General features: G+C 33.6%; 104 protein-coding genes, 6 pseudogenes and 1 riboswitch (3 of these 111 running past the window's edge). Of the genes and pseudogenes, 27 read left to right on the top strand and 83 right to left on the bottom strand.

What is annotated here, in order from left to right; translation table 11 throughout:
• A protein-coding gene (locus AC3WVA_RS16960) for a sensor histidine kinase (RefSeq protein WP_048526233.1) crosses the window boundary here: on the bottom strand, window position 1 shows a 1-nt sliver of it. The gene continues 995 nt to the left of window position 1, outside the view; a 1-nt sliver of its 996-nt coding sequence is all that appears in the window; its start codon straddles the left edge of the window (only 1 of its three bases is visible, at window position 1); its stop codon lies off the left edge, out of view.
• Window positions 1-669, bottom strand: the 5' portion of a protein-coding gene (locus AC3WVA_RS16955; RefSeq protein ID WP_492322054.1) for a response regulator transcription factor. 3 nt of this gene lie to the left of the window's left edge; the window shows 669 of its 672 coding nt (coding positions 1-669); it begins with the start codon at window positions 667-669; the stop codon falls past the left edge of the window. Before AC3WVA_RS16955 ends, AC3WVA_RS16960 begins: the two co-directional genes overlap by 4 nt.
• A gap of 34 nt (window positions 670-703) precedes the next feature.
• On the bottom strand, window positions 704-1,690 hold the full coding sequence (locus AC3WVA_RS16950; RefSeq protein WP_098347034.1) for an alpha/beta fold hydrolase: 987 nt from the start codon (window positions 1,688-1,690) through the stop codon (window positions 704-706).
• 105 nt (window positions 1,691-1,795) lie between these two features.
• A complete protein-coding gene (locus AC3WVA_RS16945) occupies window positions 1,796-2,620 on the bottom strand; it encodes a DUF2785 domain-containing protein (protein WP_492322053.1) in 825 nt (274 codons plus the stop codon).
• A gap of 317 nt (window positions 2,621-2,937) precedes the next feature.
• Window positions 2,938-3,438 (bottom strand): GrpB family protein, encoded by a 501-nt coding sequence (locus AC3WVA_RS16940; protein ID WP_492322052.1) that lies wholly within the window; start codon window positions 3,436-3,438, stop codon window positions 2,938-2,940.
• A 43-nt stretch (window positions 3,439-3,481) separates the two neighbouring features.
• Window positions 3,482-4,150 (bottom strand): nucleoside/nucleotide kinase family protein, encoded by a 669-nt coding sequence (locus tag AC3WVA_RS16935; RefSeq protein WP_098347037.1) that lies wholly within the window; start codon window positions 4,148-4,150, stop codon window positions 3,482-3,484.
• Between the two features lie 105 nt (window positions 4,151-4,255).
• Window positions 4,256-4,999 carry a metallophosphoesterase family protein gene (locus AC3WVA_RS16930; protein WP_098347038.1) on the bottom strand — a complete coding sequence of 248 codons (744 nt, stop codon included), beginning with the start codon at window positions 4,997-4,999 and terminating at the stop codon, window positions 4,256-4,258.
• A 13-nt stretch (window positions 5,000-5,012) separates the two neighbouring features.
• A complete protein-coding gene (locus tag AC3WVA_RS16925) occupies window positions 5,013-5,948 on the bottom strand; it encodes an aminoglycoside phosphotransferase family protein (protein ID WP_142321070.1) in 936 nt (311 codons plus the stop codon).
• A gap of 5 nt (window positions 5,949-5,953) precedes the next feature.
• Window positions 5,954-6,751 (bottom strand): VOC family protein, encoded by a 798-nt coding sequence (locus tag AC3WVA_RS16920; protein WP_098347040.1) that lies wholly within the window; start codon window positions 6,749-6,751, stop codon window positions 5,954-5,956.
• Between the two features lie 206 nt (window positions 6,752-6,957).
• Between AC3WVA_RS16920 and AC3WVA_RS16915 the strand changes: the two genes are divergently transcribed.
• Complete coding sequence (locus tag AC3WVA_RS16915) at window positions 6,958-7,860, top strand: sulfite exporter TauE/SafE family protein (RefSeq protein WP_098347041.1); 903 nt, start codon at window positions 6,958-6,960, stop codon at window positions 7,858-7,860.
• A 20-nt stretch (window positions 7,861-7,880) separates the two neighbouring features.
• Here the strand turns inward: AC3WVA_RS16915 and AC3WVA_RS16910 are convergent, their stop codons facing one another.
• The gene (locus AC3WVA_RS16910) at window positions 7,881-8,342 is read right to left on the bottom strand and encodes a GNAT family N-acetyltransferase (protein WP_098347042.1); all 462 of its coding nucleotides are present in this window, start codon (window positions 8,340-8,342) and stop codon (window positions 7,881-7,883) included.
• 322 nt (window positions 8,343-8,664) lie between these two features.
• A riboswitch (Lysine riboswitch) is annotated at window positions 8,665-8,857 on the top strand.
• Between the two features lie 112 nt (window positions 8,858-8,969).
• On the opposite strand from AC3WVA_RS16910, the gene AC3WVA_RS16905 reads away from it, so the two are divergent.
• The 3 genes from AC3WVA_RS16905 (at window position 8,970) to AC3WVA_RS16895 (ending at window position 11,658) form a co-directional block, all read left to right on the top strand.
• On the top strand, window positions 8,970-10,436 hold the full coding sequence (locus tag AC3WVA_RS16905) for an amino acid permease (protein WP_098347043.1): 1,467 nt from the start codon (window positions 8,970-8,972) through the stop codon (window positions 10,434-10,436).
• 112 nt (window positions 10,437-10,548) lie between these two features.
• Window positions 10,549-10,854 (top strand): iron-sulfur cluster biosynthesis family protein, encoded by a 306-nt coding sequence (locus AC3WVA_RS16900; protein ID WP_141539517.1) that lies wholly within the window; start codon window positions 10,549-10,551, stop codon window positions 10,852-10,854.
• 33 nt (window positions 10,855-10,887) lie between these two features.
• Window positions 10,888-11,658, top strand: coding sequence for a DNA alkylation repair protein (locus AC3WVA_RS16895; RefSeq protein ID WP_098347044.1), 771 nt, complete (start codon window positions 10,888-10,890; stop codon window positions 11,656-11,658).
• 109 nt (window positions 11,659-11,767) lie between these two features.
• Here AC3WVA_RS16895 and AC3WVA_RS16890 read toward each other — a convergent pair whose 3' ends face one another.
• Window positions 11,768-12,751, bottom strand: coding sequence for a hypothetical protein (locus AC3WVA_RS16890; protein ID WP_098520534.1), 984 nt, complete (start codon window positions 12,749-12,751; stop codon window positions 11,768-11,770).
• A gap of 712 nt (window positions 12,752-13,463) precedes the next feature.
• Between AC3WVA_RS16890 and AC3WVA_RS16885 the strand changes: the two genes are divergently transcribed.
• A complete protein-coding gene (locus AC3WVA_RS16885; protein ID WP_098347046.1) occupies window positions 13,464-14,240 on the top strand; it encodes a class I SAM-dependent methyltransferase in 777 nt (258 codons plus the stop codon).
• A gap of 33 nt (window positions 14,241-14,273) precedes the next feature.
• On the opposite strand, the gene AC3WVA_RS16880 is transcribed toward AC3WVA_RS16885, so the two are convergent.
• The 3 genes from AC3WVA_RS16880 to AC3WVA_RS16870 form a co-directional block, all read right to left on the bottom strand.
• Window positions 14,274-15,131, bottom strand: a complete 858-nt coding sequence (locus AC3WVA_RS16880) for a PhzF family phenazine biosynthesis protein (protein ID WP_098347047.1) — start codon at window positions 15,129-15,131, stop codon at window positions 14,274-14,276.
• 47 nt (window positions 15,132-15,178) lie between these two features.
• Window positions 15,179-15,346, bottom strand: coding sequence for a hypothetical protein (locus AC3WVA_RS16875; RefSeq protein WP_098347048.1), 168 nt, complete (start codon window positions 15,344-15,346; stop codon window positions 15,179-15,181).
• Window positions 15,347-15,451: 105 nt separating this feature from the next.
• The gene (locus AC3WVA_RS16870; RefSeq protein ID WP_098347049.1) at window positions 15,452-15,976 is read right to left on the bottom strand and encodes an NUDIX hydrolase; all 525 of its coding nucleotides are present in this window, start codon (window positions 15,974-15,976) and stop codon (window positions 15,452-15,454) included.
• Window positions 15,977-16,126: 150 nt separating this feature from the next.
• Between AC3WVA_RS16870 and AC3WVA_RS16865 the strand changes: the two genes are divergently transcribed.
• Window positions 16,127-16,756, top strand: coding sequence for a CmcI family methyltransferase (locus tag AC3WVA_RS16865; RefSeq protein WP_492322072.1), 630 nt, complete (start codon window positions 16,127-16,129; stop codon window positions 16,754-16,756).
• A 179-nt stretch (window positions 16,757-16,935) separates the two neighbouring features.
• Here AC3WVA_RS16865 and lepB (AC3WVA_RS16860) read toward each other — a convergent pair whose 3' ends face one another.
• The 10 genes from lepB (AC3WVA_RS16860) to AC3WVA_RS16815 form a co-directional block, all read right to left on the bottom strand.
• The gene (lepB, locus tag AC3WVA_RS16860) at window positions 16,936-17,457 is read right to left on the bottom strand and encodes a signal peptidase I (protein WP_098347051.1); all 522 of its coding nucleotides are present in this window, start codon (window positions 17,455-17,457) and stop codon (window positions 16,936-16,938) included.
• 82 nt (window positions 17,458-17,539) lie between these two features.
• On the bottom strand, window positions 17,540-19,693 hold the full coding sequence (locus AC3WVA_RS16855) for a peptidoglycan D,D-transpeptidase FtsI family protein (RefSeq protein ID WP_098347052.1): 2,154 nt from the start codon (window positions 19,691-19,693) through the stop codon (window positions 17,540-17,542).
• 234 nt (window positions 19,694-19,927) lie between these two features.
• On the bottom strand, window positions 19,928-20,656 hold the full coding sequence (locus tag AC3WVA_RS16850; RefSeq protein ID WP_142321069.1) for an NAD-dependent protein deacylase: 729 nt from the start codon (window positions 20,654-20,656) through the stop codon (window positions 19,928-19,930).
• A 75-nt stretch (window positions 20,657-20,731) separates the two neighbouring features.
• Entirely contained in the window at window positions 20,732-21,379 is a 648-nt protein-coding gene (gene pcp, locus AC3WVA_RS16845; RefSeq protein ID WP_098347054.1) for a pyroglutamyl-peptidase I, read from the bottom strand.
• A gap of 15 nt (window positions 21,380-21,394) precedes the next feature.
• Window positions 21,395-22,357, bottom strand: coding sequence for a DUF979 domain-containing protein (locus AC3WVA_RS16840; protein WP_001021658.1), 963 nt, complete (start codon window positions 22,355-22,357; stop codon window positions 21,395-21,397).
• Between the two features lies 1 nt (window position 22,358).
• Window positions 22,359-23,054 (bottom strand): DUF969 domain-containing protein, encoded by a 696-nt coding sequence (locus tag AC3WVA_RS16835; RefSeq protein WP_048527719.1) that lies wholly within the window; start codon window positions 23,052-23,054, stop codon window positions 22,359-22,361.
• Window positions 23,055-23,077: 23 nt separating this feature from the next.
• Complete coding sequence (gene pxpA / locus AC3WVA_RS16830; protein WP_098347055.1) at window positions 23,078-23,839, bottom strand: 5-oxoprolinase subunit PxpA; 762 nt, start codon at window positions 23,837-23,839, stop codon at window positions 23,078-23,080.
• Between the two features lie 18 nt (window positions 23,840-23,857).
• Window positions 23,858-24,847 carry a 5-oxoprolinase subunit C family protein gene (locus tag AC3WVA_RS16825; protein ID WP_492322051.1) on the bottom strand — a complete coding sequence of 330 codons (990 nt, stop codon included), beginning with the start codon at window positions 24,845-24,847 and terminating at the stop codon, window positions 23,858-23,860.
• Window positions 24,838-25,551, bottom strand: coding sequence for a 5-oxoprolinase subunit PxpB (gene pxpB, locus AC3WVA_RS16820; RefSeq protein WP_098347057.1), 714 nt, complete (start codon window positions 25,549-25,551; stop codon window positions 24,838-24,840). Before pxpB ends, AC3WVA_RS16825 begins: the two co-directional genes overlap by 10 nt.
• A gap of 14 nt (window positions 25,552-25,565) precedes the next feature.
• Window positions 25,566-26,318, bottom strand: a complete 753-nt coding sequence (locus AC3WVA_RS16815; protein WP_098347058.1) for an IclR family transcriptional regulator — start codon at window positions 26,316-26,318, stop codon at window positions 25,566-25,568.
• A 252-nt stretch (window positions 26,319-26,570) separates the two neighbouring features.
• Here AC3WVA_RS16815 and AC3WVA_RS16810 point away from each other — a divergent pair.
• Window positions 26,571-26,983, top strand: a pseudogene (locus AC3WVA_RS16810) (hypothetical protein).
• A 45-nt stretch (window positions 26,984-27,028) separates the two neighbouring features.
• On the opposite strand, the gene lepB (AC3WVA_RS16805) reads toward AC3WVA_RS16810, so the two are convergent.
• From lepB (AC3WVA_RS16805) to AC3WVA_RS16790, 4 genes are all read right to left on the bottom strand, one after another.
• Complete coding sequence (gene lepB, locus AC3WVA_RS16805; protein ID WP_048527732.1) at window positions 27,029-27,580, bottom strand: signal peptidase I; 552 nt, start codon at window positions 27,578-27,580, stop codon at window positions 27,029-27,031.
• 23 nt (window positions 27,581-27,603) lie between these two features.
• Complete coding sequence (locus AC3WVA_RS16800; protein WP_098347059.1) at window positions 27,604-28,281, bottom strand: copper homeostasis protein CutC; 678 nt, start codon at window positions 28,279-28,281, stop codon at window positions 27,604-27,606.
• 204 nt (window positions 28,282-28,485) lie between these two features.
• Window positions 28,486-29,616, bottom strand: a complete 1,131-nt coding sequence (gene spoIIP / locus AC3WVA_RS16795) for a stage II sporulation protein P (RefSeq protein ID WP_492322050.1) — start codon at window positions 29,614-29,616, stop codon at window positions 28,486-28,488.
• 146 nt (window positions 29,617-29,762) lie between these two features.
• Complete coding sequence (locus AC3WVA_RS16790) at window positions 29,763-30,491, bottom strand: ArsR/SmtB family transcription factor (RefSeq protein ID WP_098347061.1); 729 nt, start codon at window positions 30,489-30,491, stop codon at window positions 29,763-29,765.
• A 69-nt stretch (window positions 30,492-30,560) separates the two neighbouring features.
• Between AC3WVA_RS16790 and AC3WVA_RS16785 the strand changes: the two genes are divergently transcribed.
• Window positions 30,561-31,031: a DinB family protein gene (locus AC3WVA_RS16785; protein ID WP_098347062.1), complete on the top strand. Its 471-nt coding sequence runs from the start codon at window positions 30,561-30,563 to the stop codon at window positions 31,029-31,031.
• Window positions 31,032-31,168: 137 nt separating this feature from the next.
• Here AC3WVA_RS16785 and AC3WVA_RS16780 read toward each other — a convergent pair whose 3' ends face one another.
• The 8 genes from AC3WVA_RS16780 to AC3WVA_RS16745 form a co-directional block, all read right to left on the bottom strand.
• Window positions 31,169-32,317 (bottom strand): acyl-CoA dehydrogenase family protein, encoded by a 1,149-nt coding sequence (locus AC3WVA_RS16780; protein WP_098347063.1) that lies wholly within the window; start codon window positions 32,315-32,317, stop codon window positions 31,169-31,171.
• A 154-nt stretch (window positions 32,318-32,471) separates the two neighbouring features.
• The gene (locus AC3WVA_RS16775) at window positions 32,472-33,104 is read right to left on the bottom strand and encodes a YdcF family protein (RefSeq protein WP_016717896.1); all 633 of its coding nucleotides are present in this window, start codon (window positions 33,102-33,104) and stop codon (window positions 32,472-32,474) included.
• Window positions 33,105-33,435: 331 nt separating this feature from the next.
• Window positions 33,436-34,023, bottom strand: coding sequence for a GNAT family N-acetyltransferase (locus AC3WVA_RS16770; protein ID WP_492322049.1), 588 nt, complete (start codon window positions 34,021-34,023; stop codon window positions 33,436-33,438).
• Between the two features lie 467 nt (window positions 34,024-34,490).
• Complete coding sequence (locus AC3WVA_RS16765) at window positions 34,491-35,819, bottom strand: YjiH family protein (protein ID WP_195756107.1); 1,329 nt, start codon at window positions 35,817-35,819, stop codon at window positions 34,491-34,493.
• Between the two features lie 112 nt (window positions 35,820-35,931).
• The gene (locus tag AC3WVA_RS16760; protein ID WP_195756108.1) at window positions 35,932-36,810 is read right to left on the bottom strand and encodes an aminoglycoside phosphotransferase family protein; all 879 of its coding nucleotides are present in this window, start codon (window positions 36,808-36,810) and stop codon (window positions 35,932-35,934) included.
• A gap of 4 nt (window positions 36,811-36,814) precedes the next feature.
• Window positions 36,815-37,327, bottom strand: coding sequence for a GNAT family N-acetyltransferase (locus tag AC3WVA_RS16755; RefSeq protein ID WP_098347067.1), 513 nt, complete (start codon window positions 37,325-37,327; stop codon window positions 36,815-36,817).
• A gap of 166 nt (window positions 37,328-37,493) precedes the next feature.
• Window positions 37,494-37,928, bottom strand: coding sequence for a ferritin-like domain-containing protein (locus tag AC3WVA_RS16750; protein ID WP_071759100.1), 435 nt, complete (start codon window positions 37,926-37,928; stop codon window positions 37,494-37,496).
• Between the two features lie 159 nt (window positions 37,929-38,087).
• Window positions 38,088-39,269 (bottom strand): YhgE/Pip domain-containing protein, encoded by a 1,182-nt coding sequence (locus tag AC3WVA_RS16745; protein WP_492322048.1) that lies wholly within the window; start codon window positions 39,267-39,269, stop codon window positions 38,088-38,090.
• A 171-nt stretch (window positions 39,270-39,440) separates the two neighbouring features.
• On the opposite strand from AC3WVA_RS16745, the gene AC3WVA_RS16740 reads away from it, so the two are divergent.
• Complete coding sequence (locus AC3WVA_RS16740; RefSeq protein ID WP_071759102.1) at window positions 39,441-40,058, top strand: TetR/AcrR family transcriptional regulator; 618 nt, start codon at window positions 39,441-39,443, stop codon at window positions 40,056-40,058.
• 55 nt (window positions 40,059-40,113) lie between these two features.
• Here the strand turns inward: AC3WVA_RS16740 and ppsA are convergent, their stop codons facing one another.
• Window positions 40,114-42,720: a phosphoenolpyruvate synthase gene (ppsA, locus tag AC3WVA_RS16735; RefSeq protein ID WP_195756109.1), complete on the bottom strand. Its 2,607-nt coding sequence runs from the start codon at window positions 42,718-42,720 to the stop codon at window positions 40,114-40,116.
• Between the two features lie 460 nt (window positions 42,721-43,180).
• Between ppsA and AC3WVA_RS16730 the strand changes: the two genes are divergently transcribed.
• On the top strand, window positions 43,181-44,038 hold the full coding sequence (locus AC3WVA_RS16730; RefSeq protein WP_195756110.1) for an MBL fold metallo-hydrolase: 858 nt from the start codon (window positions 43,181-43,183) through the stop codon (window positions 44,036-44,038).
• Window positions 44,039-44,742: 704 nt separating this feature from the next.
• On the opposite strand, the gene AC3WVA_RS16725 is transcribed toward AC3WVA_RS16730, so the two are convergent.
• From AC3WVA_RS16725 to cotF, 3 genes and pseudogenes are all read right to left on the bottom strand, one after another.
• Window positions 44,743-45,567: a cytochrome c oxidase assembly protein gene (locus AC3WVA_RS16725; RefSeq protein WP_166703147.1), complete on the bottom strand. Its 825-nt coding sequence runs from the start codon at window positions 45,565-45,567 to the stop codon at window positions 44,743-44,745.
• Window positions 45,557-46,063 (bottom strand): DUF2243 domain-containing protein, encoded by a 507-nt coding sequence (locus tag AC3WVA_RS16720; protein ID WP_098880754.1) that lies wholly within the window; start codon window positions 46,061-46,063, stop codon window positions 45,557-45,559. The genes AC3WVA_RS16725 and AC3WVA_RS16720 overlap by 11 nt, the downstream gene beginning before the upstream one ends.
• 343 nt (window positions 46,064-46,406) lie before the next feature.
• A pseudogene (gene cotF / locus AC3WVA_RS16715) lies at window positions 46,407-46,852 on the bottom strand (spore coat protein CotF).
• Between the two features lie 542 nt (window positions 46,853-47,394).
• Here cotF and AC3WVA_RS16710 point away from each other — a divergent pair.
• Window positions 47,395-48,153 (top strand): YqcI/YcgG family protein, encoded by a 759-nt coding sequence (locus tag AC3WVA_RS16710; RefSeq protein WP_195757092.1) that lies wholly within the window; start codon window positions 47,395-47,397, stop codon window positions 48,151-48,153.
• A gap of 91 nt (window positions 48,154-48,244) precedes the next feature.
• A complete protein-coding gene (locus AC3WVA_RS16705) occupies window positions 48,245-48,871 on the top strand; it encodes a LysE family transporter (protein ID WP_195757093.1) in 627 nt (208 codons plus the stop codon).
• Between the two features lie 52 nt (window positions 48,872-48,923).
• On the opposite strand, the gene AC3WVA_RS16700 is transcribed toward AC3WVA_RS16705, so the two are convergent.
• The 3 genes from AC3WVA_RS16700 to AC3WVA_RS16690 all read right to left on the bottom strand — a co-directional run bounded on the left by AC3WVA_RS16700 (window position 48,924) and on the right by AC3WVA_RS16690 (window position 50,925).
• Window positions 48,924-50,267 (bottom strand): amino acid permease, encoded by a 1,344-nt coding sequence (locus AC3WVA_RS16700; RefSeq protein ID WP_195757094.1) that lies wholly within the window; start codon window positions 50,265-50,267, stop codon window positions 48,924-48,926.
• 14 nt (window positions 50,268-50,281) lie between these two features.
• The gene (locus AC3WVA_RS16695) at window positions 50,282-50,434 is read right to left on the bottom strand and encodes a hypothetical protein (protein ID WP_098880757.1); all 153 of its coding nucleotides are present in this window, start codon (window positions 50,432-50,434) and stop codon (window positions 50,282-50,284) included.
• A gap of 278 nt (window positions 50,435-50,712) precedes the next feature.
• Complete coding sequence (locus tag AC3WVA_RS16690; protein WP_000069660.1) at window positions 50,713-50,925, bottom strand: alpha/beta-type small acid-soluble spore protein; 213 nt, start codon at window positions 50,923-50,925, stop codon at window positions 50,713-50,715.
• A gap of 274 nt (window positions 50,926-51,199) precedes the next feature.
• Between AC3WVA_RS16690 and AC3WVA_RS16685 the strand changes: the two genes are divergently transcribed.
• On the top strand, window positions 51,200-51,676 hold the full coding sequence (locus AC3WVA_RS16685; RefSeq protein WP_195757095.1) for a YndM family protein: 477 nt from the start codon (window positions 51,200-51,202) through the stop codon (window positions 51,674-51,676).
• A gap of 33 nt (window positions 51,677-51,709) precedes the next feature.
• Here AC3WVA_RS16685 and AC3WVA_RS16680 read toward each other — a convergent pair whose 3' ends face one another.
• Both AC3WVA_RS16680 and sasP read right to left on the bottom strand, forming a co-directional pair.
• On the bottom strand, window positions 51,710-52,225 hold the full coding sequence (locus AC3WVA_RS16680; protein ID WP_000512140.1) for a DUF3231 family protein: 516 nt from the start codon (window positions 52,223-52,225) through the stop codon (window positions 51,710-51,712).
• 292 nt (window positions 52,226-52,517) lie between these two features.
• Window positions 52,518-52,730: a small acid-soluble spore protein, SasP family gene (gene sasP / locus AC3WVA_RS16675; protein ID WP_000002841.1), complete on the bottom strand. Its 213-nt coding sequence runs from the start codon at window positions 52,728-52,730 to the stop codon at window positions 52,518-52,520.
• A 230-nt stretch (window positions 52,731-52,960) separates the two neighbouring features.
• On the opposite strand from sasP, the gene AC3WVA_RS16670 reads away from it, so the two are divergent.
• Window positions 52,961-54,094 (top strand): zinc-dependent alcohol dehydrogenase, encoded by a 1,134-nt coding sequence (locus AC3WVA_RS16670; RefSeq protein ID WP_098238293.1) that lies wholly within the window; start codon window positions 52,961-52,963, stop codon window positions 54,092-54,094.
• Between the two features lie 234 nt (window positions 54,095-54,328).
• Entirely contained in the window at window positions 54,329-55,183 is an 855-nt protein-coding gene (locus AC3WVA_RS16665; RefSeq protein ID WP_048527794.1) for a manganese catalase family protein, read from the top strand.
• A gap of 247 nt (window positions 55,184-55,430) precedes the next feature.
• Here AC3WVA_RS16665 and aspA read toward each other — a convergent pair whose 3' ends face one another.
• Together aspA and ansA are read right to left on the bottom strand one after the other, a co-directional pair.
• Window positions 55,431-56,861 (bottom strand): aspartate ammonia-lyase, encoded by a 1,431-nt coding sequence (aspA, locus tag AC3WVA_RS16660; RefSeq protein WP_492322047.1) that lies wholly within the window; start codon window positions 56,859-56,861, stop codon window positions 55,431-55,433.
• 53 nt (window positions 56,862-56,914) lie between these two features.
• Window positions 56,915-57,919 carry an asparaginase gene (ansA, locus tag AC3WVA_RS16655; protein ID WP_195756968.1) on the bottom strand — a complete coding sequence of 335 codons (1,005 nt, stop codon included), beginning with the start codon at window positions 57,917-57,919 and terminating at the stop codon, window positions 56,915-56,917.
• A 183-nt stretch (window positions 57,920-58,102) separates the two neighbouring features.
• On the opposite strand from ansA, the gene ansR reads away from it, so the two are divergent.
• The 3 genes and pseudogenes from ansR (at window position 58,103) to AC3WVA_RS16640 (ending at window position 59,307) form a co-directional block, all read left to right on the top strand.
• Complete coding sequence (gene ansR, locus AC3WVA_RS16650) at window positions 58,103-58,453, top strand: HTH-type transcriptional regulator AnsR (protein ID WP_195756969.1); 351 nt, start codon at window positions 58,103-58,105, stop codon at window positions 58,451-58,453.
• A 203-nt stretch (window positions 58,454-58,656) separates the two neighbouring features.
• Window positions 58,657-58,896 (top strand): annotated as a pseudogene (locus AC3WVA_RS16645) (nitroreductase family protein); the annotation flags it as partial.
• Between the two features lie 39 nt (window positions 58,897-58,935).
• A complete protein-coding gene (locus tag AC3WVA_RS16640) occupies window positions 58,936-59,307 on the top strand; it encodes a DUF1304 domain-containing protein (protein ID WP_088081149.1) in 372 nt (123 codons plus the stop codon).
• Window positions 59,308-59,482: 175 nt separating this feature from the next.
• Here the strand turns inward: AC3WVA_RS16640 and AC3WVA_RS16635 are convergent.
• The 10 genes and pseudogenes from AC3WVA_RS16635 to AC3WVA_RS16590 form a co-directional block, all read right to left on the bottom strand.
• Window positions 59,483-59,657 (bottom strand): annotated as a pseudogene (locus AC3WVA_RS16635) (nucleotide excision repair endonuclease); the annotation flags it as partial.
• A gap of 211 nt (window positions 59,658-59,868) precedes the next feature.
• The gene (locus AC3WVA_RS16630) at window positions 59,869-60,948 is read right to left on the bottom strand and encodes a Ger(x)C family spore germination protein (protein WP_098521621.1); all 1,080 of its coding nucleotides are present in this window, start codon (window positions 60,946-60,948) and stop codon (window positions 59,869-59,871) included.
• 2 nt (window positions 60,949-60,950) lie between these two features.
• Complete coding sequence (locus tag AC3WVA_RS16625) at window positions 60,951-62,033, bottom strand: GerAB/ArcD/ProY family transporter (protein ID WP_071759116.1); 1,083 nt, start codon at window positions 62,031-62,033, stop codon at window positions 60,951-60,953.
• 20 nt (window positions 62,034-62,053) lie between these two features.
• A complete protein-coding gene (locus AC3WVA_RS16620) occupies window positions 62,054-63,553 on the bottom strand; it encodes a spore germination protein (protein WP_195756970.1) in 1,500 nt (499 codons plus the stop codon).
• 366 nt (window positions 63,554-63,919) lie between these two features.
• Window positions 63,920-66,325, bottom strand: coding sequence for a PAS domain S-box protein (locus tag AC3WVA_RS16615; RefSeq protein ID WP_492322046.1), 2,406 nt, complete (start codon window positions 66,323-66,325; stop codon window positions 63,920-63,922).
• 666 nt (window positions 66,326-66,991) lie between these two features.
• The gene (gene hblB / locus AC3WVA_RS16610; protein ID WP_492322045.1) at window positions 66,992-68,392 is read right to left on the bottom strand and encodes a hemolysin BL regulatory component HblB; all 1,401 of its coding nucleotides are present in this window, start codon (window positions 68,390-68,392) and stop codon (window positions 66,992-66,994) included.
• 376 nt (window positions 68,393-68,768) lie between these two features.
• On the bottom strand, window positions 68,769-69,896 hold the full coding sequence (gene hblA / locus AC3WVA_RS16605; protein WP_098346703.1) for a hemolysin BL binding component B: 1,128 nt from the start codon (window positions 69,894-69,896) through the stop codon (window positions 68,769-68,771).
• A gap of 36 nt (window positions 69,897-69,932) precedes the next feature.
• Window positions 69,933-71,153, bottom strand: coding sequence for a hemolytic enterotoxin HBL lytic component L1 (gene hblD, locus AC3WVA_RS16600; RefSeq protein WP_098346704.1), 1,221 nt, complete (start codon window positions 71,151-71,153; stop codon window positions 69,933-69,935).
• 62 nt (window positions 71,154-71,215) lie between these two features.
• Complete coding sequence (gene hblC, locus AC3WVA_RS16595) at window positions 71,216-72,535, bottom strand: hemolytic enterotoxin HBL lytic component L2 (protein ID WP_098521625.1); 1,320 nt, start codon at window positions 72,533-72,535, stop codon at window positions 71,216-71,218.
• A gap of 1,180 nt (window positions 72,536-73,715) precedes the next feature.
• Complete coding sequence (locus AC3WVA_RS16590) at window positions 73,716-74,945, bottom strand: helix-turn-helix domain-containing protein (protein WP_098521626.1); 1,230 nt, start codon at window positions 74,943-74,945, stop codon at window positions 73,716-73,718.
• 428 nt (window positions 74,946-75,373) lie between these two features.
• Between AC3WVA_RS16590 and AC3WVA_RS16585 the strand changes: the two genes are divergently transcribed.
• Window positions 75,374-75,502, top strand: a complete 129-nt coding sequence (locus tag AC3WVA_RS16585; protein ID WP_088298402.1) for a peptidase — start codon at window positions 75,374-75,376, stop codon at window positions 75,500-75,502.
• A 672-nt stretch (window positions 75,503-76,174) separates the two neighbouring features.
• Here the strand turns inward: AC3WVA_RS16585 and AC3WVA_RS16580 are convergent.
• From AC3WVA_RS16580 to AC3WVA_RS16510, 15 genes are all read right to left on the bottom strand, one after another.
• A complete protein-coding gene (locus tag AC3WVA_RS16580) occupies window positions 76,175-76,396 on the bottom strand; it encodes an alpha/beta-type small acid-soluble spore protein (protein WP_044783651.1) in 222 nt (73 codons plus the stop codon).
• 190 nt (window positions 76,397-76,586) lie between these two features.
• Window positions 76,587-77,228 carry a nucleotide excision repair endonuclease gene (locus AC3WVA_RS16575; RefSeq protein ID WP_492322044.1) on the bottom strand — a complete coding sequence of 214 codons (642 nt, stop codon included), beginning with the start codon at window positions 77,226-77,228 and terminating at the stop codon, window positions 76,587-76,589.
• Window positions 77,229-77,393: 165 nt separating this feature from the next.
• Window positions 77,394-78,809, bottom strand: a complete 1,416-nt coding sequence (locus tag AC3WVA_RS16570) for an amino acid permease (protein WP_098521627.1) — start codon at window positions 78,807-78,809, stop codon at window positions 77,394-77,396.
• A 273-nt stretch (window positions 78,810-79,082) separates the two neighbouring features.
• Window positions 79,083-80,435 (bottom strand): branched-chain amino acid transport system II carrier protein BrnQ5, encoded by a 1,353-nt coding sequence (gene brnQ5, locus AC3WVA_RS16565; RefSeq protein WP_098346707.1) that lies wholly within the window; start codon window positions 80,433-80,435, stop codon window positions 79,083-79,085.
• A gap of 199 nt (window positions 80,436-80,634) precedes the next feature.
• On the bottom strand, window positions 80,635-81,453 hold the full coding sequence (gene proC, locus AC3WVA_RS16560) for a pyrroline-5-carboxylate reductase (RefSeq protein WP_098521629.1): 819 nt from the start codon (window positions 81,451-81,453) through the stop codon (window positions 80,635-80,637).
• Window positions 81,454-81,768: 315 nt separating this feature from the next.
• Window positions 81,769-82,119 (bottom strand): DoxX family protein, encoded by a 351-nt coding sequence (locus AC3WVA_RS16555; RefSeq protein WP_098346709.1) that lies wholly within the window; start codon window positions 82,117-82,119, stop codon window positions 81,769-81,771.
• Window positions 82,120-82,283: 164 nt separating this feature from the next.
• Window positions 82,284-83,528, bottom strand: a complete 1,245-nt coding sequence (locus AC3WVA_RS16550) for an NAD(P)-dependent malic enzyme (protein ID WP_098346710.1) — start codon at window positions 83,526-83,528, stop codon at window positions 82,284-82,286.
• Window positions 83,529-83,635: 107 nt separating this feature from the next.
• Entirely contained in the window at window positions 83,636-84,628 is a 993-nt protein-coding gene (locus tag AC3WVA_RS16545; protein ID WP_098346711.1) for a DUF4046 domain-containing protein, read from the bottom strand.
• Between the two features lie 224 nt (window positions 84,629-84,852).
• Complete coding sequence (locus AC3WVA_RS16540; RefSeq protein WP_098346712.1) at window positions 84,853-86,046, bottom strand: Ger(x)C family spore germination protein; 1,194 nt, start codon at window positions 86,044-86,046, stop codon at window positions 84,853-84,855.
• Window positions 86,043-87,134, bottom strand: coding sequence for a spore germination protein (locus AC3WVA_RS16535; protein ID WP_098346713.1), 1,092 nt, complete (start codon window positions 87,132-87,134; stop codon window positions 86,043-86,045). The genes AC3WVA_RS16540 and AC3WVA_RS16535 overlap by 4 nt, the downstream gene beginning before the upstream one ends.
• 26 nt (window positions 87,135-87,160) lie before the next feature.
• Window positions 87,161-88,735 carry a spore germination protein gene (locus AC3WVA_RS16530; protein ID WP_141539705.1) on the bottom strand — a complete coding sequence of 525 codons (1,575 nt, stop codon included), beginning with the start codon at window positions 88,733-88,735 and terminating at the stop codon, window positions 87,161-87,163.
• Window positions 88,736-89,414: 679 nt separating this feature from the next.
• Window positions 89,415-90,359 (bottom strand): response regulator, encoded by a 945-nt coding sequence (locus tag AC3WVA_RS16525; protein WP_098346714.1) that lies wholly within the window; start codon window positions 90,357-90,359, stop codon window positions 89,415-89,417.
• Window positions 90,360-90,363: 4 nt separating this feature from the next.
• A complete protein-coding gene (locus AC3WVA_RS16520; protein ID WP_098346715.1) occupies window positions 90,364-91,680 on the bottom strand; it encodes an ATP-binding protein in 1,317 nt (438 codons plus the stop codon).
• A 231-nt stretch (window positions 91,681-91,911) separates the two neighbouring features.
• Window positions 91,912-92,892, bottom strand: coding sequence for a glutaminase GlsA (gene glsA, locus AC3WVA_RS16515; protein ID WP_098346716.1), 981 nt, complete (start codon window positions 92,890-92,892; stop codon window positions 91,912-91,914).
• A gap of 124 nt (window positions 92,893-93,016) precedes the next feature.
• Entirely contained in the window at window positions 93,017-94,441 is a 1,425-nt protein-coding gene (locus tag AC3WVA_RS16510; protein WP_098346717.1) for an alanine/glycine:cation symporter family protein, read from the bottom strand.
• Window positions 94,442-95,300: 859 nt separating this feature from the next.
• Between AC3WVA_RS16510 and AC3WVA_RS16505 the strand changes: the two genes are divergently transcribed.
• Window positions 95,301-96,452, top strand: a complete 1,152-nt coding sequence (locus tag AC3WVA_RS16505) for an anion transporter (protein WP_098346718.1) — start codon at window positions 95,301-95,303, stop codon at window positions 96,450-96,452.
• A gap of 231 nt (window positions 96,453-96,683) precedes the next feature.
• On the opposite strand, the gene AC3WVA_RS16500 is transcribed toward AC3WVA_RS16505, so the two are convergent.
• Window positions 96,684-97,457 (bottom strand): hypothetical protein, encoded by a 774-nt coding sequence (locus AC3WVA_RS16500; protein ID WP_098346719.1) that lies wholly within the window; start codon window positions 97,455-97,457, stop codon window positions 96,684-96,686.
• Between the two features lie 127 nt (window positions 97,458-97,584).
• On the opposite strand from AC3WVA_RS16500, the gene AC3WVA_RS16495 reads away from it, so the two are divergent.
• On the top strand, window positions 97,585-98,112 hold the full coding sequence (locus AC3WVA_RS16495) for a matrixin family metalloprotease (protein ID WP_001009604.1): 528 nt from the start codon (window positions 97,585-97,587) through the stop codon (window positions 98,110-98,112).
• A gap of 23 nt (window positions 98,113-98,135) precedes the next feature.
• Window positions 98,136-98,909 carry a hypothetical protein gene (locus tag AC3WVA_RS16490; protein ID WP_000949362.1) on the top strand — a complete coding sequence of 258 codons (774 nt, stop codon included), beginning with the start codon at window positions 98,136-98,138 and terminating at the stop codon, window positions 98,907-98,909.
• 654 nt (window positions 98,910-99,563) lie between these two features.
• Here AC3WVA_RS16490 and AC3WVA_RS16485 read toward each other — a convergent pair.
• From AC3WVA_RS16485 to AC3WVA_RS16470, 4 genes are all read right to left on the bottom strand, one after another.
• Complete coding sequence (locus AC3WVA_RS16485; RefSeq protein WP_492322043.1) at window positions 99,564-100,787, bottom strand: serine hydrolase domain-containing protein; 1,224 nt, start codon at window positions 100,785-100,787, stop codon at window positions 99,564-99,566.
• A 431-nt stretch (window positions 100,788-101,218) separates the two neighbouring features.
• Window positions 101,219-102,550 (bottom strand): erythromycin esterase family protein, encoded by a 1,332-nt coding sequence (locus AC3WVA_RS16480; protein WP_098346721.1) that lies wholly within the window; start codon window positions 102,548-102,550, stop codon window positions 101,219-101,221.
• A gap of 437 nt (window positions 102,551-102,987) precedes the next feature.
• Window positions 102,988-104,577 carry a bifunctional metallophosphatase/5'-nucleotidase gene (locus tag AC3WVA_RS16475; RefSeq protein WP_098346722.1) on the bottom strand — a complete coding sequence of 530 codons (1,590 nt, stop codon included), beginning with the start codon at window positions 104,575-104,577 and terminating at the stop codon, window positions 102,988-102,990.
• Window positions 104,578-104,964: 387 nt separating this feature from the next.
• A complete protein-coding gene (locus AC3WVA_RS16470; protein ID WP_098346723.1) occupies window positions 104,965-105,801 on the bottom strand; it encodes an alpha/beta fold hydrolase in 837 nt (278 codons plus the stop codon).
• Between the two features lie 492 nt (window positions 105,802-106,293).
• Between AC3WVA_RS16470 and ycaC the strand changes: the two genes are divergently transcribed.
• From ycaC to AC3WVA_RS16450, 4 genes are all read left to right on the top strand, one after another.
• Window positions 106,294-106,938 carry an isochorismate family cysteine hydrolase YcaC gene (ycaC, locus tag AC3WVA_RS16465; RefSeq protein WP_492322042.1) on the top strand — a complete coding sequence of 215 codons (645 nt, stop codon included), beginning with the start codon at window positions 106,294-106,296 and terminating at the stop codon, window positions 106,936-106,938.
• Window positions 106,939-107,109: 171 nt separating this feature from the next.
• Entirely contained in the window at window positions 107,110-107,754 is a 645-nt protein-coding gene (locus tag AC3WVA_RS16460) for a hydrolase (RefSeq protein ID WP_000067162.1), read from the top strand.
• Window positions 107,751-108,344, top strand: coding sequence for an antibiotic biosynthesis monooxygenase (locus tag AC3WVA_RS16455; RefSeq protein ID WP_098521638.1), 594 nt, complete (start codon window positions 107,751-107,753; stop codon window positions 108,342-108,344). The genes AC3WVA_RS16460 and AC3WVA_RS16455 overlap by 4 nt, the downstream gene beginning before the upstream one ends.
• 13 nt (window positions 108,345-108,357) lie before the next feature.
• Window positions 108,358-110,193 carry an amidohydrolase gene (locus AC3WVA_RS16450; RefSeq protein WP_492322041.1) on the top strand — a complete coding sequence of 612 codons (1,836 nt, stop codon included), beginning with the start codon at window positions 108,358-108,360 and terminating at the stop codon, window positions 110,191-110,193.
• A 318-nt stretch (window positions 110,194-110,511) separates the two neighbouring features.
• Here AC3WVA_RS16450 and AC3WVA_RS16445 read toward each other — a convergent pair whose 3' ends face one another.
• The 3 genes and pseudogenes from AC3WVA_RS16445 to AC3WVA_RS16435 form a co-directional block, all read right to left on the bottom strand.
• Window positions 110,512-111,390, bottom strand: coding sequence for a LysR family transcriptional regulator (locus AC3WVA_RS16445; protein ID WP_098346724.1), 879 nt, complete (start codon window positions 111,388-111,390; stop codon window positions 110,512-110,514).
• A 219-nt stretch (window positions 111,391-111,609) separates the two neighbouring features.
• Window positions 111,610-111,979: pseudogene (locus AC3WVA_RS16440) on the bottom strand (MarR family transcriptional regulator).
• A gap of 506 nt (window positions 111,980-112,485) precedes the next feature.
• Window positions 112,486-112,728 carry a hypothetical protein gene (locus AC3WVA_RS16435; protein WP_048525485.1) on the bottom strand — a complete coding sequence of 81 codons (243 nt, stop codon included), beginning with the start codon at window positions 112,726-112,728 and terminating at the stop codon, window positions 112,486-112,488.
• Between the two features lie 226 nt (window positions 112,729-112,954).
• Here AC3WVA_RS16435 and AC3WVA_RS16430 point away from each other — a divergent pair.
• Window positions 112,955-113,035, top strand: a pseudogene (locus AC3WVA_RS16430) (DUF2187 family protein); the annotation flags it as partial.
• 58 nt (window positions 113,036-113,093) lie between these two features.
• Here the strand turns inward: AC3WVA_RS16430 and AC3WVA_RS16425 are convergent.
• From AC3WVA_RS16425 to AC3WVA_RS16415, 3 genes are all read right to left on the bottom strand, one after another.
• Window positions 113,094-113,393, bottom strand: coding sequence for an ArsR/SmtB family transcription factor (locus AC3WVA_RS16425; protein ID WP_000214796.1), 300 nt, complete (start codon window positions 113,391-113,393; stop codon window positions 113,094-113,096).
• A 625-nt stretch (window positions 113,394-114,018) separates the two neighbouring features.
• Window positions 114,019-114,720: a YrrS family protein gene (locus AC3WVA_RS16420; protein ID WP_492322040.1), complete on the bottom strand. Its 702-nt coding sequence runs from the start codon at window positions 114,718-114,720 to the stop codon at window positions 114,019-114,021.
• Window positions 114,721-114,958: 238 nt separating this feature from the next.
• A protein-coding gene (locus AC3WVA_RS16415) for a hypothetical protein (protein WP_048525481.1) crosses the window boundary here: on the bottom strand, window positions 114,959-115,343 show its 3' portion. 50 nt of this gene lie beyond the right edge of the window; only the last 385 of its 435 coding nucleotides appear in the window; the start codon falls outside the window, past its right edge; it ends in the stop codon at window positions 114,959-114,961.

Genomic DNA, 115,343 nt, shown 5'->3' with positions numbered 1-115,343 from the left:
TTTCTTCATATAGGTATTTAATCTATACCCTTCTCCATATATGTTCTGAATAATATCACCTGTTTTATCATCAATTTTGGTTCTAATTTTCTTTATATGTACGTTCATGATATTTTGATTTCTATCTTCGAGTTGCCATAGGTAATCATAGAAGTGTTCTTTAGATAAAACTCTATCTCTATTTTCGTATAAATAGAAGAATATTTTACGTTCAATTGCTGTAAAAGCAACTTCATTACGCAAATCATTATTAAAAACTCTTTTATATTCTGCATCTATAAATAAATGGTTAATTTGCGTGAACGTACCATATTGATTATCTAACATTTTCTGAATCCTTAACAACAACTCTCTAGGGTCAAAAGGTTTTATCATGTATTCTTCTCCAATGGTCAAACCTTTTAGTTTACTATCCATATCATTCCTTGCTGATAGAAATATAATTGGAATATTTAATCCTAGATTTTTTATTTTCTTTGTAACTTGATAACCATCTTCGCCTGGTAACATAACATCCATTACGACTAAATCTATTTCATGAATTATATCAAGAACTTTCCTTCCCTCTTTCTCCCAACACACATTATACTTCTCACGCTGTAAAATTTTTTGTAATAAATCTCCTATAATCAAATCGTCTTCAACAATTAATATGTTATATACTTTCATTATGTAGACCTTTCATCGCTAAAGTTACAATTGTTTAGTTCTTCACTACTTTATTCTTAATAAAATCCATAGCAATTTTGTATATTTCATCAGGAGCATATAAATAAATACTATGTGTACCTTCAATTATTTTTACATCAGCTATTAATAACTTGCTAGCAAACTCCTTATAATCTTCGTTTTTTTGCTTTGTATACTTCGAATCTTTATATTGCCTAGCAATCGCATCTATAAATAACATAGGTGTTTCTTTTGGGATCGATAAAGAATTTGATTTTTTACCGTTATTGTAGCTTTGTAAAAGTTCTTGCTTCATATCATCATTAAAAGCCCTCTTATACGTAAGCGCTTTATAAATATCTTTTTCCTGTTCGTTTAAAAAGGATTGACGAATGACTTCGGGATTATAAGTAATAGAGGGAGTTAATCTCTGAAAACCAATTTTCGTTAAAATATTCATCCCTTTTATTTTTAATGAATCAACCATACCTATTTTATTAGTCACATACTGTTTAGGTAAACCAATATCTAACGCAATAATCCCTTTTACTTCACTTGGATATTTTTGTGCCCAATAAATAGCCTCTATACCCGATAGAGAGTGTGGTACTAAAATGTAAGGTGGTTTATTTCCACTTCGAATAAGCGCTTCTCTCGTTTGTTCTAATATCGTATCAATATCTCTATCATCTTGAAAAACATCACTGTATCCATAACCCGCTCTCTCAATTACAGAAATCTTGTTTTCCTTCGAAAATTTACTATATAAGCCTTTCAATTCATAAACAGGAGCGGCAATTCCAGATCCGGCCATAAATACAAACGTATCCTCCCCGCTCCCCTCATTATAAACATTCACTTTTTTATTATCGAAATTAACAAGTTCGCCTTCATTGTTCATTAATTTCGATTCCATTTTTAATTGATAGTTATGATATATAAATATAGCGCCTGTTCCAAAGAAAATCATACTAATACACATTAAAAATATTATTTTCACTGACTTTAATAATTTTTTCATTTTACACCCCTTTCAACCTATATTGAAAGGGTACAATATAAAAATAAATTTCTAATAAATTTTCAAATTTAATATTTATTCATTGTTTCTAAGGTTGGGCCATTTTTAATACCTACGCAAACCCTTCAAAGTCTCCAATATATCATCTGTAAAGGCTGTACTACCTTCTGTCTCTAAAACTCTGAAATAAAAACTTCTTAAGAAAGTTCTAATATTTTGTACTAAAATAGCATGCTGCGGATGTCTGATATCTTCAACCGTTGCTATACTATGTAGCCAATTGCTCCACTCTTCTTCAGTTAAAAGGTTTTGGTTACGTAAAGACATAATCGGCTTTACTAACCTCTCATCTTCAAAGTGCACATACAAGTAATCACTTAATCGAACCTTCTGACGAACAGCTGCAAGAATCGCATATGAAAACTCACGATTTTGTATTGTACGTGCTAAAGCATCGAGCGCATCTGCTGCATGTGCAGTAGAATGTGCCCATCCTTTTCCTTCTACGTAACCCCTTACATCTTCTTCTAAATATACGTATTCCAGTACTTGTTCTGCCACACTGTACAGTTGTTCTTCCGATAACAACGGTTCTCTCTCATGAACAGATAAAATAAGTGGTGGAATTAAAACGGAGAACGCGCGTTTCAACACAGAGTCTGTTCCTTTTTCTCCAATTTTATAAAATAAATAATCAGGACTAATTGCTTGTAGCATTAATCCTCGTAACTCTTTTTGTCTAAATACATCATTTGTAATCCATGTGTGAAGCGTACTATAAATTAAATCATCACGTAATTCAGCATCAGGTGAACCGATATAATCTAGCATCCACTGCGCATATGGATATGCATCTACGTCTTCTGGTACAGCATAATTATTATTTTTAATTTGTAGTAGTTCTTCTTTTAGTTCTGGTACTTCATTCATTCTATTCCTGTCCCCTTTTTACTTTATTAACATATTTTCGCCTTATTCCCTTTAATTTTTTTCATTAAATCAAGTCAATTTTTAGAATCGTTTTAGTACCTATCTTTCTATGAACTTAATTCAATTATATATAACTTATCCTGATAAACAAAAGGAAATACATTAGAACATCGTAGTCTCTCACTTTGTTTACATGCATTTCATGTCAGTTTAAGTTGTAAAATACAGTATGTTTTTTCTTTTATATTCAAACGTAATTACAATTAAAAATTAAATTATTTTAGAACTTGTTTAATAAATTCTGTTTTAGCTTTTGTTTAGGCTTCTCTATCTTGGTTAAATTTTTTAGCTAAATCTTGTTTAAGATTTGAATACTCATAAACTAATTGTGGATTTTCTCGTAAGCGGTTGCGAAATAAAAGTTGTTGCTCCCATCGCTCAGTTCCTTTAACCATCAAATGTAGGTGCGCTACACGCCTATTATTCTTAACTTTCACAAAGAACCTTCTCCAAGGTCTTTCATCTAATTCTGGGCTTACATAATGCCAATTATATATGGCCAATTCCGCTGAAATATGTAGTACTTTATCAAATGAATCTATTTCAGCCATTAAATCAATGATAGGTTTTGCTGGTAAACCAGGTATGGATGTACTTCCTATATGTATTACTTTGCTTATACCGAGAGGAGCAAGCAGTTCATATAGTTGCTGTTCTTCACATCGGCCTTTATCTTGCCAATCAGGATTTGCATTAACTATCTCTACTGACTCATTCGCCCACACAGGCCAATCGTTCGGATTATCTTTTTTATCCACCCAAAACATCCCCTTTCACGATTTTTTTGCTATATAAACGATTTTAAATTCCTTTAAATACAACTATGGGATCATGAAAATTACTATTCTGAAAGACAACATCCGCACATTCTTTCGGATTATGCTCGTCTAGATACATTTTACAAGCCGCATGATATCTGTTTAAAAACATTTTCTCGGCTTCTTCATAACTTCCAAAAGCCTCAGTCTCGCGCTTTGCACCACGTTCTCGCGCAATCTCAAAATCTGTATCTACAAAGATTTTGTAATCGAATAAATGCGCAACGTCTTTTTTCAATAGAAACGTTCCATCTACTATTATCACCATATTAGGTTGAGCCAATAACAGCTCATTATGTACAGGCATATCCGTTATTAAGTTATGAGAAATCGTTTCATATTGTAAATTTCCGTTAGGCCCTAAAGGCTTTAATAATCTTTCTTTGAAAGCTGTATAATCGTGTGCATCTTCGTAATACCCTCTTGCAGATTCTTTGCCTTGTGCATAGCGAATCGCTCTCGGATGATGAAAATCATCAATGCTGGCGCGTGTTACTGGTAATCCTCGTTTTTTTATTTCTTCCGCTAATTCATTTGCAAATGTTGTTTTTCCTGAAGCTGTAATACCACTTACTCCAACTCTTGTTGGATGCGTTAAGTTTAGGTTTAATATGTGATCTACAATTTCTTTGATTCGTTGTTTTCGGTTCATGATATTCCTCCTCACAATTAGTTTACATAACATAATTACGAGTAATAATCCGTGTAACCTTTTGTAAATAACTCTATCCTTTATAGAATCGTTAATATGTTTGACTTACTTTCCCTTAAACCCTCGATATAAAGCAGTCCGTAATTCTTGTTTGTATTCTTCGATTTCTGGCATATCGAGTTCTTCTGCTAGTCTGATAGCTAATTCAATATCATACGGTACACGTACGAGTTGAATGGAAAAGCTTGCGGCTTCTTTTTCATTGTACGTTCCTTCAAATATTAAATAAGAAGCTTGTGTAATTTCAAGAGGATTTCCTACGCTACCAGCATTACATAACGTTTTCCCTCTGAAATTTTGAACGAATGCTTGGTGAACGTCACCGTAGCAAACGACATCTGGTTTTCTTTCTCCTTCTATATTTTCTGTGAGCTCACTGTTTTCGAACATACTAACTCGTTCTTCTCTTGAAGCGTGCGGTTGAATTCTTTCATATAAACTTCTCGGTGAAGCGTGGAACATACGAATCAGTTTGCCGCTCATATAAAATTCGATTGAAAATGGTAAACTTCTTAAATAGTCATTTTGTTCTTCTGATAATTGTTTTTGATGCCATTTTAACGTTTCAAATTCCGTCGGTTTTGTGATGAAATCATCCCAGTTCCCCATTACAACTACTTCACATTCTTTACGAATGATTTCAATTACTTCGCTAGAATGAGGGCCTTTTCCAACTAAATCTCCCAGACAAATGACACGCTCAATTCCTCTTAATTTAATATCTTGCAGCACTGCTTCTAATGCTGGGATATTACCATGTATATCTGAAATTATCGCTATTTTATCCATTTAAATTCCTCCGTTATTTATTAAATTCACTTGATTGATACCATTTTGGAATATAGGATGAAAAATGATTATGATCTTCTAAAATTACGTTCAATCTTTCCTTCATATCATCTACTAAATGCGGTGTGCTTCGGTTAGTCCATACGATATCCGCCGGGAATGTCATTGCTGCATATAAGGAGTACAGTTGCCAAAAATGAAGTGACGGTTCTCCCCCGCAATAACCATGAACTTGTCCAACTGCAAATGGTTTACTTATTCTTGTAGTAAAAATCGCTACGTTATAGAAATCGTGTATTGGATCGCCAAAATCATATCCACCAAAATCGATAACGATAAACTCCTTATTATGAATCATACTATTTGCTGGATGGAAATCATCGTGTAAAAAGGTGATTGGACGATTTTTCAATAAATACTTATGATTTTCTACAAAGGTTAATATGAGCTTCAAATCGAGAAATTTCACCTCGTAACCTTCTAATGCTTCTATATATCTTTCATACTTATTCCATCGAACCGTTTCCCATTTATTACTTGCACTTTCTTTTTCAATTGAATGAATCCTCTTTAATACTTCCCCTGCTTTTCTTCCTGCATAATACTGTTCTTCCACCGATAGCTTCCCTAAACCTTCTTCACCATTTACACCTTGGACCCATTCAAATACTTGAACACATTTATTTAATTCCTCAAGTTTTATGAAATGAATGAACTTCGGCGTTGGAATATGTAATAACTCTAATTGTTTCATATACGTATATTCTTCTTGTTTACGTTCAAAATGAACAGCATCACATACTTTTACAAAATATGTTACTGTGTTTTCTAACTCTATTTTATATTTCTCTTCATGTGAAAAACCTTTCGAAATAGCTGTACACTTTACAATACGAGGCCATCCTAGTTCTCTCTCTATCTCTCTAAGCATTTCTTCCACAACGTTCACCTCTATCAATATATGTACAAACTACCTAACACTTCATGCTCTCGTTTATTTTCACCTTTAAACTCCACTGCAAATGGATATTCGCCATGATTTTTTTTGTATTCTTGCACTAGACCTTCTCCAACCGGTTCACAAAACTGCACATGAATGTCACCAAACGATACACTTTGACACTCCGCATTCCATTCTTCATTTTTCACGACCGAGCTTGCAGTTAACTCCATTACTTCTTTCCATTTCTGCACCGTTTCTCGAACATTTTTCACCGCATAATGAACCGTTTCAATTTGTTGTACCTTGTTTTTATGTTCCGTGATTGTTCCAATGTTACGTAAATCTTTTCTTCTTTCTTCATCTGTTTCATTCCATTGTATAAAGAAAGGTAATTTCGGCCCGTTCTCTTCTTGCTTTACAAATAACATTTTCCATTCTAAAAGGCGACCATCTTTTCTCATACGTTTCCCTTCAAATGGTCCTTTTGTTTGTAAACCGTATTTACTAAACTTATCTGCTAATTTTTCAATAGAATCTGTTCGAATTGCGATTTGTAGCATCCCTTCGCCATCTTGTAATTTCACTACCGTTTCTTGTACTAACGGATTTTCTGCTTCTTTCGCTTTTTCTTCATGTTGAACTGCTAAAAATTCTATGTATGATAAATCAAAATAACTTAAACTATTCCAAGTACCCCAGTTTGTATGCTCTCCGCCTAGTGCGGTATGAAATCCAAGTTCCTGCATTTGTTTTGCCGCTTCCTCCGGTGTGCCATGAACTGCGTGAACGAGATGATCAAATCGTAACATGTCTTTCTCCCCTTTCTCTCCATCCTTTTATTGTATATTTTATTTTTATTTCGTTCAATTCAAAAAACTTTAAAACCTAGTTGATTTATACGATTAATATGTATTATAATGAAACAAATTTCAATATTGCTGATTGGAAAAACCAAAGGCACTTTTCTCACACGGGAAAAGTGCCTTTTTCATTTACTATTACAGGGGGATTTTTTATGCAGAAATTAATTGTCTTTGCTATTATTGGATTTTTCGCTCAATTAATCGATGGAGCGCTTGGAATGGCGTACGGGGTAACGTCTACCTCACTTTTACTAATGTTTGGTATCGCACCGGCTGTAGCTTCCGCATCTGTTCATTTAGCTGAAGTTGTTACAACCGCCGCTTCTGGTGCATCTCACCTCAAATTTGGGAACGTTGATAAATACACCGTTTCCAGGCTTACATTACCAGGAGCAATTGGTGCATTTGTTGGGGCATGTTTTTTAAGTAATTTACCTGGCGATATCATTAAACCGTACATTTCCTTATTTTTATTTACTTTAGGAGTTTATATTTTATTACGATTCATTATTCAAAAACAGATTGTTACTTCAAATAAACGTATGTCAGCTAAACAACTTGTGCCGCTTGGCTTATTCGCTGGATTCGTTGATTCAACTGGTGGCGGTGGCTGGGGACCGATTACGACACCTGTTCTTCTAGCAAGAGGAAATGAAGCGAGAAAAGTTATCGGATCTGTAGATACGAGTGAATTTCCTGTTTCATTAGCTGCAACAATTGGCTTCTTCATCTCACTTGGCTGGGAACAAGTAAGCTGGGTTTGGGTATTTGCGTTAATGCTTGGTGGTATTGTCGCAGCTCCAATTGCTGCATGGCTAGTGCGCATCGTTCCTTCTCATTTACTTGGCGTATTAGTTGGTGGCCTTATAATCTTCACAAACATTCGTACACTGCTTACTACATTTAAAGTGGATCCAACTATTATTTCACTTTCTTACGTGGCAATTGGTCTTGTCGTTATTATTTCTATTTTCATTGCTGTTCGCAATCATTCCAATCGTTCTAACGCACCGACAGCGGGATATCCGAATGATCAAAAACAGATGCTACCTTAATTACTAAAAAACCGCTCAACTTACTTCGAGCGGTTTTTTTCTATTTTCCAATTAATCATTGTTTCTGTCGCATCTACTCTTTTCATATGTAACTTCTCTAACACACGAATCGAACCATAATTATCAAGGAGTGTCTCCGCAATAATCATTTCTACCTCTCCTGTCTGAAAAGCCCAATCTATTAGTTCTCGTACAGCTTCTGTCGCATACCCTTTATTCCAATATTTCTCAATAAATCCGTAACCAACTTCTACTATATGTTCCTTATTTGGTTTCCCTTTAAACCCTATATCTCCTAGAACGATATCATCTTCTTTTCGAATGACATACCACGCGCCCCAAGGTAATAAATCCTTATTTTGTTTTACATTTTCTACATGCCCTACAATATGTGGACCACTATTATATCCTTGCTCGTTAGCAACGCGAATGCTCTCTTCTGTACACGGCACTATATAAAGCCTTTCTGTTTCTAATTTCATGTTGATTTCCCCTTTTTTATTCAACGTTTCTCTAATTATATCAAAAAATATGACCTTATTATAAATGTCGAATTATATTTTCTGAATTTTCTTTTAATTTTTAAAGGGTTTTTCAATATTTTTTGCGAAACATTTGTATAACAATTTTTTCTTTGCTTATTGTTACATAATAGTAGGTTCGGGTGGAGTTTTGCAAGCGTTTCCTATACAATAACCGATATTTTTTGACTTTTCCTAACAAAATATCTTGCAATATATTCAGAAAGTCATTACAATTGCCATATATTAAAAATCTTAGCAATATATCAAATCCTCATCAATCCGATGAGGTAGAGGTTGCGACTTTTAAGAGTAAAACGGACGAGACACAGAGAATGTCACCGACTCCGTTTGAAAGGAAAAGTTGCCGAAGTTTATATTTCTTCTCTGGAAATATGAGCTGGGGCTGTCTCCGAAAGGAACAGAACTGTCACGTTTACAAAATTACCGTGTAAACGTGGGGTGCTATCTTAACGGAAGGGTATGATGGGGTGGTTATTTGTGAAACGTTCCGCCAAATTCCTTTGGCGGTTTTTTGTATTTTTCTCCCCCGCTCCTTCCTAACCTACAAGAAAAGGAGTGTTGAACATGAATAGCGCAACAAATCAATCTACCTCTAAAACGCAAACTACACAAGGACAAGGTGAATTAAAACGCGGATTAAAATCTCGTCACCTTACGATGATTTCTCTCGGTGGTACAATTGGTACCGGACTATTTCTTGCCAGCGGTGGTGTCATCCATACAGCTGGACCTGGTGGCGCATTAATTGCATACGCCGCGATTGGAATTATGGTTTACTTTTTAATGACAAGCTTAGCTGAACTCGCAGCTTACATGCCTGTTACCGGATCTTTTAGCACATACGCAACAAAATTTGTTGATCCATCCCTTGGCTTTGCACTTGGATGGAACTATTGGTATAACTGGGCAATTACAATTGCTGCAGAACTCGCAGCTGTAACATTAATTATGAAATTTTGGTTCCCAGATACCCCTTCTCTTATTTGGAGTGGATTATGTTTAGCTATTATTTTCCTTTTAAACTATTTATCTGTTAAAGGGTTTGGTGAATCTGAATATTGGTTCGCACTGATTAAAGTAGTTACTATTATTATCTTTTTAATTGTCGGCTTCATGATGATTTTCGGAATTATGGGCGGCGAAACTGTCGGCTTCAAAAACTTCACTGTTGCAGATGCACCATTTAACGGCGGCATCATGGCAATTATCGGTGTATTTATGGCAGCTGGTTTCTCATTCCAAGGTACTGAATTATTAGGAGTAGCCGCTGGTGAAACATCTGATCCAGAGCGTAATATTCCAAAAGCAATTCGTTCAATCTTTTGGCGTATTCTTTTATTCTATATCCTTGCGATTCTCGTTATCGGTTTATTAATTCCTTATACGACTGAAAGCCTTGCTGCAAGCGATGTTACAGTAAGTCCATTTACACTTATTTTTGAAAAAGCGGGCGTTGCCTTTGCTGCTTCTGTTATGAACGCTGTTATTTTAACTGCAGTACTATCTGCTGGTAACTCTGGTATGTACGCATCAACTCGTATGCTTTGGGATTTAGCTCGCCAAGGTAAAGCACCAAAATTCTTAGGCAAATTAGATAGCCGCGGTGTACCTGTTAACGCGTTAATCGTAACGTCAATTGTTGGGAGTATCGCTTTCATTGCTTCTTTATTCGGTGACGGTGTTGTATACATTTGGTTATTAAACGCATCTGGAATGTCTGGCTTTATCGCATGGGTTGGAATCGCAATTAGTCATTACCGTTTCCGTAAAGCATATATCGCACAAGGCAAAGATTTAAAAGACTTACCATATAGAGCAAAATGGTTCCCATTCGGTCCAATCTTCGCATTTACACTTTGCGTCATCGTAATTTTAGGACAAAACTACGGCGCATTTATGGGTGAATCAATCGACTGGAACGGCGTACTCGTTTCTTACATCGGTTTACCACTCTTCTTAGTACTATGGTTAGGATATAAATTTACGAAGAAAACGAAAGTGATTCCACTTGATAAATGTGAACTAAAATAAAGTGAAACGAGCAAACAAATTGTTTGCTCGTTTTTTATTCCAATGCTTCTCCCTTCCCTATTTCTCCTGTTTTTGCAATAATAAAGGAAATATACATAAAGGTTGGGATACGATGAACATTCGCATTACTGATGAAGCAAAAGCAGCTATACATGGATTAGAACGTGAAGACAAAAAGATCATTCGCATTAGAGGAACAATGACAAATTCTTGTAGTATTTTCGTTGATGTTGATTTAATTTGGGATACATATAATGCAGATGACGTTGTATATGAAGATGCTAATTTTACCGTACAAATGGATTCATTTACGAAAGACTACACTGGTGATACGGTGAAACTTGATTATAAGACGACTGGTTTTAGTATTACGACTCCGAGCGAGACTTTGGTTTATGGGTTGTCGATTAAAAAATAAAAATTGTTTTTAGCTGACCATTGAGGTGAAAACATGGGTAAATATGTTCCGTTAAAATTTTTATTTAATGAAGAATTAGCAGAAAGTATAGCTGATTCTATTTGTAAGCACGATCCTAATTTTTCGAAAAGAAACTTCGTATCTTCCGTAACATGTAAAGTTGAAAATTTAGAGTTAAAGCAGCGGATTGAAGTAATAGCAGATGAATTACATACTGCATTACAAAAAGATTTTAATGAAGCAATACATATTTTACTGAAAACATTGGGACCTGAAAATACAACAGAAGTAGGCACATTTACAAACGGATATATGTACATGCCTATTGCAAAATACGTTGAAAAATATGGGCTTAACGATTTTGAATCCTCATTTAACGCCATGTATGAAATAACAAAAAGGAATACTGCTGAATATACCATTCGGCCTTTTCTTGAAACATACCATGAAGACACACTACACATATTACAACAGTGGATTCATGACGAAAACAGCCACATTAGGAGATTAGTTTCCGAAGGCACAAGGCCAAGACTTCCTTGGGCTAAAAAAATGGGAGCTCTGAAAGGTGACTTTAAGAACAATTTACAGCTTCTTGAACCATTAATGAATGATCCTTCTAAATATGTCCAAAAATCAGTAGCCAATCATATGAACGATATTACGAAAGAAGATAAAGAACTCGTTTTTCAATGGTTACAACAATTACGTAATAAACAGCACCCTGTTAACTCTTGGATTATAAAACACGGGTTAAGAACGGTAATAAAAAGTGGTACTTTGCCAAAAGATTTTTCTTTTTAAGTATTTTAAAGAAAACCGCTTATGCTTCAAGAATGAAGTATAAGCGGTTTTGCTTTTGAATACAGAAATAACAAACGTAAAAAGTACTTTAAATTTCTTATTTGTACCATTATTTTACTAGCTCTTCTATGTTATTACTGGCCTTGATTTTTTCTGATGATAGCCAGAGTGAATAAAGTGTTCCATCCTTGTTCCTTAAAAATATGTTAAATTCCTTATTATATAGTTCTTCTTTAAGAATAGTGACTACCTTTCTCAAATCCTCTATTACATATGGATCATCTCTATATTTCATCTCACTATCATTGAAAACTAAAGTCAATTCATACTCTAGACAATTGCCATCTTTCGGGTGTGGACAAGTAATATCCTCAATTTCAAAACGATCATTTTGAATTTCATTTAACCTTACGCCTACTTTTGTTTCAGTTTGAATCAAATATGTCCAATAACCGCTTACTGTGTTTTTCATTGTTAAAAGCAGTTCTTCTTTCGTTATAGCTTTTTGCACATTTTGAAAAGGGAAACCTATAGATTCACCATTATGATCCTCAATTTCAAGTTGTGTTATCTTTTTATTACTCTTCTGAATGAATTGGAATAAATCATATATACGATCTAATTCTTTTGATTCAAATTGACTGTAATCAATCTTGTCACTCGTTTTTAAAGTTAATATTAACTTATCAGTTGGTTTCTCCTCTATATAATCATTATCCACTATATATTGAAAAACATTTTTATTTTCAGGTTCCACATAACCTAATTTTTTAATTTCTTCTAGCATGGGTTTGAATTTTTTATATTCCTCATATGTTTTTTTCCCGTATTGATATTCATCACCTTTTATTCTGGAATATAAGAAACCATCTACCTCTACTCTAAATTGAATATTTTTGTTATTTTTCGCTTGAACAGTATGGTATGTATGTCCCATATTCCCTTCATTTATACCACCCCAATCTGTTACAATCACATCCATTCCGTGCTTTTTTTTCACATATTTTTTCACCTGATCGTCGTCTTTATAATTACAACCACTTAAACATAAGAAACAAAACACTAGCAACATTATATTTTTCATTCTTTTCATATAACACCTTATCCTCTTCCTTGCGTAAGAAATATTCGCTAATTGAATGCTGTAGAAAAAAGAGAATAATAACACCTATACATTTTTATTCTCTTTTTTATAGAAACGGGTCGAATTACAGGCAATAACCCATCCTATAATGATTAAAGTTACAGATAATAACTTAAGGCCCATCTTATATATAATCTAAATCTTTAAGGTAAATAAAGGATATTACTCCTAATACAGTACCAACTATCCCTAGAACCAACCCCTTATACTTTTCTAAAACATCTTATTTCTCCTTTCGTACAAACTAAATATTCCATATATAAACAATACTAAATTATGGAATGTTTTCAAAGAATTAAAATTTTATATTCAGTTTATATCTCAAGTTCTTATATTAATAAAAAATCCCCCATAGATATGTAAATCTAAAGGGATTAAACGGTACTCTTTTTTATAAACAGTACGACTTTATTGTTATCTTGGCAAAATGCAGTTTCACTGTATACCCCATCCAAAATTTGATCGTACTCTCACCTTCCCTACTAACTTCAAAGGAATTCCACTCGATTATCCAGAATATATAAATAACCATTTTCACAAGGAGCGAATGTATATGAATCTATTTGAACACGAAACGTAAAACCGTTCCCCTTTAATAAGAGGTCCTCCTTTTTTTCTTTTCTCATCATATCATTTACTTACAAAATAGGAGGATACAATTATGAAACGTGATTTATTATTTTCATTACTATTAGAAAGTGCTAATAGTAATTTTAGCGGTTGGGATTTCTCTTTCATTTCAGAAACGGGTCGAATGAAGAGCGAGCCTTTATCGTGGTCGTATGGCAGTACAGCTTTCCAGCTTATGCAGCATGCAGTATCAATGCTCGATATGGGTACTGGCGGCGGAGAGTTTTTATCTATGTTACAACCGTTTCCGTCAACTATTTATGCTACTGAGGGCTATGCTCCAAACGTACCAATTGCTCGGAAGAAATTAGAACCTTTAGGGATTACAGTCGTCGAAGTGATTGATGATACTGCTTTACCATTTCAAAATGGTCAGTTTGATTTAATCATAAATCAACATGAATCATATGCTGCCTCTGAGGTAAACAGAATCCTTTCTCCTAATGGAATATTTCTTACACAACAAGTTGGTGGTCTCGATTGTGCAGAACTAAATGAGCAGTTTAATGCACCGCTAAATAGCGAATTCGCAAGTTGGTCGCTCGAAGCGTCATGTAGTGAGTTAAAGGAAAATGGATTTACTATTTTAGAAGAAAAAGAAGAGTTCCCTTTTCAACGCTTTTACGACATTGGAGCTATCGTCTATTATTTAAAAGCGATTCCGTGGCAAGTTCCTAATTTTACTGTTGAAAGGTATTATGAGGAATTATATCGTATACATGAAATCATCTTGCAAAAAGGATATTTTGATGTGAAGCAACATCGTTTTCTAATTAAGGCGATTCGCAGTAAATCATGGAGCATATGAAAAAGAGATGGATCTACCATCTCTCTTTCATTTCTAGTCAAAATTTGCTATATTTAAATACTTCGTTTCACAGTAATAGCCTTTGCCGCCAACATAAACCTTTTCTATTTTATTCTTGCTATCGGTTGCTAATTTAACTAATATTTCGGAGGGCGAGTGTAAAGAATAACCTTGTTCAAATACATAGACTTCTTTTTGCAAATAGTGCTGTTCATAAAGGTAGCAAGCTAATGCACCGTTTGAAGTTCCAGTCGCTGCTTCTTCATTAATGTCGTATAGTGGAGCAAAGTTTCTGCATATCATTCGATTGTCATTAAAAGTATATAAATGCATTCCGACAACATTATAATACTTGCTGATTTCTTTCATTTTTTCAAAATTAGGTTGCAGTGTATGTAATTGTGTTTCGCTTTTTATAGGAATTAAAATATCTTTTAAGCCCGTGGAGACAATTTGAATTGGGTATGTATTGTCTATAGCTTTACTATCAAAACAGTCGATGAACTCGTTTGGAGATATAACATCATAGAATATCGGTTCGTTTTGTTCCATGAATATGATGTCATCTTTTATGGTAATAGTAAGAACACCACTGTTTGTTTCAATCGTATAGCGATTCTTGAAAAGTTTATTTACATGCATCAGTATCGAGAAAGAGCCAATTGTCGCATGACCACATAAATCAACTTCCTCTTTTGGTGTAAAATACTCAATTTTATAATCTGCAATTTCAGATTCTGATATAAATGCGGTTTCCGCATAGCCCAGTTGTTTGGCTATTGCCATTTTTTGAGTAGTGGTCAATGGAGTTTCCATAAATACCACTCCTGCTTTATTTCCACCTTTATGATCCTTGCTAAATGCACTTGCAACATAAACGGATATTTTCATAAGATACCTTCCTTCCTCACTTATAGTAAATTGTAGCATAGATAGTACTACTCATACGCATATATGTAACCACCATCTTTCATTGCATTTGAATACGAAACAAGATAATCTGCTTTTTGAATGTCTTGCAGTTTTTTATCACTTTTCGAACAAGCTACAAAAAGGAACATCGTACATATGACAATGTTTCCTAATAAAATATATTTCTGAAACATATCATCACCTCGCATGTATAATGAAAGCAATCAACATAAAAATGCTGATTGCTTTATAAAAATATTATCTACTAGAGTATAAGATTGATCGTTTTCATATTTTTTCTATTGAGAAACAAGTTGCTTTTCATACCTTTTGTTCGCGTCATCTTCCGTCAAACATGTAGTTGTGTATTTAATAATATTCCGGTTATCATATGTGAATATATGCTCTAGCTTATTTTCTTCTTTTAATATGATCGGTAAGTATTTTTGTAAATTGCTAACTACACCTCTATTATCACGATTTAATATCCAATCAATTTCTTTCCATTCTAATAATCCTTCCGCCGTACTTAATGGTGTATTCATATGTACTCCATCTGGCAAATCAGCAAGGAACACATACATTCCCTCACTATCCCAAGACTCGTCTTTATCTTTAAAAATAACATTCCCCTTATATGTTACACTCGGAAGCTCTATTCCCGTTTCCTCAAGCGTTTCTCTAATAATTCCTTCGTATGGCGTTTCATTCTCTTCTATTTTTCCTCCGACACCATTCCACATTCCCATATTTGGCTTTTTATTTCTATTCAATAAAAGTATTTCATTTCCTTTTCTAATGAAGCAAATTGTGTATTTGTACATCCGTCCATTTCCTTTCATTTACACATGAGTTATTTAGCTTATTTTTAAGTAAAAACACTCGCCTTACAATTCCTTACTACATAATATATAGTACAACTTTCATACGTAAACACTTTACGTAAAGCGAAAGAATCCTTTTTAGAAAGGAGAATTAAAATCAATACTATAAGCAATGAATTTCTAAAACTTTATTACGACAGCAACGTTTGGTTACACGATACACACTGGCTCGGAGTTCCAATCTGTAAACTTCCCTCTGATCTTTTTTTGTACCAAGAGATCATTCACGACTTAAAACCCGATTTAATTATTGAATGTGGAACGTTCCATGGTGGTAGCGCACTGTATTTAGCTTCTATATTAGATTTAATAGGAAAAGGTCATGTACTTACTATCGATATCATTCCGCAGCCAAATCGGCCATCACATAATCGGATTACGTATTTAACAGCTTCTTCTGTTTCTGTACAGGCCGTCCAAACCATTTTAAGTATGCGCAAACCTGATGATGTGATTTTAGTTATTTTAGATTCTGATCATAGTAAAGAGCATGTCTCAAAAGAACTTTTACTTTATAAATCGATTGTAACAACAGGCAGTTACATGATTGTAGAAGATACAAGTATTAACGGAAACCCTCTCCTACCTAATTTTGGCCCTGGTCCAATGGAAGCTGTAGAAGAATTTTTAACTAAAAATAACAACTTCATAATCGATGAGTCTAAGCATAAGTTTTTCATCTCATTTAATCCTAAAGGTTTTTTAAAGAAGATAAAGTGAAACTTTAATAAGTGGGGGGTTCATCCCCACTTATTATTAGTTGAACCAATCGGGCTTTTACGGGCAGTTGATCTCCCACCTAACTCCTTTGCACAGCTGAATTTTGAGGTGGGAGTCTTACTGCCCGTTAATGCGGGGTAAAGTGAAACTTTAATAAGTGGGGTTTTGTATAACCCCACTTATTCTATGATCTTCATTTTTGAAAACGGATAATAGACAAATTCCACTTTTCCTATTATATTATCTTCTTCAATATATCCTAAGCCATTTCGACTATCTCTACTAAGTTCACGATTATCTCCCATTACAAATAACTTATTTGGCGGGATTTTTGTCTTTTGAAAGTTATAAAACACTTGCGTATTATTGAATAAATCTTTATTTGTATACGGTTCTTCTTGCTTTTTATCATTCACATATACTGATCCATTCGTTATGTTAATTACGTCTCCAGGAAGTCCTATTACTCGTTTTACATAATATTTCGACTCATCCTCTTCTTTTATAATGACAATTTCCCCGTGCTCTAAATTAGAAAAATGCACTGCGGCTTTATTTACAAATACGTAGTCTTCTTCATATAAAGTTGGTTGCATCGATTTCCCTTCCACTTTACATAAAGTAAAAGAATGATAGGCTACTACCAAAACAAACACAAACAGTATGTATTTTCCCCATCCTCTTTTAATCTCCTCTTTCATATCCATTCCCACCTTATTTAAACGCTTTTTAACTCAAAAAATATATCACTGCACAATAAGTTTCTGTGCAGTGATACTATTTTTACTGGGCCTTGTTCAGCTGTTCTACTGGGACTGGATTTCCACCCGCTCTTTTCACTTTCAATTCAAAATACGCATCCAAAATCTCTTTACCAATCGCGGAATTAATTCCTGATTTGTCATCATTCACCCAAGGTACAACAACTGAAAAAGCAACTTCCGGATCAGCATCATATGGTGCATAACCGGCAAGAGTTAAATTATAACATTTTTTTCGGTTATAGTTTTCATCTCTTCCAATATCGCTTTCTCCACCATATACAGTTTCAGCTGTTCCTGTTTTTCCAGCTGGTTTATACGGTAATCCTTTAAACGTTGCAGTACCTGTCCCGTCAGTTTCTTGAAAAACTCTTCTAAACCCTTCTTTTACATGATTAATGTATGAAGTGTCCATATCCACTCGATTTAAAATAACTGGTTCAATAGACCGAACAACTTTTCCAATATCCTCTGGTCTATGTGGTTGCTCTCTCACTTCTTGTACAATTTGTGGTTTCATTCGGTAACCGCCGTTCGCAATTGTTGACATATATTGAGCAAGTTGAAGCGGCGTATATGTATCATACTGTCCGATCGCGTAATCAAGTAAAAAACCAGGTATGTCATCTGTTCTACCCATTTGACCAATCGATTCATTCGGCAGATCAATTCCAGTCGGTACACCTAAGCCGAACTGTCTAAAGTAGTAGCGCATTTTATTAAATGTCTCTTTTTTAATATCTAGTGGATTATTTGGCACATAGTTTATACCTGCCATTTTTAACGCTGTATTAAACATATAGACGTTTGATGAAACTTGTAAAGCTCTTAAATCATCAATATCTCCAAAGTCTTTCCACGATTTCTTTGGCTTAGTACTTCCTTTAAAGTACATTGGTGCATCAAAGAAATGTGTATACGGCTTAATTGTTTCAGTTTGATATCCGGCTAATAACGTAGCCCCTTTCACAGTTGATCCTAACTCATAAGAACTTGTCATCGTTCCTAAAGCAAAGTCTTCTATTTGCATCCCGCCATCTTTATTTACAATTTTCTTTCCAGCCATCGATAAAATTTGACCGTTTTTCGGGTTCATCATTACAACGAATGCACGATCCATCATCGGTTCTGCAGAATGAAATGCTCGTAAATTCTTTTCAAGACTTTCCTCTACTTTTTTCTGTAACTCCATATCCACTGTTAACATTAAGTTGTTACCACTTTTTCCTTCGGTCACTTTTTCAGTTCGAATAATATTTCCTACTTTATCCGTAATATTTTTCGACTGTTCTTTCGTTCCATGTAATGCATCCTCGTACTGTTTCTCGATGTAACTCTTACCAATACGGTCATTTCGGTTATAATCACGCACTAAATAATAATCTAACTGTTCTCTTGGCAAGCCCTCATTTTCAGTAGAAACGCTACCAAGGATGGAACGAAGTATTTTATCATTTGGGTATTCACGTTCCCAGTCCACTGTCGTATCCACTCCTGGCAAACTTGCCAATCTTTCACTTACGACTGCGTATTCATTTTGACTTACATCTTTTTTTACGATTTGCGGCGTCATTTTATATCCCGCATTCATTTTACTTTTAATTGCTAGTACTTCTAAATCCTCTTTTGAAAGTTCGCTTAATTCTTCTTGCGTAATTCTTTCCCTACGTAACTCTTCTACTTTTTTATCTAATTCTTTTCCTTCTATTTCTTGCTCCCTAAATTTACTATCATCTTCTTTTGTCACTTTTGCAGCTGCTCGCTTTTCATTTAACTGCATCCAAAAATCTTTTTTATCTGTTTCTGTCAACTTATCTATATCTTCTGGTGACATTTCTATTAGCTGCGCTAACTGCCTTGCTACTTGTAAAACTTCTTTCGAATCTACCCCTTTCATTTTCGTATATGTAACGGTTCGTAGTGGTTTGTTATTTACAATCACTTGGCCTTGCCGATCAAACATTTTCCCTCTAGGAACAGGCGTGCTTACCGTTACATCTTCCTTTTTGTTGACTTCATTTCTATACGTTTCTCCATCAATGATTTGTACTTTACCTAATTGAATTATAATAGCTGAAAATAAAAGAAAGACGATAAAAAATAGTACATTTAACCGAAAAGGAATATGGGTCTTTTTCTTTTTCGATTGTTTCTTCTGCTCCTTTTTCTGTCTCATTTCGCTCCCTCGCTTCATTCTATTAACATTTATACATAGAACCATTATGTATCAAATTTATTTATATGATATATATAGAATTTTATATTAATTACAAAAGAAATAAAAGATTTAATTTTCAGTTTTTTAATTTTATATCCTATTTATTACCATTCCCCTTAATTCGTCATAACATGAATTTTCTTCAAACAAAAAACTGAGGTGTTCTCTATACACCCCAGTGTTTTCGTTAACTTATTTCATTGAAGATAACCCTTCAACAAACTCACCAATCTTATTTTGAAAAACAAAATCAAAGTTATATTCTTGCCCTGTTGACTCTTCATTTACTAAAATTGTCGTTGCCCCGATTTCCCTCTTTGCAATTTGTGGGAATGAAGCGACAGGTTGTACTTTTAATGACGTGCCCATAACGATAAATACATCTGTCTCATATAAACGTGTTATCGCATTTTGATATTGCGGCAATGTATCTCCGTATAAAACAACGTCTGGATTTAAAATAAAATTACACTTCTGACAACGAGGCACTTCATGATCAATCATATACTGCAAATCATATCCCGCTTTACACTTCGGACAATGTGCTGTTTGAAGCGTTCCGTGTAAATCAATGACATGTTTACTACCGCCTAATTGATGTAAACCGTCAATATTTTGCGTTAAAATCGTAATATCTTTCCCTTGTTCTTCGAATTCAGCTAAAAAACGATGACCACGATTTGGTTTATATTGATAAAACGTATTAATTTGAAAGATTTCTTTATAATGCTTCCAAAATTCTTTTGGACTTCTATTATAATATCCTCTTGATAAATACATCTCCACATTCGCATCAGCATACAATCCATTTGCTGAACGGAAATCGGGAATACCACTTTCCGTACTTGCTCCTGCGCCTGTTAACACTGTAATTTTCTTCGCTTTTTCTAAAATTGAACGTACTTCTTCAAATTGTTGCACAAAAATCACCTCTATGTATTTTCCTATACTTATTATACCAGTTGTTTACAGGAGGTGTTGTATGATTCGTTTTATTTAATGCGTCGTGCCCCCAACTTCCACAATATCGACCTCAACTGTCGTCGTTACCTCAACCGCCAGTTCTATCCCTTTACCAATAGTAGAAAGTGACATACTCGGTTGACCTGGATAGTTACTCGCTTGCTCTGGTAAGAACGGAATATGAATAAATCCGCCTTTTATTTCCTTATCACGTTTCACTAGTTCATGCATGAGACCGTAGAATAAGTGATTACAAACGAATGTACCTGCTGTTTGTGAAACGGAAGCTGGTATGCCTTCTTCTTTAACTCTTTTTACAATTGCTTTCATCGGAAGCGTAGACCAATAGGCAGCTGGTCCTTCTTCTACAACTGGTACATCTACCGGCTGAATTCCTTCATTGTCAGGAATTCTTGCATCATCAACGTTAATTGCGACACGCTCTACCGTAATATCTGGTCTGCCTCCAGCTTGTCCGATACATATAATTATTTCTGGGTTTAGTTCTTCTATATACTCTTTTAAAACTTGTATTGATTTATGAAATACAGTTGGTACTTGTTTACTAATAATCTTGTACTCTCCGATTGTTTTTTCATGTAAACTTTTTGCAACTTCCCAAGCTGGGTTAATGCTTTCTCCGCCGAACGGATCGAACCCTGTTAGTAATACTGTTTTCATAGTTTTCCCTCCTAATTAGAAACGATATACAAGACCATACATAATAAACATATTGATAATAAAGATGGAAAGAGCTATTGGTACTTGTGCTTTAATAACTGCATTTTTATCTTTTAGTTCTAATAGCATCGCCGGAACGATATTAAAGTTTGCTGCCATTGGCGTAAGCAGCGTTCCGCAATATCCCGCAAACATACCGAGCGCTGCCATAATCGCTGGGTTTCCGCCGTGCATTTGTACAATTAAAGGTAAACCAATTCCTCCAGTAATTACGGCAAACGCTGCGAATGCATTTCCCATTACAACTGTGAAAAGCATCATGCCTAAACAATACGCCATAACAGCAACGAACGGATACTCTGTCGGTAATACTTGTCCAACTAAATCAGAAACGACTTGTCCAACGCCAGACTTCGCGAAAATACCGCCAAGTGCTGCTAGCATTTGTGGTAAAATGACAGCCCAGCCGACAGCTTGTAATAGTCTGCTTCCTTCTTGTACAGGCGTTGTTATTTTTGATTTTGTAATACGCATCGCTGCAACGAATGCAAGTAATGCCCCTAGTGCTAATGCTACTAGCGTTACTTTATCTGGATCAACAAGGGAAACATTTCCCCATTTGATTTTCCCTAACGTTAACGTACCGATAATTGTAAAAATAGGAATTAATAGTGCAGGCATAAAAATTTTATTTTTTAATTTCTCCGCATGTTTTACACGTTCTTGTACTGGTACTTCTTTCTCCTCTGATTTTGTTACTTTGTTTAATGAAGCTAATACGACCATAGCGAGCACGATACAGCCAACGTAAAACGAAGGGATCACATTTCCGAATAAAAACGTAACTGCAAATAACGCCCAAAATAAGCTAGAACCAAATCGATTTGGATGTTCACGATCAAATGCAATACGAACAGCGATAAAAGCAACGATTATTCCTAATACGTAATAAATTGTATCCATTGTGATTATGTTCATTTTATATTGCCTCCTTCTCTTCTTTTTCTTTTGATGTCATCGTTTTCTCTATATATTTATCAAATCTTCTAAATCTGATCCAGCTTACGATAAGTGCTGATATTGCAGTTGGAATGCCCCAAAGCGCCATATCCCACACACCGACATGCATACCTACTGAATCGAAGAATCCTTTCATTAATAAAATAGCACCAGTCGCGATAAATATATCCTCTCCGAAAAACCAAGCTGTATTTTCCGCAGCTGCTGCATTTGCTTTAATTTTTTCTCTTAACTTTTCAGGTAACTTACCATATTTACCTTGCGCAGCCCCTTCTGCCATCGGTGCAACGAGCGGCCTTACTGTTTGTGCATGACCACCAATATTCAGTCCAAGTGCTGCTGATGATTCTCTTATCGTAAAATATGACATTAGTACTCTTCCAGTTGTTGCACCTTTTGATTTCGTTATCAGTGCTTCTGCTCTTTCTTTTAAACCGTAACGCTCTAAAATTCCGATTACCGGTAAAGTTAATATAATTGGCATAGACATATATCTATTTTCTATGAAAAACTTACCGAACATGCTGATCACATCATAAAAGCTTAATCCTGAAACCATGCCTGTAACAATACCTGCAACCATAACTACTAAAAGTGTATTTAATCTAAATAAAAAACCAACTGCAACAAGTAGTATCCCGATTAATTTCACCAATCCCAACACTTCCCCTCATTTTTTTACTTCGGTGCACAAATAGAAATATCATTAAGTTCGAATGTTCTGTATATTTTTTTCGCAAATTGCACCGCTTTCTCTCCATCACCATGCAAACAAATGGTTTGTGCGTGAACTGCTACTTTCTCTCCGCTCACAGCGTTTACATACCCTTCTTTCACCATTTGTAGCACTTGTTTTATCGCTTCGTCTTCATTTTTTATAAGTGCATTTTCTTCTGTCCGGCTCGTTAATGTTCCATCTTGCTTATATGTACGATCGGCAAAAGCTTCTTGTACGAGAGTGATATTATATTTTTCCGCAGCCTGTATAAACGGCTCACTATTTGCTAATCCGTAAAGTAATAGATTTGGATTACTATGATAAATTGCTTTTGCAATTGCATCTGCAATTGCCAGATTAGTCGCCGCCATATTATATAAAGCGCCGTGCGGTTTCACATGATGCATCTTCCCGCCAGCTGCTTTCACAAAAGCGTCTAATGCACCGATTTGATACACTACATAGTCGTATACTTCACTCTCTGAAACGTTCATATTTCTTCTTCCAAATCCAATTAAATCAGGAAAACCAGGATGCGCGCCTATTGCTACATTGTGTTGAAGTGCCTTTTCGACCGTTTTCCTCATTACAGTCGGATCTCCAGCATGAAAACCACAAGCAACGTTTATAGAGGACACGAACGGAAGAATTTCATCATCATTCCCCATTTTATAAGCTCCAAAACTTTCTCCTAAATCACAGTTTAAATCGATTGTCGTCACGATGTTACCCTCCCAATGTCAGCTTCGTAAAGCAATGAATTTTTTTAATAGATTCATATTTACTTCTTGTTCTATGTACAATCGCTCCGCTTCTTCAAGCGTAATTTTCTCAAAAGAAACATAGTCCCCCGGTTTTAACTGAGCAAGAAGAGGTAAATCTACTGAAATAATATTTCCCATTCTCGGATACCCGCCCGTCGTTTGTCTATCTGCCATTAATATAATTGGCTGTCCACCATTTGGCACTTGAATGGTTCCAAATGTAACGGGACTCGATAAAATCTCTTTTTCTTCCACTCTATTTAAAATTTCTCCTTCAACCCTATAGCCCATACGGTCAGCGTAATTAGATACTTTATACTCTTTCGTAAAAAATGCCTGTATACTTTCTTCTGTAAATTGATCATATTCAAAATCAGTTATGACACGAAGCTTAGTATTTTTCTTATACTTTGGCAGTACGCTGCTGCCAATTTCCCAGTTCGTTTTGACTCGCCCTTTCTTTTGTAAGTGTTGAATAAAACGACTCGCCATTTCTGTCTGCGTACCAATTTGAAAATAATCTCCTTTTTTCAGCATTCTCCCTTCAATACCACCAATCGCTGCACGTATGTAAGTACTTTTGCTGTCCATTATGCGATCAATCTGTATACCACCTGCAAAAGTTACATACGCTCTGCAACCACTTTTCACTTTTCCAAAACAAAGCATGCTACCTTCTTCTGCTAAGATGGGACGCCATAATGGAATACGCTCCCCATTCAGTAATGGCTCCATATCAGCTCCGCCAATCGCAAGTAAAGTCGTTTTCTTTATTAATAATTTAGGTCCCATGATCGTCATTTCAAGTCCTGCTTCATTTTCTTCATTACCGACTAACATATTGATCATCCGAAGTGCACTTTGATCCATCCCCCCGCCAACTGGTACACCGTATTGTTGATAATGAGATCGCCCTAAATCTTGGACTGTTGTAAACATTCCCGCATGTAAAACCTCTACATCCATTCTTTAGCCCCCTCAAGTGATACATACTCTTCCTTCGTTATTGGGATAAATCGTAAATACATACCGCTTTGAATATATGTTGGTGTTTCTTCTTCTGGGTTAAATAATGAAATAGGGGTTCGGCCAATAATATTCCATCCACCCGGTGTTTCAAGCGGATATATACCTGTTTGATTTCCACCAATACCTACCGAACCAGGAGGTATTTGTAATCGTGGTGTTTCTTTCCTAGGCGTTTCTAGTTCTTTTGCTAGCCCTCCTAAATACGGGAATCCTGGTGTAAAACCTAACATATATACAAAATATGTTGTTTCACTATGTATGCGAATGACATCTTCTACCTGTAATCCTCTATCATGCGCGACCTCTTCTAAATCAGGTCCATATTCTTCCCCGTAGCAAACAGGTATAGAAATATGTTTCACATCTTGATTTAATTCTTCTTGATACGAATTACAAAGCTCCTGTATATACTGGCAAACGTAATGATATGGACCTTCACTTCTCCCACTTCGCTTCCATACTTCGTATACATTGTAGTAGACCGCTAAAGAAGTGAAAGACGGCACACATTCAACCATTCCTACAAACGGATGCCGTCTCAACGCTTGAAACAATCGCTGCACGTTTTCGTATGTCTCCATCCTCATTTCTTCACCAAATGTAACAATAATTGCTTGATCCCCTAATGCAGAAAATTTCATTCCACTCCCTCTTTCTATGCCAAAAAGCCAAGTTCTTTCGAAATGCGATGTGCTGTTTCTTTCACTTTCGCAATAAAATATGCGATATTAGTTTCGTTATACTCAATTGCTAATCCAGAAATACTAATACCTGCTACAATCGTTCCATCGCTTGCGAAAATCGGCGCTGCTATAGCCGCTGTATGATTTTCTAACTCAGAGTAGCTAATTGTGTGTCCTTCCTTTTTCGCCATTTGTAACACTTCAAGCAATTGTTCCTTATCCACGATTGTTCCATCTGCAAACTGTTTTAAATCCGTTTCCTCTATGTACTTTCGTTTCTCTTCCTCAGAGAAATACGATAGTAAAATTCTCGGACATGCCCCCGCATAAAGTGGCGCTCTTCTTCCAACCGCTGTATACACGCGTACAGGCTGAGCACCTTCCATCTTTTCCACATAGATTGCATCATTACCATCTTGAATAATTAAATTCACTGCCTGCCCTAAACTATCTCTAAGCTCTTTCATATATGGAATCGCAATATTTCTTACTGATAACCTTTGTGAAACGAGTTGACCGAACCGTAAAAAAACGACTCCTAGACGATATTTCCCCTTCTCATTTTTTTGTAAAAACTCCATTTCTTCTAACGAGCCAATTAAACGATAAACAGATGTTTTCGGCATACTCGTAAGCTGAACCATCTCTGTTAAACTTAGCTCTTCATGCTCATAAAACAACTCTAAAATATCCATTGTCTTAACTGCCGTTTTATTTATACTCATTCTATCTCCCTCTTGTTCCGAATTTCGGAACTTAAATTCCGTTTTTAGAAACAAATATATAATTTAAAATTATAAAATATTCTTTCAATTCTATCAATATTTTTTTCAAGCGTATGAATCGATATATTTGTCAGTAATTTAAAAAACATAAATACCCCAATACATTTGTAAATTTTTACATTAAACTATTACATTTCCAATATATTTCAATTATCATGATATATGTAAAACAAAATGTAAGGAGTGTTTCTTTTGAAAAAGTTGCTAGTAATTCCCGCTATTATGTTATCTTTTTATATAGGTTATAATGTAACATTTGCGACAAATGAAGATACTCATGCAACCGCTAAAGTTGCCCAACATCATAAAATAGCGAACGAAGAAATTCATTTTTTCGGATCAAGTATCTCTAGCTTTAACTATTCTCACGGGGATGAATTAAGCCTTCTTGTAAAAAATATAGGTGATTCTCCTTTTCGTTACACTTTATATAACGCTAAAGGTTCTTGGATGATTGACGGAACTTTAAAACCTGGGGAACAAGCGATCAATGAATTAATATAAATTGGAGTGACTGGCTTCCTGAAGGTGAATACAAGATCAAACTTAGAAATAATGATGGTTCTCTTTCAAAAGTTCAAGTGATAGCAAAACCAACCATTTAAATAATGCACAAAAAAAGTATGGAAGAATATTCTTCCATACTTGCTTTATAACGCTCTTACTTGTTTCAACGGCCAGAAAACAGCTTGTCCTTTTCCGACAATCTCATCTTCTGAAATGAATCCAAACATACGACCGTCTTTCGAAACTTCACGGTTATCTCCTAAAACAAACACTTGGCCTTCTGGCACTTTCGTTTTTCCTGTGATTTGTTCTAACGTAAAGTCTGGAGTTAATACACGGCCTGCTGCTTTTTCTTTAAACTCTTTTAAATATGGTTCTTCCATCGCTTTTCCGTTTACATATAACACATCATTTTTATACTCAACTGTATCGCCTGGTAAACCAATTACTCGTTTTACTAAATCGTATCCTTCTTTACCATGGAACACGATAATATCAAAGCGATCTAATCCACTTATACTATAACCAATCTTATTCACGAGAACTCGTTCGTTATTTTCTAAAGTAGGCATCATCGATTCACCTTGTACTAATGAAGGTGTAAATAAAACACCTCGAATAATAGCGATTAATATAAGGGTAAATCCTATCGTTTTAGCCCATGAGAATAATTCTTTCTTCGTATTTTCCTTCATCGTTTCTCCTCTTTCTTACGCATTTATTTTATGATTTGAACTAATTCTTGTACTAAATTAAGATCAATTTCAGCAAAACATGATTTCCCTTCTCTTACCGCTGTACCGACATGAGCTTGCGAAATTCCAGTTTCATCTAGCAATTGCTTTATATTTTCTTTCGTCACGCCAGCTCCAACAACAAGTTGAATTTGACCATCGCTTACCTTTTGCATTTCTGTAAGCACCGGAATATTCTCCACTATATTTCCTTGTCCACCTGAAGTTAAAACGTGAGTCACTTTATGAAACTTCTTTAAAGTTTTCATTGCTTCTACTAGATTTTCTATATCATCTATCGCACGGTGATACGTTACATTTATTCCATCTACAACAGATAGTAAATCCGCTAATTTCTCTTCATCCACTTCATTTCGTTCGTTTAATACACCTAATACAACACCAGCCGCACCTAACTTCTGCGCGATAATAATATCTTCCTTCATCATTTCAATTTCTTCTTCCGTATATGTAAAAGACTTCGCATGCGGACGAATCATAACGTGAATCGGTATATGTACTGCTGCTACCGCTTTTTTAATAAATGCATAACTCGGTGTTAAACCGCCTTCTGTATAAGATGCAATTAATTCAATTCGCTTCCCGCCAGCTCGTTCAATTCGTTTCACATCTTCTAAACATGTTGCAATAACCTCTAGCATGAGATGACCTCTTTTCGTGCTTTTTTCTTATTATAACATTAGTAAAAATAAGAAACCTAGCTTTCTCCTATAAAAATGTAAAAAGAAGAATGAAAAGAAAGATTTTTTAACTACTAACATCTATTGGTAATTTTATATTCTACAAAAAAGGAGTAACCCCCTAGCACTTCTGACTAGATTTCACTCCTTTTTATTTTAGTTATTTTAGTTATTTTTCTTAGTTACTCCATTATAATAGTGGCTAAACGCTTCTACTAACGCATCAACGGAAGCATATAATTCTTCTGGTGTATTATCTACACCTCCCATTTCAATAAGTAAAGCATTTGGAGAAAGGTCTTGATTATATACTCCGTTCCCACTTTTACGATCTTTAATAAAAATCCCTCGGCTTAAACCGTAATACTTCTCATCTAAATATGAATTGATTGCCGTTACTATTTTTTTATTTTTTTCAAAGCTAGGATTCTCTCGTCCTAAAATAAAATAGAGCCTCGCATAATTCTTTCCGTTAATATTTTTGGTTGTAATATTTTTTCGTGCATCATCTCTATGAAGGTCCATTGGAAACATAATATTTTTCTCTTGTGCTAATTTATCTTGTAATATTTGACGAGATCCTTTGTAGGATTGGGCCCAGTTTAAATTTTTATTTCGCAGAAAGTCCCTCATATTTGTCGTATCATGTGAAACCCCTATTCCTTTTTCTTCTAACTTTTGTTTTAAATAGTTTCCAACAAACGTAATATTCACTTCATTATTTGTACTAGAGGCATCATTAGGTTTAGTAGCACCTGGAATGAGAGGAATAAACGACTCCCAACTATGTGTATGATAAATAAAAACTTTATTTTCACCGTTATTTTGTGTAATTGAATTGTTTTCTTTCTCACTCTTTGGGTGTTTAACAGCAGTACCTTTATCTTTAATTTTATCTAAAGGAATGCTGGATTCTTCAGGAATGTTCGTATAATCTGTTCCTTCCCCAGCAATTAATATTTCCGAATAAAATTGATTCATATTAGGAAGTTCCCTGGTTAATAAACTCCGGAGATCATTTACATTAATATTTGTAGAAAGCGAAAGTAAAAAAGATTCCAAAGACGCTCGTCCTTTTTCTTTATGAAATTCTTCTGCAAAATAACGATTTTCACTTCCTATCATATACATAAGACCTTTAGTCGAATTCGTTCCTAATAACTGATTCATATAATATGATTTAAATACGCTAGAATTACTAGAAATGACGAATGAAGTGAGGATACATATAATCGTGAATAAAATACATACCACTACATATCTTACATTTAATACTTTCAGTTTCACTTTATTCATTTTATATCTCCCTTCATTTACTATATTCTTACGCATAATTTTTAAGTAATATGATTACTAATTTAATAGATTTGCCTCAAAAATTTTAAAAGAAATGAAATAACCTGAGTCTATATAAATATAGAACTCAGGTTATTTCATGCCGTTTACTCGACAGGAGGCACTGCATTTTGATGGACTTTTTTATTGTCCATATCAATGCCTAATTGGTCCTTCAATAACTTCATACCTTTTTGTGTAAGATGGACAGCCCGACTCTTATCCGTTTTTGTAATCCATTCCTGTTCAAAAAATAGTTTTGCTATTGCAGATCCTAACCAACCAGAAATATGGTAGCGTCGTTCACTCCAATCAAGACAAGGTTTTGCAAATACCCTCCTCTTTATATGTGCCGTTTCAATATTTATTCCAAAATTCAGAAACCATTGCTTACCTTGTTCCGTTACAATGTATTCTCCTTTCTCTAAAATTAGAAATTCCTTATGTAGTAATTTTTCGGTTATCTCTACACCGAGTCTGCCTGCAAGATGATCATAACAAGTTCGAGCATAACGAACTTGTTTTAGTTGATTCGATTGTTTTAAAGAACGAACTTGGACTGTTGGTGCGATTGTTCCTAACTTTTCAAGAACTTCTGCTACCTCTTGATTAGCAAGTCGATAGTAACGATGTCTACCATGTTGTTCAACTGTAAGTAGATTCCCCTCTATTAATTTAGAAAGATGAGAACTAATCGTTGGATTTGAAACTTTCGCCATATAAGCCAATTCGCTAGCAGGTAGTGCCTGATTATTCATTAAACAATCTAAGATAATTGCTCTTGTAGGTTCAGCAATTAGTTTAGCTATATATGAGATATTCGGATATACATTCATATTTCGATGATACCCTAACTATTAAACTGATACAATTATTTTAAGTTTAATAGTAAAGGAGAATGTATTATGAATGCAATTGATCTTAGTATATTAAATTTGAAAGAAACGAGAAGGCGCTCAGAAAAATTATGGAATTCTCTTCCTGATAATTTTCTTAATTGGAAGCCTGATCATGAGGCTATGTCCTTTGGTGAAATGATTCGTCATGTATGGAGCTCAACTTTTTACTATCATATGATTTTAAAAAACAACGGCTCAATACATGATATACATTTCCCGTATGATGACGAGCCAATTACTTGTGTAAAAAAAGAAATTGAATTGGCACAATCATATTTTACTGACTTCATAGAATATGTTCAATCCATAAGCATAGCTGAGCTAGATTCAACCCTTATTAATCGAAGCGATGTTGGCTATGAAAGATATTTAGGCGACATGCTATTACGAATTGCCTATCATGATGCGGTCCATGCAGGTCAATTTTTACAATATTTACGAATGGTAAACTTGGAAAGACCTTTAATTTGGGATTAGATATGACAAATGTTTACAACGCTTCATTTTAAACTAGTATATTAAACACATAAAAAGCACGTGTTTGATTACTACTCAAACACGTGCTTTCAAAACAACTATATTACCCATAAACAATAAAATGTAAGCATTAAAAACTACGACCGAAACGCCGCATCCGCCAACATAGACAGTGTTACATCATCCATCGGCGGATTGTGTAATCCTGCTCTGACATTTAAATAGTAGCGGTGAAGCGGATTTTTTTCTGATAAACTTTTTGCCCCTACGATGCGCATTGCTTTATCTACAATTGATATCGCTGCATTCGTTACGACATATTTCACTGCTGCTAATTCTGCTTGCAATGATAGTTTATCCTCTGCTTCATCGTACTTTTTCGCAATTTGATATAAAAAGACGCGAGCTTGCATAAGCTCAAGTTCTAATTCTCCAACTAATCTTCTAACATTCGGCAATAAACTAATAGAATGATTTAAACTATTTGGCTTGTATGATTCCGCAAATTGAACTGCATAATTTCTTGCTGATTGTGCAATTCCTAAATAACATGCTGGTATATGTAGCAACCAGCCAATACCCTTTTGTTTCACTTTTCCGCCCTTTATATCTGTAAAAAAGCGGTTTTCTATCTCCACATTTTGTAAGACAAGGTCGTGACTAGCAGTCCCTCGCATCGCAACGCTATCCCACGTTTCTTCAATGGATACACCGAGAGTATTTCTTGGAATAACAAACTCACCAACTTCATCTCGGCCTTCCATACTTGCTGAAATAATAAAATAATCAAGTACTGGCGCCATCGTTGTAAAGGTTTTCCTTCCGTTTATAACCCACTTATCGCCTTGTTGAACCGCTATTGTTTCTGGTTTTCCACCACGCGTCGGACTCCCTGTTTTTGGTTCTGTTGCTGCCCTGTTAAAGAGTGCACCGTTACGCACTTCTTCGCAAAACCATTTGAACATCTCATCATTCCAAGAGCGATTTTCCGCTAGCTCTTTCACAATGCCAAGATGCCAGCCAATCGATAATGCAGTAGCTCCGCAGCCTTCCGCGATTTTCTCTTGAAATAAAACGAAGTCATATAAAGAAATCGCACTACCACCAAATTCCTTCGGTAACGTTAATTTCGTATATCCGATATCTTTCAAATCACTTATATTTTCATACGGAAATGATCCTAATTCACTTAGTTGATGCTCTCTTTCCATGAACTTCGGAATCAATTTATTTATTTGTGCAATAATGAAAGATTGTTCTTCTGTTTCAACAAATGAGAGTGCCATACTATAATCTCCTTTATGTTCGATTCATCAACCGCTCACTTTTTCATTATAATTATATGAAGCTACCTCTCTATTGTTTCACTATTCCGATAAAAATACAATGTTTTTGACTAATAAGAAAAGTTCCTATTTAAGGATAGGTTCTTTTCTTATGTTAGTCTCCCTTCAATGCCTTTAATGGCAAAGAGGTTACATATCCAATATACGAGAATAATTCTTTAAAGAAGAATGGAATTTCTGTGTCTAACGTTTTATATGCTGATGTCGGCGTTGGTGAAGCATACGCTTCAATATTAATATGTTTTGCGATTCTCATTGCGCGTTTCATATGAAGTGGATCACTTACAATCGTGTATGTGCGTATTCCGTTCTCTATTCCAACTTCCTTCGCATTCTTTAAATTTTCTTCCGTGAAAAGGGATTTTGTTTCAATTAAAATATCTTCGTCTTTTACACCTTGTTTCATTGCATATACTCTAGCAGTACGCGCTTCCTCAAGTTCTGCCTCGAACTTTGTACCACCTGTAAAAATAATTTTTTTAATGTTTCCGTTCTTATATAAAGAAATCGCATGATTAATTCTTTCTTTAAATACAGGTGATGGTTTTCCGTTCCAAGAAGCTGCTCCTAGTACGATACCAGCATCCGTTTTCACACTATCATCTGTTTTAAAGCGATAGCTCCAAATATCGTAAGCTGCATAACTTACATATAAAATAGCAGAACAAATCATTAGTAAAAATACTTGAAAGATTCGTCTTTTCTTACTTTTCTTATTTTCTTTCATTTGTAATTGCCTCCGTACATCATCCATACTTCTATAAAAAAACATTTATATCAAATCGTTTTGTTTGAGTTTATTTAAAAGAAGGAACTTTACTTGTTATTTATGTATAAAAGGGTTTTCATTTAAAATTGAGGATTATCAATTCATTTTTTATTTGCGGTTTTCATTACATGTTTTAAATTCATAAGTTTATTACCATACAACTACATTGTAACGAATTTTTTCTCAGAAGGGAACGATGAAACAAAAGTAATTAAAATAAAGTAGCATTTTGTAAGAAAAAAGGTATATTTTTCATACATCACGAACAATATACCTTTCAAAACACGAATTATAACTTTTCTTTATACAATTCTAATTTTTCCAATAAATGCAGTTTCACAACTGGCCATTCACTTGCGATAATACTATATACAACTGCATCTCTCACATGACCACTTGGCAATTTTCTTTCATTTCTAAGCACACCTTCTTTTACTGCACCTAACCTTTCAATTGCTCGTTGTGCTTTTTCATTTCTTGCATCCGTCTTAATTTGTACTCTCAGCATATGCAGTTTTTCAAAAGCATACTGGAGAAGCATATACTTACACTCTGTATTGATACTCGTACGTTGCACACTTGGATGATACCACGTTTGTCCTAACTCGACTGTTTTATCTTCTACTGAAATATTATATAGACGTGTACTTCCTACAATCGCATTCGTCTGTTGATCCACTACAACGAAAGGTATTTGAGTCCCCTTTCCATAACCCCGTATCGCTTTTTGAACATATTGCTGCAAATCTTGAACACTATCCATTTTAGAGATTAAATACGCCCAAATATCCCGATTTCCTTCTACAATCGAAAACAAAGTTTCGACATCATCACTATCCATTAACCGTAACTTTACTCTTTCGTGAATCATTTCCATTTGAAAGCCCCCTTTGTTGTTACTATATCACACGAAACAGAAACGTTTTATAAGAATAATAGAATGTTTTTTCACAAAATTCCTTTTCAAATATAATCTTCTCGTATACAGCGGGAAGGCTCATCAATAACCTTTAAAAAGGAAATTTTTGATAATTTCCAATAAATACTATATAATAATAAAACGGGAGGGGATAAAAATGCTAGATCAAATTACTTGGGGAACGCCAGGCAGCTTATTATGCTTAGGATTCTTTTTTGCAGGATTAGGAATCTTCTTAAGAAGCATGACGTCATATTCAAAAAATAAATAAAAGCATCCCAAAAACAGAAAATAGTATATTTTCATGTTTTTGGATATTTGATTTTCTTAGCTTGATAGCGATATGGGAATACCTCGCTTTTAAACAAAAGAAGCCTTCCTTTTACAGAAGGCTTCTTTTGTTATAGATTTATCTTATTAAAACTTTAAAGCAACAAATAAGCAATCGGAGTAATAATAAGTAACGTTAATATCGTTCTTTGTAAGTAGAGAATTATAAGTTCCGATACTTTTAACGGAATGTCCGTTGATAAAATACAAGGAATGGAAGCTGAGAAAAACAATATAGATGATACCGAAACAACCGCAATGACAAACTTTGTCACAAGTGGTGCACTTACAACTAAAAGAGAAGGTAAAAACATTTCTGCGATACCAACAGATACGGCTTTAGCAGCTAGTTCTGCTTCTGGAAGCTGTAAAACCCACGTAAATGGATAAAAAATATAACTGATCCAATCAAATATTGGTGTGAATTTCGCTAAGACGATACCGATTAACCCTACCGACATAATGGATGGTAAAATTCCCATCGTCATAATAAAACCATCTTTTAAATTCAATGCGATATTTTTCATAATACTCGGTGCAGATTTCGATACTTCTAGCGCGTCTTCCCATGCGCGTTCTAACATTTTCTCTTTATAAACGGGCTCTGGGAACCCTTCTTCTGTTACATATGTATCTGGTTTTCTACTAAGAGGCGGGATTCTTACGGTGATAGCAGTTACGATGAATGTTACAACGAGAGTAGTCCAAAAATAAACATTCCATAAATACATAATGTCTAATGTTTTTGCGATGATGATCATAAATGTTGCGGATACTGTAGAAAAGCCTGTAGCGATAATGGCTGCTTCTTTTGTCGTATACTTTCCTTCTTTATATACGCGATTCGTAATAAGCAGTGCAAGTGAATAACTCCCCACAAAGGACGCAACCGCATCAATTGCTGACCTTCCCGGCGTATTCCATAAAGGTCTCATAATTGGACGGCAAAACGTACCGATAAATTCAAGTAATCCGTACCCAACTAATAATGCTAAAAAAGCCGAACCAATTGGAACGAGTAAACTGACCGATATGACTAGTTTTTCATACAAAAATGGCCCTATATCTGGCGCAAAGAACCAAGCTGGCCCTACTTTCAAGCAATATAATACACCAAAGACAACACCAACTACTTTTAAAATAGAAAAACAAATGTCTACGAGAGATGCATTCCATTTTTTCGTATAAAACGGATAAATCGCACCCATTATCATAACGAGTAGTGCATAATAAGGTACGACGCTCGGAACCGAAGTCCTGATCCATGATACGATATGATCAATCATAATGGACGAATCACCGTTTATCGTAACTGGTACGAAAAACATAAACACACCAACTAGACTAGCGAGTATAAACCGAAGAATGATTCTCTTCTCACTCCCTGTCTTAATTACATTCCTTTTTAATTCAATTTCACTCAAAATTCGACACCTCCAATTATCTAAATATTCTGTATAATTACATTAGATTCCTTCTTTCAGTTTCTAATATTTGATCATATGAAAAAGCCTATTTTAAAATAGGCTTTTTCTACTACCTCTCATAATCATCCACAATCACTTGAATAACACGATACGATTCTTCTGCAACTGCCTTATCACTAGTCTTATTCGCATCATATGTAATTAACGCTTTCCAAAGTGCCCATCCTCTTGCTCTATTCCACGTTTCTTCATCTATGCGCAATACTTCTTTAAATACATTTCTACTATTCTTATCAAAAAATGTCCATGCCATCGCTGCATCACAAGCTGGATCGCCTACTCCTAAAATACCAAAATCAATTACGGCACAAAGCTTTCCGTCCTTAACGAGTAAGTTTCCAGGTGCAACATCTCCATGAACCCAAACCGCTTTACGCTCCCACGTTGACTGAAGGGCTAAATCCCAAAGATGCTTTAATACAGTTTCATCAAAAACGTCCTTATTATTTTCGATCGCACCTCTCGCCTCTTCATCATATACAGATATAAGCCCGCCTCGGTAAAAATTATGTGCCCCAGCCATCGGTCCATTACTCGCATCAATGGATTGTAATTCTACTAAAAATAATCCTAAATCCGCTGCAAATTCATTTAAGTCACGAACATTTTGTTTCGCAACTGTTTCTCCTTCTATCCACTTATTAATAGACCAAGGCCATGGATACAATTCAGATGGATTTCCTTTCGCAAGTGGTGTAGAAATTGGTAAAGAAAGTTCCTTACTTAATAGAGGTAGCCACTTATTTTCTTTCTCTACTTGTGGTGCATATGCCGCATCACTTGGCAATCTTACACTCATCTCATCCCCTAGATGAAACGTTCTATTATCATGCCCACTAAACTTTACAGGTCTCACTTCTAAATGTGCCCATTCAGGAAACTGTTCCTCTATCAACCTTTTAACTAAAGCAGTAGGAAATTGATTCATCTACTTACCCCCTTCTCTTTTGAAACTTACTAAGTCCTTCTGTACTTCCAACATATTCAAAGCCATTTCTCTTATAAAAATCATTCAACGTACGATTATGCCCAACACAATCTAGTTTCAAAAACTCTTTGTCACAGTGCACATTCTCGTCTATCCATTGTAAAATCCACTCTCCAATTCCATTCCCCTTATACTTTCGTTTCACTGCAAATCTATGAATATATAAAGAATCTGAAACTTCCTCCTTACCAAAAATACGCTCATCCCATTCATTTTGTTTAGGAGATACTGTAACCGTACCGACAATTTCATCTCCTTTCGTAACCACATATGTATATTTCTCTCTTATACCTTCTAATATTTCAGCCGTAGCTTCTCCACCTAACAGATACTGCCACTGATCCACTTCTTTATGTTGTAGCCACTCTGCTACTTCTTTTAATAGAGTGATTATGCTATCGCTTTCCTCTTCAATAGCAGTTCGAATTGTATATTCTTTAACTGTAGTTCTCTCCATATTGCTGTTCCCCTTTCATATGCTTACTTCTCCCTTTATTAATTTTCTTTTTATACATTATATACCAAAATTAATCACTAACACTTCAAGATATCTATTTTACAGCCTGTATTCCACAAAAAAACCGCTCCAATACTAGTGAAACGGTCTTAATCCCCCTAGGCATTTACTTCGTTTTCACAAAATAATATAAAAACCACACCGCATGATTTTGTTCATCGGCAGCTATTCTGCGCATTAACTCTTTCAGATGTGCATCCGATGTTTCATCTGAAATTTCCAAGTAAAAATCTACTGTCTTCTGTTCATCTTGTATAGCGAATTCTAATCCTTGTAAGTACGTATTTGGACATTCTTCCGTAATTTGTGGTTTCGGCTGCTGACCCGTTAAATTTGTATAGATTTGTACAAAATGATGGAAATGCTTTATTTCATCGTTACGAATCTCAAGAATTTGATTTCGTTCCGCCGTATTTGGAGCCATATTAGCTAATTTCGCATAGCAATTTATAGCACTAAACTCTCCGTTAATTGCTTTCTCAATATCACGAATCAGCTTATCATTTTGCCTATACGAATCATAATAATTCGAATTATACATCGTATCCCCTCCATTATTCCGCATAACATTTTATGCAATTTTAAATAGCAGGAGCATGTATATAAAAAGGAACTGCAAATCCGAATTCTTTTATTCCCTTTAAAATATAAGTTAATAAAAGATAAAAACGCTTCACTCCTAGTGAAACGTTTTTTGATTTTATGCTTTTAATTCCGTTTTATGTTCCTTTATTGCACTACGTCTGAAAGCAGTTGCTAAAATAATCATCATACTTACCACTCCAATCCAAACGAGTATAGTAAGAGGTGTACTCCAGCTTAACCCTTTTCCGAAGAAGAAGATTTCTCTAAGTCCTTCAATCATAAATCGCATTGGCAACCATGTGTACACCCACTCTTGATAAAATGGCGACAACATTTCCGGTGCTAACGATAATAACGGTGCCCCAAAGAATAATAAGAGTGCGAATACACCAATTCCTTTTAGTCCAACTAGTGAAAGTACTGCTGATATCATTAAGAAAAAACTAAAGGATGTAATAGATAAAAACAGTGCCGTATCTGTGAAGTTCGAAATATTTAACCCTACCATGCCATCTGCTATCCATGTAAGACCGAATCCAATTACAATTGTCGCAACTGCTCCAGTTACTATTTGTTTTAGTTTTAATACGAAGTTTTTTTTTCTTGTACCTACTGGCATTTTACTTATCGCCATAAAAATAATTGCTGCACTCGCTAAACTGGCAATCCATAACGGCTGAAATAAAGACATTGGCGAGTTACCGTTCGCACTATTTTTGCCGATTTCGTTCACATTTGTCACTTTCTTTGCAATCGGTGTTACTACATTTGTAACTTGATCTGCTGTTAATGTAGCTCCTTTTGCTTTCAATCCTTCTAGTAGTTGCGCGCGAACAGTATTGTTCATATTATCAACTACCCCATTTAACATTTGTCCTGCCATAGTTGACGCTGCTGTATTCATTCCTTGATTGATGAATATTTCTACTTCTGGCGAAGATGGCTGTGGTGTTCGTAATGATGCTTGTTTTGCGCTAAAGTCTTTCGGAATAACTAATGCTGCGTAATACTCTTGATTATTTAAGCCTTTTTGAACTGCTTCTTTATTTTTCACTTCTACCCACTTCACCGCAGGTTCTTCCTCTGATTTTGATGTCTTTTTCATATTATCAACAATCGTTTGCCCCATATCCATCTTTGGTTGGTTCGGAATTTCTACTCCTTGATCCTCATTTACAATTGCGATTGGCAAGTTTTTCGGCTGAGGTTGAACGGTTGGAAATAAAGTTAATGAAAAAATAAAAACAACAAGTAGTGCAATAACTGGTGATAACAATAAAAGTTTATTTTTAAACATTTTCTTTTCTCCCCCTTACATTTGATTTATAATAACCAACAACGTGTTGTTTATTTATATTTTGAATTATATGTTCGAGTTGAACCTTATACAATAATCAAAAATCGTAAATGTGTCGGTTATAAGACACATCTTTGAAATGTGTTGGCTAAAATGAAGGAGGGACATGCTTTGCGTGATAGTAATTTAGATTTACGTGTTGTTCGTACGAAAACTGCCATACGAAATGCATTGGTGGAACTAATTGAAGAAAAAGGTTTTGACGCCATTACAGTGAAAGATATTACAACGAAAGCAAACATTAATCGCGGTACTTTCTATGCGCATTATCAAGATAAATTTGATTTAATGACGAAATGCCAAGAAGAAATTATGCATAAAATTTCCAGCATTGCCAAACAGAGATTTCCTGAAGTTATTGCTGATCTTGGTTCCAATCCTTCTCCAACAATGCCGTTTCTGCTTATCACTTCTATCCTTGAATTTCTAAATGAAAATAGTGATTTTATGAAAGCTGTATTAAGTCCAAAAGGAGATTTATCTTTCCAAACAAAACTGAAAGATTTTATGTGGAAAACAATATTTGAAGATACGAATGGTGCTCTCATTAATAAGGAGAATTTACTTGTCCCAAGTCAATACTTAGCTTCTTATATGGCATCTGCTCATATTGGTGTGATTCAGCAATGGTTAAATACCGGGCAAAAAGAAACACCAGAGGAAATTGCTCGTATTTTATCTACAATCGCAGTTCATGGACCTTTTTATGCGGCTGGTTTAAAGAAATAAGTCAAGTATATATGAAAAGATCATCCACTATAATAGCAGATGATCTTTTATTTCATTACAACACTTCAATATACCCTTCTGTTCCATGTACCCGAATTCGTTGTCCGTCTTTTATTAATTTCGTAGCATTCTCTACTCCAACAACTGCCGGTAATCCATATTCACGTGCAATTACTGCTCCGTGCGTCATAAGTCCGCCAACTTCAGTGACTAACCCTTTTATAGACACAAACAATGGTGTCCAGCCAGGGTCAGTAAACGCAGTAACTAATATATCTCCTTCTTCTAGATTCGCTTCTTCCATGTTTAAAATAACGCGAGCTCTTCCCTCAATCACTCCTGAAGAAACAGGCAAACCTACAATCGCATCAGCTGGAAGATTTTCTCGTTTATATTTACCCGTAACGATTTCTCCATCAGACGTCATAATACGAGGAGGCGTTAGTTTTTCATATAATTTGTAATCATTTTTTTGTTTTTGTATCAGCTCGTAATCTAGTTTACTCGTGCGAACAACTTCGTGAAGTTCTTCAAAAGTTAAATAGTATATATCATCAACTTCACGAATGACACCACTCTGCACAAGTTGCTCAGCTTCTTTCAATAACGCCTGCTTATATATGAAATAGCGATTAATCATACCGTATTTTGGATATTCACGATAGCCGATACAATTGCGGATGTTACGAATCATTCGCTTCGTCTCTTCTACTTTTTGTTTACTATCCGGCAAGTGCTGTATTCGCTCTATTAACTCTTCTTCTTTTTTCAAAGCTTCTTGCAGTCCTTCTTCAAATTTCCGCTTACTCGCGTCAGCTTCAAAGTCTCTTATATTATTTAAAATCATTGGGACAATGGTTGTTGGCTTTTCACTCCAGCGCGTTTTCGTAATGTCGATTTCTCCGCTGCATCTCATTCCGTATTTATCTAGAAAAGCAAAGATAGCATCTCGAGCTTTTTCTCCGCCTTTAAACGTAACTAGTTCATCTAAAAAGCTACCATCTTCTACATGTTGGAAATACGTAATAACTTCTGGATACGGCCGAATCACATCAGCAACATCCATTAATGCTAAACCCATTTCAGACGTAATATTATTTTGCACCGATTGAGAAAGCGTGTCTGCTGCATTCTTTTCGCCTAGCCATTGCTCCATCTTTTCATTGATCCACGTCGAAGCATTCATTCCTGCCATAATGATAGCGATACTTTGCGGGTTAAATAATACTTTCTTTAATTGCTGGATGTCTTCCAAAATAAAATCAAGTACATCCGTCCCCAATTTCGTTTGCATGTTTCGTTTTAACTCTTTGATTGATGCTTCACTATTCTGTATTAAATTCGTAACGATTGCCGGATCATTTTCGATTTCTGGTTGCGAATTTGCAGGTTGCTTATTTTTACTAACAATCTTTTCTTTTTCATCATCCGGCAACAATGTAATAAAATTATCTCGCTCGATTATAGTCGTTAATGCATCTCTTACGAGTGGATCTGATTTTCCTAAAGTGTTTATTAAATAATCTCTGCTAGCAGGTGAAGCTAGTTGTTGCGTAGCATCCACAAACAGCCGTCCTCCCGCTTTACGCATAGGAGCATTAGTCGTTAACAGGAAAAAAGATAACCCAAGCGGTTTCATCGCATCGGTCATCATTTGTTGGTGACCAACTGATATATACACATGATTTCCCCCATCATTTTCTTCAGGAATTGGATATAAAGTCGTAATGGGGCGACTTTGGACAATATAAAATGTATTATGGGCTAAACACCATTCAATATCTTGCGGACAACCAAAATAAGCTTCAATCTGTCTTCCGATACTTGCTAGTTGTAAAATTTGTTGTTCAGACAATGTTTGAAGTTTTTGCTGAGCTGGATCAATCTGTTTCGTCTCTGTTCCGCCCTCTTTTACAGCATAAATAGCTATTTTTTTAGTCGCTATCATCGTTTCTGTAATTTCGCCTTCTTTTACTTTATAATTATCGGCAGAGACCAATCCTGATACTAATGCCTCACCAAGTCCAAAACTGGCATCAATGGATAACACCTTTCGGTTAGAAGTAACCGGATCAGCCGTAAATAAAATACCCGAAGCCTCAGGGAAAACCATTTTTTGAACGACAACACATATAGAAACTTGATTATGTTCAAAACCATTTTGCATGCGGTACGTAACTGCTCGCTCTGTAAATAAAGAAGCCCAGCACTTTCTTACATGCTGTAAAACCGCTTCTTCTCCGATAATATTTAAATACGTATCCTGTTGACCAGCAAACGAAGCATACGGTAAATCTTCAGCCGTCGCACTAGAACGCACGGCATACGCATGTTCATTTCCAAAACGTGAGAGATAATGAGTTACTGCTTCCACTACATCAGAAGGGATTTCTACTGCCATAATGACTTCTCTAATCTTCTTACTCATTTCACCAACTTGAGCTCGCTCTTCCTTTTTCAACTTTGTTAGTTGTTGCAACAAAGTTTGAAGCTCTTCATTTTGCTCGATAGCCTTTTCATATCCTGCCGCTGTAACACAAAATCCTTCTGGTACTTGTATTCCTTGAACGCTAGATAACTCCCCTAAATTCAAGCCTTTTCCACCAACGAGTGAAAGCTGCGTGTTTTCTATTTCCTGAAAATCGAGAACGAAAGAACTCATGTAACATCTCTCCTTACTTTGCATGTGTTCTTGATTGTAGCAGGAGTAAATACGAATAAACAGTCTATTTTGAACTTGATTTACATGATATAATTAACTTAGGAAGAGATAATTATTTTTATTTCCCCCCTCTCATTCACTTCAATTCCAAACTTAACTATTCTTTGACTATGAAAAGCCTTTGACAATTAACCGTCTTATTTAATGGCGTTCTCTCAAATACTGTTATGTATTTTTGTATGAATGCATATTAAAATATTCAGATTAACATTTTATTAACCCATCACCCTCCTCAAAAAAATTGTAGCAACTATTATATAAATTGATATGTCTCCTCCTTAATTCTAGGACTTAATTTTTTTGTAATCCCCCACTAATTTTTTTCTCAAATCCCCCAAAATGGATTTGAGAAATTAGGGAACTATAATGTCGTATTGAAATATATTAAGGGGGATAACAAGTGGACAAGGAAATGAATTATGGAAGTGATTACAAGTTTATTCCAGCAACTTCAATTGAAAGTGGTCATGGCCTCGAAGTATTGCCTGATTTATTTTGCTACACGATTCAAATCGTCAATATCTGTTTTGTTGGAAATCCGCATACCGATGATTTTGTTTTAGTTGATGCTGGAATGCCTAAATGTGCAAATGAAATTATCTCTGTTACTGAGAAGCGATTTGGTACAAATAGTTGTCCAAGAGCAATTATTTTAACTCATGGGCATTTTGATCATGTTGGAGGGATAATTGAACTCATTAAATATTGGGATGTTCCAGTCTATGCCCATCAAATGGAGATACCGTTCTTGACTGGACAACAAAGCTATCCTGAACCAGATCCAACAGTTGAAGGTGGTATGGTAGCGAAAATGTCTCCCCTGTTCCCTAATGAACCGATTGATTTAGGAAGTAGCGTAAAAGCACTACCTACCGATGGAACTGTTCCCCATATGCCAGAGTTTAAATGGATTCATACACCAGGGCATACTCCTGGGCATATTTCATTATTCCGAGAAAAAGACCGAACTTTAATTGCTGGGGATGCTTTTGTTACAGTGAAACAGGAATATCTATATAAAGTATTTACTCAGGAACAGGAAATAAGCGGCCCCCCTCGTTATTTAACAACAGACTGGAAAGCCGCTAAAGAATCAGTCATTAAATTAGAAGAAGTAAAGCCTCTAGTCGCTATTACTGGACATGGGATACCAATGTCCGGTGAATTGCTATCAACAAGCCTCAGAACACTCGTTCAAGAATTTGATAAAATCGCTGTACCCGATTATGGAAAATATGTAGACAAAAAGATACATTAAGAATGAAATTAATTTGTTTATCTTTTCTGATTAATGAATCAAAATATAATACAAAATTATCATTCAAAAGGTTTTAAACTTAATCTGTTAAAAAATTGAATGTAGGCAATATCTATATCCTAAGAATAGAACTACTCTTTTGGAGTAAAAATCAAGCTTTCGCACACACTATCTTTAATAAAGTCTGCTTCTTACCCAGGCTTTATTTCTTACCATTAAAGAGCAGTCATATAAATAACTGCTCTTTTTAATTTTTTGTATATGCTTAAAATTTTTTCATACTATACTTAACCCATGAAATAGTTATACTCCTTACATTCATGGATGTAACTTTCTCGCTGCAGTTAGCTTTTGCTAGCTACTTTTTTATTGATAATTTTTTAAAACTCATACAAACTCTATATTTTTAACCATATCCCAAAATTCATTCCTTTTAACCGAGCTGCTAAAGAAGTTTTAATGAAAGTTATTAATATGCTGTGACAGAAGTAAAAGTAATTTATGTAGATAGATTAATGACAAACTGGATTCCATTATCTCATCTTGTATATTTCATAGAAATGATGGAATTAATTCAATGTTAGAGTCTTTAGGATGAACATGGAGATATTTCAATATTGAATAGTTATAACGTAAATTTTAAAAAATGAAAATATAATACTTATTTTTATCAAAGTTTCTTTTAAGTACAGTATGATTAAATCTTATTTCAAAGTTTTTAGTTTCAAAAAATCCGATAAACTTACTATATTATTGACTTTCGTTCTCGGTTTGCTACTCCTGAACCATTGTAAACAAAGTATAAAAATTAGAACAATATCAATAAGATCCCCACCATAATACATAAGTACGCTCCCAATTTCAGCTTGTGCAGTGACTACACCAGCAGGCGGATGAGCATATATGTATTTTGATAATATCCCATGACCAGCTGATGCAACTATTAAAATAATTGATCGGTATTTATAACTATACCTATGGGATATTGGATCAATATAAATCATTGATGTGGTAAACAAATATCCTGCAATAAAAACATGGAAATGTATGAACAAATGAAGAAGTATACTTTTGTGCATCATCGAGTATAAGTTAGTAGTATAGAGAATCCATAGTCCTCCTAGATTAAGCAAGGTTGCGATAATGGGATGAGTAAGGATTTGTAGTGGCTTACTCTTTAGTACACTTGAAAGACGTCGCGCTGCTTTCACATTGAGCGTTCGTAAAAAAAGAGTCATCGGAGCTGCTAATGCTATAAAAATTGGAGCAAACATCCCAAGGAGCAAATGCACAAGCATATGTATTGTGAAGTCATTATGAGCACGATGAGCTAAAGGTCCAATAACTGCTATTGCTACACAAATAAGCCCTAAAACCCAGAAGACACTTCGATATAACGGCCATCGTTTGTAATGACGATTTGATATTACCGTTGATACAATATAAATTATTAATATAATTAAAATGAATACGAATAACAAAAAATCCAATAAACTCCATATTTCGTGATGAAGATGGTTATTGTTCATCTAAACTTTTCCCTCTTAATAATCTTTTATCGGTTCTTGTCTGAAAAACTAGTAGAATTCCAATTAAGAGCATTACAGTCGCAATTATATTCCATATTACGTCGTAGATAAGAACATTATCTACGTATCGAATCTGATGTATTTTCATTAGTTTATGTTGAATTATACCGTCATATAATTGAAATCCACCACTACCAAGCATTAACCCGCTCCACCATCTTTTCAACCAAAATGCATCTCTACGACGAAGATCAGCAACTATGAACAAGGAACCAATCGTTGCAAACCAACTAAAAGCATGAAAAAGACCATCTGAAATCAATCCAATATCTGTTGTAGATTTATCGTAGAAATGGTGCCAATGTAGCAGTTGATGAAAAATAGTTTCATCTATAAAAGCTACTAACCCTAGGCCAAACAAGATACCTGACCATAGATTACGGGTCAGATAAATAGAAGAGGTTAAATAGCTTGTATTTTCGGTTTTGGTTACCATTAAATCCTATCCTTTCCACTAATGTATATTCTTATTTTTCCCAAAAGAAAAAAGTGCTAAACATACTTAGCGCCAAAGGAAACTAATGTTCAGTTAGAAATATTATATAGATACTTATTCTCTAGCATATTTAATATTTGATGACAACTCACTAAAATAACTTTAAGGGGTTCACAGATTCTAAAGTAGCGTTAGTATAATTTCTTTAACATTTTCGAGTCAATCTATATTTTTAGCTTTTAATCAATTTATTAACAATGGAAATTACCATTTAGTCTTAACTATTTGATTTTCTATAAATAAACTATAGTTTTCCTCTAAAGATAATTTCCATATCTTCATTTTAATATTGCATTTGTATTGCCTTTTGCACATTTTGAACATCATTTTTTAATAGTTGCTTTAAATCGTAAGCTGGATAGTAACCACGTTCGTATATAAAGTTAAAAACCTGCGCATGTAATTGTATAGCACCATTTATTTGGCGGGTTAAAACTTCTCTAAGTCGGGTGTTGCAGTTTCGGTAATCGCGATTGCATAATTTCGAACAGATGTCTTTGCTAATCCAAGTAAATCTCCAGCGTAAAATCCAGTGTCATCACGATGCTGCTGCGATTGAAATCCAGGAGCATATGGATAAAACTGTACTAACTCTTGTAGATTGTTTTGAATTGCATTTATAGCTTTAATATATAACGATTGAAGTGCTTGATCAGATACATTTCTAACTGACTTTTTTAATTTGATTAAGCCGTTCGCTTGGAATGCAACTAATTCATGTAAATCCAATGTTTCATGCCAAGCTAACTAATTAGGATAAGACATATATGTTCCCCCTTAATATTCATTCATGCTACATTATGCAAAAAAATGTAAAGAGGGCCTATACTATATAAATTCATTTCAACTTAATTTATCATTACTTTCCATTTTCTATATTAATCACCATAAACTCTTCTTAATTCCCCTTCCCTACTTTTTTATATCCTTAATTTTAATTTTCAAAATGACTTCTTCGCCTTTACAATCTATAAATTTAATTTTTTCTTCCTTAAAAATCCCCACCATAATACATCCTTTCTCGTTTCGTTATAAACCATACTAGTTAGAAAATATAAATGTGAACATTGTACCTATATATTTTTTCAAAATTTATAGGTACTTAAATTTATACATGATTAGATTTTAACTATGAAAATAACTAAACTGTAGGGATTATCCATAAAATCATTTAATTTAAATAAACAGAAAAAAAGTTATTTCAACTGTGTTAGTCACCTATTCCTAAATAATTAATAGGTTATATATTATGACTTAGGAGGGATAAAAAGATGACTATACTTTATGATAAAGACTCTTTACAAAAACATATTATTAACCTTCCAAATTGGCAACAAGAAGCTTTCTGTTCTTTTAAATTAAAAATGACAGATAAAAATAAACCTTTTCCTTGTATCCCAGCTCAACACGGCTTTACAGCGAATCACCTCCGGTACGGATTCATTGGTGATCCTAGAGATACGAATACTAGCGAGGACTTTGCTACATTACTTAAAGAATACACTGAATGTTCTAGAGATACAGGTCAATATGCCTCACTAATTGTTTTTATTCATACACCAATAGATTTAATGAGAGAAACTACAGTTAAAGATTTTGAACATATTTATTGGTCTCTACTTAATACAACGAGTCGTTTGGACGAGATGGAATGGCCTACGCATATCCCCAATGATCCTATGGAAAACACTTGGGAATTTTGCTTTCATAATGAATCATATTTCGTCTACTGTGCTACACCTGCCCATGTCAATAGACAAAGTAGACATTTTTCATGTATGATGCTTGCTTTAACTCCTAGGTGGGTTTTACAGGGAATCATGAATTCTGAGAAACGCAGTAGAAAACTAAAAAACTTAATACGTCAACGTCTAGCCGCTTATGACAAAGCTCCTATTCACCCTTCTCTTAAAGATTATGGTGAAAAAGATAATTATGAATGGCAGCAATATTTTTTACGTGATGATGAAACAATTCCATCCAAGTGTCCGTTTTCTCGAATCATAAAATACTTGCATAAAAATAAGTAATCCACTCCACTTTTTATTATTTAGTTGTACAAACTTTAACCACTGAATAGATTTAATATAGATCAAATTTAGTGGGAGGAGCATATCATACGTGGGCATATTTTTAAGCTATGTTTTCTTAGGTTTATCATTATCTGCTCCAATGGGACCTATAAATGCTGCACAACTAGAAAAAGGTATTAGGAGTGGGTTTTTTCATGCTTGGATCCTCGGCATAGGAGCCTTACTTGCAGATGTCATCTACATGGCACTTATTTATTTAGGTGTCATTCATTTCCTTGAAAAAGATATTATAAAACTTTTCTTATGGTCTTTCGGCGCTTTTGTTTTAATCTATACAGGTATCGAAAGTTTAAAAAATGCGAATCAGATTAGCATTGGTAATACGAGAAATGATGATTCAATTATTAAAAGCTTTTTTTCTGGTTTCTTTATGTCCTTATCTAATCCATTAACAATTCTATTTTGGCTTGGAATTTTCGGCTCTATATTAGCAAAAGCCGCTTCTTCCTATAATAAAGAGCAGCTTTTGTTATATAGCTTTGGGATTATTTTAGGCATTTTTATTTGGGATATTACGATGGCAAGTACATCTAGTATATTTCGTAAAATTTTAAATGCACGTATATTGTCTCTGATAACGGTCGTATCTGGAATATCACTTATTATTTATGGATTATATTTTGGTTTTCAAACTTACCAAATCATTTTTCAATAACTCCTATTATTTTGTTCTGACATATTATTCATAGTGTGAAAAGAAAGATACTTCATATAGCTGTATTCCTTTTTCTTGAGACAAAATGAACAATTATAGTAACAATAATAACTATTCCTAAAAACAACAAGCTAACAAGGAAACCAAAACGCGTTGTTTTTTGCAATAGTGTTCCACTAACAGCAAGTGCAATCATAATAAGACCAATAATACTTTTTATCTGCATCCAACCTTTTGGATTCATTAGTCTCCAAAAGGAGAGAAGAATTAAACTCCATGTATACAACAACATTAATCCAGCTGCAGTTGTTACATATTCATATATATTTTTTGGTAGTAATAAAGCGCTAAGGATAGAAGCACCAAGCCCCATTATGATAAGAATTAAAGCTGGAAAAGAGATATTCTTCTTGTTTTTTTTCGCAAACATCGCAGGTGCATCACCCTCTTCAGCTAAGTTCATTAATACACTTGTCACTGCAAATAATGAACCAACTAACGTTGAAAAGCCCGCTAAAATTAATACTACATTTAAAATAAATGGCACATACGGTAAATGATAGTCTTGTAACGCTATTACAAAAGGACTTTCTTTCGTATTAAACTGATTTAACGGAACCATCATAATTGCCAACCCTAAAGAGACTACGTAAATAATCGTTAAAATCATTAACATTACTCTCCCTGACTTTTGTGCATCTTTAGGGTCTTTCAGTCTTATTGTCATTAACCCCATAATTTCGATTCCTCCAAATGCATAAAATGCATAAATTAGAGAGGACCAAGTGCCTTTTAATCCATTTGGGAACCAGTCTTTAAAATTACGCGGGATTTGTGCCTTATATAAACCACCCTTTATAAATCCTAAAATAACTAAAATGGCAATTACAATAAACCCCACAATAGCAACGATTTTTATAATAGCCATCCATTTTTCTAAACGTTCGAATATCTTTACCCCTATAAAAATAATTAATATAGCCGCTACTCCATATATAGCAGCAAATATCCATAGTGGTATTTTAGGAAACCAGTAACGTGAAAAGATTCCTAACGCACTTAACTGGCTGCCCATAATAAGCAGCTCCGAACACCAATATGTCCATCCATGACTAAAGCCCGCCCAATTTCCAAAAGCTTTTTTTGAATAAATGCGAAAAGATCCTTTTTGCGGATCTTCTACAGCCATTTTTGCCAATGCTTCAAATACAATATATGTAGTGAATCCAGTTAAAACGAGAATAAGAATAATTGAAGATCCACCTATTTTTATCCCTATACTGGATCCTAAAAAGAAGCCTGTTCCTATCGTACAACCAATTCCAATAAGTGAGAGTTGCCACCATTTTAAATCTTTTTTTTCTTTCGTTTCGTTGTTAACATCATGACAGGTCATATCACGATTCTCCTTTATTTATGATGAGAATGTCCCTCATGATCACTTAAATACTTCTCAGCAAGCTTTTCAACAACATCAATAACATCATGAGCCTTTATTTTATGGTTTGCTACTCTTTCACTGCCTACTGAAATCTCAACTGTAAATAACGCTTCATATTTCATTCCCTTTACTCCTTCACATGTAATTGTACAAGTATAATTGCTGTTTAGATTTACACCCTCTAATCTTTTATCCTTTTACTTTGAAAAATTAATTATGTATTTAAAATCTCGAATTTTTAAAAATCAAACAAATAAATCTAATAATAAAATTGTTAATATTATTATTTTACATTTGTAAATCTTAAATACTATGAACGCTACTAAGCTTATTTACTAAAAAATGTATGAGAAAGGGAGAGACGACACGCCTCTCCTCTATATCCATTTTGTATATAAAATTAACGAGTAACTCCACCACCAAGTTGTTGCTCAGCTAATGATACAAGACGTTTTGTAATTTCACCACCAACAGATCCGTTAGCACGAGCTGTTGCGTCTGCTCCAAGTTGCACTCCAAATTCTTGAGCAATTTCATATTTCATTTGATCAAGAGCTTGTTCAGCGCCACGTACTAATAATTGATTGCTGCTTCCACTGTTATTGTTTGACATATTGATTCACCTCCTTCTTTCTTTAATATGTTAAATTACATGCTAAAATATATAGCTAATTAATTGGTAATTACGACCACGAATTCAAAGGTATAATTGATGCCCTTTAAGCCCAACATAATAGTGTATAGGAGAACGAAATACAATATACGTGCCATGGGATATTATAAATAGGCCTCCATCAGAAAATGAAACGGGTTACGCTATATAAAAGCATAACCCGTTTCTAATGAAAGATTCTATTCCATATACGTTTAAACAATGGAGGAAGATAATGAAACATATTGTTGCTTTATTAATTAAATACACAGCGATAACTGCAGTATTACTTACCGTACTCGGTATCTTTCAAGGCATTTCCATTCCTAGAGTATTACTCATTTCTCTTTTCCTAACAGGAGCTGCCTATTTAATCGGCGATCTCTTCATTTTGCCTAAATACGGAAATATGATTGCTACAATAGCAGATTTCGGCTTAACCTTCTTCGGAATTTGGCTTTTAACATCCTTATTTACTAATTTAGATGCTACTCGTAATATTGGATTTTCTTCATTTATAGCCACATTAATTATTGGCGGAATAGAGGTTTTCTTCCACATTTATATGAAGAGGTTAGTACTGCGTAACGACGATGAATTAAGAAATCACAATCATATTCATCATGATAAATATGCTATGGAAATGTCAGATGAATATATGGATTCTTCCACAATAAATAAATCCAAAGTTAAGGATACATCTAAAAAATAAAAAAGTGGCCAATGCCACTTTTTTATTTTTTTATTAAGCTTGATCAGAATTTCTTACATGTAACGGAGGTGGAACTACCCACCCTTTTTTCTTACTTAAACGCAGCAAAGTTACACCTGCTTGCGCTTTTTTCATATGAAATTGTCCGAATAGCATCCCTACATCTTCTCGAAGACATTTTCCCATCACTTGGCTACATGTGACAAGTCCAGCTGCTAATCCTGTAGAAACAGCTGCTGCTATTTCAGCATCATTAATACGCGCTCCTGGAGGAATATCTTCGATAGATGCAACTGGTCGTTCTGGAGGAGCAGGCGGTAATGCTACGCCATTAACCTTTAAAAGAGTTTTTAACTCTTCTATTTCCGAGTTCATATCATTTTCAATTAAGCTTTCTAAAAACTTCTTCAAATCTTCGTCACCTGTGTGATTCATAAACACTTGATGGCTTGCGATTCCACCTTGTGCTGCTAGAAGATAACTCCAAATATCAAATACTTCTCCGTAATGTAACGGTTCATTTTGAGGATTTCCACTTAAAATACCCATTTTTAAATTCCTCCCTTTCGAAAATATCATAATAAATATTGATTTCAATATTGAAATCAAATTTTTAAGTATGCTTTTTCCTGCAAAAGATTTTCTACTATGCATGGAAAACACCTTTCCAACACTGCGTGTTTATTGTTTAGGAAAGTAGTTTACAAATCAAATACTCAAAGATTATGAAAGAAGATTATCGATAATCTTTGAGTGAGAATTCATTTACTATAAGGGTTTGTTTTTATACATATACAAAAGAAATTGATTTACATATCTGCTATATTTTATACCAATTTACTTAGCGGTTAGCTCTACCACCAAGTTGTTGTTCAGCCATTGCTACTAAACGTTTTGTAATTTCACCACCAACAGATCCGTTTGAACGAGCTGTTGTATCTGCACCAAGTTGTACACCAAACTCTTGTGCAATTTCATATTTCATTTGATCAAGAGCCTGTTCAGCGCCTCGAACTAATAATTCATTACGACTTCCACTATTATTGTTTGCCATATTGTTTCACCTCCGATGTTTTTTAATATGCTACAAATTATGAAATAATAATTATCCTTTTTATGGGAATTTTATCATGAATAAATATCGAGTTTCTTCTTAAAATAGAGCAAAAGACATAAAAAAGAAGAGTTGCTATAACATACTTTCATAACAACATTATGTATAGATTTCTATTTTGCCAAGAGATACATATAAATTATGAAAAATGATTTCTAAGGAGATATAAGATGAAAGCTGTAACCTATCAAGGGCCAAACCAAGTACAAGTGAAACAGGTGGATGATGCAAAGTTAGAGAAAAAAGATGATATTATTGTAAAAATTACTTCAACCGCTATTTGCGGTTCTGATTTACATTTATATCAAGGCAATATGCCGTTACCTCCAGGGTACATTATTGGTCATGAGCCAATGGGCATTGTCGAAGAAGTTGGTCCAGATGTTACGAAAGTAAAAAAAGGAGATCGCGTTGTTATTCCCTTTAACGTTGCTTGTGGACATTGTTTTTATTGCCAACATGAAATGGAAAGCCAATGTGATAACTCCAATCCTCATTATGATTCTGGTGGATACTTTGGTTATACAGAGAAATTTGGTAATCATCCAGGTGGACAAGCAGAATATTTAAAAGTTCCTTTTGGAAATTTCACTCCATTTGTTATACCAGAATCATGCGAACTTGAAGATGAATCTCTACTGTTTTTATCTGATGTTTTGCCAACAGCCTATTGGAGTGTAATAAACGCAGGTGTTAAGCCAGGTGATACTGTTATCGTCCTTGGTTGTGGACCTGTTGGATTAATGACACAAAAATTCGCTTGGATGCAAGGAGCTAAGCGCGTAATCGCAGTCGATTACTTAGATTATCGGATACATTATGCAAAAAAGATTAACAATGTTGAGGTATTTGAGTTTACAAAGTTCCCTGATATGGGAGAACATTTAAAGGAAATCACACATGGCGGTGCCGATGTAGTCATTGATTGCGTGGGCATGGATGGGAAAAAATCGCCACTAGAATTTCTAGAACAAAAATTAAAATTACAAGGTGGAACTCTCGGGCCTATTCAAATTGCTACGAAAGCTGTAAGAAAATACGGAACGGTTCAAATGACTGGCGTTTATGGTGGCAATTATAATGCATTCCCACTCGGGGCATTTTGGGTTAGAAATATTAATCTTAAAATGGGACAAGCACCTGTTATTCATTTTATGCCAGAACTATTTAAAAAAATAACAAACAAAGAATTCGATCCAAAGGAGATTATTACACACAAAATCCCCCTCGAAGAAGCAAGTTACGGTTATCAAATTTTCAATAATCGTGAAGATGATTGTATAAAAGTCATTTTGAAACCTTGAAGATACAATTTATTATTCTTCATGAAAAGATAAGATTACACCCCGTAATCTTATCTTTTTTATTAAATTGTAAGTAGCTATTCCCCACTTTCATCTCACATCGAAAATAGTTATTTCAAAAATACTTTGCATTTTAAGGTAACGGTTTGTTGGTAAAAAAATGAATCATAGTATTAAGTAACCAATTAGCGGACACGATAACAATGTTAACTAACTTAAAAAGAGGTGTACTTCATGTTTTATTATAAAGAGGAAATAATTAATATGATTAAGCCGGATAAACCAGACCCAGCTGCTGCAAAAGTTTTACAAGAAATATTAGGTGGACATTATGGTGAAATGCGTACAATGATGCAATATTTCTTCCAAAGCTCAAATTTTAGAGGTAAAGAGAAGCAATATCGCGATTTACTTCGAGGTGTTTTTTTAGAGGAAATAAGCCATGTAGAACTTGTACAACATACAATTAATCAGCTATTAACTGGATCTGGTGAACCTACGCCAGGAAATGCTGGTATTGACAAAGCACCGCTTGATGAAGCGGTTAAACATGCAAATCCTCACCACTTTATTGTAGGTGCTCAAAGTTCATTGCCTGTTGATGCAGCTGGAAATCCGTGGAATGGATCTTGGGTATATAGTCATGGAAACTTAATTAGCGATTTACTAGATAATGTCGTACTTGAATCTACAGGCGTACTTCAAAAGACTAGAATTTATGAAATGAGTTCTAATCAAACATTTAGAGAAACTCTTGCATTTTTAATTGTACGTGATAATGCACATCAAAATGCTTTTGCAAAAGCTTTAGAGACATTAGGAGTTGAATGGGGAAAACTCTTCCCTGTGCCGAACTATGATATTAATAAATATCCAGAGTGTAGAAAATATGTAGACATGGGATTCCATAATGCACAATTTAATTTCAGCTTAGATCCAACAAGAATGGGAGAAATATTCCAAGGTGAATCACCAAGTAGAAACAAAGGAACATTAACAGTAACGGAACCACCAAAAGGTTTTCCTGTACCAGAACTTCCTGAAATGCCAAATGAGCATAGTCCCGGATTAAAAGATATGGATCTTTAAGATCATTATGGCCAACTATTTATTCATGGTTGGCCATAGTTCTTTATAAAGATTCATGTAAGCTTGTTGTTAATATGATAGGATGTTTTAAAATCAAGTGATGTTGATCATATTTCTGCTCCTCTTAATTTTGTTTCTATGAACCATTAAACGCCACTGTATACTTACTTATAATCTCCCTACCTCTATTCACGTATAACATCCCTATATTGTAAACAAAGAGGAGGGACTTGTCCCCCCTCTTCTTTTAATTTTTCTTTAAAAGAGTTGCTCCTGCAATCCCTGGATGTGTCATTTCGAATGGATCTAGAATTAATTCTAAGTCCTCTTGTGACAATACACCATTTTTCACACAAAGTTCTCGAACGGATTGCCCTGTCGCGATTGCTTCTTTCGCAACGCGAGCTGCTGCTTCATAACCGATATGAGGGTTCACGGCTGTAATAATTCCTACACTTTTCTCAACATACTCTTTTAAGCGATCTTCATTCGCTTCAATTCCTTTTAAGCAATTATCTGTAAAGGCACGGAAACCGTTATTCATAATGCTAATTGATTGAAGTAAGTTGAAAACAAGTACTGGTTCCATAACGTTTAATTCTAATTGTCCTGCTTCTGAAGCAAGGCAAATTGTATGGTCGTTACCAATGACTTGGAACGCAATTTGATTAATTACTTCTGGCATAACAGGATTTACTTTTCCTGGCATAATAGATGAACCTGGTTGACGAGCTGGTAACATAATTTCTGCTAAACCAACACGTGGACCTGATGCCATTAAGCGAAGGTCATTCGCAATTTTAGACATATTCATCATACATACTTTCAGTGCTGCAGATACTTCTGTGTATGCATCCGTATTTTGCGTCGCATCTACTAAATCTTCTGCACCAACAAGCGGTAATTCACTAATTGCAGCTAAATGTTTTACAACTGCTTCAATGTATTCTGGATCTGCATTTAAGCCTGTACCCACTGCAGTTGCCCCCATATTTACTTCATATAAATGTTGACGCGATTGTTGAATTCGTTTCATATCACGTTCAAGTACGCGAGAGTATGCTTTAAATTCTTGTCCAAGACGGATTGGCACAGCATCTTGTAAATGTGTACGACCCATTTTAATAACATGGTCAAACTGCGCTGCTTTTAATTCAAATACATCGTGCATATAACCCATCGTTTGTAATAAACCTTCTAATGCGTTTAATGTTGCGATATGAATCGCCGTTGGGAATGCATCGTTTGTTGATTGCGCCATGTTCACATGACTATTTGGACTAATATAATGATAGTCTCCCTTTTCCATTCCTAATAATTCAAGAGCACGATTGGCAATGACTTCATTTGCATTCATGTTCATTGAAGTACCTGCTCCGCCTTGGATTGGATCTACAATGAAATGATCATGCCATTTTCCATCAAGAATTTCTTGAGCAGCTTCTGCAATCGCGCCGCCCTTGTTCAATTCCAATCTTCCTACATCTGTATTCGCAAGCGCTGCAGCTTTTTTTACAACTGCGAACGCACTAATTAAACTTTCATGAATTTTATACCCTGTAATCGGGAAATTTTCAACAGCGCGTAAAGTCTGAATTCCGTAATATGCCTCAATAGGTAATTCCTTTCCTCCCAAAAAATCCTTCTCCACTCGCACGTTCTTGTTTGTCATTGCCATTTTAATTTCTCCCTCATATTAAATGTAAAACCTAAATAAATCATATAAAGTCATTACCAATCCTTATCAGATTTTATTGTTAAATCGTAGGATAAAGGCTCTTCAATAATTTTTTTAATCTCTTCTAATTTATTAGTTTTTCCAAGTGCCCACATCAATTTTGCTATGATGGCTTCCGTATTCATATCTCCAGACAATATTACTTGATGTTGCGCCACTTTTCGTCCTACTTCATAGAGAAGTATGTCTTCTCCTTCTTCCAGGCATTGAGTAGTAATCACTACAGCAATCCCCATTTCAGTCAACTCTTGAATTTTCGAAAGCAAGTTCCTTCCTTCAAAAGGTAATCCACCGTTACCAAAACTTTCAATAATAACCCCTTTATACAAATCTTTTAAACAATCAAATATCTCTGGCTTTGTACCTGGGTACAATTTCATAAGAAAAACATCCGTACATAAATTAGTATTTATTGAAAGTTCATTATGGGAGGACGTTGGCTTCCAATGATATTTCACTTCATCTTCATTTACCTCAGCAACATATGGATAATTCACACTTTCAAATGCATCATAACTTTTTGTTCGCATTTTAACTGCTCTCGTCCCAATAATCACCCTACTATCAAAAACAATAAACACACCGCCAACATCCTCACAGGCAAATCTAAGAGCATCAGCTACATTTTTCTTTGCGTCTGTCTTTTTAAAACTAATAGGCACCTGTGAGCCTGTTAAAACAACTGGTTTTCTTAAACCTTGAAGCATATAAGATAACGCAGAAGATGTATAAGCTAATGTATCCGTTCCATGTGTAATCACAAACCCGTCATAGTCATCATAGTGATTAAAAACAGCATTAGCTATTTCTTTCCAATGCTCAGGTTGCATATTGGTACTATCAATATTCAGTAAGATTTTGCAATCTATTTCTAAGTTTCGAGACGTCTTCGAAAAATAATTCAATAATTCCTCAGCGGACAATCCTGGAACAAGCCCTTCATTCCCCTCCACAGATGCAATTGTCCCACCAGTTGCAAGTAATAAAATTTTCTTCATACACAACCCCTCCATAAAATAAACAATGATATATCGTTCGCGTAATGCGTATTTATATTTATCATTATAGAACTTAATTTGAATTAATCAAGATTTTGTATTCAATACGCGTACTTTTTTCTATTCTTGATTCTTTTTCTATGTTATAATTAATTTAATAAAATTAGATGGGGTATGAGACGAATGCTGGAACGTTTATCTAAATTAAGAAAAAATCAAAAATGGTCCTTACAAGAGACAGCAGATCGACTTGGGATTGCGAAAAGCACCTATGCTGGTTATGAAAATGGTTATAGATTACCTTCATTACAATCTTTATCTAAAATAGCAGATTTATTTGATACGTCTGTAGATTATATATTAGGTCGAATTGAACATTCACATCAAAACAAAGATGTAATTGATATTACAAGACTCCTAAACGATCCAGATCCAACACTTTTAATAGATGGGGAAGCACTTTCAACAGAAGAGATAATTGATTTTATTGCTTTTGTGAGAAGTAAACGAGAACTAAGTTCCAAGAGAATATAAAATATTAAACCAACATGTAAAAGTTGATTCAATAAAAAACGAAGACACTACACTCTTTAAACTAAAAATACTTAGACAACTAATTTGTAAACGGTATATATAGGATTAATCCGAATTTATTTTATTAACTTTATATTTATAAATTATATTTTAATATTTTGTATATACAAAATATTCTTCTTAAAAACTTCCATATCAAGAAAAATCGCGGAACTATACTGATTGATCTAGTACTTCTCTCTATGCAGTTCATGCTGACAGCACTTGCACATAAATATGATTCCACTCCAATCAGAGAGCATGACAAAGAAAATAACAATACATTCTTTGGATTGGAAAAAGAGCGCTATGTATCAGTTATAATTCTATCTATTGATAAAATAGCCAACGAAGGATATGCTACATATCGTCTCCCTGTTGAGAGAACTGCAAAATGGAAATAGCATAAAACTTATATTAAATACTAAAGGAGGCAGAATAGTATGGAAATCATCACAGCTATTTTAGTAGGAATCGTAGCATTAGAGCATTTATTTATCATGATTCTCGAAATGTTTTTTATTAATTCAAAAGTAGCAAAACGCGCTTTCAAATTGCCGAAGCATTTAGAAGGAGATCGAAACGTAGCCATTATGTTTGCAAATCAAGGTTTATATAATGGATTTTTAGCAGCTGGCCTCATTTGGGGACTTATACTTGGAAACAATCACATTGGTTATATGGTTCAATTATTTTTCGTCATTTGTGTAGTGGTAGCAGCTATTTTCGGGGGTTTCACATCCAATAAATCAATTATCGTGAAACAAGGACTTCCTGCTATTTTAGCGCTGCTTGCCCTTTTATCTGTCATATAGAAAAAGAGAATTTCAATAAAAGAACTCATTTTTGAAAAAAACACGCTATTCTTTCTGACGATCCATAGGAAAGGATGGCGTTTTTATATGTCTATTTCTGTATCGAAAGAATTTGGAAGTATAACAGATTTCAAACAAGAATTATGTCATAAAACATAGTTTTTTAACCCACTCATTTTACTAATTTACCCTTTAACTCCTCCCTTTTTCTTTAGCTTCATCAATTCTAATAACATGGATTTTTTATTTTTCAGCTTAATGAATTGAGTATATAACTCTGGGAATTCTTTTTGAACTTCTTTATTTAATACTGTTTTATATTTAATCATATAAATTACTTGTAACAAGGTGTAAGTGTAACCTTTAGAATTGGTGTAGATTATGAAATTATGCGTCACGGAATGCTAATATGGTTACTGTAAGTGATAAAGCTACAGGTATAAAAACGATTAACAAAGCATCTTAATGTTTATGAAATGCTTTGTTAATCGTTTCTCTTCTCCCTAATCTCCTGCAAGATTCTATTTTTTATTAAAATTTTCCACATCTTATTTGATTTATTTATTCTGTAACACCAGATTGGGTTACTTTTACATCAGCTGTTACACGAAAACGTAACTGTTTATAGGATTCTTCCCATTCTTGACTGTTCCATTTTCTTACGTGAGTTCTACCAAGCTTTCTAAGCCCTATAGGATCTGTTCCTTTTTTAATAAATCTCTTTATCAATGTAGTTGCCTTTTTTTCTATTTCTGTTTCCATAATTTTTTCTAATTTTTTTATTTCTTTAGGATTATCTAGATTTTTTGTTTTTGTAAATTCTTGAATTTCAGCTTTAACTTGAATATGAGCATTTACGAATGGATGCTTACTATTTCCCGCCATTTTATATTTTGTTCTAGCCTTTATATTCTCTATCGTGGCGTACGTGTTTGAAGAACCAGGTAGTTTGAATTGGTATGTACCTTGTTTAAAATTATCTGTCAACAATTTAAATACAAATAAATCTTTAGGGTTCACTTTATCAACCATTTTACATCTTTTAAAAAGTGCTATTCCATCTAACTCCAACACGTTACCTTTTTTAGATATCATCGGTAAATAAGAATCTCTCGCATCATCATTAAGTTGGTTTAAAAACATAAAAAAATTTGTTTTTGGCTGCGTTCCGTTGTCCATATTTTGCTCCAGTAAAGAGGATAAATAGGAAGCAATTTCTTTTTCTTTAGAATAGTTCCCCTTCAATAGTGATTCCCCTTTTACATTTGTAATTGCTAAATAAATTGCATTTCCTACACTAGGATTTCGGTTCAAAGTCTCTAAAATTTCCTGCATTCCCTTTTCAATTATTTTTTCATTAAATATAATAACACGCAATTGCCCCAACTCTAGAGGCCCAGAAGATTTTTCGGATGCTCTTGCAAGAACTTCTCTACCAGTCTGGCCTGATGCTGAATAGATTTTCGTTTCACCTTCCCCGCCTCCTTTATAAGCTGAAATCGCAAAGGTTCCTTTTAGCTTACCTTTTGCTTCGGTATCATATGCCGCAACTTGAACTAAGTCAATGTCATCCACAATTTTCGTTTTAGCACAACCTATTAAGAAGACACTTACTATAAAGAAAAGTATCCATCGCTTCATGTTTATCTCCTTAACTTTATTTTGGCGGTTTGAATTAGCCATAATACAGGTAGGTATACATATATATATATAAAGCCAATTTGACCTGTCCAAGTATTTAATAAGTTGATTTTATTACGGTTATTCAAGAAAAATGATAAAACAAAGATGAACAGGATGATAACTGGTAAAACATATTTTTGCTTTATTCCCAGTGCCTCTTTTATACCACGACTTACTCCCCATAATGTAAAGGAAACGTTAGGTAATATAAAAAAAGCCCAAACAGAAACAATAATGTATTCAAACCGCTCTATAAAGGGAAATTGTATAATTTTAATCATGCTTAAATATGCCCATATCGCGCTCGCTAGTTGTTTTTCACTAAAAAACGCAAGAGTTAAAATCATAAGGTATGTGTAGACAATAGTCGTTACTAAATTTGCATAGTGCGCATATTTTTGAGACGTTCTTGCCTTTTTAATAAATGGGTAGTACAGCAATAACATTTCAAATCCAAAAAAACTAAACATATTTCCTTTCATTCCTTTCATAATTTCTAGGAATGAATGCTGTGCAATTGGAAATAAATTTTGAAAATCTGCATACTGCAAAGGATAAAAAAATGTGAAGATTAGAATGCTTGGGATAACGATTCCAAAGAAGCCGATTCCGGCAACTACCCGAAATCCTCCAGTAACAATGTAATAACATAGACCCAAAAAAGCCCCTGCTATAATCCAAGATGAAATGGAAGGAAACATCCAAACATGTACTACTTCGATATAAGTATGTAGTGTTGTTGCACCTAACAATACAATATAAGATAAAAAAATGAAGTTGAACATTCCACCAATCCATTTCCCAAACACATTTTGATTGATTGCAATGATATCTCCATTACCCTGATTTAAAATCTGATATATGATCCAAATGATAAGATTAACAGATATTCCAAAAAGTAGCGTACTTATCCACGCATCATTTCCAACTAATTTTGCACTAATCCTTTCAAAACCAAGCATACCAACCCCCATCTGTATAGTAATAATTAAAAAAAATACCATATATGGAGAGACTTGATACTCAATTGGGACCTGTTTCATAATGCTCCTCCCTGTTAATTTCAATCATCAAAATCATTTCGTGATTTGATTTTATTTTTCTCTACCCCTTCTGGATTAAAACGAAAACGCTGTTTAGACCTTGAAAAAATAGGACGTCGGAACATCGCTGAGATTGGCATACGTATAATGCTGTCTTTCCAATCTGTAGGGCGTGTAGGATAAAAAGGGAACAAATAAGGACGTCTTAATGATTCTGTACGTAATAGGCGTGCTAAAAGTAAAGAACTTGTTAAAACAATTCCTAATAAGCCCAACAGGTGTGCAGCTATTATAAAAGGAAAACGAATTACTCGAATTGTATTACCAATTCGATATATTGGTGCTGTAAATGAACTAAGAGCTGAAAGTGCAACAATGATAATAAGTACGTTACTTGTAAGACTTGCCTCTACCGATGCTTGTCCAATAACAATACCCCCTACTATACCGACAGTTAGACCCACTTTAGTTGGTAAACGTGTCCCCGCTTCTCTCAGTAATTCAATCGTTATTTCTAAAAAAAGTGCTTCAATGACTGGAGGAAAAGGTACTTTACTTCTCGATATGATCAACGTTTCAAGAAGTTCTTTTGGAATTAGCTCATAATGATATGTTAAGATCGCAACATATAATGGAGTCGTTAAAACAGAAAAGATAAAAGCAAAAATCCTTAACAGTCGAAAAAATGAGGCCATAATCCAAGGCATGGTATAATCTTCTGTCGTAGAAAAAAAGTCAATTAATGTTGTTGGAAGAGTGATAGCATAAGGCGAGCCATCTACAAAAAGTGCAATTTTCCCTTCTGCTAATACAGCTGCTACACGGTCAGGACGTTCGGTATTCAAAAATTGAGGGAATATAGAATTCGGGTTGTCTGCAATTAACTGAATCAAATAAGTACTATCCAAAACATGGTCTGTTTTTATTTGGCTTACCCGTTTTATAATTTCTTGTAAATTTTGATCATTTACAATTCCCTCAATAAATACAATGGCAACAGTTGTGTTAGAGAGCGCGCCTACTTTCAATTCCTTCATTTGTAAATAAGGTGTTGGAAGCTTTCTACGTACCAAATTTAAATTCACATCTAAATCTTCGACAAATGCGATTTGCGGACCCACAATATTGTATTCAATTTCAGCTTTTGTAATATCCCTTTTTTCTTTCTTTGACACATTTACTAACAAACAATTTAATGTATCTGTATCAAACTGAATAAGTATATAGCCATTTAAAATACTTTCCTGAATATCTTCCATTTGATTTGTTACTTTTGAATTCTCAAAGGGTAAGACAGACTGAATATCTTGTAACGAATCGAAGCTCTTCTCTTTTATATAAGTCAAAACCTCTTCATGAAATATATTTACATCGATTAATGTTCTAAAATATGAAAGGACTATAGAGGAATTATTAGAAGCAATTTCCAACGTTATAAAATCTTTAGATTTTTTTAGTAATTTCATTAACTCCTGTAAAGATTCTATAGAGTAAACAGATATTCTTTCATGCGGTTTCAATTGATAATACCCTTCCTTTCAAAAAGAAACTATATATAGTTTTCAGGAAATTGCTATTTTTAAAATTAGGGATGGTGATATGTAAGTATACTTATTGAATTAATAATAACGTCTTTGAAAATAACTTAACCAAAATTAGTTAAAAAATGTATTAAAAGTAAAAATCAAAAATGTTTTCGAGCATAATTACAATATTAAAAACATCCTTTCTTTTGGTTCTAAAGAAAGGATGTTTTTATAACAAGCTTTTTCAAGTGCCTATTCTATAGGGTACATTTACCAGTGTTCTTCTCTTTACTATTTCATTAAGTAACATTAGCATTACATTCTGTATGGTTTCTTAAAAAATTTCAGTAAAAGAATATATTAATTTTGAAGTGTACAAATAGGAAGAGTGACTTCAACTGTAGTTCCCTTATTCACTTCACTCTCAATAAATATCTTTCCCTGATGTGTTTCAATGATTTTATAACAGATCATTAACCCTAAGCCAATCCCCTCTTCTTTAATACTATAAAAAGGTTCTCCGAGATATGGTATACGTTCTTTTGGAATCCCACACCCTTGATCGATAAAACAAATGCTTAATTGATTATTATCAAGTATATTTAATTGAATGAGAATTTCCCCTCCCATCGGCATAGATTCAATTGCATTTTTTAATATATTAACAAATACTTGTTTTAATTGATTTCCTTCACATGAAATCAATGGAATACCAGGGTTAAGATCGATTCTAAATTTTATATTATTCATCATTGCTTGAGGTTGTAGTAGCATTAAAACTTGATCCATTAGCACACTAATATCATTAGGTTGTATTTTTACCACCTGTGGTTTGGCTACCGCCATAAATTCAGTTGTAATGCTCTCTATACGCTCAATCTCTGATGATACTATATTAATATAACCCTGATTATTCTCATTTTCCGTTGATTTTAGTAATTGCATGAACCCTTTCATTGCAGTTAATGGATTATTAATCTCATGAGCCATTACAGTCGCTAATTGTCCTACAACAGCAAGTTTTTCAGATTTTCGCAATAATTCTTCTGTTTTTAGCCGTTCAGTGATATCACGAGAAATACTTAGGAAAACTTTTTTACCATTTAAGTTAAAAACACGAACACTAAACTCAGTTGTTATTACTTTTCCTGTTGGAAAAACATATTCATCTTGCAAAGTGAAGGAAGTTTGTCCCTTTTTAATTTTTTCTAATAACCTTACGATCATTTTAGAATCTTGTGGTACTATATTTGAAAATGATAATGAGAGCAACTCTTCTCTACTATATCCAAATCTTCTACACCCAACAGGGTTTACCTCAATAAATCGACTTGGAGCATTCTCTTCATTCAGCTCTACTACATATACGGCATCAGTTGCTTGTTCGATTAGTGCACGGTATTTCATTTCACTATCTCTTAATTGCTGGTGTAATCGATGCCGTTCTCTTTCTGCTTGTTTTCTTTCAGAGATGTCTCTACATATTGCTGATAAAGCTATCACATTTCCTCTTACATCTAATATAGGAGAAACTGTCAGACTGACATCAAGAAGACTCCCATCGTTACGTTGTCTAACAGTTTCTAATCTAGTAACCACAGATTCTCCTGTTAGAATTTTCTGAATATTTTTAAGTGATTCTTCCATTAAAAAATCTGGTACACAAGGTAATCTCTTACCTATGATTTCTTGTGATGACCAACCAAATATCTTTTCATAAGCTTTATTCGCTTGTAAAATATACCCTTCTCGATCAGAAATGGTAATAGCATCTAGATTGTGCTTTATAAATGATTCTAATAATTCTTTGGTAGCGCTTAATTCTGATTCTACCTTTTTCCTTTCAGTTATATCAACTGTAGAACCAACAACTTCAATAACTTGTCCATTTCGTTTAATTGGCCTAAGTGCAATAAGAATAATAGTTTTATCATTTGGCCAAGGTAATTCAAATATAATTTCTTTTCCTTCCCATGCCTGAAGATAGTACTTCATCAATTGTGGAACTAAATGTGGAGGAATAATAGAAGCATCAATAGTACGTAAGCTTTTTCCTACCACCTGTTCAGAATAAAATCCGTTTTGATAATAAAACTGTCCATCACATAAAGTGTGTATAAAGTGCTTACCCACTTTTTTAAATTTAAAAATTCCTCCTTGAAGCTCATGTACGGTATCTGTAAGTTCTTGCTTCGATTTTTTTAATTCTCGATTCATTTTAGATAAGTCCTTTGTTAAATAATACAATCTCTGGTAGGCTTCCATAAGAAATAGCCCAATTAAAAGTCCTAACGCTATATATAATAAGCCTCCTGTGTAAAGTAATGTAGTATTAAATAATACGCCAACTAACCACTTTATTCCGACAAAAACAGAAAAATATAAAGATGCACTTTTAAAAGGATGAAGGTTTTTAAAATATGTTTTAAAACTAACAAACAGGATACTCATACCTAAATAAGCAATCACAGGAGGTTCCCAATACCCTCCTATGTGAAAAATGCGCATTATAATTATGCTAATTAACGTAATGCAACCAGCAATACGACCAAAGTAAATAAAAGATAGAATAAGAGGAACAACTCGTAGATCGTAGGAAAATCCCATGTATGGAAAAGAAAAGAACATTAACGTAACTGCAATAATCCCTCCATAGAGTTTTTCGAAATATCGACTAGAATTAATTGTAAACACTTGAATAAATATTGCTGCGCTAACTAATAAAGAAAAAATAGAAAGATTGATGAAATAATCTTTAATAATCATGTAATGTCCCTCCTTGCATTAAGTCTATTCGACAAAAAAGCTAAAAATCCTACAAATAGTATAAACAGTTCAGATGCATAAAATCTAGAAAAGTAAATAAGGAGCACAGCAGATAAGATATTTTAGTGAAAAGTAGTTTAAAAAAGATAATAGCAACCGTTGACTACTATTATCTTTTTTCTTTAAGTTATCGTAATATGTCTGAAACTCTAAGGGACGTGGTATGTCATTTCATCGAACAATGATTATATGCTGAGTTCATGAATATAGAAATTTCATCTGTAATTTTTGAAACATAACACAAAAAAACAAAACTATCTTTAAAAATGGAAAAAGCCTATATCAATGTCAACTAATCTATGTACAAAAACATTCACTTAATTTTGCATAAAATTACTGCACTTAGGAAGCGAAGTAGTTCTTCAGGGTCCATAAGAACACCTGTAGATGCTTCAGGATAACTACATAATTGTATGAGTATGAGTGATGTACTTGAAACCTTTCGGTAAAACCATCCACATAATGCAACTAACTCCTTGGTTCAATATTTACTTTTTCTTTAGCTAAGTATTCTAGGACATAAGGAGATATATGCCATTGCAATTTTTCAATTAACTTGGTGTCTAGTTTATTGTCCAGCTCCAATTACTTCGTTACTTTTCAGATTCAGTTCATTATATTTTGTACTTTGTCTTTATACACAACATATTCTTTACCATCCACTACTGCTACTACCGCAAATTCATCATTTGGATTGAATGAAAGCCAATCAGCCCACATGTTAGTATTAGCCCCTCCACTCCACATATTATGAACAGTGTTTTTAGTTAAATTCATAACTTTATAAGACGCATTTGGCGCATTTGTTCCAGTCTTTATTTCAAAAGTGTATGCGTTATGAATTTTTTTATAAAAGTAGAAAACGTTTGCTGGACGAAACTGATTCAAAAAATCCTCTTCTTTTTTCTCTGCAATTTTTATCCCTTCTTGCAAAGTGACAACATCTGTTTTTAATGTTTTCCAACTGTTTTTCGCTGCATTCAAGCTAGGGGTTAAGAATTTATACTTATTTTGATCAGCTTTTTGATCAGCTTTATCAATATGTCCTAGTACACCCGAATATTGAGAATCTAAATCCTCCCATTGCGTAGACATATAAGTAAGAGCAGTGATAGCACTATCAAGCATACTATGCATATCATTAATATTATGAAATGCAACTCCAACTACACGATTCAATGTTATTTTATAATCTACAGTCTGACGCAATTTTGCTAATTCAGGTTCTAGCCAACCTAACTTACCTCTTGCATCACCTATCATTATGCCACCAGCAATCAAGGTTGGAATAAATGGGATTTTCACCATGTCTAATCCCTTAGATTCTATGTCTTTCTGATATTTTACTTGTCCTAAAAGGTCCTCTAGACGCTTTTGGTCAGCCTCCACATCAGCACCTTGGTTTTTTAAAATCGATTGCAATGTCTCTTTATGACTTCCAAATGTTCTAACATCTTCTCCAATAGCATTTTTTAATTGAATTAATTCTTCTATTAATGCTTTTGCAGACTTTTGATTTTGTTGAATTCCTCTCTGTAAATCAGTAATCCCTTTTTTTAAAGTATCTCCATTTCCATTATTGATCGCCTCTACTAATGTTTCATAATAATTTTCAAATTTTGTATCGTATTCTATAATGCCTGTCAATGTATCAAAAAGCTGTTTTTTTACTTGTGTATTCCATGTAACAGCATGTGCTCTTGCATTCTTTTGATCCTGTACAATTTTACTAGGTAAATCTGCATTTCCATTAATTGTTATTCCTTCAAAACTCACATCTGGATTATGAATTAGCAAATAAGAATATTCATTCATAGCTTTTGCAAATAAACCAGCATCTTGCAAAGCTTTTTTCATCTGTTCTTCATTTGCTGAAAGAGACATATTTTCATTGTTGGTTTGTTCAATTTCAATTGCAAAAGTTTCTATTGGTATGACTGCATAAGTAGTTGTTATAGTTAAAAATGCTGATACAGCGAATAGTTTATTAGGGATTTTTTTCATCATTTCGTATTCCTCCTATATAGGGTATGGTTTCAAGTTCTAATCTTATTAAAAAGCGATGTCTTTCAAAATAAGTTCTACCTCTTTTAACAATATCGTTAGAACTTTCTTTAGCAGCCTTCAAATCATCAAGTATTAAAGAAAATTTATATACTCTGCTCCAAATTAATTCATTCTGTTTCAGATTTTAAAAAAGCAATTAAACTACAAGGTTATTCTTTTATTCGAATCATACTTATATATAATTGAAAGGCGAAGTCTTTAATGAGACTCCGCCTTTCTGTTATATAAGGATTTATTAATTATTACTTTTCTGTTTAACAGTGTAATCATAGACTTTCTATGTTTTAGTTCACTTTACAACAGAATTAATATTTCCCTATTTTTGTGGAGTAACAGTTTCCACTTTTAATTCCTTTATTCCTTCTTTTAATGTAACAGCATCTGTTCGTAATGTTTTCCAACTGTCTTTCGCTGCATTTAAATTAGGTTTTAAGAATTTAAATTTATTTTGATCGGCTTTTTGAGCTGCATTCTCAATATGCCCTAGAACGCCCGAATATTGAGAATCTAAATCATGCCACTGCGTGGACATATAAGTAAGAGCGTTAATAGCATCATCAAGCGCCTTGTGCATTTCATTAATATTACTGTAAGCAACTCCAACTACACGATTTAAGGTTACTTTATAATCCACGGTCTGACGTAATTCTGCTAATAAAGGCTCTAATTTACCTAAATTATCTCTTGCTACTCCCACTATGATACCGCCAATTATTGGTAGACCCAAAATAGCACCCTTCATTACATTAAACCCATCAGATTCTAATTGTTTATAATAGTTTACTGATTCTAATACTTCTTCTAGACGCTTTTGATCGGCATCAACATCTGCACCTTGATTTTTTAAAATTGACTGCAAGAGCTCTTTATTACTTCCAAATGCTCTAACATCGTGTCCAATAGAGTCTCTTAATTTAGTTAATTCTTCTATTAGTTGTTGTGCATACTTTTGATTTTGTTGAATTTCACCTCGCAAATCTGTAATCCCTTCTTTTAAAGTTTCTCCATCCCCTGTATTAATCGCCTCTACCATTGTTTCATAATAATTGTCAAATGTTGTATCGTATTCAACAATACCATTCAATGTATCTAAAAGCTGTTTTTTTACTTTCGTATCCCAAGTAACAGCATGTGCTCTTGCATTCTTTTGATCTTGTACGATTCTACCAGGTAAATCTACATATCCATTAATGGTAATTCCCTCAAAATTCACATCCGGATTTTTAATTAACATATAAGAATAGGCATTCATAGATTTTGCAAATAATCCAGCCTTTTGCAAGGTCTCTTTCATTCTCGCTTCATTTGCAGAAAGAGCTGTATCTTCATTGTTCGTTTGTTCAATTTCACTTGCAAAAGTTGTTACTGGTGAAACTACATTAGCAGTTGTAATAGTTAATAGCGTCGATACAGCGAGTAATTTGTAAGGGATTTTTTTTATCATTTCATTTTCCTCCAATTTAGGTTTTAAATTTCAGTTCTACTCCTGTTTAAAAGCAATATCTTTTGAAATGAATTCTGCATCTTTATGAATATCATTCCAACTTTCTTTAGCGGCTTTTAAATCATCTGGTATTAAAGAGAATTTGTGGTCTTGCATAGAATCGATATTATCCAATAAATCTGTATAATTTGCGCCCATTGTATTCCATTGCTTTTGAATATTTGTTAGAGACAATATCGCTTGATCTACAGTCTGATATAAATATGCCAATGTTTCTTTCGCGTTAGTAAGCGAAAGAACTGCTTGATTAGCACGATCTGCTTTCATACTTAATTCTCCGATTTTGTTAGAAATTTCGTTATAGGAGTCCATATGCTTAGATGCTGTGACACCAGCCGCAGTTCCTAGACCGATACCAGCTGCTCCAAGAGCCGAGAGTCCACCAACAACAGCCGGTGTTGCTGTACCGCCAGTTACAACAATAACTACCGCTCCTCCAATAGCTGCAATAACTAAAATAGCTGCTCCCAATCCACCACCAATTGACCATGCTAATACATCATCAAAATGTTTTTTCTGAGTAGAACGAAGTTGCTCAATTTCAGCTTGAAGTTGTGGAATCGTTGCCTGTTGACCTGCTAATATTGCAGTTAATCCACCTTTCCCATCTGGACCACCAACATTATTTTTAAAATCTGTAGAATTTTGATATAGTTTCCCTTTGAAGTCTTGTAGCATCTTAATAACATCTGTAACTTCTTTTGAATTTGTATTGATTGTAGTAATTAAATCATTTATACCCTCTTTTAGACCTGCCTTATCTTTCTTTTGTACAGTTTCTACTAATGTGTCGTAATAATTTTGAAATTGTTCATCGTAGTTTACAATATTACGAGCAGTTTTTTGAATCTGTGGCTTCGCTGTATCTAACCAGTAATTCGCATTGATTCGTGACAGCTCTTGATTAAGGTGAATATTTTTGAGCAACTCTCCCCCTTCTGAACCTAAATCGATATTAGATAAATTTACATTTGGTTGCTTAATCATTGTTTTTGCGTATAAATCCATTACTAGAATATGAGACCCTGTTTCAGCCAATGCTTTCTTCAGTCCTTCAGGACCCAATGCATAATTGCCTACTTTTTGTTCTTGAGCAGTCGTTTCTTGTGCAAATGCATGAATAGTGTTACCGGTAGTAGCAGTTATAACAGTTGCTATTGTGGCTAAAGTTAGTACTTTGAATGGAAATTTTTTCATGACTATTCTCCTTCTTTCGCTAAATGCCTATAATCTTTATCGATTTTCAAAAAAACGTAATATCAAAATTTATATACTTGTTCTTCAAGGTAACTTATTACATTTTTTAATTGTCTTAATGTATCTTTTTGAGACTGCTCGTTAGTTGTATCAACATTAGTAGATAATTTTGTAATGCTATTTTTTATTAGATTTAAATCTTCTTTATAGCGCTTTAGTAAATCAAGTTCTACATCTACTTGATTTGCAAACGTATGCAAATCATTTTGTGTAAGAAGAAGCATTGATTTTTGTAAATCAGCTATTGATAATTTCGTTGTTAAATCATATATTTTTTGATTTTGTTTCTCTAAATCATCTAAATATGCTCGCTGTTCTGCTGTTAATTTATTTACTTCAGCAAAAACGCCAAATGTTTTCTTAATCTTTTCGGTATCAATGACCTTCATCAGGTCATACTCTTGTGTTTTGGCTGCGGCTGCGGCTGCTATTTCACCTTGTTTGCTTTTCTCAATTGCTTCACGAGCTGCTTTTTTTGCTGATTCAATCTCTAGAGCAGTTTTACCTTGCTCTGTTGCTTCTTGCACTGCTTTTTTCTCTGCTTCTAGAATAGAGTTGTTAATTTCTTTTCCTTTGTTATACGCTGCCACCCCCGCTTGAGCAGCTGGTTCAATAATTTCTTTTGAAAGACTATAAACTTCTTTGAATATAGCAAATCCCTGCTCATTTAAAGCTCCTGGTATTAATGCAATTTGCTGTAAATCATTTTGAATTGCTTTTTTGGTATTTAATATTTCATTTTTTAACTGATCTATTTTTCCTGTTCCATCTGTACTTAGTATGCCTTGCGCAGTTGCCACATTAGTATCAAAATCTTTTAATTTTTTATCAAGCTGTAATTTAAGATCTGTTAATTCATTGATTTGTCTTTGCGCATTTTCTTGATTCGTCATAGCCATTTCTTGAAGTACTTCAAGTCTATCCGAAAACCCTTCTCTATCTTCTTTATTGTCTACATACGATTTTAATGTCGGGTAATAACTATTAAATTTTGTTACAAATCCTTTACTTTTTGAATTTAATAGAATTAACTGTGGATAGAGTTCCGATGACCATTCCTTCATATCTTGTTTGATTAGGAATTGATTGGTATTTAAAGCTGGGACTTCCTCTAGCTGTACATTAGGACTCATTAAAGATTGATCAATATACGTTTGGATTAATTTAGATTGCGCACCTAATTTTCGTAATGAAGAGGAAATATCCATGCCTTCCTGTTGAGTTTCCGCTTGAACGATTGGTGTTGCGAGAGTATTGATAGGAATAGTTGCTCCAGTTACAATGGATGTGACTAATAATCCTGTCATTATTTTAGTTTTCATTCCGTACACTCCTTTACCATTGTTTTTATAACTTAATTCATATAACTTGTACGACCGCTCTCTTTGTAAACTGGATAAGAAGGAGAAATCTTTCAGATACGTTAATATCGTTGTTTTTTACTTCTAATAGGATGTAAGGATTTTATTTATCTCTCATTTCGATACTCTATTTTTTTAAATATAAATAACAAAAATTTATTAACTATATTTGAATCAAGCACCTTATGAGTAGTAAATTATTAATTCTTTCCTAAAGTTGCGGTTTAACTTACAGAATCGTGAGGATCAATAAACCAATGCTTACAGTTAATCTTGTCATAACATTGTTTAATTTTAATTTGATAATATCCCTCTTAGTTTTGTCAGCAAACTCCTTACTAGACAACAAAAGGTGAAATTATACTGTACATTGCTTATACTTTTATTGCGGAATAACTTCACTTTTGTTATGCAGAAACTTAGAACACATTTATTACCAATTTGATTCTTGACCTCTTGTAAATAAATTGACTATTTAGAAAATTATTAAAGACATAATGTTACTTACAACTTCACTATAATTCCTATTAGCGTAACCTTCTCCTTTCTGTCTGGTCATACCAGTTATGTTGTTCATTAAAACATTAAATTTTTAATGCGTAAATAGAAAAATTTTGTCGATTACGCTCGATAATTTACTGTTAAATAAAAATATGAACCGAAAAAAATTATATAAATATAGTTATTCGTAAATTTCATTTCTGTAATTGTAATGATTACAAATTAATGTGTATACGGTTAAAAATAACTATTTTAGCTCAACCAAGAAATTTTATTTTAGAAAAAATACTTATAGAATAATATAATAGGTCTTTTTATACTTTTTTACCTTTATTTAGTTATGTATAATTGCATATAATGTAGATATATTTAGTAATATATGTTATATCGTTGATTTTTTCACAAAACATCCTAATATCATTATTAATAAATATCTAATATGAAGATATTAGCCTATAAACTTATCATCGTTATAAACATAGGTTTTTAATTACAAAAAAGCTGCAAAGCTTCCTTGAAACACTTTGCAGCCTTCTGTCTTTTTGTTTTCTTTAGCAAAATAATGGTTAGTGAATTTTCATTTTTTCGGATACCTACACCCATGTTTAAGTCTTTACATTGAAGACAGCAGGTAACAAACTTATATTATTGTATATTTTTCACGGTACTGCCTAGGAGTCATGCTAGTGATTTTTTTGAAAACTCTTATAAAATAACTTTGGTCATTAAAGTTAAGCCAAGCACAGATATCTGATAACGAATAAGTAGTAAGTGTTAATAATTTTTTTGCTTCTTCCACTCGTTCCCTTTGAATATATTCGCTTAAAGTAATTCCCATTTCTTTTTTAAATAGTTTAGACAGATAAGTAGGCGTAATTTCTAAATGATTAGCAAGTTCATTCAGAGATATTCCATCGTAAACATTTTTATTAATATGTTTTATACATGTAGTAACCGCGTAAGAATACTTTTTTGCATTGTATTCTTTCACACGATCTGCAAAGGTACGTAAAGCATCCCCTGACAATCGCTTTACAGATTCTACATTATCTAATTGTTCCAGGGTTTGTATATATAAAATACTATGAGCAAAAGCAATATCTGGTGGCAGATTTCCTTCTATTGCATATCGAGTGGCTAAGGTAATCGCAATAATTCCAAGGTTTTTTTGATTCCTGAGCGGATCCTCTATTAGCATAAGTTCAACATCTTCTTGCGAAACCGCATACATATACTGTATTAACTTTTTTTTATTTCCTTCTTTGATAGTCGAAAAGAAATCATTTACTAATGCCATATTGTGCGTTTTAGGTTTGTTTTGTCGGCGTTTTAAAATATATAAATCAGGTTTCACAATTTTATTAGGAACTTCCTCTAGTACTTTATTTTTTTCCAAGACAATATCTACATCTAACTTTTCATTGAAAATCATGTAATGTAATAAAATTCCCATATCAATTAATGTAGTTTTTTTAATCTCAGATAAACACTGATAATAGGCAAGTCTTTCTTGAATGTTATCATTTGATTTAAATTCTTTCTGAAATTTTATAATCATATCATCTGAATCTTTTGAATGTATAGTAGGACCGATTATAATAGTCCCTTTAATATCATCATGATTTTCTATATGAATTAGAACAAAATTTTCAAGATAGTTGTTACTTCGAAAAAGTGGCAAGTTACAGGGATCGTTTTCTTGATAAATATCACTAAGATGTTCTTCTTTTGAAGAATAAAAAGGACTACAAACATTATCAGATGTAGAATGATATAAAATTTTTCTGTCTGCAGATAAAATATGTACAGGGGCATTAAATGCTTTATGTGCAAGATCACACAAGTGTTGTATATCGATAGAAGTATTCATTACATTCTCCTTTATAGATCCATAAAATATATTCTGTTATATATAATTCACGACAAATAATACTATAAAATATCAAATTAGTACAATTCACAACAAAATATTACTATATCTTTTTTATAAAAATCATATATTATTTAATTGTAGTTAGCATCTAAATATCAGAGTAGATAAGTAAAGGAAATACACTAATTTCTTTTCTTAATTCTACAAGATATATTATTGAACTTGAGAAAACAGTGAAGTACTACAAAATACAGTGGTAGTCAATGCGAGGACCAAGCTGGAAAAAGATTTAAAATAAAGCGAAAGTAAAAAGAGATACTGTACCACCTCAAGAAACAACAGTCAAAGTTCCAATTCAATCATTTATACAAATTGAATTCAAAAAATAAATACTGCTAATTTAAATGTGAAACTGAAAAACTATTTTGCTTCAAATTTTAGAAACAGATAATAAAGAAGTTGTGAAATTGGAAACAGATGAAAGCGATACAGCTATTTTTGAAGCCCTATGCTTTGAAAAGTACAAGGTGGAGGAAATTCAAGTACTCAATTAAACATTTAATTGAGAGAAAGGTCTTTTCATTAACTAAAAATAAAAATAAAAAACGAATGGAATATTCAAAAAAAATGACACTATATTACTGGTCGTAACAATAGTTTTACTTTCCATAAAAGAGGAAAAAATATATAGACTTTACAAATACTAAGAATAGCAAACTAGCTAGTTTTATTACCGCATCACATAAAGTGAAACTTTAATCAGTGGGGGTTTTGTTCATCCCCCACTGATTATTAACCCACACCAATCGGGGTCTTACTGCCCAGCAAATAGCGGGATAAACTTATTATTAATTTCCAAATACAATAGTTGTTAATCAACAAAAAACTTCAATAATTAAGGTACACAGTAATTACTACAGTATCAGTTTTTACTTATTCTATAAAAAAAGAAATATCACTTAACAATTATTATTTTATATCGATTTAGACATAAAACATTATATTATATCAGCTTAAGTATTATGGAATTAAAATTACAAATAACACCAAAACCATTTTAAGAGCTCATACATCGTTCGTATCGAATTTAACACCTTTAGATACCTATGTCATTAACACAACTAAAAAAGATTATCACAAAGGAATCTGAGAGGTTTTTTCAATTCCGAAATTTATTTTTTTGTAAATTAAAGGAAAAATAATCCATATATATACGGATTATTTTCTTAGTGTAATCTGTATTGACCTGTTAACTGTTTATCAGCCATTCGAACTAAGCGTTTTGTAATCTCTCCACCGATCCGAACCATTTGCAGATGATGTGATGTATCAGGTCCCAGTGTGACTCCTAGTTCAAAAGCAATTTCATACTTTATTTGCTCAATAGTACTTGTAGTAGCAGAAATAAGAATTTCATTTGTATTACTTTCGTATCTTTGAATATTTATAATTGCACTTCCAATATATTTATAAATAACATGTGCCTACTTATGCTATTTATGCATAAGTAACCTAATTTCTTCCAGTATTTTTTATAGGAACCCTTTCCCTCCCCTTATTCCACCAATTAAATTTGAAACACAAATGTACATTACATTTCAATATAACAATAAAAGCTACAAATTTACTATTTTAAATTTAAGTGTTTAACCTTGAAGTACTTAAATTCTTTTTTCCAGATAAAGCATACATTATATCTTGATGTTTTATTGTCCTCTTATAATTATGTGGTATCGGGAATTTATTTCGGTGTTCTTTTATTATAATTAAAGTTTGAAGTTCTATGCTCAATACTTTTGCGAGAACATGATAGTTATATCCATTGTTTAACAGAGAAATTATGTCATAAAACATAGTTTTTCCACCCACTAATTTTACTAATTTATTCTTTAACTCCTCCCCTTTTTCTTTAGCTTCATCAATTTCTAACAACATAGATTTTTTATTTGTCTGCTTAATGTATTGAGTATACAACTCTGGGAATTCTTTTTGTACTTCTTTGTTTAATACTGGTTTATATTTAATCATATAAGTAACTTGTAACAATGAGCGTTTTAACAAACTATCTTCAATGAAATACGCTACTTTATTAAATAAATGTACATATTCCTCAATATTGGAATAACTATTAAAATGAGCTAATACTCTACTTTTTATACTAAAAGCCTTGCCTACATAAATAATATTGTCATTATAATCTTTAATGAAATAAATACCACTGTCAGATTTTTTTAATTTATTATCCAATTCTTCTATACTCATAAAATGCAATTCACTCATACTTCTCTCTCCTTAGCAGTTTTAAACCGTAAAAAACAAGCAAGGTTTCTAAAAAAGTACTTAGCTGCCCTAGCATCTGTTATTTTATCTCTTGCTAAATGTCAAAAAACTGTTTCTATGTTGCTCAACTATCAATACGATTATTAATAAAATTTTCTATCGTTATTATCTCGCAATTTTATTATGTAATTTCGAGATCGTTTCCTCATTTAAATTACTGTGTTTTATCGAATAAAGGAAATATATTACTGCCCCAATAGTAAACCAAATACTAAAGTACACCCATGTCCTTAACGGTAAATTTAGCATTAAAAACAAACAACATACAATTGAAACGCTTGGTAATATAGGTACAAAAGGTACCATAAATCCACGTTTTAAATTTGGGTGTGATTTACGGAGAATAATAACTGATAGACAAACTAACGCAAACGTCACCAAACTACCGATATTAACTAAATTAACCAATTCTTTTAAATCAATAAACCCAGCTATTATAGAGCTCCCTATTCCTGCCAATCCAGTTATAAAAGTGGGTGCTCCAGTTTTCTTATTAACTTTCGCAAATGATTTCGGTAACAATCCATCACGACTCATTGCAAAGAATACTCGTGTTGCCGCATACATATTAGAAAAAATAACAGCCATAAGGCCAATTACAGCACCTGCAGCAATTGCACCAGCGACTTTTCCTTGTCCTACCACTTCCATTACATAAGCCATTGCCTCAGGGACATTTAATTCTTTATAGGAAACCATTCCTGTCATAACAAGGCATACGGTAACATAAATAATTGTACATATGATTAATGATGCAATAATACCGATGGGAAGATTACGTTTCGGATCTTTTACTTCTTCTGCTGAAGTTGCTAATATATCGAAACCCGTGAAAGCGAATAAAATAGCTGCTCCACCCGTAAAAACCCCACTTAAACCGTATGGTGCAATTGGTATCCAGTTCATTGGTTTTACATAGAATATACCAACTGTAATAAACAACAGAATCATTCCAATTTTAATCAATACCATTATATTATTGATTCGTTTACTTTCCCTCGTACCACGGGATAACATCCATGCTAATATCAATGTAATGATTACTGCTGGTAGATTCACAATACCACCATGTGAAGGGATCGTTACTAGAGCTTTAGGTATCTCTAATCCAAATCCCTTTATTAAATTGTGGAAATAGCCTGTCCATCCAGCAGCGACAGCCGCTGTTGCCACGATATATATTAACAGCAATGACCAACCTACTAGATGAGCAACAAACTCACCAATTGTTGCATATGAGTACGTATATACACTACCAGACGCCGGGATTGTAGAAGCAATTTCCGCGTAACATAATGCTATAAATCCACATATAATTGCTGCAAGTATAAATGAAAAAACAACTGCTGGACCAGCATCTCTTGCTGCTACTAATCCAGTTAACACAAGAACCCCCGTTCCAATTATCGAGCCTACCCCTAACATAATTAAATCAAATGCTCCTAATGTTTTCGTTAAGGCCTTACTTTGATTATGCTCCAACAATTGTGTAACGGATTTCTTTTTTAATAACTTACTCATATTCTCTGTATCCCCTTTAAAATAAGGTTTGCTCTTCTCATTATTGTTGTATATAAATTTACTTAGTTATTACATAGTCTTATAATATTTCTTTTACGTTAAATAAATTTGAAACATTCTATTTTTTTCTTTCCTCCACTGTTCAACAAACATCAGCTATAATGTGTTATAGCTAATTCAATTTACCTCCAAAGATATAAATAAAAAATTTTTTCATTTCAAAGAGATAATTAGTTTTGTATGCCCGATAATGGTATGATAAACAAAAATAATTTATTTATTTAATTGAGTTTCACTAGAACTTAAGGTATTTTTCTTCCGTAATACACTAACAATATACCCACATACACCGCCTATAATAGCTGGAAATCCCCACCCTAAACCTACACTATATAAAGGAAGAAAGTGCTCAAAAAAATTATGGATTATTTCGCTTTCTATTCCAGCAGCTTTTAATCCATCTAACGAACTAAAAATAAATGTCAATATCAAACTCCCTTGATATACTTCAAATCTACCATTGAATACAGAGTGTAAAAATGTTAGAAATATTAAGGTAATAGCAATTGGATACATAGTTATTAATACAGGGATTGAAATCTTAATTAATTGTGTTAACCCTATATTCGCAACTAGTGTACTGAAAACAGACAAAATAATAGCAAGTTTTTTGTAAGAAATCTTTGGAAATAATTTATGAAAAAAAGAAGAACAAGCGGTGATAAGTCCTACGCTTGTGATTAAACATGCTACTATAATCATTACACCTAAGAAAATTGCACCATACGAACCAAAGTAATAGTCCGAAACTTTTGCTAAAACTTCAGCCCCATTATTTAAACGACCTAGTTTTTCTACACTAGAAGCGCCCATATAGGAAAGGGCAGTATAGATAAGAGCTAAGAGTGTAGCAGCAATAGTCGTTGCTTTTACACAAACAATCATAAGCTGCTTTTTAGTAGTAGCCCCTTTTTCTCTAATTGCATTCACAATAATAATTCCGAAAACAAAAGCTCCAAGAGCGTCTAATGTTAAATACCCTTCTTGAAAACCTTTAAAAAATGCATCTGATGCATACACTTCACTAGGTGCCTGAATTCTTCCAATTGGGTGAATAAAAGCAACAACTACGAGCATCCCAATAACAATCAATTTGATAGGAGTCAAAACTTTTCCAACTATATCAACAAGTTTTGTAGGATTAAGGGATAATAAGCATGTAACTGTGAAAAATAAAATTGTAAATACGGTTAATGCAACAGGACCTGCATCATTTGATAAAAACGGTTTAATTCCAATTTCAAATGATACAGTTCCAGATCTAGGGATGGCATAAAAGGGACCAATCGCTAGATAGAGAACGATCGCAAATACAATACCAAACACCGGATGTACACGACTAGCTAAAGATCGCAAATCACTTTTACCTGAAAAGACAAATGCTGTTATTGCTAACAATGGTAAACCAACTCCAGTAACTAAAAAGCCTGCATTGGCTATCCATACATTATTTCCAGCCATTTGACCAAGCATAGGTGGAAAAATTAAATTTCCTGCTCCAAAAAACAATGCAAACAGCATCAATCCTATAATAATGATAAAAGAAGTAGGAACTTTATTTGACATAACAACTCCTCCGATTATACATTTGTATACGCTTTTTATTTTTCCTATAATTTATATATTAATCTATTCAATTCTATCCTAGAGCACCATTGCGAAAGGCAATTTTATGCCCCGCTCTCTATAAGAGAATAGCAACAAGCTTTTAATTTAAATAATAGCTTACATTAATGGATATGAAGTTACGCCTAAACAAATCTTCTCACTTACTAGTTAAACGAGACATTTCCATAGATTTTTTCGTACAACGTTTCATAGCTGAAATGATAGCTGTTCTTAAACCTTTTTCTTCTAATGTTGCTACAGCTTCTATCGTCGTTCCCCCTGGAGAACAAACCATATCCTTCAATTCACCTGGATGTATTCCCGTTTCCAATACCATTTTTGCAGAACCTAATACAGCCTGAGCCGCAAATTTATAAGCTTGTTTTCTCTGCATACCGCCAAGTACAGCAGCATCTGCCATGGCTTCTATAAACATATACACATATGCTGGAGAAGAACCACTAATAGATGTAACAACATCCATTAGTTTTTCATTTACGACCTCCGTCTGGCCGAAACTATTAAATATATTTAGTACCTCTTTTATATCTTTTTCTGTAACCATTTCATTAAAAGATAATGCAGACATTCCTTCCCCAACAAGTACCGGTGTATTCGGCATTACTCTAATAACCTTTAACTTTCTATCAAATTCATTCTCAGTGCTCTTAATACTTTTTCCTGCAGCAATAGTTACAACAATTACATCATTTTTTATTTGGTTTTTTATTTGGTTAATTACCGATGTGTATAAGTCTGGTTTAATTGATAAAATTAAAATGTCGGCACTGTTAGCAACTTCATTATTGTTAGTAGTTATAGTTATGCCATATTTATCACTAGCATTTTTTAAATTACTGACGTTTAAATCTGAACAAATTATTTGATTTGGAGACACTATATTTTTATTAATCATCCCACCTATCATAGCAATACCCATGTTTCCACATCCGATAAATCCTATTTGTTTATTCATAATAATTTGATCTTGCTCCTTCTATTCTAAACTTTATTGATTTTGAAATTATTATTCTAAGTTAGGGCTATTACAATTACTGGGTTTATCAATAGAATTTAAAAATTCTCCTTCCTATAATGAGTTATGTTTTCGTATGTACTTTACAAGCATGCATTTTAAAAAATGAAGAGACTTTCTATTCATAGAACTATTAAAAACAAGAGTAACATGGTGATAATTTTTCGGAATTAATATTCTTTAACTATTCACCATTTTAAATAGAGCTTACATATTCCTCTAATAATTACTTATTTCCAAAATTTATAGTTAAGCTTAAGAAAATGTATTTAAATTCCAAATAATTATCGCCGTAGATAGTATGAAACAAAGTAATGCAGGGATTACCATTAAAATAGATTGCTTTGCTCGAAACATATGAGCATGAATAGCTCCGACCATGAGTACTGCTAATAATATATTTGCTCCTAGCGCTAAGTATTGATTCCAAATACCACCGATTATTCCTATTGCTCCAATAATTTCAATAAAACCAATTATAGACATAAACCATAATGGATATTGATATTGTTGCCAATGTTCTACCTGAAAAGATATACGAAAAATTTTTATGAATCCCCCTACTACAATAAAAATTGCTAAAACTACCTGAAGAACAATCATCATTTAAACTCGCTCCTTTTAAGACTTTGTTATTTGCCATGCTTCACAAGGAATAAATATATGCGTTTTACAAATATCAGAAAGGGAGATATACATAATTTAACTTTTTATACGCTAAGAACTAAGTAGATAACCTTTACTACATAATATTTTCTTAAGAAAAATATTTATTTTAATATATTTGCCTCTTTTGTTAACCTGAATAGATTGTTTTTAATTTCAGACATGCTGATATTTTTTCTTGAAACACCGGTTTCCACTGCAGCACGTGCGACAGCATATGCTACATGTGGCACCACCCTAGGATCAAACGGATTCGGAATGACATAGTTGACATGAAGCTCTTCTTCTGAAATTAACTCAGCTATTGCATAAACAGCTGCTAGCTTCATTTCTTCATTAATTTCTTTTGCTTGTACATCTAAAGCTCCACGAAAAACTCCGGGGAAAGCTAGTACATTATTTACTTGATTAGGAAAATCAGAACGTCCTGTACCAACTACTAGTGCTCCTGCTATTTTTGCTTTATTAGGCATAATTTCAGGTGTAGGGTTAGCCAAGGCAAAAATAATAGGATTATGATTCATAGAACGAATCATATCCTCATCAACTACATCTGCAGCTGATACTCCAATAAATACATCAGCATCAATAAGGGCCTCTGCTAATGTTCCCCGCTTCTGTTCTATATTTGTAATACGAGCTATTTCTTCTTTAAGCGCATTCATTCCAATAGGTCGCTGTTCATATATTATCCCTTTTGTGTCACACAAAATAACATTTTTTACATGCATATGAAGTAACAGCTTAACAATCGCTATCCCAGCAGCACCAGCACCATTTACAACGATTTGCACATTTTCAATTTTTTTATTTGTTAACTTAAGTGCATTAATTAGGCCAGCAATCGTTACAATAGCTGTACCGTGTTGATCATCATGGAAAACAGGAATATCACAAGATTTTCTTAGGCGCTCCTCAATTTCAAAGCATTGAGGTGCTGCAATATCTTCTAAGTTTATCCCACCAAAATTTGGTTCTAATAATTTAACAACTTCAACAATCTTATCCGGATTATTAGTGTTTAAACAAATAGGAAAAGCATCGATCTCAGCAAATGATTTGAAAAGTAAAGCTTTTCCCTCCATCACTGGCATAGCTGCTTTAGGTCCAATATTCCCAAGACCTAATACTGCAGTTCCATCGGATATAACTCCAACTAGATTCCCTTTCATTGTATAATCATATAATTTGCTTTCATCTTTATAAATCTCTAAGCATGGCTCAGCAACACCTGGTGAGTAAGCGAGACTTAAATCTGTTGAATTTTGTACTTTAACTTTAGAATAAACACCAATCTTCCCCTGTTTTTCTTTATGCATTTTTAATGCTTCATCTCGTAAAAGTGACATATAATTTCGCTCCTATAATTAAGTTAAGAATTAATTAAATCAATATTTTATTAACTCTATATTAAACTTGATATTGTATGATATAAGTAAGACTTCTAATATACTCATTATTTATTTTTATAACCTTTTAACATATCTTTTGCATAACGATTGGGGTATAAAGTATTTAACATATTGTATGGACTTCCCTTCCAATATCTTCTTAATGGTGTCCATAACTTATGTTTAATTAACCATCTTTGTGTGTACATAGATAGTAATTGCTCCTCTGTTAGTTTTTCCTTTTCTTCAATAGTCCACTTCAGCGCCTCTAATGCTTTTTTTTCAGTCCAAAATCCGGTAGGTGTGAATTTATATTCCCATTCTTTATTTTGACCAGGATATAATTCATTGATCATAGAGTATGGACTGTTATTCCAGAATATTTGACAAGGAGAAATTAATTTATGAATAGTAAGCCATTTTACACTGTAAACTTGTAATAATTGAAAAGAAGTTAATTTTTCTTTTTCTTCAATAGTCCACCTTAATGCTACCAATGCTTTTTCTTTAGTCCAAAACTTGTTAGGAGTTATACTAAATTCCCACTCTTTAAATTTATTAGGATATAAAGAATTTATCATTGCATAAGGGCTACCATTCCAATACATAACTAATGGTGCACTGAGTTTATTTTTCTCTAACCATTTTTTACTATAGAATTTGAGTAGTTCTACTTTACTTAGCTTTTCTTTTTCTTCGACAGTCCATTTTAATGCTTCAAGAGCTTTTTCTTTAGTCCAAAAATTTAATGGTGCCATACCAAACTCCCACTCTTTAAATCTATTAGGATATAAGTCTTCAATCATCTTATAGGGACTGTTATCATAACCATGTTTGAGTGCGCCGAGTAATCGATATTTTATAATTAAAGGGGTATTCCATTTTTGTTTAATATCCTCTTCATTCCATTTTAAAATTGTTTCAATTAAATATTTTGTAACCCTTTTAGATAGCTCTCTATTGCTATCTTCTTTCCATGTATTCGGTGGAAACCTACTTCTTTTACCATCTAATATTTCTTGATAGATTTCTTCTATTTGCACTGCTTTCGCTTGCACTTCAAACTCCCTCCCATTCAAGACATATAACGATTCCTCTTTCCTAACGTTAAATAGTAACTATTGTGATCTACTTTTATAACGCAAAAGAAACGTATAGGGTAAAATCATTTCTTTAATTTATAATAAGAAGGACATAAAAAAACAAAAAGTTACAAAAATTTTTAAATTAAATTTTTTGTAACTTTTTGTTTTTGTGTAAATATAAGGTCAATTAAGACGTCTCACCGTTTTAAACTTGACGCTCCATAATCTTGTATAGTTACATTTATATGATATTTAATCGGTACCTTACTAAATGTTCGATCCCAATCTTTTTTGACTTCCTCCCATGTTCTCGGGTGTTTAATTCTTAATTGGTTGCCAAAACCCGCAATATCGACTTGATATTCTTTTTGTATTTTTTTTGTAACATGATGTACTAAGTGCTTTACTTCATTTTCAATAGCTTTTTCTTCCCTTTTTAAAAATTCATTTTCAAAATCTTTTCCTGATTGCACCCAATTTTCAGATAAACGTCCTTCTGATTCAATGTTTACATCAAAGGAAATATTATTTCCTTTAACATGTGGTATGATTTTGCTTTTTATTGACTTTATTTCGTATATAATGAGTTTCTTTGATTCTTTATCAAAAGTTTTTACCACACCACCATTCCTTTTTCCGTTTATCCATACTACTCCTTCCAATTCCTGTTCATTTAAAAAGCCCATCAATTTTTTTGTCTTCCCTTTAATTACAGCAGCTCCTGCAAATTTTGTTTCCCCATTCATCGAGATTACATTTTGCAAAAGAAAACTGGACCCTGACCGCATCTTTCCTTCTAATTTAGCGAGCGATACAGGAACCAAAATCCTTGTTGTTCTATTTCTATTATCTGCAATTCCAGACAAACGAAATGCTGGGATTTCTCCTTTTTTGTTTGATTCCAGTACCTCCTTCGCTAGCCCCTTGCTAATTAAGATCATAGAGCTCAGCCGAACTTCATTGTCACGGAGATACTGTTCAAGTAATTGTTCTAAACTGTATGTACGTACAAGACTATCACTAATAACAATGTTTTTTAAATGCGGGCTGAACATTTCGCTCTCTCTTTTCAATGAAAGCTCCCGAACAATTTGATGAATGGAATCACCGGTCTCAGAAACATTTATATACCGTTTCTGTTGTCCGTTTCCTTTACTTTGTGCTTGCGAACTAACAATTTGATAAGTAGCTGTTATAAGATTTCTTTTAGGATATCCTCCTTCCTCATCCTCTTTCTCAATTGTTGAATCCTTCCCTTTATCTAGTGCTATACCTGCAGTTAAACTCAACTCTTCTACTTCTTTACTGCTCCAACATCCTGTTAAAAATAGGAGCACAAGCATCGATAACAAAGCCAAATAGAACCGCATATAATTAAATTTCGTTTTCACACTATTTCTCCTTTTAATCGCTTAATAATAAGAAGGAGCAGTGGCAGTAAACCAAATAAAAATATAGCAGCATTACCGAGTATATCCCCCAATTTAAGCAAATGATTTATATTTTTCGAAGTCATAGCAATGATGTAAATGATTGGAATCAAAGCAAAAATAAACGGATGAATACTCTTTTTAAAGAGTTGCGCTAATCCTAATGCAGCTGCATAATAACTAATCGTATAGGTAGCAAATATTTGCATAATCCATATTACAAGTAGTAAAGATTCAAAACGTTCAAATATCAAACCAGAAATTTCAAAACTGCGCATAAGGTCAATTGTCGGCCATGTTCTTGTTACAACCCCATCAATTGATAATGCACCGATGACCATTACAACAGTTATTACATAAAAGATTAACGGAATAGAAATTCCAACTAAAATAGCTTTTACTGCTTTATTTCGTTGTTCCATAAACACCAAAAGAATTAACATAATTTCAGGACCTGTATATGCGAGAGACGTTGTTTTTATCCCATCTAACACTGGTTTAATCCCAAAACCCAATACGGGACGGAGATTATCTATCTCAAATATTCCGATACTCATAAAGGAAATGACTAAAAAAATAAAAACAGTAATAGGGAATATTATTTCAAACATCCGTGCAATTGAGTTAATACCACTCATAATCAAATAGAGACCTATCCACATAAAAGGCATAATAATAGCCCATGTAGGAGTTCCTTCGAGCAAAAAAAAGCTTATTACTTCTGCCATTGAACGAATTTGAAAAGCTGAGGTTGTAAGAAAATAACCTATAATAAGAAAACTAAGTAACCTGCCTATCCATTTCCCTACAATTTCTTGACTGTATTGATAAAAGGTTTTATCTGGGAATCCTTGACTTAATTTGACCATGATTACTCCTGAAACCATTGCGAGTATTCCACCTAATATCACACTTAGCCATACATCTGGTGTTTTCACTTTTTCCACAGATGCTCTGGGCAGAGTGAGGATTCCTGTTCCGAGTATGTAATTTACAATAATAACAACTGCTTGCGAAGTTGTTATTCGGTCTTGGGATTTAGTAATCACTGAAGGCCACTTCCTTTCGTCATCAGCTACTTTTTGCGAATAGTTTTTTTAGTATGCATTATTTTTGGTCTACGTCTCATTATTTTTAATGGCATGCGAACCATAAAATCTTTCCAGTCACTAAATCGATACGGAACAGCAGGGCTAGTATAAGGAACGCCAAAACTTTTCAGTTTCACTAAATGACTGCAAAGTAAAAGAAAGAAGAGAATAACTCCATACAAGCCAAATATCGCAGCACAAAACATAGCTACAAAACGAAGAATGCGTAACGTAATTCCCACACTATATTGTGGGATAGTAAAAGAAGAAATAGCTGTTACCGCAACAACGATAACCATTATTGGGCTAACGATTCCTGCTTCTACGGCAGCCTGACCAATTATTAAACCGCCCACAATTCCCATTGCAGGTCCAATCGGTTTAGGCAGACGTAAACCTGCTTCTCGTAAAACTTCGATAGCTACTTCCATAATCAACGCTTCGATTAAAGCGGGAAAAGGAACCCCTTCTCGCGACCCGATAATAGAAATAGCGAGCTTAGTGGGAATTAATCCTGGATGAAATGAAATAAAAGAAATATACAGTGCTGGAGCAAATAATGAAACAAAAGCTGTCATGAAGCGTAATAAGCGGAGAAGCGTACCAGGAATCCACCGTTCATAATAATCTTCTGGTGATTGCAGCAGCATACTAAATGTAACTGGAGCAATTAAAACAAATGGTGTTCCATCTAACAAAATAGCTACTCGGCCTTCCATCAAAGCACTAATAACACGATCAGGTCGTTCTGTATTTTGAATCTGCGGGAAAGGACTGAGATAATTATCTTCAATAAGTTGCTCTATATAACCAGATTCGAGTACACTATCTATGTCAATTTTCTGAATTCTGTTTTTTATTTCTTCCACCAATTCTGTACTAGCAAGATCTTTAATAAATGCGACAACTAGCTCTTTCTTTGCACGCTCTCCTACTGGTAGCTTTACTAATGATAAGTTTTCATCCGCACAATGCCGTCGCAAAAGTGAGGTATTGTCACTTAATACTTCAGTAAACCCCACCCGTGGACCTCTGACTAATGCCTCCGATACTGGTTCTTCCATGTTTCGTTTATTTGCTTTTGTTGTACCAAGAATAAACACATCTGCTAAACCATCAATTAAAAGAGCTGTTGAACCTATCAATACTTTGGATATCACATCTTTTATGTAATGGACTTCTGCTACTTCACTAATTGTAAGAATTTTATTTTTAATATATTCTTTTGAAACAGTCCCCTCCACATAAGAAGATTCATTTTTATATTCGTCAGAAAAATCATCCATTAGTAATTTCATAATATGTTTGTCAATGATCTCTTTATCTGATAGACCATCAACAAAAATGATCCCAGCTTGAATATCTGTGCGTCCAATATTAAACTTCCGAAAGCGAACATCAGAATTATGTCCGATTTGTTGCTTTATAAGTTCTAAGTTAGAGGCAAAATCATTCGTGAAATGAACAGTTGTATTTTGAAAAGGTTTATGCTCTTGTTTCGTTTTACTTTGAATATTATTTTTTTTCACTTGTTTGTCTCTTGACTTCCACCAACTCATTCTTCCCACTCTTTCTCTGACATACGAACCCAATGAAAAAATCTTGAGATAGTATACGGAATTAAAAATAAGATAAAAGCTTGTACAAAGACTTTCCAATCCGGAAGATAAGAAGTAATTATGTTCCACATTTTTATCACCTAATTTATATACTCTGCTAGGATTGAGACTTCTAAAGAACGGTATGTACTTAATAAAAAATAACTATAAGATTAAAGAGCAGAAAAGCAAAACATTATGCTTATTTAGTACCAATAACCTAATTAGTATAAAAACATTTCTGACCTAAAATACCATTTCCAATTATAATTTGTTAGATATTATCTCCTTTTCCTTTATTTATATGCCCGCATTTGAATTTAAAATAATATAAGTATCAATGATATTTCCTCTTAAAGAAAAAAGATGCTAGAAGATAGCATCTTTTTTTAAATTCAACTTACTATGTATTTATATTTTATTTTGGAAATACTCGTTTTTTAAATGAATATTAATGTGTAAAAGATACATATTCTTTTGTTCTAAGTTAGAACATTTCTACCAAATCGATACGGAATTTTCTGATTTTAAAACCAATATGAAATAAAGGAAAATACTCTCTTAGAAAAACTATATAAAACAAATAACTTTAAAACAACTATCAATCTATTAATTGAAAGTAATAATGAGCAAGAGTTTATCATCTTAATTCCAAGTGTATTCGTTTTGCTTCAAAATAAAGAACTTGAATAAATTTTTTCGTATCAATACGAGCAGGTACTGTTGGTTCATTATTCAATTCTGTCATCTTTCTCCTTACGGTAGTAAAATCAAAAAATCTAGAAGCATAATTTTCGAACTTCGGGTTTAAAAAATCAGTAAGTCCAAGGGATGCTAAATGGTTTAATGATTGATAAATTGCTCTCCGAATCCGTTGTTTGGAAGCTTCTATGAACCTTTTTAATTCGGTATCTTCAGCTGAATCCCCAAGTTTTTTTTGAGCTAAATTCATAAAAATCTCTTTTAGTGAGGGAAAACCTTGTTCCAACGTGTTATCTTGTTCATATTTATATAAATAATCTAGCATATCCATTAAATCTTTACTTCCACTTTCACTGGCTATTCCTAATTCAGACAAAAGAAAATGAATGGAATTTTGAAAATGATTAAAAGTATTTAAATGTTTTTCATTACGGTATTTTTCTTGCGCACTTGAATTACTATCCAATTTTAGTACCGTATTAAGCGATTCTTGAATGTTTTTTATCGATTTTTCCAAACGAATTCTTTCAATGACTTTACGAACAACTGTTAATACTTCAATCCGGTTAATTGGCTTAATAATATAGTATTCAACGCCAAGCGAATAAGCTTCAGCAATTAATTCTTTTGATTCTACTTGAGAGACCATGATGATTTTCCCTTTAAACGAAGGCTTTATTTGACGAATTGTTTTTATTCCATCTTGAATCGGCATTAACAAATCGATAAATAAAATATCTATATTTTTAAGGATTGGCATGTATTGCTCTAAAGATAAACCATCCTCAGCTTCTCCTATAACCTCTCCAAGATCTTCATCCTCGATAATTTGAGCCAACATTGAGCGAACCGCTTTTTCATCATCTACTATATAAAAATACATAGAATCACCCTTTCGAAATTATATGATCATTCCCTAATCTAATTATAAAAATTGATCCTTTTCCTTCGGTTCTGTCCTCAAGCGTAACATCACCTTCAAGTTGTTCGACCATTTCTTTAACATACGATAGTCCGATGCCTGTCGATGGATTGCCTAAATCATCATATTTAGAAGTAAAACCAGGCTCAAAAATTGAATCTTTATATTTTGAAGAAATACCTGGACCGTTATCTCCTATTCGAAATTCAACGAAATGATGGTCTTTATTAATGTCAATTGTAATGGTTCCCATACTTTGGATAGCCTCTACAGCGTTTGTCACGATATTATTTACAATAGATAAGATTGTATAAATATGATAATGAGGATGCACACCATCAATTTTATACACAAATCGGATGTCTTTCTCTAGCAACCGTGCATATTTCGTATTGGCCCGTATAATGATGTTTACTAGTTCATGTACAGACATATAATCTGTAAAACTTTCATCAGAAATTAGTTTTGAAAGCCCCGCAAAAATACGTTGATTATCTTTTTTAACGTCATGGACCTCACCAGCAATTTGTAATGCCTGTTGCCTTAAATCCTGAAGCTGAAAATCCATCTGTTTACGCTCAAAAGAATCTAAGGTTTTATATAAATCATAGGATTTTTTTGTTATATTCTCAGCATCTTGTAATGTTTTTTTTAAATGAACAGCATCTTCATATAAATTAGAGATGAGCATGAGCATGTGTTCATTTTGCTTCTTTATATGTCTCTCCCTTGATTGCGCTTCATACAATTTCATCATATTGAAAAAGCTTAGAACTATAAAACTATGGGAACATGCGATAACAATAATCTCATTTATTGCCTCGGATGTGATCGATGTTTTTAATACGAAATATTGAATCATTAATTCCACACAGTCTGACAATATTTCAATAATACAACCAATCAAACCAATCATTAGTGGTTGATGATAAAAACGTTTGATTTTTGCTAAATGAAAGAGATACGAATACGTAAAATAAAAGAAAAAACTAGGATAGTGAGTATGAAAAGCGGCTAACCAATCCATATTTCCCTTTATAATAACATCCATTGAGATACGAAATACTACAACGACTATTGCTGTTAAAAAACCCGGTAAAAATGCTGGAACTCGTCGAAACAATAACAAAAAAAAGAAAAATGTTGGTGCACCAAAGCTCATTCTAAATGTTTCGTTTAAGGGAAATGACTTTATTTCACCTACTAAGGGTACTGTAAGTATCATTAAAACGAGAATATAAATGTCTTTTTTTACTAAATTACTAAGATTCAAAATAATCACTTCTCACTTTCGCCTAACAGTCAGTATACAAACCTATTTGCATTAATACAATACTTACTCTATTTTTTCAAAACTGATAAATAAGATATAAACGAAAGCATTACAGATTGTGAGTATTCATTACACTCCTCTACTTTAGAAAGATACTTTATAACTCAAAAATGTTCAGACGCAATATAAGGTCTGAACACTTTTGGACTCGCTCTAACATCAAAATATCTGTGCTCCTTTTTAAAATATACTTAAATCCCATTCTTTTGCAATATGTTCTAACAACATAACTCCTGGTAAACTATTCCCATATTCATCAATGGCTGGTCCGTAAATACCAATACCACATCCATCTTGGAACGATAAATCCTTCCTAGATTTTGAGGGAACAAGTGTCATAATTCCGCCGGATACCCCACTCTTAGCTGGTAATCCAATGAAAGCAGCAAATTTTCCAGAAGCATTGTACATTCCACAAGTAAGCATTAAAGCTTTTGTTAACCTAGCTACTTCTTTAGGCAGCACTTGTTCTTTGCGAATAGGATGATATCCATCATGTGCTAGTATAAGCCCTATTAAGGCAATATCTTCTGTATTTATTTCAATCGAACATTGTTTTAGGTAAACCTCTAATGTCTCCTCCACATCTGATTCTAGAAAACCATTCTCCTTTAAATAGTATGCTAAAGCTCTATTACGATGAGCCGTTTCCCATTCTGATTGAAATACTATTTCGTTAATAGCAGGACGCTTCTCTATCATTTTTTCAATTAATACGTATAGAGATTCTAATTTTTCTTGCACCGATGTTCCTGGCAAAAGTGAAGCTATCGTAATCGCTCCAGCATTAATCATAGGATTAAAAGGTTTTCCCGGTTTATGTATCTCTAAACGAATAATTGAATTGAAGGCATCTCCAGTTGGCTCTACGTCAACTCGTTCTAATACATAAGAAATACCGCGACTTAAACAAGCGGCTATAAAACCGATTACTTTTGATATACTTTGTAATGTGAAAGGTATCTCCCAATCTCCTGACTTTATCATTGTTCCATCTGGCTTTACTATACAAATACCTAACTGCGATACATTTATTTCCCCCAGAGCGGGAATATAACTGGCGCTTCGTCCCTTAGCTGCATACGTTCGATAATGAGCTACCCATTGATCTAAGCAAATTTTTTCTTGACCCTCAATTTGAACGATAGAATCCTTTATCATTTAACAATATTCCCCCGTACTATTAACTTTATATAGAATAATTTTTTCTTTCATATCATCGATAATATTTGCACTAGAACCAAGAAAGATATTCAGACATATTGCAGTCTGAATATCTTTCTTATTACACACTTTTCTTTTTTGAAGTTTCCTCATAACTATCCCAACATTCAATATTTTCAAGCCCTTTAATGTTTTCTTTATAAAAAATAGGATCTTTACCAGCTTTTTTCTGGTTTATATAATCTTGTAACGCCGCAAATGCTACTTTTGAAAGTAAGGTAATAGCAATTAAATTAATAATAACCATAAAGCCCATAAATAAGTCCGCTAAATCCCATACAATTTGAATCTTTGCAACAGAACCAAATACAATCATAGCCAACACGCTTATTCTGTATATGATTAACCACACTTTACTTGTATGTAAGAAGCGAATATTTGTTTCACCATAATAATAGTTGCCAATTAACGCACCAAATCCAAATAAAAAAACAAAGATAGCAAGACAACCCGATGCCCATGAACCGATGTGTTCACTTAATGCTGCTTGTGTCAGTGCAATACCATTTAACCCCGGTTGTTTATATGCATCAGAAAGCAAAATGATAAAGGCAGTGCTAGTACAAATGATCAGTGTATCCGTTAATACACCAAATGCTTGAATCAGTCCTTGTTTCACCGGATGACTTGTTGTTGCTGTTGCTGCAACGTTTGGTGCACTTCCCATACCAGCTTCATTTGAAAATAAACCACGTTTAACTCCATTCATAAGTGCTGCACCAATTGAACCTCCTGCTATTTGTTTAAATCCAAATGCGTTTTGAACAATAAGAGAAAGAACTTCCGGCATTTTTGATATGTTCGTAACTACAACAAATAATGCAACTCCAATGTATAATACCGCTAAAAATACCACTTTGTATTCAGCCATTTTTGCAATACGTTGTACACCACCAAAGATAATCGCAGCGAAAGCAACGGCCATGATTATCCCGACTGTTAGACGATCTGTACCAAATGCGTTTTGAAAAGCAATTGTAACTGTATTTGATTGTACTGAATTGAATACAAGACCAAAAGTGATTGTAATTAAAATAGAGAATAATACTCCCATCCAACGTTTATTCAACCCTTTTTCCATATAATAGGATGGACCACCGCGGAAGCCAGTTTTATCTTTTACTTTATATATCTGTGCTAATGTGCTTTCAACAAAACTGGATGCCGAGCTAATAATAGAAATAATCCACATCCAAAATACAGCTCCAGGACCTCCTAATGCAATTGCAATTGCAATTCCTGTAATATTCCCTGTTCCAACGCGAGCTGCCATACCAATACAAAACGCTTGAAAAGGAGAGATTTGATCTTTAGAACCACTTTTTCCCTCCATTAATACACGGACCATCTCTTTTAACATTCGAAACTGTACAAAATTCAATTTAAATGTAAAATAAATTCCGCAAATAACAAGCATAATAATTAACAATTTAGACCATAAAAAATCATTCGTTGATCCGACTAAATCTACAAAAAACCTTTCCATATTATCACTCCATACCAAAAATTTATCTATCATAATCTATATAAAATCACCTATATTCCCTGGCATAAATACCACATTCATATTCAAATACAACAAGGATAAAAATTTTCTATATGAATAGAGTTGGCCTGTTTAAGCAAACGTCACAACATGTAACTGTAAAACTGGAATTTTGAAGAACTTAACGTTTATACACACGGTGCTCTATCCCCTTCTGTAAAACTAATATTCTTATCCACTAATGTTGTTGTACTATTATGTTTGTTTCGTTTACCGGTGATTTACATGTAAATCATAATAATCAATAGTGATTAATTGGTTTTTTGTTAAATTTCTCAAGAACATGGAAATATCTCCTTTCTCACTATTAATCTCAAAAATAGGCTAGGTAAAAAATTCACAGAAAAACTATGAAGCGCTTTCAATCTTAAACTAAGGGAACCTTGCCTTTAATTTATAATTAAAAGTACAGAATGTTACGAAAAAGTACAGATTTTTATAAAAACAAAAAATATTTTAAGGTTTTTTCAGCTAAAAAACAGTGAGATTTTGTGAATTTTATACAGTATCCAAACGTCGCGGATTCCGTTCTACCTAACCTTTGACAAGCCTCTATTTTCTTCATAAAAACATGCATACTTTTTCTCTTTTAGAACTTCATATAAAGTATTTGAAATCAAGAATCGATAGGATATTATAAGAATATTTTAAAAATAAAACATTTAATTTATTTATGGTATCATACAAAAAACATTTGTTTTCTCAATTAATCCCCTAGTGAGATTTGTTGAATATCTATTATTAAATGTATATTTCCTTTGCGTTTCATTCTACTAACATAGATTACAGGTGGTGTATTGTGAAAGAAATAGTATTCGTTCAAAATAAAAAAAGACTCCTTATGAAATTCGAATTTTTAAAAAAGGATATAGTACTTACCATTTCACTGATACTAGCAATTGTAAGTTGCATAATATATTCGCCAAAGATTGAATATATTAACTTTGAAGTGTTAATTAGCTTATTTAATCTAATGGTGGCCATTAAGGCCTTTGAACAGCTAAAGATATTAGACAAACTTGCCGTTGCCATTTTAAATAAATGCAATAACAGCAGATCAATATCTATTATTCTAATTTTGTTATGCTTTATTTGCTCCATGTTTGTAACAAATGATGTCGCTCTCCTCACTTTTGTGCCAATAACACTTGTCATTAGTAAAAAAACACAAATGAACATGATGGATACAATCATCCTGCAAACAATTGCGGCAAACATCGGTAGTAGCTTGATGCCTATGGGAAACCCACAAAATTTATACTTATATTCTTACTATGGAATTAAGCTCATCCCATTTTTAGGTTCAATCCTGCTTTTAGCTGTACTTGGAATTAGTTTGTTATTTATATTTACTCAAAAACTTCAAAAAACAGATTTGAAAATAGAACTACCTGTTATTACCGTGAAGAATCGAAAAAAAGCTACCATCTGGATTTTAATACTTATCACTATCATTGCATCTATTTTTGGTGTCATTAATTATTACATTGCGCTAATTGTCACATTGGTGGCAGCATTTACGTTAGATAGAAACTTACTATTTAAGATCGATTACTTTCTTCTAATAACCTTTGTCTGTTTTTTTATTTTTATTGGAAACATTTCCCATTCTGATGCGCTGGAGACATTTGCTCGCGCTAATTTAAGAGGAGATACTTCAGTCTTCTTTAGTTCCATATTTTTGAGTCAATTGATTAGCAATTTTCCTACTTCAATTCTTCTATCAAACTTTACTTCTGATTGGAAAGCTTTATTACTAGGAGTAAATATTGGAGGGCTTGGAACAATTATCGCATCTTTAGCCAGTGTAATTTCCTATAAACTATTCACTCAAGCCAATGGTAAAGAGAGTAAAGCGTATTTAATTAAATTTAGCATTTACAACTTTTCATTTTTAATCATACTTACATGTATACAATACTTTATCTTTAAATTTCTAAAAATTTTTTAAAAAATTGATCACTTTAGAAAAACCCAAATATCTCAGCATTAAATTGAGAAATTTGGGTTTTAATATAGGTATGTTCACTATTTTGAGATGTTTCCAAAGCGAAACTCTTTTAGCTTTTACGTTATTTATTAGAATTCGGTTCATTTTTTATGCACTCAGTTATATAATAAATGACTGAATTTATAGGGTAATAACTTTCAATTAATAATAGAAATATAGCTTATTACAATGTTATTTCATTTTTGAAGTCCTCTTCACAAAATCCTTAATGTCCCTCAATTTTTTTCCGCTAATGTTATCTTTGATCGTTGAATCTATGTCATTTTCAATAAAAAAAGTTTTATTCTTAACCTTTGTTTCAAATTTATATTTATTTTTATCCCAATTTATTAGATTGCTCTTTAAGTGTGCAATATTTCTTAAATCAAATTCAATCATAAAAGGTTCTAAAGCTGGATAAAAATGTCCAAGTTTATTATTTTCTTTTAAAAAAACTATATATGTCTCCTCGGATTTTGGTTTTATATACAATGGATCTTTATTTTCTACTTTTTTAGTAAACACTTTCGTAGCACCTTTCAGAATGATTCCATTTTTATCAATGATTTCATTACTTTCCTCTAATACGAGATTTTCTGAATATCTATGATTTATTAAGATTTCATTCTTTACATAGTCCCCTTTTAAGATTTCTTTGACATGAAAACTAAACAAATGGCCTTCAACATCTTCACTTTGAATCTCATGTGATGAACTGTTTGCCATATTCCATTTAGAGTATAAGCCGTCATATTCACCTAGTACAATTACGTCTGCTTCTTCAACCATTTCGCTTAAATGATTTGTAGTTTTGAATGTCTTATTTAATACTATAGTTTCAGAATTCGATGACACGCTAGACACTCCTGCCACATCTATACTGGACCAAATTGTTTTACCAATAATAATTAAAAAAGTAAATATGAATAAACATAGACACCATTTCATTGCTTTATATTTATACATTATAATAAAGTCTCCCTAAATTATATTTTCTCAATACAAAATATTCTAAATGTTAATTAAATATTAATCCAAAAGAAGAGAATGGTGCTATAATTCTCTTGTTAAAAATAATCTTTGGAGGGATAATATGAATTTTAAAAAAGGGATTACTGCATTTTTATTAGGTACTGTGTTTGTTTTTTCAAGCGTTGGCGTTTCAGAGGCTTATGTAAAAGAAGGATGGAAGCTGCCTTCAAAATCAGCTACATATAAATGGGGAGACAGATTAGACGATGGTTCAAGTATCATCAAATCTGGTTGGCAAGCTGCCGATTCAGCCTGGTACACTGCTTCTCGTATTAATTTTACAGTTTCTGCTTCTTCTGTGAACACATTAAACTCTTGGTTTGAAAGTTCCTCTACTTATTATGGAAGAATGAAGACATCTTATAATACATCCACTAAAAAAGTAACGAAATTTGCTGGTGATATTAACGCAGGTAATACAAATATTACAAAATCAAATGTTGCTAAAAGTACAGGAGTCCATGAGTTTGGTCATGCAATAGGAATAGGTCACAACAGTGGTACTTCAATTATGAACAGCAATCGTAATCGTACTACTATGCATGTCCCTCAAACTGACGATAAAAATGGTGTAAATGCAATCTATTAACAGAAAAAGGAGATGATTTCTTAATGTTAAGTAAAAAAGCAAAAACTATGGTAATTGCAATACCTTTGGCTACAGTAATTGGTTTGGGAGGATATTCAGCATTTAATAGTCACTTCTCCCCTGTTGCTGAAGAAGATAAGAATACCGAAACTGTTATTCTCAGTAAAGATTTCCCTGCAACAAGTGATTTAAATCAAATGATTAATGAAGCAGATCTAGTTGTAATCGGTGAATATGAAGGTCTTGACTCTAAGTGGAATATGGCACGTAATCCAAGTAATCCATCGGAAGAGGACAAAGAAAATTACGTTGAAGGACATCTATATAATTTCAACATTTCCGAAACAATTAAAGGTGTGAATGAAAATAAACAAATAAAAATCAATCATCGTTTCGCTGAAACTGTAAAACTTGAAGATTCTAATGCAGTTGTTGCACCAGATGGCACAGTTACAAAAAAGGCTACTAAGATAACTACTAAAGAGGTGCAAAATAAGGATCCTTTATATATCGAACCTATGGTTAATAAAAAATATATGATGTTTTTGAAGAAGGATCAATTATTTGGTAACTACTACGGAGCAATTGAACCATTCGCAATTACCTTTGATGAAAATAACAAAGCAGACCTTCAGACAAACATAGAAACTATTAATGAAAGTAAAATGTCTTCCAAAGCACAACTTGCAGGAAAAACAATTGTATTAAAAAATGAAATACATGAAACTATTACTGACAATATTAGCGGTAAGACCCTTGATGAATTAAAAGAACAAGTAAAACAAAAAAACAAGTAATAATTATAACTTATATTAATTTTCCCTATTTCATAAGATAATTAAAATTAATTTATAACTGTTATTACAGATTAAAGAAAAATCATTTTTTTCACCCAAAAGCAAAGCAACTGCCTATCAATTTTTTTAGTAGGCAGTTGTTCAATTATTAAAATAAAGTACCATACTGTTTAATTAAATACTATTTCCAAAACAAAAAAGTAAAGGTTTTCAATTCACTTGAGCTTTCTTGTCTCTAATTCATATATTCTTCTAAATTTATTTTTTGTATATCCCCCCAAAAAAATCCTACATAGCGCATGTACCAACATTCATCCGCATAACTAGTTACATTCTCCTTTTTCTATTGTTAATAGCTTCACAATAAAAGCTGTTAAACGGAAAAAGTGCGAAGTCTTAAATTAGACTTCGCACCTTATATAAATTTACAATTAGTGACAATACCCATAAAAATACAACATATAATAATCACTCATTATATGTGTTGCTCTTTTAATCGGCCAATGTATAAACCAATCCTTTTACTTAGCCATCTCTCATGATTGGTTTGATTGTTTCTACATACTTCATCCCCTATATCTATACTCATTTCAAGCGGTAATCCATTCCGATTGAAATTACAAATGAAAAAATTTTTTCGTTTTTCCTTGTTGCCTACTTGCTAAATTCAGCAAGTAAAATATCTTTAAAAAATTCCGGATTATTAATGTTTAAACTGTTCGCATTGATAGCAAATATATGTTTTCCTCCAAGTGTTCCACCAACAAAAGTGGAAAACCCTGGAACGGCACCCCTATGTCCCCATATCGAAACACCGTTCGGAAGTTTAATTTCAAGAATTCCAAGGCCATATCTAGTTCCCTCTCTTTCTGTAGGAACTGTAGTAAGCATTTGTTTTAGTTGCTGTTCCTTCAGTATTTTGCCACTGAGTAAGTAAGAGAAGAATTTGTTTAAGTCGTCAGCATTAGAAATTATATCTCCATCCGAGCTACCTGGGTTAATATAAGTAACGTCTTTTAGCTCACTCGCTCCGTCTAGTTGCAAATAGCCACGGGCATGCTTAGTGCCTGGAATCACGCTTGAATTGCCAGGTAGGAATGTATTTGACAAATCAAGCGGTTCAATGATCCGATTTTCAACCTCTTCCGCATAGCTGTTTCCTGTTACTCTTTCGATAAGGATTCCTAGTATTACGTATCCTGTATTTGAATAAGACCAACCCTTCCCTGGAGCGAAGTCTGGTGGAAGAGAAATCCCCATCTTTACAAATTCTTCAGCCGTATACGATTTTTTTATATCCGTAATATCAAAGTCTTTTGAATTTATATAGTCAGCAATACCACTTGTATGATTCAATAGTTGCCGGATCGTAATCTGGTTACCATCATATCCGTTTCCTTGAATGACACCAGGCAACCATTTTTCAATGGGGTCGTCTAAATTCAAACGGTTCTCTCCAGATAATTGAAGTAGAACTGTTGCAATGAACGTTTTCGTCACACTGCCAATGCGAAAGCGAAAATCTGCTTTCATTGGTTTCTTAGTTTTCAGATCCGCTACCCCAGCTGTATAACTCCAAGTTTTACCCCCCTTAGAAATTTTAGCGAGTATTCCTGGGTATCCAAGTTGCAGTTCATCTCGCATTGCTTTCTTAACGGAAGTACGATCGCTTTGCGTACTTGTTTGTAACGAACTAGATACATTTTGCGCGGGTTCTGCTTTTACAACTGATGTTGGTGTTATGTATAACAGGGAACTTCCACCTATTAAAAGTGCTAGACTTGCACATGTAATTTTACTGCGTGTTTTCATAAAAAATTCCTCTCTTCTATTAAAATTGTATAGATAGTTGATAGCAGTGTCATATACGAGCCACACAGCTATCCATTCTCCCAATGATGAAAAGGCAACAATACATTTGCAATCATTGTACTCATTATTTTCACAAAACACTCTTGTTACTGATTGTTTTATATGTAGGCCGTACTTATTCCCCCTTCACGCCTCCTCATATTTTTATCTTACACAATGAAAATCTCTTTTTCCTTACCTATCCCTTACGAATTCCTTACATTCGAAATCGTTTCTATAATGATAGGATTGAAGTAGCATCTGTGCCCGAAAACGCAAAAAAACACCGATGTCGCTTCGGTGTTTTTTGCGTTTTAAATATTGAATATTCTTTTTTCTCTTAATAAGTTACATTGCTGATTTTTTCTAATATGATTATTTTTCTTGCTATATAACAAAATTTCATAGCGCTATATGAAACATTTATCACTTTATCATTAAGACATATGATTCTACTTTTATTGATGCACTTGAGATGGACTCACTTTTTGAATTTGAACAAGTATATCAAATGATTTCCCTAATGATATATCAACAGTTTTTGGTATAGTAGGCCCTTCGGTAGTTATCCCAGCGAAAATTGGATGTTGTTCGTTTAACCAAGTTTTTGTCACTCCGTTCGCCTTACGTAAATCAATAAAAAATTGATCTTTTTTGACCTGTCCAAAGATATAGTTATAACTTTTTGGATCATCTGATTTCAATGTTCCATATGGACCAAATTCACCGTCACTATTATAGACATTATATTGTCCTTCGTAAACTGACGTTCCAATAGATACATACCGTTTTCCATAGTATTCTGCTAAATGCTGCCCAGCTACTTTAGGGTATATAAAAGGAATCATATTTGTTTTCGAAACGTGCCCATTATGTCCCCATACAATGGTTTTTCCTAAATGTTCTTCAGTCCACTTCGCATTTTCATACATTGCGATATCATGTTTCAAAAAGATATCCGATGGTTTATCAGGCGGTGACGCTAACATTGTAGTAAACTGTTCAATAATACGGGCATTTTGTTTTATCCATGCAAACTCTTTGGATTTTCCATTTAGATAACTTTTATTTTGTTCTAATAAAGCACCAATTTGTTTAGCATCTGAAATATACTTTTCTTTTTCTTCTTTCGAAAGGCTCTCAAAAGTATTCATATCCTTTGTTACAGGAATAAGACCTTTTATCTTCGCTTCTATTCTAGGCACAAGATCTGAATTGTTCCTCTTTGTATATTCTATTATATTATTATAAACATTCTCATTTACTGATTGAATATCCATCCCGATGACACGCACTTTAGATTTATGTTTTGGATTAGCATTATATTGCCGAATCCAATCAAGTAAATCCAACATTTCTTTCGTCTTAAATGTAGGTGATAGATGTTGGCTTGGGTTTCCCTTACCAGTAAGAACATATCTATCAAGTTCCAAAGCTCTGTCCCACCCCTCTTCTAAAACTAAGTTGGTAAAGCCCTTTTCAGATACTAAGTAATTAACAATACGGTGTTTCATTGTAAAAACTTCATGAGCCCCATGTGTAGCTTCACCTAAACCTACAATTGAAGCTGAACCTACCATATTCTTAAGTGATTTTAAATCATTAAGAGATGCAGTTGGATTAGTTGTTTTTAAAGGCTTTGCATGTGCTTCTAACCATTCCACTATTTGATTTGTATTGTATGGAGCTGTAACAGAAACTTCTGTTTTCGAATCTGCATAAGTACTTCCTACAAAATTAGTGAATGTTATAGCAGAAGCAACAATTGCAATAATCATTTTCTTTTTCATAAAAACCTCCTGAAATACATCTTTATTAATTTTCAACATAATATAAGGACTTCCGTTAAAACCATTAACTCCCTTATTACTGTTAAGATACATTTATTCTAGTTCCTAAAACTCACTTATTTCTTAATAGGTTCTTAAGAAATCCTTAATTCACTCATACGAATATAAAACTACATGAGCTTCAATCCATTGTAGTGTAGTTAATATTTGGCTAATAGGAAGTTCCAAATTTTGTTTTTTTGCAATGTATTCTCTTCATCATAGAGTTAGTTTAGGAGGTATTTTGTGTTTACTTCATTTTTTTCTGCGCTCTGCATCTAGGTGGTATATCCACCGGCCACGGTAAGGCTCTATTTCAAATCCAAAAAAATAGATTACCTGCACACGAAAAATTATAGCGTACAGGTAATCTATTTGTTTTTGAGATTAATAAAAACCTAATTTGTTTTTTGAATTCTTCCATCAATAATAGACTGAATTGGTTCTTTTGATTTTTTTATATAATCTACTAACGCTTCAAAATCAGTTGGCCCTGCTTCAGCATCTTTACCGTTTTTAAAGGATACAAATCCATCTCCACCTGAAGCTAAAAATGCGTTAGCAACGACGCTGTAAGTTTTAGAAGGAATAATTTCTTCTCCATTTGTTAAGCGAATACTTGTTACTTTTTCTCCATTAGGCTTGTTCGAATCCCAAGTGTATTGGATCCCTGAAATTTGAAGCATTCTTGTTATGTCTTTTTGCCATTGTTGATTTAAAATATCACGAATGTCTTGGCCTGTTAAATTTACTTTTATTAATTGATTTCCGAATGGTTGAATACCATATATCTCTCCCCATGTAATATCACCAGCATCTAAGTCATTACGAATACCACCAGGATTCATAAGTGCAATTTGAGATTGCATTGTTGCACGCTGGGCATCAGCAACTAAATTTCCGAGAGTAGATTCACCAGCCGTATTGAGTTTACGATCTAGTGGAGCAATAGATTTACCTACAACTTCATTGACAAGAGGTGCGATTTTCGCTTGATATTTCTCCATCTTCTTCTTTATTTTTTTATCAGGCTCCATGCCTTCATGGTAAGTTGTAACAATTTCTGCTTTTTTCTCAACAATATCTTGTGTTTTACGATCGATCTTTACATCAACATCAGCAAAAGCCATACCATAAGAATTTGCTTGTACGACAAGTTTATTATTAACAGTTCCATTTACATAAGTGTGGCTATGCCCACCAAAAATAACATCGACTTCTGGATCAGTCTCATTTGCTAATCGGACGATATCACCATTTGTTACACCGTTCCCATCTGTTATACCTCCGTTATGCGCAAGAACAACGATAGATTTAACGCCTAGTTTTTTTAATTGCTTTACGGATTTGTTAATAGCTTCAACTTCATCTGTAATTTCTACATTCTTTAGCATAGTAGGCATAACAAGGTTAGGAACATCCGTTGTTACGACTCCGATGAATCCAACAGGAACTCCTTGTACCTTTTTTATAGTGAATGGTGGTAAATATAAACGACCAGTGGATTTATTATAGAAATTTGCGGCAACATATGGGAATTTTGCTCCTTTAAAATTCCCTGTTTTCTCATGGTATCCACCATAAATAAGGCGGTTCATTTCCGCAACACCTTCATCAAATTCATGATTTCCTATAGTTCCAACATCGAATTTCAAATCATTTAGAAATTCAATCGTAGGTTCGTCTTGTAATAATGCTGAAACAGGAGTACTTGCTCCAACAACATCGCCAGCATGTACCTTTAATGTATTCGGATTTTGTTTTTCACGATCACGTAAATAAGCCCCTAAGTACTCAATTCCCCCTGCATCTTTATTGTTAATTTTTTTTACAGTGTCTAGTTGCCCATGAAAATCGTTAATACCGAGCATTTGCACATCTATGTAGCGGTTTGGTTCTGTACTCGCTTGTACTGAAGGCAAAGCAAATACACTAGTAAAAGTAACTGTACTTATTGCTAAAGCAACTGGAATGATTTTTTTCAACATAAAATTTCTCTCCCCTAATAATTAAAATCTGACATAATACGATGTTATTTTAATATATTAAGAGAATTATTTCTATAAAAATTCAACTAATTATAAAAATTAATAAGATTTTATTATTTTCTGACAAAACATTTCTTTTTTTGAGGATTATTCAAAATATTATCTTGATAGTAATATAACAATACTTCTAAGAAATCTAAAAAACTCTAATCAATACATTTTAGCTGTTAAGAAGAATATTCAATCCAAAACTACTGGAGATTTATCAACCTAACATCTCAATATCACCATTTAAAAAGATGCTCCTGGATTTATCCAAGAGCATCTTTTATAAAGCTTTATTTTAACTTGTTTATAAGTTATCAATTAACAATTATATAGTTGTAATCAGTCCTTTAAAAATAATAGGAGTGCTTCATTAAATTCTTTGGCATGCGTTGCATTTAGCCCATGTGGACCACCCTTTATTAACGTTACTTTAGACTTAGGAATTGCTTCATGTGTTAATTTCCCACTATATTCAAATGGTACAGTCGCATCTGAATCACCATGAATAATAAGGGTAGGTATATTAACCTTAGCTAAATCGCCTCTGAAGTCTGTTTTGCTGAAAGCAGCGATACAATCTAGTGTTCCTTTAGGTGATGCACCTGCAGCGATATCCCTATTGTAAAGTCGAAATGGTTCACTAACTAAGTCAGTTCGATCTCCAGCAGCAAAAAATCCTTTCGTAAACTCATCAAGGAATGCTAGGCGATCACTTTTTACTCCATTTTCAAATCCTTGAATTGCTACATCATCTAATACACCCTCAGGATGTTCTGCTGACTTGTAAAGGAATGGTGGTACAGCTCCTGCAAATACAGCCTTCTCTACTCTATTCGTTCCAAATTTCCCAATATACCGGGCTACTTCGCCTCCACCCATAGAAAAACCAACAAGTGTGACATTTTGAAGCTCTAAATGTTCTAATAGTTGATGTAAATCAGAAGTAAAGGTATCATATTCATACCCTTCCCACGGCTGAGATGATTTTCCAAATCCTCGACGATCATATGTTATAACTCTGTATCCAGCCTCAACAAGAGCTGGAACTTGGTATTCCCAAGATCGACCACTTAACGGCCAACCATGAATGAGTACAACTGGGTTTCCTGTGCCATGATCCTCATAATATATCTCAATTGGTGCTTGATTTTCGGTTCCTACAGTAATTTTAGCCATTCTCCTACCTCCTTTAATATGTATCCTTTTCTTCAATAATCCGGATGAATCTCATAACCTATTTATACAGATTTATATTGTGAACGCTAAGCATGAAACTCTATTCTTCCGGTGAATTCATTTTCTGTTTATGAAACAATTCCCCTCTCATACCTTTTTCATAACGAAGTAATTGCTGAACATTCCTCCTATTCAATTCTAATAACAAAAATAGGTGACTATCAATATCGTTCTATCTATAGGATGTATAGGTAAAACCAATCTATTTTATAGTGAAAACAACTATAGTTACGACCTATGCAAATTATAGATAATTTAGAATTGATTAACGAATCTGTTTTCAAATACTATAAATTTGTATAGCACTTCATGTTCTGTGAAGGCTGCTATAACCAATATTATTGGTCAGCTTAGTTATAAACGAAGAAACTTATGATAGTATTCGACTATTTAAACTTTCTTCGATTACTTAATTTTTAGGAGGAATACATAATGACTGATCTCTATTCTCGTATTAACAAAGATGATGCTGTCGTTCTTTTAGTAGACCATCAAACTGGTCTTATGTCCGGACTAGTACGTGACTATGGTGTTGATGAATTCAAAAACAATGTTTTAGCTCTTGCTCACACTGCTAAGTTTTTTGATTTACCAGTTATTTTAACAACTAGCTTTGAAAACGGACCTAATGGACCTTTAATGCAAGAATTGGTTGATCTCTTTCCTCACGCACAAAAAATAGCTCGACCTGGACAAATTAACGCATGGGATAATGATGATTTTGTAAAAGCAATCGAAAAAACTGGAAAAAAACAACTTATCATCGCGGGCGTAGTTACGGACGTTTGTGTTGCTTTCCCGGCACTTTCCGCTATAAAAGCTGGATATGAAGTATTTGCTGTTACTGATGCTTCAGGAACTTTCAGTAAACAAGTTGCAGATGCTGCCAATACGCGTATGGCACATAATGGTGTGCAACTTATGAACTGGTTTAGTGTAGCTTGCGAATTACAACGGGATTGGCGCAACGATGTCGAAGGTTTTGGCAATTTACTTGCTAGTAATCTTCCAGGTTATCAAAATATAATTGGAAGCTATTTAGGAGCTCAACGAGATCTTAGTAAACAAAATGCATAAATATATTCCAAAGAAATAGCTTTCAATTACTTTTTTAAAGTAGATATTATAGATTTAGTGCTGATTAAATCAGCACTAAATTTTAAATTAAAAAGTATAGAAAAGCTTTTATTTTTATGGTTACAGCTTAAATTAACTTTTTGAAAATAATAAAAAAAGGAGTGTTTTATTATGAGTAACTTAGAATTGTTAAATCCGGAGAACAGTGCCTTAATTTTGATTGATTTTCAACCTCAAATGACTTTTGGAGTTGCAAGTATTGATAGACAAACATTGATTAATAACGTTATGCTGCTTGCTAAATCAGCAAAAACTTTTAACGTACCTACTATTCTTACTACAGTTGAGACACGCAGCTTTTCTGGTTATTTTTGGCCACAAATTCTTGACATATTCCCAAACCATGAAATTATAGAACGCAGTTCAATGAACTCTTGGGAAGATCCAAAATTTGTTGAAGCAGTTAAAGCAACAGGTAGAAAGAAATTAATATTTGCAGCACTTTGGACTGAAGTTTGCCTTGCATTCCCTGTGCTTGAAGCAATTAAAGCTGGCTATGAGGTGTATGCAGTTGATGATGCTTCAGGTGGCACTAGTTTGACAGCACATAACGCTGCTATGCGTCGTGTAGAACAAGCTGGTGCAATTCCAGTGACAGCAATTCAAGTTTTACTTGAATACCAACGTGACTGGGCACACAAAGACACTTATGACGCTGTAATGGAGATTGTAAAGGAACACACTGGTGCTTATGGTCAAGGTGTAGAATACGCATATACTATGGTGCATGGCGCGCTTCCAAGCAGGAAAATATGAAACACGAAGGAGTAGCTGTCGAAGAGACTCATACAGGGAACACGATGGATGCTGCCGATCCAGTAACAACGATTGTTACATGGAAAATTCAACAAGGTAAAGAAAAACAGTTTGAAACATGGAGACATGAAATCGAAGCTGCCGCTACTAAATTCCAAGGGCATTTAGGTGTAAATCTAATAGTCCCAAATAACGAATCCAGAGAGTATACTGTTATTTTTCGCTTTGATACGTATGAGCATCTACGTGCTTGGCAAGAATCAGATGTTCGCCGAGATTTGTTAAAAAAGGCAGAACAATTTCAAGTTACTAATCCAAGTTACAAAACTGAAAGTAGTTTGGCTTATTGGTTTGTTACTCCGAAAACGCCAATTCCACCGCCAAAATGGAAAATGTCTATCGTTACCCTTCTGGGTGTATGGCCTCTTAGCATGTTAGTTCCTAAATTGATAGGACCTATTATAAAACATATGGATCCTATTATGTCCGCTTTTTTCGTTTCTGTATGTATAGTGTCCTTGCTATCATGGGTAGTTATGCCGATTTTCGGTAAATTATTTCATCCATGGTTACAAAATAATAGGAAGTAGACGAGGTGCGAATATGAATGTACCGGATATGATCTTATATAACGGAAAAATTACTACCCTTAATCCCTCTCAACCTGAGGTATCTGCTATCGCCATAACTGATGGTTTAATAACTGTAGTAGGTGAAGATGAAATTCTTAATAGTGCCACAGAAAAAACAAAAAAAATAGACCTTAAAAGAAAGAGAGCTATTCCAGGCTTGAATGACTCTCATATACACGTTATTCGTGGCGGTCTTCATTATAATATGGAATTACGATGGGAAGGTGTGCCTTCACTTGCCATAGCTCTCGAAATGCTCAAAGAACAGGCAAGGCGTACACCTGCTCCTCAGTGGGTAAGAGTAGTTGGAGGTTGGTCTGAATTTCAATTTAAAGAGAGACGGTTGCCAACTCTGGAAGAGATTAATGCTGTTTCTGAAGACACGCCTGTCTTTGTGCTACATCTTTACGATAGAGCACTTGTAAATCGTGCTGGGCTGCGTGCACTGGGGTACACAAAAGATACCCCAGACCCTCCAGGTTGCTTAATTGAGCGGGATAAACGAGGTAATCCAACGGGCCTTTTAATTGCGAATCCTAACGCTTCTATTCTTTATTCTAGTCTGGGTAAAGCTCCAATACTTCATTTTGACGACCAGATTAATTCAACTCGCCATTTTATGCGCGAATTAAATAGATTGGGTATTACAAGTGCTATTGACGCAGGTGGCGGATTCCAAAATTATCCTGATGATTACAAAGTTGTTGAACATTTAGCCGAGAAGGAACAATTAACTTTGCGTATTGCTTATAATCTATTTACGCAAAATCCTAATCATGAATATGAAGACTTTGCTTCATGGGCCAAAATTGTTTCTCCAGGTCAAGGAACTGATAAGTATAAAATGAATGGTGCCGGAGAAATGTTAGTATTCTCGGCAGCCGATTTCGAAAAATTTCAAATGCCAAGTCCTGAACTAGCTACGATGATGGAAGCTGACTTAAAGAAAGTAATTTCTCTATTAGTGGAAAACCGTTGGCCATTCCGTTTACATGCAACTTATGACGAGTCAATCACACGATTTTTAAATGTATTTGAGGAAGTCAACAAAGAAATCCCTTTTAATGGTCTAAGATGGTGGTTTGACCATGCAGAAACAATCTCAGATCGTAGTATGGAACGTGTTAAGACTTTAAATGGCGGTATTGCCATCCAAGACCGCATGGCTTTTCAAGGTGAATACTTTGTTGATTTATACGGAAAGGAAGCTGCAAAGCGTACTCCTCCAATTTATCGGATGTTAGACCTAGGTATACCTGTTGGCGCCGGTAGTGATGCAACTAGGGTTTCCAGCTATAACCCTTGGGTCGCTCTTTACTGGATGGTTGCCGGAAAAACCATTGGTGGACTTTCGATATACGATGAAAAAAATAAACTTGATAGAAAAGTAGCCCTGGAATTATATTCAAAAGGAAGTGCGTGGTTCTCTGGTGATGAAGGTAAAAAAGGAACCCTTGCAGTAGGTCAGTTTGCTGATCTTGCTGTATTGTCTGCTGACTACTTTACTGTGCCAGAAGAAGAAATCAAGAACCTTGAATCATTACTCACCATTATGGGTGGGCAGGTTGTTTATGGAAATGATGAATTTAAAAATTTATCACCTGAATTGCCACCAGCATCACCTGATTGGTCACCGACGGGAGTTTATGGTTATGGTGGTGCTAACCTAGCCCACACTATACTTTCTCACGATGCCCATGATCACAAGTTACATAGTTGCAGTAACCCTCTCCATCAACACACTCATACCGTAATAGGAAAAGATGGAACTAAATGGGGTATTGGTTGTACTTGCTTTGCTTTCTAAGTCAAAACCACCGGTATAATGCCGGTGGTTTTTTTTATGCAATAAGAATATGTAAAAATAAATAGCAGTATATCCCTAATGGAATCTATTACTATGCGATAAGACCAAAGAGTTAATTGATTAACTTGACTTGTTTTTAACAGCCTTCTCTCCTTGCAAAGTCTGTCCTTTTCCCCTTAAGTAAAAGTCCATGGTATTCCATTTTGAAGCGACTACACCACACATATAAATCTACTTACCCTTTGACTGTAATTTAGGTCTTCTCCCAAGAATTATGTATCATGTTTAATTCTCACACTATAATCATTATTATTTTTATTATACTAATACTTTTTCAGGATTATTTAACTTCTGCATAAAGATACGTGCTGCAAAACTTAAAAATTTATCATCAAAGTGAATAAGATTAATATCTTGACTTGGTGTTGGGTCAATAATACGAACTATGCTCAAAGTATCATTATTAACAAAGTTAACCAGTGAAAGAGGTATTATGGCAACCCCATGTCCATTGTATACAAGGCTCAATAGAGAAATAGAAGATTTTGTTTCTATATTTGCTTCAGATAAAGATAACCCTAAACTCTCACAATATATTTTAATAGATTCACGACAACTACATGAAACCATTATTCTACTGAGCCCTACTAATTCTCGAAAAGAAACAAATGATGTTTCATTCAAAGAATGATTTTTTGGAATGACAAGGACAAGCTCTTCTCTATACAAAAGGGTGCTTGTTAATGTGTCTGGAATTTGAGCACTACGCGTGATGCCTATATCAATATTTTTATCAACGATTTGATTTACAGCAACTTCGGATTCTATAATTTTTACTACGATGTTAGGATAATGTTGTTGAAACTTCATAATATAAGGTGTTAAATAAGTGAGATCCTCTAATAAACCTCCTATAGTAATTACCCCTCTTTTTACACCCTTTAATTCAAAAATTTCATTATAAACGTCATCAAATTGTTGCATGATAAATTTTCCTTTATCAAATAGCAGCTTACCCGCTTCTGTCATTTTGATACCTCTTCCAACTCGATGAAACAAGGGTGTATCAAGTTCACCTTCTAACACACGGATTTGTTGGCTTAAAGTCGGCTGTGAAATACCTAGAACTTCCGCAGCTTTAGTAAAACTATTATTATTACAAACTTGAATAAAATACTCTAAATGACGTAATTCCATTCTTGATACCCACTCTCCGCTTTATGAAAGATTTATAATGAAAAGGACGATATGTATATCGTTAACATAACAACTATCTTTCTTACTATATCAATTGCAATTACATAATTTATTTACTTTGCATTACAATAAATTTACTACTATTTATTAATTTTTCCTCCTATTTATTTAATTTATATTTAATTAGGATATTACTAAGCAGAAATAACCTCTAAAAACTTACAATTTCTGTGTGTAACATCCTAACTTTTTCAACTGTTTAATTATCATTTTTTCTCCATATAGTCCAAACTATCAAATATTTGCCGAATCCCCCTTTATGCTGAGGAAAAATAGTGTCCATTAATTCAATACCTTCTGAAATATTTGACGCGTACGTGATACTACTACTTGCAAGTAATATTTTGTCTCCAAGTTTTTGTATAAGCTGATCGCTTTTACTGTATAGTAGCTCACGCACTGCAAATTCAGTTGGATTAAGTCCATAATTTTTTATATCCTTTGCAATACATTTAGTGATTGACTGTAATTCCCTTCATAATATAACAAATAACTTTAAATATAGGCTCTCATCGTTAATCACGCTCATAATTCCCAATCCTTTACAAGTTATCTTGAATTCGAGATTTATTATATTATCGTCAAAATATTATGTCAATCATTCATTTTAGCGTTATCAAGCCACTTATAATTTATTTCTCAACATAAGACATATGGAATTAGAAGAAAACAATTGTTACTATATAAGTATCTCAATTACGTTATTTCTTTTAAAGAGAGCTTGTTGTCTAACGCAAGTTCTCTTTTGTCATATTCTAAATTGAATCGGAACAAATTTCAGATGATGCGTCTGCCTATGTATATGATATAGTTTTAAAAAAAGATTAGAGCCCTCCTACAAAAAGGAGCGCTCTAATCTTTCATATAAAGTGAAACTTTAATCAGTGGGGGTTTTGTTCATCCCCCACTGATTATCAGCCCTCACCAATCGGACGTTTACGGACAGCCCGACTCCCACCTAACTTCTTTGCTCCAACTGAATTTTGAGGTGGGAGTTTTACTGTCCGTTAACGCGGGATAAAATTAGTACCTCACTTAAGAAGTTTTAAAAGACAAGCTTGTTAATGATGCTCCAACACTTAAATCGTCATTTAATACGAGGGATAAACAAGCTACTAATGGTAATGTAATAGTAATTGAGCCATCAGAATTAATCACTATACTAGGACTAGATCCACACTCTTCTCCACCACTTACAATTGATTCTACCCCACCACTAGGAGTAAACGTAACAATAAGACACACATCGATACAAATATCATTTAAAGTATATGCCATTACTTATACCCCTCCCTAAAACAATTTATAATAAGCTATGTAGTAAAAAGGGCTAATGACACAAAAAATTTTAGAAGAAGGCGCATTAAGGTGTTTTTTCTATTTTCACAGAGACCTGCTCAATTCATCCTTAAAAACCCAAGGTAAAGTGAACCCGTTAAAGTCTATGGAAAAAGCTCTAATCCTCCCTTATCTAAAGGAGGAACTATTATTATGGGATATGATTATAGTAAGCGGTGGTACTTTTGAATTTGATCAAACCATTGTAAATCATAAAAACTATACAATTTCAAATGTAAATACATAAAGCAATACAAAATAGCCCCTTCTCACCAGCAGCGGCTATTTTATATGAAAATACTTCATTAGTTTATATATCCTAAAACACTTACAATCTTACTCGCTTTTAAATTATGAATATGATAATAAATTTCTAAACCTTTTCGCTCAGCTCGTAACACTTTACCCTTCATTTTTGATAAATGTTGTGAAACTGTCGATTGTGGAATATTCAGTAATTCTGTTAATTGTGTTACATTACACGTTTTTCTCGTACTTAATTCATTTACAATTTGTAAGCGGATTGGATGCGCCATAATTTTCAAAATATCTACATCTTCTTCTGAAACTAAACTTTTTCTCATTTCACTTGTATATGTTGTCATAGGACATTCCCCTTTTATATGAACTCCTTTTATTTTGATCTATTTCCAAAATATTTAAAACTCCGATGTAAAACCTTTATATGAAAATAAAGGAATTTTAAATTTTTAAAAACAGAACGAAATACAATTCACTTTATTTGCTCTTTCATTACATATAAATAATAAAATATTAATATGTGCTCTATGTGAAGTTAGCCTAAATTTATAATGAAGATTTTTCAAATCATTCACATGTAACTACCGATTTTTCTGCTTTGTGTTTCCCTTCTATCTTTGTTGTTTTCTTTCCTTGAGCTTTTCATTGTTTTCTCTAGGTGCAGGAGTGTTGGTCATATAAAGATCGATACTACTAAGTCGTTTACTACGAGGAGAATATTTCCTTTCTTTCTATTTTCTTGTACAACTTAATCCTGTAATCGTTTTTTTGTTGTTCTTTGGTTAATAGATGAACGCTCACACGAGATAAGACTTTATTGGTTATCAAAGTTGGTCCGCATCAGGATCTAACAAATGAGTCCAAGTAATTAATGCTGTCAACATAACAAAAAGAGTCCTTATTGATACGGACTCTTTTGTGAGTTTTTACAAAAGTAAACTTTTAAACACATAATTACATTTCTATTATTTATTTCAACACTTGAACAGATGCTGGTTTCCACCCCTGATTCTCTACCCAATCAATATCAACCTTATATTTTTTATTACTTTGCTTATCTCGTACATTACCGTAGGCTTTATTATCACCATTATTCCCAATAAAATCGAAAATCAATTGGCTCTCTGGAACATCAACAGCATAAGAAATTGCTTGTTTCATCTCACTCCAATCTACTGTTCCTTCTTTAAATTTCATTTCAGGTTTTGCTCCTTGCACTGTACCAATTGGCTTCCAAGAAGGATTAGTTTGAGAACCCTTTTCTTGAGATGCCATTTTTTCTCCCTCTTTATTTTCATTTCCGTTCATTTTTACCGATTTTTCTGCTTTTTGTTTCTCTTCTAACAGTGCTGCTTCTTTCTCCTCACGTTTCTTCTCTTCTAGCAGTACTGCTTCTTTCTCCTCACGTTCCTTCTCTTCTAACTGCGCTGCTTCTTTCTCTTTACGTTTCTTCTCTTCTAACTGCGCTGCTTCTTTCTCTTTACGTTTCTTCTCTTCTATCTTTGTTGCTTTCTTTTCTTGAGCAATTGCTTTCTTTGATGTATCAGAAGGGGAAAACAACTGGTATGTCACTATACCAACTGTCACTAATACCAAAGTAACTGCAATATTAAAAACCACCTTTTTACGACGATTTTGTTGTTTTTCTTGAAACCTGCTTACTTGTACCATTTTTTAAACCCCCGAATTTATTTTCTCTTCTAATCTTTATGCATCATTCTTATAATTCTTAATATTTTTATTAAACGATGGAAATAAATCACAATTCCCATACAAGATTTCATATCATAATAAAATTTGTGTTGTTTCAAGTATCTGACATATGTTATTCAAAAATATTTTAATACATTAAAAATTGATAAACTCCTATTCGTAAGAAACCTTCAATTTTATTCAAAGATGATTCCAATTACGTCCACATTAGATCTCCTGTAGAAATCTTTTTAACAATTAAGCCCCTTCTTCCCTTATTTATAATTTTCAAATTAAACTGCCCTCTATGGTACAATAAAGATGTGTTGTTTTCTACTGGGATATGTCGTAAAATCAGAAGGGATTTTATCTCTTTTACCTTTTTTTCAGAGTAACTTTCACCACTAGGAAACTCTATTATTCCTAATGTAATCTTTAATTCACTTTCATCAAAAGTCCAATCCTTATTAAGTTCCCTTATCTTTTGTATAAAGCTTCTTTTGGTTTTTCCTATATAGATCAATGTTTCATTATTAGCATATACTCTAGAGATTGCAAATATTCCCTTCTTAAAAGCTTCTTCTCTATTATAAAAATCATTT

The organism is Bacillus sp. EB106-04-02-XG92 (genome assembly GCF_058791995.1).
The sequence above is the reverse complement of the archived record's forward strand: the minus strand, read 5'-3'. Positions and strand labels throughout refer to the sequence as shown.

Bases quoted from the DNA above. Each gene is read 5' to 3' on its own strand.
- AC3WVA_RS16550 (WP_098346710.1), bottom strand. From the start codon at position 83,528: ATGTCACTTTTACGAGATGAAGCATTAAAAATGCATAAAGAAAAACAG.
- AC3WVA_RS16710 (WP_195757092.1), top strand. From the start codon at position 47,395: ATGACTATACTTTATGATAAAGACTCTTTACAAAAACATATTATTAAC.
- AC3WVA_RS16775 (WP_016717896.1), bottom strand. From the start codon at position 33,104: ATGAAAGAAAATAAGAAAAGTAAGAAAAGACGAATCTTTCAAGTATTT.
- AC3WVA_RS16525 (WP_098346714.1), bottom strand. From the start codon at position 90,359: ATGTATTTTTATATAGTAGATGATGAAAAAGCGGTTCGCTCAATGTTG.
- AC3WVA_RS16490 (WP_000949362.1), top strand. From the start codon at position 98,136: ATGTTAAGTAAAAAAGCAAAAACTATGGTAATTGCAATACCTTTGGCT.
- AC3WVA_RS16910 (WP_098347042.1), bottom strand. From the start codon at position 8,342: ATGAAATTAGAAACAGAAAGGCTTTATATAGTGCCGTGTACAGAAGAG.
- AC3WVA_RS16590 (WP_098521626.1), bottom strand. From the start codon at position 74,945: ATGAATACTTCTATCGATATACAACACTTGTGTGATCTTGCACATAAA.
- AC3WVA_RS16785 (WP_098347062.1), top strand. From the start codon at position 30,561: ATGAATGCAATTGATCTTAGTATATTAAATTTGAAAGAAACGAGAAGG.
- AC3WVA_RS16425 (WP_000214796.1), bottom strand. From the start codon at position 113,393: ATGACAACATATACAAGTGAAATGAGAAAAAGTTTAGTTTCAGAAGAA.
- AC3WVA_RS16815 (WP_098347058.1), bottom strand. From the start codon at position 26,318: ATGAGTATAAATAAAACGGCAGTTAAGACAATGGATATTTTAGAGTTG.
- hblC (WP_098521625.1), bottom strand. From the start codon at position 72,535: ATGAAAACTAAAATAATGACAGGATTATTAGTCACATCCATTGTAACT.
- AC3WVA_RS16690 (WP_000069660.1), bottom strand. From the start codon at position 50,925: ATGTCAAACAATAACAGTGGAAGCAGCAATCAATTATTAGTACGTGGC.
- aspA (WP_492322047.1), bottom strand. From the start codon at position 56,861: ATGGCAATGACAAACAAGAACGTGCGAGTGGAGAAGGATTTTTTGGGA.
- AC3WVA_RS16685 (WP_195757095.1), top strand. From the start codon at position 51,200: ATGAAACATATTGTTGCTTTATTAATTAAATACACAGCGATAACTGCA.
- AC3WVA_RS16640 (WP_088081149.1), top strand. From the start codon at position 58,936: ATGGAAATCATCACAGCTATTTTAGTAGGAATCGTAGCATTAGAGCAT.
- AC3WVA_RS16840 (WP_001021658.1), bottom strand. From the start codon at position 22,357: ATGAACATAATCACAATGGATACAATTTATTACGTATTAGGAATAATC.
- glsA (WP_098346716.1), bottom strand. From the start codon at position 92,892: ATGATAAAGGATTCTATCGTTCAAATTGAGGGTCAAGAAAAAATTTGC.
- AC3WVA_RS16880 (WP_098347047.1), bottom strand. From the start codon at position 15,131: ATGAAAATATCCGTTTATGTTGCAAGTGCATTTAGCAAGGATCATAAA.
- pcp (WP_098347054.1), bottom strand. From the start codon at position 21,379: ATGAAAACAGTATTACTAACAGGGTTCGATCCGTTCGGCGGAGAAAGC.
- AC3WVA_RS16900 (WP_141539517.1), top strand. From the start codon at position 10,549: ATGAACATTCGCATTACTGATGAAGCAAAAGCAGCTATACATGGATTA.
- AC3WVA_RS16625 (WP_071759116.1), bottom strand. From the start codon at position 62,033: ATGAAACAGGTCCCAATTGAGTATCAAGTCTCTCCATATATGGTATTT.
- AC3WVA_RS16460 (WP_000067162.1), top strand. From the start codon at position 107,110: ATGAGTAACTTAGAATTGTTAAATCCGGAGAACAGTGCCTTAATTTTG.
- AC3WVA_RS16905 (WP_098347043.1), top strand. From the start codon at position 8,970: ATGAATAGCGCAACAAATCAATCTACCTCTAAAACGCAAACTACACAA.
- AC3WVA_RS16615 (WP_492322046.1), bottom strand. From the start codon at position 66,325: ATGATTATTAAAGATTATTTCATCAATCTTTCTATTTTTTCTTTATTA.
- AC3WVA_RS16855 (WP_098347052.1), bottom strand. From the start codon at position 19,693: ATGAGACAGAAAAAGGAGCAGAAGAAACAATCGAAAAAGAAAAAGACC.
- AC3WVA_RS16445 (WP_098346724.1), bottom strand. From the start codon at position 111,390: ATGGAATTACGTCATTTAGAGTATTTTATTCAAGTTTGTAATAATAAT.
- AC3WVA_RS16945 (WP_492322053.1), bottom strand. From the start codon at position 2,620: ATGAATGAAGTACCAGAACTAAAAGAAGAACTACTACAAATTAAAAAT.
- AC3WVA_RS16480 (WP_098346721.1), bottom strand. From the start codon at position 102,550: ATGAAAAAGAAAATGATTATTGCAATTGTTGCTTCTGCTATAACATTC.
- AC3WVA_RS16725 (WP_166703147.1), bottom strand. From the start codon at position 45,567: ATGAACAATAACCATCTTCATCACGAAATATGGAGTTTATTGGATTTT.
- AC3WVA_RS16760 (WP_195756108.1), bottom strand. From the start codon at position 36,810: ATGAATCAATTTCCTACTGCTTTAGTTAAAAGGTTGATAGAGGAACAG.
- AC3WVA_RS16780 (WP_098347063.1), bottom strand. From the start codon at position 32,317: ATGGCACTCTCATTTGTTGAAACAGAAGAACAATCTTTCATTATTGCA.
- AC3WVA_RS16450 (WP_492322041.1), top strand. From the start codon at position 108,358: ATGAATGTACCGGATATGATCTTATATAACGGAAAAATTACTACCCTT.
- pxpB (WP_098347057.1), bottom strand. From the start codon at position 25,551: ATGAAATTTTCTGCATTAGGGGATCAAGCAATTATTGTTACATTTGGT.
- AC3WVA_RS16435 (WP_048525485.1), bottom strand. From the start codon at position 112,728: ATGGCATATACTTTAAATGATATTTGTATCGATGTGTGTCTTATTGTT.
- AC3WVA_RS16555 (WP_098346709.1), bottom strand. From the start codon at position 82,119: ATGATGATTGTTCTTCAGGTAGTTTTAGCAATTTTTATTGTAGTAGGG.
- AC3WVA_RS16475 (WP_098346722.1), bottom strand. From the start codon at position 104,577: ATGTTGAAAAAAATCATTCCAGTTGCTTTAGCAATAAGTACAGTTACT.
- AC3WVA_RS16495 (WP_001009604.1), top strand. From the start codon at position 97,585: ATGAATTTTAAAAAAGGGATTACTGCATTTTTATTAGGTACTGTGTTT.
- hblA (WP_098346703.1), bottom strand. From the start codon at position 69,896: ATGATAAAAAAAATCCCTTACAAATTACTCGCTGTATCGACGCTATTA.
- AC3WVA_RS16935 (WP_098347037.1), bottom strand. From the start codon at position 4,150: ATGAACCGAAAACAACGAATCAAAGAAATTGTAGATCACATATTAAAC.
- AC3WVA_RS16755 (WP_098347067.1), bottom strand. From the start codon at position 37,327: ATGGAGAGAACTACAGTTAAAGAATATACAATTCGAACTGCTATTGAA.
- AC3WVA_RS16700 (WP_195757094.1), bottom strand. From the start codon at position 50,267: ATGACCTGTCATGATGTTAACAACGAAACGAAAGAAAAAAAAGATTTA.
- AC3WVA_RS16750 (WP_071759100.1), bottom strand. From the start codon at position 37,928: ATGTATAATTCGAATTATTATGATTCGTATAGGCAAAATGATAAGCTG.
- AC3WVA_RS16680 (WP_000512140.1), bottom strand. From the start codon at position 52,225: ATGGGTATTTTAAGTGGAAATCCTCAAAATGAACCGTTACATTACGGA.
- AC3WVA_RS16885 (WP_098347046.1), top strand. From the start codon at position 13,464: ATGAAACGTGATTTATTATTTTCATTACTATTAGAAAGTGCTAATAGT.
- AC3WVA_RS16825 (WP_492322051.1), bottom strand. From the start codon at position 24,847: ATGGATGTAGAGGTTTTACATGCGGGAATGTTTACAACAGTCCAAGAT.
- AC3WVA_RS16890 (WP_098520534.1), bottom strand. From the start codon at position 12,751: ATGAAAAGAATGAAAAATATAATGTTGCTAGTGTTTTGTTTCTTATGT.
- AC3WVA_RS16875 (WP_098347048.1), bottom strand. From the start codon at position 15,346: ATGTTTCAGAAATATATTTTATTAGGAAACATTGTCATATGTACGATG.
- AC3WVA_RS16670 (WP_098238293.1), top strand. From the start codon at position 52,961: ATGAAAGCTGTAACCTATCAAGGGCCAAACCAAGTACAAGTGAAACAG.
- hblD (WP_098346704.1), bottom strand. From the start codon at position 71,153: ATGAAAAAATTTCCATTCAAAGTACTAACTTTAGCCACAATAGCAACT.
- AC3WVA_RS16920 (WP_098347040.1), bottom strand. From the start codon at position 6,751: ATGTTACGATTTGATCATCTCGTTCACGCAGTTCATGGCACACCGGAG.
- ppsA (WP_195756109.1), bottom strand. From the start codon at position 42,720: ATGAGTTCTTTCGTTCTCGATTTTCAGGAAATAGAAAACACGCAGCTT.
- lepB (WP_098347051.1), bottom strand. From the start codon at position 17,457: ATGAAAGAGGAGATTAAAAGAGGATGGGGAAAATACATACTGTTTGTG.
- AC3WVA_RS16695 (WP_098880757.1), bottom strand. From the start codon at position 50,434: ATGAAATATGAAGCGTTATTTACAGTTGAGATTTCAGTAGGCAGTGAA.
- AC3WVA_RS16420 (WP_492322040.1), bottom strand. From the start codon at position 114,720: ATGGTACAAGTAAGCAGGTTTCAAGAAAAACAACAAAATCGTCGTAAA.
- ansR (WP_195756969.1), top strand. From the start codon at position 58,103: ATGCTGGAACGTTTATCTAAATTAAGAAAAAATCAAAAATGGTCCTTA.
- AC3WVA_RS16530 (WP_141539705.1), bottom strand. From the start codon at position 88,735: ATGAGTTGGTGGAAGTCAAGAGACAAACAAGTGAAAAAAAATAATATT.
- AC3WVA_RS16510 (WP_098346717.1), bottom strand. From the start codon at position 94,441: ATGGAAAGGTTTTTTGTAGATTTAGTCGGATCAACGAATGATTTTTTA.
- AC3WVA_RS16950 (WP_098347034.1), bottom strand. From the start codon at position 1,690: ATGAAAAAATTATTAAAGTCAGTGAAAATAATATTTTTAATGTGTATT.
- sasP (WP_000002841.1), bottom strand. From the start codon at position 52,730: ATGGCAAACAATAATAGTGGAAGTCGTAATGAATTATTAGTTCGAGGC.
- AC3WVA_RS16930 (WP_098347038.1), bottom strand. From the start codon at position 4,999: ATGGATAAAATAGCGATAATTTCAGATATACATGGTAATATCCCAGCA.
- proC (WP_098521629.1), bottom strand. From the start codon at position 81,453: ATGAATAAACAAATAGGATTTATCGGATGTGGAAACATGGGTATTGCT.
- ansA (WP_195756968.1), bottom strand. From the start codon at position 57,919: ATGAAGAAAATTTTATTACTTGCAACTGGTGGGACAATTGCATCTGTG.
- AC3WVA_RS16455 (WP_098521638.1), top strand. From the start codon at position 107,751: ATGAAACACGAAGGAGTAGCTGTCGAAGAGACTCATACAGGGAACACG.
- AC3WVA_RS16630 (WP_098521621.1), bottom strand. From the start codon at position 60,948: ATGAAGCGATGGATACTTTTCTTTATAGTAAGTGTCTTCTTAATAGGT.
- AC3WVA_RS16915 (WP_098347041.1), top strand. From the start codon at position 6,958: ATGCAGAAATTAATTGTCTTTGCTATTATTGGATTTTTCGCTCAATTA.
- spoIIP (WP_492322050.1), bottom strand. From the start codon at position 29,616: ATGAATAAAGTGAAACTGAAAGTATTAAATGTAAGATATGTAGTGGTA.
- hblB (WP_492322045.1), bottom strand. From the start codon at position 68,392: ATGATGAAAAAAATCCCTAATAAACTATTCGCTGTATCAGCATTTTTA.
- AC3WVA_RS16790 (WP_098347061.1), bottom strand. From the start codon at position 30,491: ATGAATGTATATCCGAATATCTCATATATAGCTAAACTAATTGCTGAA.
- AC3WVA_RS16870 (WP_098347049.1), bottom strand. From the start codon at position 15,976: ATGTACAAATACACAATTTGCTTCATTAGAAAAGGAAATGAAATACTT.
- AC3WVA_RS16500 (WP_098346719.1), bottom strand. From the start codon at position 97,457: ATGTATAAATATAAAGCAATGAAATGGTGTCTATGTTTATTCATATTT.
- AC3WVA_RS16895 (WP_098347044.1), top strand. From the start codon at position 10,888: ATGGGTAAATATGTTCCGTTAAAATTTTTATTTAATGAAGAATTAGCA.
- AC3WVA_RS16720 (WP_098880754.1), bottom strand. From the start codon at position 46,063: ATGGTAACCAAAACCGAAAATACAAGCTATTTAACCTCTTCTATTTAT.
- AC3WVA_RS16800 (WP_098347059.1), bottom strand. From the start codon at position 28,281: ATGCTAGAGGTTATTGCAACATGTTTAGAAGATGTGAAACGAATTGAA.
- AC3WVA_RS16570 (WP_098521627.1), bottom strand. From the start codon at position 78,809: ATGAGTAAGTTATTAAAAAAGAAATCCGTTACACAATTGTTGGAGCAT.
- AC3WVA_RS16665 (WP_048527794.1), top strand. From the start codon at position 54,329: ATGTTTTATTATAAAGAGGAAATAATTAATATGATTAAGCCGGATAAA.
- AC3WVA_RS16770 (WP_492322049.1), bottom strand. From the start codon at position 34,023: ATGGAAATGATTCACGAAAGAGTAAAGTTACGGTTAATGGATAGTGAT.
- brnQ5 (WP_098346707.1), bottom strand. From the start codon at position 80,435: ATGTCAAATAAAGTTCCTACTTCTTTTATCATTATTATAGGATTGATG.
- lepB (WP_048527732.1), bottom strand. From the start codon at position 27,580: ATGAAGGAAAATACGAAGAAAGAATTATTCTCATGGGCTAAAACGATA.
- AC3WVA_RS16745 (WP_492322048.1), bottom strand. From the start codon at position 39,269: ATGTTTAAAAATAAACTTTTATTGTTATCACCAGTTATTGCACTACTT.
- AC3WVA_RS16575 (WP_492322044.1), bottom strand. From the start codon at position 77,228: ATGAGTGAATTGCATTTTATGAGTATAGAAGAATTGGATAATAAATTA.
- ycaC (WP_492322042.1), top strand. From the start codon at position 106,294: ATGACTGATCTCTATTCTCGTATTAACAAAGATGATGCTGTCGTTCTT.
- AC3WVA_RS16470 (WP_098346723.1), bottom strand. From the start codon at position 105,801: ATGGCTAAAATTACTGTAGGAACCGAAAATCAAGCACCAATTGAGATA.